The sequence below is a fragment of the Thermomonas fusca DSM 15424 genome (assembly GCF_000423885.1).
Taxonomy (GTDB): domain Bacteria; phylum Pseudomonadota; class Gammaproteobacteria; order Xanthomonadales; family Xanthomonadaceae; genus Thermomonas; species Thermomonas fusca.
The window spans coordinates 1-112,778 of the sequence record NZ_AUIV01000007.1; the positions used below are offsets into that span (position 1 = coordinate 1).

Sequence of the window (112,778 nt, forward strand, 5' to 3'; positions counted from 1 at the left end):
TTGCTGGCCGTCCTGCCGACCGCCATCGCGTCGGATGCGGTGCTGTGCACCGACGGCAGCGCCATGTTGGCAAGTGCGGCAAGGGATCTGGGAATTGAGCACCACGCCCTGAACACCTTGCGCGGCGAGCGCAAGCGAGGTGCGTGGCATGTCCAGAATGTCAATGCGCACCACAGCCGACTGAAGGGCTGGATGGCCCGATTCCGGGGCGTGGCGACGTCCTATCTGCCGAACTACCTGGGGTGGTTCCGGGCACTGGAGCGGAATGCCCAAGTCGGCGCAGGACCCGCGTCATTGCTCAGGTTGGCGATGACATGACCTCCATGTCCACAATCAACGCGAACAGCGCCAATGGAATTGTTCTGCGAGGACGATGAAGTGACGCGCGCCTTGGAGGTTTTCCAGCGCGTCGGACGCACCGGGCAGATCGAAGCAGGGTGGGTCTATATCAGCAATGTCGAGCAGGCCATCGCCATCGGTGGTGTCAGGCAGGAGTCCTGAAATGGCGGAAGGCCACGAGCACGTCAGCGAGATCAAGTACGAGAAGCCGTTGTGGTGGGCCTTCGGGCTCACTAGCGTCTTCCTCATCGCCGAAGTCATCGGCGGCTTGATCACCAACAGTCTGGCCTTGTTGTCGGATGCGGCGCACATGGGGACGGATGTCATCGCACTGGCCATCTCGTTGTTCGCTGTGCGCATGAGTCGCAAGCCACCGGATGCCAAGCGCACGTATGGCTTTGCGCGCATGGAAGCCATCGGCGCTCTGGTGAACGGAGGGATGCTGTTCCTCGTGGCGGGTTACATCCTTTGGGAGGCTGTCGGACGATTCCGGCAGCCTCCCGAGGTTTCATCTACTGGAATGCTGGTAATAGCGGCGCTCGGCCTGGTGGTGAACCTGATCTCCATGCGTTTGCTGAAGGCAGGCAGCGGCGACAGCTTGAACGTCAAGGGTGCGTACCTTGAGGTCTGGGCTGACATGCTTGGCTCGGTCGGCGTGATTGGTGGCGCAATCATCATCATGCTGACCGGGTGGACCTTGGCCGACCCGATCATTGCGGTCCTGATAGGCCTCTGGGTACTGCCCCGCACCTGGACGCTGCTGCGTGCTGCAGGCGGCGTGCTCATGCAGAGCGTGCCGGCGGGGATGGATCTCGACAAAGTGCGCGACATGATGCTGGCGCACCCAGGTGTTGCAAAGGTTCACGACCTGCACGTCTGGGCGCTTGGATCCAAGGAACCCGTGTTGACTGCGCACATCATCCTGGCCGACGAAACTCAACCGCCCGACGTGGTGCGGCAGTCGTTGGCTACGGCGCTGACAGCAGCATTCGATATCGAACACGCCACGTTGCAGGTAGACGCAGCCTCGGCGGTTGAAGGTCCCACACATGCGTGAACGGCCCGCCTTGGGAATCACAGCTTGAATAGCCGTCGGGTTCGCCGATGTTTGGAGCTGCGAGCTAATTATTTTTACATGCCGCTCAAGTGCATCAACGTTCAACAGAATAGTTTTCGGAGAAGTTTGTGAGTACAAGTGAAGTTGACGATGCGGGCGCCACCGGTGCGCACACGGACAAAGACCATTGTTGTGATTCTGGTCCGCCACCGGCACCAGCTCAAACGGCGGCGGCGGCAGGCAAGGGGACGGCGTTCCGCATCGACACCATGGATTGCGCTGCGGAGGAAAGCGAAATTCGCCGCGCTCTGGCGCCTGTGGCCGGGGTGCGCGGGCTTACTTTTCAGTTGGGCGCACGCATCGTCACCATCGACGCCCCGGAAGCGTTGATACCCGAGGCGTTGCTGGCGATCCGTAAAGCCGGGTTCGATCCCCAACCGGTTGCAAACGATGGCCCAGCTCCGGGCGCAATTGCACCTGTCTCCCGAGGACTGTGGCGTCTAGGATTTGGCTTGGCGCTTGCCATCGCTGCGGAATTGCTCGCCTTTTTCGCCCCGGAAACGTTGGCGTTCAAAGTCCTGGGCATGGCGTTGGCCGCCGCCGCCATCGGTCTGGCCGGCCTCTCGACGTACAAGAAAGGCCTGGCCGCGCTGCGTCGCGGACAGTTCAACATCAATGCATTGATGGCAGTGGCGGTTACCGGGGCATTCCTGATTGGTCAATGGCCCGAGGCGGCCATGGTAATGGCGCTTTACGCGATTGCCGAACTAATCGAGGGCCGGGCACTTGATCGCGCACGCAACGCCATCAAGAGCTTGCTCGATCTCGCCCCCGACACCGCGGAGGTACGTGAGGCCGGGGGCGACTGGAAGGAAATCGCCGCGACCGAGGTTGCTCTGGAAACGATCGTCCGGGTCAAGCCGGGCGCACGTGTACCGTTGGACGGCGTCATCACCGCGGGCAACACCGCGATCAATCAGGCACCCGTCACCGGAGAAAGCATTCCCGTCGACAAGGCACCGGGCGACCCCGTGTTCGCCGGGACGATCAACGACACCGGCATGATCGAGATGCGGGTTACCGCAGCCGCCAACAATACAACCCTGGCGCGCATCATCGATGCAGTCGAAAAAGCGCAGGGTAGCCGTGCCCCTACGCAGCAGTTTGTCGACCGGTTCGCCGCGATCTATACACCGGCGATCTTTGCCCTGGCTGTCGCGGTGGCCCTGCTCACGCCGTGGCTGATGGACTGGACATGGTCGCAGTCGTTGTACAAGGCGCTGGTGCTGCTTGTGATCGCGTGTCCGTGCGCATTGGTGATCGCGACACCCGTGACCGTGGTCAGCGGTCTCGCCGCTGCAGCGCGGCGCGGCATCCTCATCAAGGGCGGTATCTATCTGGAGGGTGCCCACAAGCTCAAGGCGATCGCGCTCGACAAGACCGGCACGATCACCGAAGGCAAACCCAAACTAGTCGCGACCGAGACATTGGCGAAAGAAGTGTCTGAGGAATCGGTCCTGCGTTGGGCAGCCGTTCTCGCCGGGCAATCGGATCATCCCGTGTCCAAGGCCATCGCTCAGGGATTGGCCAAGGGCGAGGGCGATGTGCAGGAATTCACCGCGTTGCCCGGACGTGGCGTCCGCGCCACGGTCGATGGTCAGACACTCGTCTTAGGCAACCATCGGCTGATCGAAGAGCGCAATCAGTGCAGCCCGGATATCGAGGCGCGGCTCGCGGTGCATGAAGCGGAGGGACGTTCTGTCACGCTGCTGGCGTCGGAAACCCGGGTCTTGGCGATCTTCGCCGTGGCCGACACGATCAAGGACAGTTCGCGCGAGGCGCTCACTGAACTGCATGCGCTGGGTGTGTCGTCGGTGATGCTGACCGGCGACAACACGTCCACCGCCAAGAGCATCGCGCGCCAGGCCGGCATTGATGACGCCCGGGGCGATCTGCTTCCCGAGGATAAGCTGACCGCCATCGAGGAAATGCAGAAGCGCTACGGCCTAACTGCGATGACCGGAGACGGCATCAACGATGCGCCCGCGCTGGCGCGGTCAGACATGGGTTTCGCCATGGGAGGCGCGGGGACCGACACTGCCATGGAAGCGGCCGACGTCGTCATCATGAATGACGATCTGCGACGCATTCCCGAAACAATCCGGCTGTCGCGGCGTACTCGGACCGTTCTGTTGCAGAACATCGTGCTGGCGCTTGGCGTCAAATCCGTGTTCCTGGTGCTTGCCATCTTCGGAAGCGCCACCATGTGGATGGCGATCTTTGCCGATATGGGAGCTAGCCTGCTGGTGATCTTCAACGGCTTGCGTTTGTTGCGGTCTGGTGCCAAGGACCTCGGGAAATGAAGACTCGGTCGGGCTGCCTGACAGACCATTATTTTGGAGCGGCTGTCCGACTGGAGTAGGATCTCCCTCATGATCCACAGAGCCCGCCACCGCTTACGTATCGCCCTTGTGGTGGTCTTGTGCCTGCTGTTCCAGCAGGTCGCCTTGGCGGCGTATATCTGCCCATTGGAGCAGATGCCGCCGGAGAAGGCCGCGATGGTCGAGCACTGCGCCGAGATGGGCATGCAACCGGATCAGGACAATCCAGCCCTGTGCGAGAAGCACTGTGTCCCGGATCTGACGACCGCCGCAGACCACGTTCAGTTATCCGTGCCGGCGTTGATATTGCCGCCGCTGGCCTTTGCCCCCGTCTTGGCGACACCGGTGACTCAGGTCGCATTACAAACGGAGATTCCGATCGCCCGATCGGATCCACCGCCTCGACTGCGTTTCTGTAGTCTTCTGATCTAGCCCCCGAATCGACGACGCAATCTCGCGCTGGCGCCAATGCGCTATGTGCTTGTGTTTGTTGATTCGGAGGTTCTATGTCTTCCCGTCTCCTTGGCGTTGCCCACGCGCGAGCGTTACCGCGTGCCGGTGCTGTGTCTATTGGTCGCCATCTCAGCGATGCCCGGGTTGGTGCTGGCCGCACCCGCCGAGATCTCATTGGCCGAAGCCGTTCAGCGCGCCGTTGAGCGTGCCCCGCTGCTCGACGCACGCCGCGCGCAAGTCGAAGCCGCACAGCAGGAAACCCATCGTGCCGGTGCCTTGCCCGATCCGATGCTGATGGTCGGCATCGACAACCTGCCGGTCACCGGCATGGATGCGTTCAACACGCGCGTCGATGACATGACCATGAAGAAGATCGGCCTGCGCCAGGAGTTTCCGGCGCGAGCCAAGCGCGCAGCGCAGCGAACCGTGTCGCAGCGCCGGGCCGATGAGGCCGTGGCACAAGCGCAGGCCGAACAGGTCAACTTGCGACAGGCCGCGGCGAATGCCTGGATCGATCTGTGGGCGGCCCAACGGGAATTGGCGGCGCTGACCTCGCTGCACGAGCAGGCCCAACTCGCCGCGCGACTGGCGAAGGCGCGCGTGGCCGGTGGCACCGAGCCGGTGGCCGATGCGCTAGCTGCACAGGTGGCGGTGATCGAACTGGACAACCGCCTCGAAGGCTTGCGCGCGCAATCGCAGGCCGCGCAGGCAGAACTGGCCCGCTGGCTCGGCGAGGACGTCGAGCGCGTGCCGGCCGAGGCCCCGAACTTCACCTCCTTGCCAGTGCCCGAACCGCAGTTACTCGCTGCGCTGGACCGATTGGCACCTCTGCTCGCTGCGAGCGCGCAAGTGGAAACCGCGGCCGCTGAAATTGACGCGGCCCGTGCCGAGCGTCGTTCGGACTGGAACGTCACCGCGTCCTATGGCCAGCGCGCCCCTACCCCCGGTGGGATGCCGCGCAGCGACATGGTCATGCTTGAGTTCGGCATCGGCCTGCCGCTGTTCCAGCGCAACCGTCAGGACCGCGGCATTGCGGCGCGGGAAGCCCATTACCAAGCCGCTTTGGCAATGCGCGAAGGCGTGCGGCGCCAGCAGATGGCGCGTATTCGCGCCGGTATCGCCCAATGGCAGGGCTTCAAGCGGCAAGTGGCGCTGCACGAAGACTCACTCTTGCCACTGGCACGCGATCGCAATGCCATCACCTTGGCAGCGTATCGCGCGGGTGCACCGTTGCGCCCGTGGCTGGATGCACGCCGTGACGAGCTTGACGTGCACCTCGCGCACGCCGAACACCTCGCCGAACTCGGCCGCGCCTGGGTGGCGCTGGCCTATCTGCTGCCCAACCAGGAGGCACAGCCATGAATCGCATCACGACCCGTATGACAGAGATCGCAGCCGCCCTCGGCCTGTTGGCGATCGGTGTTGGTGGGGGCTACTGGTGGGGCCAGACGCGACTGCTCTCCAGTGACTCGTCGACTGCACAGAACGCGCCCGGCCGAGGCGCAACAAACATCGAGCGTCAGGTCCTCTACTGGTACGACCCGATGGTCCCCGACCAGCACTTCGACAAGCCCGGCAAGTCGCCCTTCATGGACATGCAACTGGTGCCGAAATACGCCGACGCGGTAGCAGCGGGCGGCGTTCGCATCGATCCCGCCCTGCAACAAAGCGTCGGCATCCGCACGGCTGTGGTGGTAGTGGGGAGTCTCGCCATGCAATTGCGCGTGCCCGCGACGCTGACCTGGGACCTGCGCCGAGAGTCAGTTGTCAGCACGCCGGTCAATGCGATCGTCTCGCGCGTCTTCATCAAGGCACCGTTCGAGCCGGTGCGCCGGGGTCAAGCGCTGGCGACCGTGCTGGCGCCGGAATGGAGTAGCGCGATCGCCGAGGCGCAGGCGCTGGCGCAGGCGCAATCGGGCGCGGCACGCAGCCTGCAGGGCGCTGCGCAACAACGCTTGCGCATACTCGGTGTGCCGGCGGGCGGCAGTCGCGATGGCGGTGTCGTATTGTCTTCGCCGCAATCCGGCGTGGTCAGCGAAGTACTGGTGCGTGAAGGCCAGGCGGTGATGCCTGGCACGCCACTGTTCCGCGTCAACGGCACTGATACATTGTGGCTGGAAGCGGCGATACCGCAGGCGGGCAGTGCCGGCGTCGGTCCCGGTACGAAGGTGCAGGCCACCGTCACGGCCGTGCCCGGAAAAATCTTCGACGGCGAAGTCGAGGTGTTGCTGCCGCAGATCGATTCGGCCAGCCTCACGCAACGCGCCCGCATCGTATTGCGCAACGAAGGCGGTCAGTTGGTGCCAGGCATGTTCGCCGAGCTGACGCTGCAGGAAGGGGAAGGCGCTGTGCTGCCATTGGTGCCGACCGAAGCGCTGATCGCCACCGGCACCGACAGTCGTGTGATCGTGGTCGATACGGATGGCAGCTTCCAACCGGTACGTGTCCGCACCGGGCGCAGCAGCGGTGGTCGCACTGAAGTGCTCGCGGGCCTCAAGGGCGGCGAGCGCATCGTGACGTCGGGGCAGTTCCTGATCGATTCGGAAGCCAGCCTCTCGGGTCTGTTGCAACGGCTGGAAGCACCGGCGGCTCTGCAGCCTTCGTCCCTGCCGAACATGGACGAGCCGGCGAAGCAGCCATCGCCGGTTGCGAAGCCCACGCCCAGCGAACGCAAGGTCCTGTACTGGTACGACCCGATGGTGCCCAACAAGCACTTCGACAAACCGGGCAAGTCGCCCTTCATGGACATGCAGCTGGTGCCGAAGTACGCGGATGAGGCAACAGGCGACACGGACGCGATGCAAGGCATGCCCATGGACGACGGCGTGCCGCCCCAGGAGCGGCGGCCATGATCGCCCGCCTGATTCGCGCCTCTATCGCCAACCGCGGGTTGGTGTTGCTGGCGGCGGTGCTGTTGGCCATGTGGGGTATCTGGTCGGTGCTGCGTACACCGCTCGATGCATTGCCGGACCTGTCCGACACGCAGGTGATCATCCGCACCGAGTGGTCCGGACAGACGCCGCGTATCATTGAAGATCAGGTCACGTATCCGTTGACTACGACGATGCTGTCGGTGCCGGGCGTACGTGCGGTGCGCGGGTATTCGTTCTTCGGCGATTCCTTCGTCTACATCCTGTTCGACGACAACACCGATCTCTATTGGGCACGCTCGCGCGTGCTCGAGTACCTGAGCCAGGTCCGTGACCGCCTGCCGCAAGGCGTGAACCCCGCGCTCGGCCCCGACGCGACCGGGCTGGGCTGGATCTACGAATACGCGCTGGTAGATCGGACCGGCGGCCACGACCTCGGCCAGCTGCGTGCGTTGCAGGACTGGTTCCTGCGTTACGAGCTCAAGACCGTGCCGAACGTGGCCGAGGTCGCGAGTGTCGGCGGCATGGTGCGTGCGTGGCAGATCGTGCCCGATCCGCAGGCGCTGGCGGCGCGTGGAATTACCGTGGCGCAAGTCATCGATGCAGTGCAAGCCGCGAACGGCGCCACTGGTGGCTCGGTGATCGAACAGGGCGAAGCGGAGCTGATGGTGCGCAGCGAGGGTTATCTGCATTCGCAGGAAGATTTCGAACGCGTGCCGATCACTACCAGCGGCGGCGTACCGGTATTGCTGGGCGACGTTGCCGTCGTGCAACGCGGCCCGACCTTCCGCCGCGGTATCGCCGAACTCGATGGCCAAGGCGAAGTGGCCGGGGGCGTCATCGTGCTGCGCACCGGCAAGGATGCGCTGGCGACCATCGATGAGGTCAAGGCACGGCTGAAGAAGCTGCAGGCCAGTCTGCCCAAAGGCGTGGAGATCGTGCCGGTCTACGACCGCTCCGACCTGATCAAGCGGGCCGTGCACAACCTCACCGGCAAGCTCGGCGAGGAATTTCTGGTGGTCGCCTTGGTGTGTGCACTGTTTCTGTGGCACCTGCGATCGGCGCTCGTGGCGGTGATCACGCTGCCGCTGGGCGTACTCACTGCCTTCATCGTGATGCACTACCAGGGCATCACCGCTAACCTGCTGTCGTTGGGCGGCATCGCCATCGCCATCGGCGCGATGGTCGATGCGGCGGTGGTGATGATCGAGAACGCGCACAAGCACCTGGAGCATTACCGCGACACGCACGGCCGCGACGCCGAGGGCGAGGCGCGCTGGCAACTGATGGGCGATTCCGCCGCCGAAGTCGGGCCGGCGTTATTCGCGAGCCTGCTGGTGATCACGCTATCGTTCATCCCGGTGTTCGCGTTGCAGGCACAGGAAGGCCGTCTGTTCTCGCCACTGGCCTATACCAAGACGTATGCGATGGCGGCCGCTGCCGGACTCTCGGTGACGCTGATTCCGGTGCTGATGGGTTATCTGATTCGTGGCCATATCCGCCCCGAATCAGCGAATCCGCTCAACCGCGTGCTGATCGCCGGCTACCGCCCGGTGCTGGACTGGGTGTTGCGGCATCCGCGTCTGACGCTTGGCCTCGGCGGCGTGTTGCTGCTGCTGACCGTGATTCCGTATGCGCGCATCGGCAGCGAATTCATGCCGCCGCTGGATGAAGGCACGTTGCTGTATATGCCGACCGCCTTGCCGGGTTTGTCGTCCGGAAAAGCGGGGCAGTTGCTGCAGCTCAGCGATCGGATGATCAAGACCGTGCCCGAGGTCGAACACGTGTTCGGCAAGGCCGGGCGCGCGGACTCCGCGACCGATCCCGCGCCGATGGAGATGTTCGAAACCACCGTGACGTTCAAGCCACGCGACCAGTGGCGGCCGGGCATGACGCCGGAAAAGCTGCGTGCCGAGCTTGATGCTGCAGTGAAAGTGCCGGGCCTCACTAACCTGTGGGTACCGCCGATCCGCAACCGCATCGACATGTTGGCCACAGGCATCAAGAGCCCGGTCGGCATCAAGGTGTTGGGGCCGGACACCGCTGTGATCGAGCAGCTCAGCGACGAAGTCGAACGCGTGGCGAAGACGGTGCCTGGCGTGAGTTCGGCACTGTCAGAGCGCATCACCGGCGGGCGCTATGTCGACGTCAAGATTCGACCCGAGATCGCGGCACGTTACGGTTTCAATCAAGCCGAGTTGCAGCGTTTGATCGGAACAGTGATCGGCGGTGAACCGATCGGCGAGACCATCGAAGGTCGCGAGCGCTATCCGATCGTGCTGCGGTATCCGCGCGAACAACGTGACTCGCTCGCCGCACTGGCACAGCTGCCGTTGATTGCACACGGCGGTGCGCAACTCAGCTTGAGCCAGGTTGCCGATATTTCGCTAAGCCCGGGTCCGCCGATGCTCAAGAGCGAGAACGGACGCCTGGTCGGCTATGTGTTTGTCGATGTCGCCGGACGCGATCTCGGTTCCGTCGTTGCCGACCTGCAACGTGTTGTGGGCCAGCAGGTGAAGCTGCCGCCCGGCTACGCGATCACCTGGTCTGGCCAATATGAATACCTCGAGCGGGCACTGGATCGCCTGAAGTGGGTGGTGCCTGCTGCGCTGGCGATCATCTTTTTGCTGATCTATCTGGTGTTTAGAAATGCGGCCGAGGCCGCGATCATCATGCTCAGCCTGCCGCTGGCTTTGGTCGGCGGGTTGTGGCTGATCTGGGGGCTCGGGCACGCAGTGTCGATCGCGACGATGATCGGCTTCATCGCATTGGCCGGCGTCGCCGCCGAATTCGGCGTGATCATGCTGCTGTACCTGCGCCATGAGTGGGAACGTCAGCTGCGTGACAACCCGCACGCTGGTACCGTCGAACTCGACGCGGCGATCCGCGAAGGCGCCGTACAACGCGTGCGCCCCAAGGCCATGACCGTCGCCGTTATCCTCGCCGGCCTGCTGCCTTTGTTCATCGGCAGTGGTGCCGGCTCGGAAGTCATGCAGCGCATTGCCGCACCGATGATCGGCGGTATGGTCACGGCGCCGCTGTTGTCGATGATCGTGATCCCCGCGGCGTATCGCCTGCTGCGCAGACGCTCCCTCAACCGCTCGTCAACACTCCACCACACAGGAGAACCATCATGAAGCTCGCACTCGTTCTATTTGTCGCTTTGCTCGCTGCCTGCTCACAGGCCCCCAACAACTCCGATACCGCGTCTGTCACTGAAGCGGCGACGTCTCCCGCCGGAACGATGCCTCCCCAGCAGCCGACTCAGGCCGCGCAGGACATGAAGATGTCCGAAGCGGAGCATCAAGCCAAGGCCGCGAGCGAGCAGCCCACCCAGGCCGCGACCGTCGCAAAAGCCGAAGGCACGGTCGAATCGATGGACGAGTCCGCCGGCAAGATAACCATCGCACACGGACCCGTCGACGTACTGAAGTGGCCCGCGATGACCATGGCATTCAAGGCAAGCCCCGAGCAACTGGCATCGGTCAAGGCTGGGCAGAAGGTGCATTTCGAGTTCCAATCGAAAGGCATGGAAGCCACGATTACCCGAATAGAAATCGCCAAGTAATCGACGTCATTTCTTGGGGCCAACGACCGGCGGAGGCTGCGGCAAGTCGTCCATTTGGATGAGCGTGAGCGCGGCCCCGCCGGCGTGTTCGCCCAAGCGGTAGATCAGACGACGAACTGCATCTTCCAGCCACGCGCGTTCGTGATCTGACAGCGGAACGGGATTGGATGCCGTGAACTTTCTGGCATCCAATCCGCTGCGAACGCTGGAGAGTCCACTGAGCGTACGCAGGACGGTTTCTTCGATCGCAAACAGAGCTGAAGCCTCCTGTCGACTGCGGCCGTTTTCAGGAACGAGCACGGTAAATACGAAGTACGCCATGGAGAGGAGAGGTTCGCGGCCTTCGAGGTAGGCACGCCAGCGCCGAAATGCTGTTTCTACTTCCGTGGTCGCATGGAAATCGAGAGGAGGCGCAGGATACCTTTTGCGGATCACGATCGCGCTTGCCACCGCCGATACTGCGAAGGCTGCGGCGGCGGCGAGAACCACGGTCTCACCAGGACCGCGCGAGATAAGCGGTTCGAACTCTGTGTGATCGAAGCGAAATCGCAATGCTTCCGGCATGCCTTGGATGGCAGCATGCACTTCCCAGTCGCTCAGGAACGAAGCGACTGCACGCTTCGCCTCCTCGATATCGAAAAAGTCTTCGTCAGGCCACCACACGAGCATTCCGTCGCCGGTCTGGAATTGTCCCAACGCATTGGCGAATGCCATTTGCTCGGGATGCTCGTACCGGGTGTGTGGGTCACTGCTGATCTGAAAGGTCAGCGATTCAATCCTGGGCAGGTTCAAGAACGTCTCCGGTCTGCATGGACAGAGGAACAAAAATCGATGGAGCGGGGTTGGCCTTGGAGATGGTGGCCACACACAAGCCCGTCGCGGCACGGTCGGTTCCGACGATCACCGCAATCAATTTCTGCAACGGGACGCCCCCTTCGTGCAGATTGCGTTGCAGAACGGTGATGTCGCGGGCCGAGGGCTTTGGGGTGCGTTCCGGATGTGTGTGCCAGTAACCCACGAAATGCAGGCCGCGCGTGTAGCGATCCGAGATCTCGTCGAGACACCGTTGATGGTTCAGCTTGAGCCAATTCCATCCGCTGCGGTCGTCCGCATGCGGGATGGTCGCATCGACGATTTCAAGCCAACCGCTGGTCCCGATCGATTCGGCAAACAAGACGCCTCCTCGTTCTCGCTGCCACAATCGTTGGCGCGAGCTTTCGAACAGGCGCAGCACCGGTGGCGCAATGGACACCGTGAGGCCGCTCTTCGGTTCTCGGTAATGCCAGCGTTCAGGATGCATGGGGGAGGGGCAGCGCGATGACGCTTGCGCGTGTATGGGAAGGCGGTGGATCGATCCAGTGGCCGCCGAGACGGGTCAGCGTTCCCGAGTCGCCCAACCACATGCGATGCTCGTCGGGCGAGGCGGCTTGTAGCAACACATCGATGGCGTGTTCCACGACCAGGCCCGCGACATGTTGCAGTCGGTTGAAGGTGCCGGGCTGGTGACTCGCCGAGCAACCGGGCAACGCCCATTCGGTTTCAGGCCAGGCAGTCTTCCGCCGGATGGCCAAACCGTCACGATCGAACAGGGGTTCGAGCTGGCGTCCACCGGTCGTATCGACTGCAGAATGGCCTGCCAAAGCATGCGGTTCCGCCCAGCTCAAGAGCAACGGAATTTCGCGCCGCGCCATTGCCTCCATCAGGAAGCGTTCTGCGGGCCAATCCGCGGCCGTGCAAATCACCAGGTCAGCCTTTTCCAAGGCCGTCATCGTCGTGGCATCCTGCACACGATGCGGAATGGCATGCACGTCCAGATGCGGCAATTGCGCACGTAGGCGGGACGCCAACGCCGGGGCTTTTGCCTGACCCAGAACCGTCGCGTCGAGGACATGCCGCCCCAAGTTGGCTGCCTCCAGAATTTCAGGATCGACCAACGTCAAATGGCCGATACCCGCATGGGCCAAGGCTTGTGCGACCAGTCCACCCAAGGAGCCACATCCGATCAAGGTCACGCGTTTGCCACGCAGTGCGATCGCCTCGGCATCGAACCCCCGACCATGGACCCACGCAGGATCAGCGCGTTCGATGGACTGGACGCGGACGCGCCAAGCATGCGCCGCCACCTTATGCCACTCACGCAGTCGTCGTTTTTGATCACGCTGATGCGGTGTGCGAACTCCAGCGGGAGGATTGGGCGCAAGTTCCAGCGCCGCCACCATTTGCGGATCGGCATCGCGCACGGCCATCACCACCCAGAACGGCGCGGGCTCCGGTCGCTGCAGGTAATGTTCGATGCTCTCCAACGCTGACGGTGACTCGCTCAGCAGTTCGCGCACTTGCTCCAGCGTCTTGGGCGCTCCAATCGGAGGCCGTGCCAGGGCAACGAAAAGCGCCCCTGCGTCGGCGATGTCTGCCTTAGGCTTGCCGAGCGCCTCCCGCCACGCGCGCAGCGCGGAATGATCTGCACCGACGAGCAACTTGGCCTGTTGCTTGTCACGGCTCGGCACCAGGCACGTCGCCAATGCCGTCGTCTCCGCGGGCGGTGGCGTCACTAGCAATGCCTCCGATGCGGCGCGGTACGAACCCGTCGCGGCCTGCGCCCAGTAGCTCAACCATTCGTGAGCAAACTCGGCTTCGCGTTGCTTGGGATCGGCTTCGTCTCCAACCAGGTTGAGGATGTCCTGAATACGTTCGAGGCAACGATCCATCTGCGCCTCGGGTGTGTACGCCACGGGGGATAGCGCATCCGGCCACAGGCACAAATGCCCGTCGGATTCGGCATGCGGCCAGTGCAAGAACGCCGCCGGATGGATGAACGCCCGGACCGGGTCGGCGGGAAACCCCGGTGGCAGGATGAGCCACAGCTCGCGTGATTGGCCGAGATAGTCGATCGGCAATGGCAAACACCAGCCATGGCGCGCACCCCGCACGACCCTGTCGATAGTGGCGCAGGGGAGGGGCGCGAGCACGCCGGTATGCCCGAAGTGCCGCTGCAGTTGCGCCTCCGCCTGTTCGTGCGGAAGGCGCGTGGCGATGTTCGCACCTTCAGCCAAGGCGGCCCAATGACTTCGGCTGCGCGGCCTCCCGGGGTTCTGCAGGGGCCAGGCCGCGGAACGTCGTGCTTACGGCGCCTGCCTTGCGCAAGCGATCGGCCGTGGTGTCGTTCAATCCTGGCAATGGGTGACCCAGGCCGGCTTCTTCGAGTAGGAAGGTGCGTGCGCGCTTGCGTGCTTCAGGACCGAAGGCCGTCAACACCGCCTCCTCGAAGTCCCGCTCCTCGCTGAACTCCACAAACCCAAGGCCCACGGCATTGGCAAGCTCGCCATGCCACTTCGCAAACATGGCGGCGTACGCAGGATCGCGATTCCACTTCTCGGCAAAGTTTTCGGCTGGCCGGCGCGGGTTGCACAGTACCCAAGACTGCCCGGTGCGAGCGTCCTGATCGAACTGATTCGGCATGCGCGCGATTATCTCGCGAATGGCCTGCAGCGCCGTCATCGGCTGTTGCTGCGAGAGCGCAGCGACTTCCATGTAAGCCTTGGCGGCCAGCGTGGTGATCACGACCGAAATCGGCACCGGGGCATCTGCGCCATGCCGTTCGCGAAAAGCATCGCGATGCCGCTTCATCAGCTTGACCGTCGCCCGCAACGGGTCGAAGGCATTGATGGCTGCGTGGCTGGGCAAGTCTTCGGCATCCGCCCGCTTCGTAGCTTCGGCGAAGGTGACCGAGTCCTGGTTCAGAGCAATGGACGTCTCACTGATGTCATTGAACCAGTCCGCAAAATCCCGCGGGTTGGTCGGATGCCAGTCCGCCTGCTTGTAGTCGGGCACTTCCAGCGGACCCCAGCCTTCGTCATCTTCATTGCCATCGCTTGCAATGGCGGGCGTGACGTCGAGATGCGCGGGCAAGCTCGCGTCGGCGTAATGCACGGTGACGCAACGGTTGCGGCGTTCGACGCCACCTTGGGTACGGGCACGGGCCTCGAGCTCGGTATACAGGGCCTCGAGCAATTCGCACGGTGTCAGTGCCGTTTCGCGCAGCAGCAAGATCGCGTCGACATCGATCTCGCCGTTGCCCAAGGCGCGGACGACCGTGCGTGTCAGAAACGAACCCTGCGGGAAGACATAGCCGTCGGCCAATGCCGGATCGTCGGGATCGACGAGAATCTCGCTGATCGCCTGGTAGTGGTTCTCGATCCGTTGGTATTCCGACGCGGGGACCGAGACGGCCTCCACGATGTTCAGCAGCAATTTTTCCCAGGCCTCTTCCTGCGGAGAGGTACGACGCGAGGGGAAGGTTGAAGTCGTCAAACCGTCGTACATGCGTGTGTCTCCTAGGAAGACGGGAGCAGCGGGAGGGACAGTGCCGGATGAAACAAACCATTCGGGCCTTCGGCGTCGTAGACCTGGATGGGGAAGCTAACTTTTGGCTTGATCGCCATGCCAAACGCCACCGCCAAGGAAGCGGGCATGGCCGGGAACACATGGATCGGCGTGGTCTTGGGCAAGACCGTTTCCAGTCGGGCGATCAGCCCGGCCACTTCAGTACGAAATGCATCGATCGTTGCGGCGGACTGCACCAGGTCCAACCGAGGCAGGTCGACGGACACATGGATGATCACGGGGGAGTTGTCGGGAAACGCGGCGCGCACCCGCTCGTGATCGATCGTGCCGGACAGCGAAAAAACGAGGGCCACGGGAGCATCCAGAGAGTCCGGCCACTCAACGCGGAATGCGCTGGCGGGCGCGTCGTTGGCCGGAAACAGCCAGCTGTGGGCGTAGCGATCCCATTGGAACGGATAGAGTTCGGCGGCGTGGCCGAGCGCGAAGCCCAGTGCCATCAGCGCTGGCATGTCGGCCAGGCCAAACAGGCCGATGGCGGGCTGACCCGCGCCTTGCATCTGCAGCAGCCCGACCTGCTTGCGGACCTCTGCCACCACATGGCGCCAGTAGTCGGGGCTTTGAGGCGCGTAGGCGCTTGCGTCGATGCGCAGTTCAAAGGGCTTTTGCGTGAGCACGAGGCCGCGTTGGATCGCCGCTTGCGGAATGGTGTTCGGACTTCCCGCGGCGATCTGCTGGCCAATCACGCCGAGGTAGTGGAGGCCGATCGCGACACGGCCATGGCTATGCTGGCCGGCCACCCGAATGGTCCCTTCATGTTGCTGCTTCCATTGGGCGAGCAACGCTTCCGGATAGTCCTGCTGCCACCCGGGCTTGTCGACCAAGGTGTGGCAGTTGGGGCAGAGCAGGATCAAGTTGTCCGGGTCATCGGAGAGTTGTGGGGATCGTTTCGCGTCGCCCCGCGGGCCGTCCGGGCTGGCGGCTACGTTATGGGCCAACTCGCCAAAGGGGCGGGTCTTGAAGAACACGGGGTCTTCGTACAAGACGACGCCACAACCGGGGCGGGCGCAGATACCCCCGCTGCGAGCCCAGACCGCCCGCTGCGTCGCTGGCGACGGATCTCGTCCCCGCTTCCGTAGTGTCCGCGGGGACCTCGCTGCTGGTTCCCCTGAATCTCCGCCCATACGCCCCTCTTGGAGTGATCACTCCTGAGCCTGCACGCACCCTGTCGCATGCGCTGCGACATAAACAAACCCCAGTACTGGGTGCAGATTGGCCCGACACCCCTCTATATTGGGGTGCCCGTCACGGTTTTCAAGGGCGCAGGGTACCGAGTCGGTGCTGGTCTCACGGGGCGCCATGCATGCGCCTTGGTCGCGGGTGAGGGCCATGCCGCCGTGGCCGCGGCGGAGAAGAAGTTAGCGGCAGCTACCCATGCCGCGCTATGCTGCATCCGTCCTAAGTATTTCTTAGATATGGCTGTGACTGGTGTAGCAGAACTCGAAGGGCTTCTCGAGCGAGCCCGCGCAGATGGGAAAGAGGAGCGCACATTCTTCCGATGCCTGCTCGGCGCCTGGGTCTATGCGCATGCACCGCTGTCGGATGATCACTCGCGGGTGCGTCTGATCCAGTTCCGACACCCGGACGGGTTCTATGCCGTGCCGTTCTTCTCCTCGGAGGCTAAGGCCCAAAGGGCCGGGCAAGGCGGGGTGCGAATCGTGAAGCTCACAGGGCGCGAGTTGCTGGCGGGCGCGCCAGGCGCGACTTTCATGTTGAATCCGAACGACGGGGGCTGCGTCCTGTACCCGGAAGAGGTTGACGCGCTGCTGAAGACCGGTGCGGTCGCCCGTGTCGAACAATTCCATCTGGATGATGAGAACCCCTTCCTCGTGAGCGAGCAGGCTGATCCACCAGCTTGGCTGATGCCGAGTCTGACGGCGCTTTACACGCAGTTGTCGTTTGTTGAGGCGGCCTACCTGCTGGAAGTGGCACCCTCGCAGGCGCCGACCGAGCGGAGCTTGCTGATTGCGCTGGCCGTAGCCGCCGAATATGCCGAACGCGCGGTCCGTGCCACGATTACAGCCATCCAGCCCTTATGCGCTCGATCCCATCTGGCGCTGGACATCACAGCGTTCGATCCCACGAAAGGGAAACCGGCGTACCTGTCGCACCCGGGCGTTGAGCGGTTCTATGGTCCACCGCTGAACTAATCCGATGTTGGCAACCTGCTAAGGCGCTGCGATGAAACATGCCGACTTCGCCATCGGGATCGAGTTCGAAACCGATCGTCGAGTCGTTCGCAGACTTGCTACTGCATGCACCGAGTCGACCGCGCCAGCAGACCGAACCTTGATGATCATGCCGCCGGCTACATGATCAGGTGTTGGGAGTGCTCGCCGACAATTCCCTGTTTGCCGGATTCGTGGCATGACTCATAAAAGATAAAGATATGGGATGCTTAGGCAATGACGATCTGGTCGAAACGGGACATGGAAGTAGCAGGCGATGTGCTCACCCAGTGGCAAGTTAACCACCGTGGGAGCCCGCTGAGGTCCGTTCCCTACGCCGATGCTCAGGAGGCCAGGTGTCACGAAAACGCCGCCGCCTATGTGTGTAATCACGGCGGCACCCTCGTCCCCGGTTTTTTGGTCGAGCACATAGTTGGTGCGAACTGGATCTATGTTCGCGCGCACTCGGTCGTCCGTCGGAACGGAGAGTTGATCGATCCGACGCTAAGCACCCAGCAACTAAAGGCGCAGGCGTTCATCGAGTACTCCGGATCAACGGAGGAATTTCTGCGTAATGCTCGGCAGTGGGCAGAGCTTCGATGCAGTGTCATGTGGCTGGGCGATGTTAGCGGCGCCAATTCGTGAAGTTGGCGCCATGAATATGGATCGCTTGGTTCTCTTGTGAAAGGGGGCGAGCAGCCAGCATTAGGTTGATAGTGAGATCGACTTGCTGATCGCTTGAATTGGTCGCGGTGATCAGCGTCTTCGGCGCACGCACGCCTACTTTGACTTTGTCGTTGAAGGCTCAGGCTCAAGCAAAAGCCTAGATCAACAGCCACTCTTGGTAGAGGCTTCCCTGAACAAATAGCCAGCAAAAGCCCTTGCTAACATAAGCAGTGGCAAGACCGTGGTCGCGGCGATGGCGGCGCTGCTCGCCGTGGTCGATGGTCGCCAGGCCGCGCTGATGGCGCCGACCGAGCTGCTGGCGGAACAACACCTCAACAACCTGCGCGGCTGGCTGGAACCGCTGGGCCTGCGCGTGTGCTGGCTGGCCGGCAAGGTCACCGGCAAGGCGCGGGCGCAGGCGCTGCGGGACGTCGCTTCGGGCGCGGCGCAAGTCGTGGTCGGCACCCATGCGCTGATGCAGGAAGGCGTGGACTTCCATGACCTCGCGCTGGCCATCGTCGATGAGCAGCATCGCTTCGGCGTGCACCAGCGGCTGGCCCTGCGTGACAAGGGCAAGGGCAGCGTGCCCCACCAGCTGGTGATGACCGCCACGCCGATCCCGCGCACGCTGGCGATGAGCGCCTACGCCGACCTCGACGTGTCCGCCATTGACGAGCTGCCGCCCGGCCGGACCCCGGTCACCACCATCGCGCTGGCCGCGGAACGCCGGCCGGAACTGGTCGAACGCATCCGCGCAGCCTGCGCCGAGGGCCGCCAGGCCTACTGGGTGTGCACGATCATCGACGAGTCCGAGGAAGTGGTGGCGCAGGCCGCGCAGTCCACCTTCGAGGCGCTGCAAGCGGCGCTGCCCGGTGTGCGGGTGGCGCTGGTGCACGGGCGCATGAAGGCGGCGGAGAAGCAGGCCACCATGCGCGCGTTCAAGCAGGGCGAGGTGGGCCTGCTGGTGGCGACCACGGTGATCGAAGTGGGCGTGGACGTGCCCAACGCTTCGCTGATGGTGATCGAGAATGCCGAGCGTCTGGGCCTGGCCCAGCTGCACCAGCTGCGTGGGCGGGTCGGTCGCGGCAGCGCGGCATCGAGCTGCGTGCTGCTGTACCAGTCGCCGCTGTCGGCGATGGCGCGCGAGCGGCTGGATACGCTGCGCCAGACCAATGACGGCTTCGCCATCGCCGAGAAAGACCTGCAGCTGCGCGGCCCCGGCGAGCTGCTCGGCACCCGCCAGACCGGGCTGGCCGCCTTCCGCATGGCCGACCTGGCGCGCGATGCCGACCTGCTGCCGCAGGTGCATGCACTCGCCGACCGGCTGCTTGCCGAAGCGCCGCAGCTGGCGGATCGCATCGTTGACCGCTGGATCGGTGGTGCCGCGCGCTTTGCCGCTGCGTAGCGTTCAGGCCTCGCAGGCGGGATCGGCGCCGCAATAGATGCCGTGCAGGGTTTCGATGACGCGCTGGGCCGGGCCCTCCGCCAGGGCGTAGAGGATCGTCTGCGCTTCGCGCCGCGTCGTCACCAGCCCGTCGTTGCGTAGCACCGCCAGATGCTGCGACAGCGCCGACTGGCTGAGATCGACCTTCGCATTGAGTTCGCCCACCGAACGCTCGCCGCCAAACAGCAGGCACAGCAGCATCAGCCGCTTGTCGTTGGCCAGCGCGCGCAACAGGCGCGCGGCATCGCCGGCATGCGCGCGCATGGCTTCCGGGTCCATGGCGGCAGCCGGTGCTGGAGGGGAAGGGTGGGTTCTGGTCATGCCGTGGGCGCGGAATCGGGCGGGAAATCGTGGCTTGAATTTATATCAGTTGACACTAATATAAGCAACAGCTAATTTATTCCTGCCGATTCGGCAGAGCGGGGGTGGAAGATGGCCAGGATTGTGGTGATGGGCGCCGGGCTTGGTGGCATGAGCGCGGCCTACGAACTTCGCGAAACGCTGGGCAAGGGGCACGAGATCGTGCTGGTGGGCAACGGCGACAGCTTCGGCTTCACGCCGTCCAACCCCTGGCTGGCGGTGGGCTGGCGCAAGCGCGACGAGATCAGCCTGGACGTGGCCGAACACGTCGGCCGCCACGGCATCCGCTTCGACGGCAGTGGCGTGGCGCAGATCGATGCCGCCGGCGATGCCGTGATCACCGGCAAGGGCGAGCGCATCGGCTACGACTACCTGCTGGTCTGCACCGGCCCGAAGCTGGCCTTCGAGGAAGTGCCCGGCACCGGCCCGGACGCCGGTTTCACCCAGTCGGTCTGCACCACCCCGCACGCCGCGCATGCGTGGGAGGCCTACCAGGCATTCCTGCAGAATCCCGGCCCGGTCGTGATCGGCGCGGTGCAGGGCGCCAGCTGCTTCGGCCCGGCCTACGAGTTCGCGATGATCGTCGATGCCGACCTGCGCAAGCGCAAGCTGCGCGACAGGGTGCCGATGACCTTCGTCAGCAGCGAGCCCTATATCGGCCACATGGGCCTTGGCGGCGTCGGCGATTCCAAGGGGCTGATGGAATCGGAGATGCGCCAGCGCCACATCAAGTGGGTCGTCAACAGCAAGGTGACCGAGGTGCGCGACGGCGAGATGACCGTGGTGCCGCACGACGAGAAAGGCCAGCCGCTGGAGCCGCAGCAGCTGCCGTTCGCCTTCGCCATGCTGCTGCCGGCGTTCAAGGGCGTCGAGGCGGTGGCCGCGGTCGAGGGCCTGTGCAACCCGCGCGGCTTCGTGATCGTGGACCGGCACCAGCGCAGCCCGAAGTACCCGAAGATCTTCTCGGCCGGCGTGTGCGTGGCGATTCCACCGGTGGAAGCGACCCCGATTCCCACCGGTGCGCCCAAGACCGGCTTCATGATCGAGTCCATGGTCACCACCATCGTCAAGAACATCCAGGCCGAACTGAAGGGCGAGGCGGCGGATTTCGAAGGCACCTGGAACGCGGTCTGCCTGGCCGACATGGGCGATACCGGCGCGGCCTTCGTGGCGCTGCCGCAGATCCCGCCCCGCAACGTCACCTGGACCAAGATCGGCAAGTGGGTGCACCTGGCCAAGATCGGCTTCGAGAAGTACTTCCTCTACAAGATGCGCCACGGCACCAGCGAGCCGATCTACGAGAAATACATCCTCGGCCTGCTCGGCATCGAGCGGTTGAAGGACGTCAAGCGTTCCAACTGAATCCAGACCCCCCAAGGAGAAATGACATGACCCTCGATCGAGCCGTACAGGCATTCGCCGGCGTGATGGTGCTGGTCAGCGTGCTGCTGACCCAGTTCGTCCACCCCAACTTCTTCTGGCTGACCGTGTTCATCGGCGCCAACCTGTTCCAGTCTGCGTTCACCGGTTTCTGCCCCGCAGCGATGGTGATGAAGAAGCTCGGCATCGGCCGCGGTGATGCCGCGTCCTGCAATCGTTGCTGATGCCGGTGCCGGAGAAGAGAAAATGATGCGCAAGCTGCGGCCCCTGTTGTTGCCCACCCTGCTGGCCCTGGCGGCCTGCGGCGGCGATGCTCCCGTCGCCACGCCGGTCCTGCCCAGGGACCTGGTCACGTTCACCGTGGCCGAAGGTGGCGCCCTGCCCGGGCAGGGCTGGGACGGCGTGGTCGAGGCGGTGCGCCGCGCCGACCTGGCCGCGCAGACGTCGGGCCGGGTGTCGGCCGTCGCGGTGGACGTGAATGACCGCGTCCGCGCCGGCCAAGTGCTGCTGCGCATCACCGCGGTGGAGCAGGACGCCGCCGCCAACGCGGCGCGCGCCCAGCTGCGCGCCGCGCAAGCCTCCGCCGCCGAAGCCGAGCAGAACTACCGGCGCTTTGCCGCGCTGGCCGAGGCGCAGTACGTGTCGAAGGCGCAGATCGACCAGGCGCGGGCGGCGCGCGATTCCGCCGCCGCCGCGCGCAACGCCGCCGCGGCGATGCTGGCGCAGGCCGCGCAGCAGTCGCAGTACACGGTGGTGCGTGCGCCGTTCGATGGGGTGGTGGCGCGGCGTGACGTCGAGCCCGGCGAGACCGTCGCCCCCGGCATGCCGCTGCTGGCGGTGTACGCGCCGGACGTGTTGCGCGTGGAAGTCGCCATCCCCCAGACCCGCGCCGAGGCGATCCGCAGGGATCCGCGCGCGCAGGTGCTGCTGGGCGATGGCCGCAGGTTCGCGCCTTCGGAGGTGGTCGTATTCCCGGCGGCCGATCCGGCCAGCCACAGCGTCAACGTGCGCGTGAACCTGCCGGCGCTGGAGCCACAGCCGGCGCCGGGCACCACCGCCAAGGTGGTGTTCAGCGCCGATGCGCAGGGCCGGGCCGGCACGCCGGCGGCAGGCGTGCGCATTCCCGCCGCCAGCATTGCCCAGCGCGGCGAGCTGTCTGGCGTGTACGTGGTGCAGGACGGCCGCCTGCTGCTGCGCCAGCTGCGGCTGGGCGCGCGCAGCGGCGATGCGGTGGAGGTGATTGCCGGGTTGAAGGCCGGCGAGGTGGTGGCCAGCGATCCGGTGGCCGCCACCCGGGCGATTGCCGCGCAGCGCAAGGCGGCGGAGGCGAGCCGTGACTGACGGTCAGCGTTTCGGCATTTCCGGGCGGCTGGCGGCGACGTTCCAGCGCAATCCGCTGACCCCCATCCTGGCGATCATGGGCCTGCTGCTGGGCATGCTGGCGGTGGCGATCACGCCGCGCGAGGAAGAGCCGCAGATCGACGTGACCATGGCCAACGTCATCGTCCCGTTCGATGGCGCAGGCGCGCGCGACGTCGAGCAATGGGTGGCCACGCCGCTGGAGCAGAAACTTTCGGAGATCGAGGGCGTCAAGCACGTGTATTCGATCAGCCGCCCCGGCATGGCGGTGCTGACGGTCGAATTCGAAGTCGGCGTGCAGCGCCAGCCGGCGCTGGTGCGCCTGTACAACCAGGTGTTCTCGAACGCCGATTTTCTGCCGCAGCGCGCCGGCGTCGGCCAGCCCATCGTCAAGCCCAAGGGCATTGACGACGTGCCGGTGATGGCGCTGACCCTGTGGAGCGACGATCCGCACATGGACGCCACCGCGCTGGGCGAAGTGGCGCATACGCTGGAAGCCGAACTCAAGCGCGTGCCCGGCACCCGCGACGTTTACACCATCGGCGCGCCCGACCGCAGCGTGCTGGTGACGCTGGATGCGCCCAAGCTGGCCGCCTACGGCATGAGCGGCAACGATCTGGCGCAGGCGCTGCAGGCGGCCAATATGGTGCACCAGGCCGGCGAGCGCGTGGACGCGGCGCAGGGCGCGGTGCCGGTGACGGCGGGCAGCTATCTGGCCAGCGCCGAGGACGTGGCCGGGCTGGTGGTCGGCAGTAATGGCGGCAAGCCGCTGCTGCTATCCGACGTGGCCACCATCGAGGCGCGCGGCGATCTTGCCCGCCAGTACGTCTGGCACGGCGCACCCACGGGCCGGGCCGGGCCGAAGGCCGGCAGCGCGCCGGCAGTGACGATTGCCATTGCGAAAAAACCCGGCAGCAATGCCAGCGATATCACCACCGCGATTGCCCAGCGCATCGAACAACTCAAGGGCGAACTGATCCCGCAGGGCGTGCAGGTCAGCGTGACCCGCGACTACGGCGCCAGCGCCAGCGACAAGGCGCAGAAGCTGATCCAGAAACTGGTGTTCGCCACCGGCAGCGTGGTGCTGCTGGTGCTGTTCGCGCTCGGCTGGCGCGAGGCCATCGTGGTCGGCGCGGCGGTGGTGCTGACGCTGGCGGTGACCCTGTTCGCCTCCAAGGTGATGGGCTTCACCCTCAACCGCGTCTCGCTGTTCGCGCTGATCTTCTCGATCGGCATCCTGGTCGATGACGCCATCGTGGTGGTGGAGAACATCCACCGGCACATGGCGCGCGGCGGCAAGAGCCTGGCAGAGGCGATCCCGCCGGCGGTGGACGAAGTGGGCGGGCCGACCATCCTGGCCACCTTCACCGTGATCGCCGCGCTGATGCCGATGGCCTTCGTCTCCGGGCTGATGGGCCCGTACATGCGGCCGATCCCGATCAACGCCTCGGTGGGCATGCTGCTGTCGCTGGCGATTGCGCTGATCGTCACGCCGTGGCTGTCGCTGAAGCTGCTGTCCCGCCACGGACATGCGGCCGAAGGCGACCACGCGCACGAAGGCGCTCCCGACAAGAGCGCGCAGGCCAGTTGGCTGCACCGGTTGTTCGAAAAAGTGATGAGCCCGTTCCTGCGCGGCGACGGCGCGGCGCGCAAGCGCGGCCTGCTGTTCGCCGGCATGGTGGGCTTGGTGCTGCTGTCCGCGTCGCTGGCGGTGTTCAAGCTGGTGGTGTTGAAGATGCTGCCGCTGGACAACAAGTCCGAGGTGCAGGTGGTGGTGGACATGCCGGAGGGCAGCACGCTGGAGCAGACCAATGCGCTGCTGGCCGAGCTTGCGGCCAGGCTCGATACGGTGCCGGAAGTGCTGGACTACCAGGCCTACGCCGGCACCGCCGCGCCGATCAATTTCAACGGCCTGGTGCGGCAGTATTTCCTGCGCAGCGGCAGCAATGTCGGCGACCTGCAGGTCAACCTGCTGGACAAGCACGCGCGCGATCGCCAGAGCCACGAGATCGCGCTGGCGATGCGGCCGATGCTGGCGAAGGCCGGGGCGAAATACGGCGCCTCGGTGAAGGTGGTGGAGGTGCCGCCGGGCCCGCCGGTGCTCTCGCCGCTGGTGGCCGAAGTGTATGGCCCGGATTACGCCGGCCAGCGCAAGGTGGCGCTGGCACTGGCGCAGGAACGCTTCGCCACGACCCAAGGCATCGTCGATATCGACACCACCGTGGAAGCCGCCGCGCCGCGCGAGCAGGTCGTGGTCGACCGTGCGCGCGCCGCCCGCCTCGGCGTGCCGCAGTCGGCCATCGCCGACGCCATCGCCATGGGCGTGTCCGGGCTGGACGCCACCTACGTGCACGACGGCGCCTCGAAGTATCCGCGCCCGGTGCGTCTGCGCCTGCCGGCGCAGGACCAGGCCGCGCTGGGCTCGCTGCTGGCTCTGAAGGTGCGCGGTGCGCAGGGCCAGCTGGTGCCGCTGTCCGAGCTGGTGCGAGTGGAGAAGGCGACGTGGGACGGCGCCATCCACCACAAGGACGGGCTGCCGGTGGTCTACGTGACCGCGGACGAGGCCGGCGCGCTGGACAGCCCGCTGTACGGCATGTTCGGCATCGTCGGCCAGCTGGATGACCACAAGGTGGCGGGGCAGCAGCTTGCGCAGACCTTCATCACCCAGCCGGCGGACACCAGCGGCTATGCGGTGAAGTGGGACGGCGAGTGGCAGATCACCTACGAAACCTTCCGCGACATGGGCATCGCCTACGCCGCCGGCATGGTGCTGATCTACCTGCTGGTGGTGGCGCAGTTCCGCAGCTATCTGGTGCCCTTGGTCATCATGGCCCCGATTCCGCTGACCGTGATCGGGGTGATGCCCGGCCATGCGCTGCTGGGCAAGCAGTTCACCGCCACCAGCATGATCGGCATGATCGCGCTGGCCGGGATCATCGTCCGCAATTCCATTCTGCTGGTGGACTTCATCAACCAGGAGACCGAACGCGGCGTGCCGCTGGTGGACGCGGTGATCGACGCCTGCGCGGTGCGCGCCAAGCCGATCGTGCTCACCGGCGTGGCGGCGATGCTGGGCGCGTTCTTCATCCTGGACGACCCGATCTTCAACGGCCTGGCGATCTCGCTGATCTTCGGCATCCTGGTCAGCACCGTCCTCACGCTGGTGGTGATTCCGTTGCTGTATTACGTGCTGAAAAGTAGGGCGGCGGGTGCCGGCCATGCCTGAGCAACCGAATGGAGGAACCCGATGAGCGAAGACGACGGCATCCGGCTGCTGCTGGAACAGGAAGGACCCTACGCGTTCCGGATCAGTTTCGAGGGCGCCGGGCTGGATGCACTGCACACCGATGAAAGCGCGCCGCTGGGCGCGGGCGCGGGTCCGAATCCCTCGCACCTGCTGCTGGCGGGCGTGGCCAACTGCCTGTCGGCCAGCCTGCTGTTCGCGCTGCGCAAGTTCAGGAACGCGCCCGGCCCGATCCGCACCGAAATCGTGGCGCACAAGGCGCGCAACGAAAACGGGCGGTGGCGCATCCCGCGCGCAGAGGTTGCGATCCGGCTGTCGGATGCCGCGGCCGGACTGGAGCATTTCGAGCGCGTGCTGGCGCAGTTCGAGGAGTTCTGCATCGTCACCCAGAGCGTGCGCGAAGGCATGCAGGTGGACGTGCGCATCATCGATGCCGATGGCGCCGAATATGTGCCCGGGGGCGCGGGGGAGGCCGCATGAGCGTGCCCTCCACCATCGTCGCCTGCCCGTCCTGCAACGGCCTGAACCGCGTGCCCGATGCGCGGCTGGCGGAAGCGCCGAAATGCGGGAAGTGCGGCGCTGCGCTGTTTGCGGCGCACCCGCTGGCGCTGGGGCTGGACAACTTCCAGGCGCATGTCGAGCGCGCGAGCCTGCCGATACTGGTGGACTTCTGGGCGCCGTGGTGCGGTCCGTGCCGGATGATGGCGCCGCAGTTCGAGGCGGCCGCCGCCCAGCTGGAGCCCCAGTTGCGCCTGGGCAAGATCGATACCCAGTCCGAAACCGTGCTGGGCCAGCGCTTCGGCATCCGCAGCATTCCCACCCTGGTGCTGTTCCGCGAGGGGCGGGAGCTTGCGCGCCAGGCCGGTGCGATGGGCACGGCTGATATCGTGCGCTGGACGCGCCAGTACCTTTGATTGCAGGAGTGTTTCCGTGAGCCAGTCCTATCCCGAGCTGATCGACGACCTCAATGCCGCCATCGGCAAGCTGCGCGAGGGTGCGCCGGATCCGATGCGCGGCTTCTCCGCCTTGGCCCGTGAAGCGCTCAAGCCCGGCGCGCTGGACGTGAAGACCAAGGAGCTGATCGCGATCGGGATTGCCATCGCCACCCGCTGCGACGGCTGCATCGGCTTCCACGCCAAGGCCGCGATCAAGGCCGGCGCGAGCCGCGAGGAAATCCTCGAGACCCTGTCGATGGCGATCTACATGGGCGCCGGCCCGTCGATGATCTACGCGGCGGAAGCGCTGCGCGCCTTCGACGAGCTGTCGCCTTCTCAGGAGACACAGGCATGAGCGCGCAGCGGCGAACCGTGTTGCCAGCGCTGCTGCTGGCGCTCGCGCTGGCAACCGGCTGCGCGCATGCGCCGCCGGCGGCGACCTCGGTGGCGCTGCTGCAGCCGCTGCGGGGGCTGTACACCGCGGGCCAGCCGGCGGCCAGCGACTGGCAGGCGATCAAGGCGCGTGGCGTGCGCACCGTGGTCAACCTACGCCCGCCGGGCGAGCTGAAGGATCGCGACGAGGCCGCCGAAGTCCGCGCAGCCGGCCTGCACTACATCGAAATCCCGGTCAGCGGCGCCGAAGGCATCAATCCGGCCAATGCGCGCGCGCTGCATGCGGCGCTTGCGCCGGCGCACGGCGGCGGGGTGCTGGTGCACTGCGCCAGCGGCAACCGCGCCGGCGCGCTGCTGGCGCTGGAACAGCACGAATTCGACGGCGTGGCTGCTGCGCGTGCGCTGGAGATCGGCAAGTCGGCCGGCGTCACCGGGCTGGAAGGCAAGGTCCGGCAGGCGCTGGGGATCGTGGAGTAGGCGACATGGGCGAACGCATCACCGTCGTCGGCGCGGGTTTTGCCGGCCTGACCGCACTGCGCACCCTGCGCAAGCACGCGCCCGACGCGTCGCTGACCCTGGTTGCGCCGCGTGCCGAGTTGCATTACCTGCCGGGCACGATCTGGATTCCCTCGGGCCTGCGCAGCCGCGCCGACCTGGTGGTGCCGCTGGACGACTTCCTGCGCCGCGAGCGCATCAGCTTCCATCGTGCGCGCGCCACCGGGCTGTCGGCGGACGGGCGCGTGCTGCACACCGACGCCGGCGACGTCGCCAACGACGGCCTCATCATCGCAACCGGCGCGCGCTTCCTGCGCAAGCTTCCCGGCATCGAGCACGCGATCATTCCCTGCGAGGGCGTGGATGCCGGCGAGGCGATCCGCGACCGCCTCATCGCCCTAGACGGCGGCACCCTCTGTTTCGGTTTCGGCAGCAACCCGAACGAACCCATCGCCATGCGCGGCGGCCCGATGTTCGAGTTCACGTTCGGTATCGACACCCTGCTGCGTCGGCAGCGACGGCGCGATCGCTTCAGGCTGGTCTTCTTCAGCCCGTCGGAAAAGCCGGGCCAGCGGATGGGCGACAAGGCGGTCGGCCTGATCCTCGGCGAGATGCGCAAGCGCGGCATCGACACCGTGCTGGGCGAGAAGCCGCAGCGTTTCGAGGCCGATGCGGTGCAGCTGGAACGCACCCGCATCGCCAGCGCCATGACCCTGTTCATGCCCGGCCTGACCGGGCAGGCGTGGCTGGACGAAACGCCGCTGCCGCGTTCGCCCGGTGGCTTCGTGCAGGGCGACGCGCAGTGCCGCGTGCCCGGGTTCGAGCACATCTTCGTCGCCGGCGACGGCGGCAGTTTCCCCGGCCCGGACTGGCTGCCCAAGCAGGCGCATCAGGCCGACCTGCAGGCGGAGGTGGCCGCGCGCAACCTGCTGCGCACCCTGCGCGGCGAGCCGGCGGAGGAGGCGTTCACCGCCGAGTTGGTGTGCATCGTCGATACGCTGGATCGCGGTTTGCTGGTGACCCGCAAGACCGGCGGCTCACGTGCGCTGCCACCGCTGCGGGCGATGCACTGGGCCAAGTCCGCGTTCGAGAAACGCTACCTGCGCCGCTATCGCTGAGCACCCGCAGCTTGCGGTCATAATGCGGCGATGAGCCATGACCGCATTCCCCTGTTGATTGATACCGACCCCGGCGTGGACGACGCGCTGGCCCTGCTGATGGCCTTCGACGACCCTCGCCATGAGGTGGTCGGCCTGACCATCGCCGCCGGCAACGTCGGCCTGCGCCATACCGTCGCCAACGCGCTGAAGCTGTGCGAGGTCTGTGGGGTGGGCGTGCCGGTATTCGCCGGTGCCGATGCGCCGCTGGTGTTCCCGGCCCGCGACGCCGCCTACGTGCACGGCCGCGACGGCTTCGGCGACACCGGCTACGCGCCGGCCGCCCGCGCCGCCGAAACCGAGCACGCCGCGCTGGCCATCCTGCGGCTGTCGCACGAACACGCCGGCAGGCTGCTGCTGGTGGCGTTGGGGCCGCTGACCAACCTCGCGCTGGCGCTGAAACTGGATCCGACCCTGCCGCAGCGGATCAAGCGATGCGTGGTGATGGGCGCGGCGGTCAGCGCCCACGGCAATATCAGCGCGGCTGCCGAATTCAACATCGCCTTCGACCCGGAGGCGGCGCATATCGTGTTCTCGGCCTTCCCGATGGTCGAGCTGGCCGACTGGGAAGCCGTGCTGGCACACGGGTTCCGCCATGACGACGCCGAGCGCTGGCTGGCCGCGGCGTCCCCGCGGGCGCGCTTCTACGCCGGGATTTCCGAGCATACCCGCGCCTGGGCCAAGGCCGGGCGCGGCGAGCGCTGGCACGCCGCCGACGCGCTGGCGATGGCGCTGGCGCTGCAGCCGGAGGGCGCGCAGGAGCTGCTGGAGCGCCCGCTGGCGGTGGAAACCGCCGGCCAGCACGCGCGCGGCGCCACCATCGTGGACTGGAACCGGCAGACCGGCGCGGCCGACAACGTGGCCATCCTCATGCGCTACGACCAGGCGCGGTTCGAGGCGACGATCGAGCGCGCGCTGGCTGCTTGCTGAGCCGGGTCGCGGCGCCGGATCCGGGCCGGTTGCACGGGGAGGGCGGGCGTCGCTATAATGCGCGGCTCTTTCTCCCGTTCCACTTCCCAGAGTTTCCATCATGAAAGCCGGCATCCATCCCGAATACCGCGACGTCGTCTTCCAGGACGTGACCTCGGACTTCAAGATCCTGACCCGCTCGACCCTCTCCAGCAAGGAGACGGTGAAGTGGGAAGACGGCAACGAGTACCCGCTGATCAAGGTGGAAGTCTCGTCGTCCTCGCACCCCTTCTACACCGGCCAGAACAAGGTGATGGACACCAGCGGCCGCGTCGACAGGTTCCGAAAGCGCTACCAGAAGTAAGCGCCCGCGACAGCGTGTGCATGAGCGGCCGCCCTTGGGCGGCCGTTTCGTTTTGGTTGATCCGGGTCAGGCGCCTGCGACTTTTGTCCGGGGTGCCGGACTGGCCGCATATGCGATAATTCCGCTTTCCCATGCGCTGGCGCATGGCCCCGAGCGGCCGCGTGCCGGGCACCCCCAATGGAGTTGCGCCGTGTCCGAACTTGACCAGATCACCATGACCGCAGGCGACAAATCGGTCGTCATGCCCGTGCTGAAGCCCACCCTGGGCCAGCCCTGCGTGGACATCGCCAAGCTGCCCAAGGAAACCGGCTGCTTCACCTACGATCCGGGCTTCGGCGCCACCGCCAGCTGCAAGTCGGCCATCACCTACATCGACGGCGACGCCGGCGTGCTGCTGTACCGCGGCTATCCGATCGAGCAGCTGGCCGAGAACTCCACCTTCACCGAGGTGGCCTACCTGCTCATGCACGGCGAGCTGCCGAACGCGCAGCAGCTGGACGGCTTCGAGCACGAAGTCACCCACCACACGATGATGCACGAGGCGTTCCGCACCTTCCTGTACGGCTTCCGCCACGATGCGCATCCGATGGCGATGCTGACCGGCATGCTGGGCTCGCTGGCCAGCTTCTACCACAACGACCTCGACCTCGAGGACCCGGAGCAGCGCCGCCTGGCCGCGATCCGCCTGATCGCCAAGGTGCCGACCATCGCGGCGGCCTGCTACCGCTATTCGATCGGCTGGCCGATCCGCTACCCGCGCAACAACCTCGACTTCACCACCCGCTTCCTGCACATGATGAAGGAAGTGCCGAGCGAGCCGCTGGAGCTGAACCCGGTGGCTGCCAAGGCGATGGATCTGCTGTTCATCCTGCACGCCGACCACGAGCAGAACGCCTCCACCTCGACCGTGCGCCTGGTCGGTTCCACCGGCGCCAACCCGTACGTCAGCGTGGCCGCCGGCGTGGCCGCGCTGTGGGGCCCGGCGCACGGCGGCGCCAACGAGGCGGTGCTGAAGATGCTGGCCGAGATCGGCCGGCCGGAGAACGTGAAGTCGGCGATCGACAAGGCCAAGGACAAGGAATCCGGCTTCCGCCTGATGGGCTTCGGTCATCGCGTCTACAAGAACTACGACCCGCGCGCGGCGCTGGTGCGCAAGATGACCCACGACGTGCTGGGCGCGCTCAACGTCAACGATCCGCTGCTGGAAGTGGCGGTGCGGCTGGAAGAGGCGGCGCTGAAGGACGATTACTTCGTGCAGCGCAAGCTCTACCCGAACGTCGATTTCTACAGCGGCCTCATCTACAAGGCGCTGGGCATCCCGGTGGAAATGTTCACGGTGATGTTCGCCATCGCCCGCACCGCCGGCTGGGTCAGCCACTGGCTGGAGCAGCAGGAAGATCCGGAAAACCGCATCGGCCGCCCGCGCCAGATCTACACCGGCTCGGCCCAGCGCGACTACCTGGCGATGGCCAAGCGCTGAGCCAGCGCCACAGCGTCGCAACGAAAACGCCCCGCAAGGGGCGTTTTCTTTTGTGCGATGCGACCCGCGGCATGGCCGGGCAGCGGGGTTTCGCTGGCCGCGGGCTTGTCAGGGGTGCTGGTGCGCGCGGATTTCCTCCTCGGCCAGCAGCGCGCGCAGCTGCGCCGCCGAAGCGCGCTGCATCGGCCGTTCGTCGATGCCGGACAGTGGGGCCTGGCGCAGGCCGTCCAGCGGCAGCACGGTGGCGTCGAAGGCAAGCTCTTCGGCGCTGAACAGCCAGCCTGGCGCGTCCAGCGCGCGCTCCCGATCCAGCCGCAGGTGGCGGCTGCGCGGTTGTGCGGGGATGCCGTGTTCGTCCAGCCAGCGCGGCACCGCGTCGGGATCGTCGCTGTGCAGGTGCAGGTCGACCGCTGAACGGGCGTCGGCGGTGCCTTCCAGCACCGGCCCGACCAGCCGCGGCCGGAAGCCGGCGAAGAACTCCAGCGCGCGCAGCGCGGCCTCGCGACGGCGGCGCAACTCCAGCGGCTGGCGGTCGCCCAGGAACAGCCGCTGGTATTCGCGCAGTGCGTCCTCGATCTCGCGGTTGCGCGGCAGCGAGGCGTCGTCGAGGATGCCCAGCCGCTGTGCGGCCTTGCGCTTGGCCATGTGGAAATCGCGGATGCCGCCTTCGGCCATCAGCCGGGCGGCTTCATGCGCCAGCCGCTGGCGGCGCTCGCGGGTGCGGGTCTGCGCGTGCAGGTGCGCATGGGCGTGCTGACGGCTGTCCGGCATCGACGGAACCTCATGGCGACCTGCGCCGACTGTACCCGAGCGGGCAGCGGGCTGCGCGTGACGAAGGTTGGCCGTCAGAAGATGTCGAAGGATTCCTCGGTCGGCTGTTCATCGACTTCCGGCTCGACCAGCGATTCCTCTTCCATCCGCTGCAGGTCTTCGGCCTTGACCCATTCGACGATGCCGCCTTCGCCGCCCGGCAGCAGCCTGCCGTTGGCGCTGACGCCGACCTTGACCATGCCGGCGGGCGGTTCGGGCAGCCGCTCGGGCTGGCCCTTCAGCGCCACCTGCATGTAGCTGATCCAGATCGGCAGCGCCGCCTTGCCGCCGTATTCGCGATAGCCCAGCGAGCGGAAGTCGTCGCGGCCCACCCAGACGGTGGTGACGTACGGGCCGCCGAAGCCGGAGAACCAGGCGTCGCGGTGGTCGTTGGTGGAACCGGTCTTGCCGCCCACGTCCTCGCGGTTCAGCACCCGCGCGGCGGTGGCGGTGCCGCGCTTGACCACGTCGCGCATCATCGAGGCCAGCTGCCAGGCCACGCGCGGATCGATCGCACGCGGGGCGACCAGGATGTCCGGATCGACCGGCGGCGGCGTGGCGGCGGGTTGCGCGGCCGGCTTGCCGGCGGTTGCCGCGGACGCGGTTGCGCCAGCCGGACCGAGGTCGAAGCCGTCCACCTGCGTGGTGGCCGGTGCGGCGACTGCCCGGCCGGGAACGGTGGCAACCGCGCAGGATGGGCAGGCGACCGGCGCGGCCTCCTTGAAGACCTCCTTGCCGTCGCGATCGCGCACGCTGTCGATCACCCACGGGGTGACCAGGAAGCCGCCGTTGGCGAACGCGCCGTAGCCGCGGGCCACCGACAGCGGCGTCAGCGAGGCGGTGCCCAACGACATCGACAGGTTGGGCGGCAGGCTGGCTTCATCGAAGCCGAAATGGCTGATGTAGCGGCGTGCGTACTCCACCCCGATGGTGTCCAGCAGGCGCACCGACACCAGGTTGCGCGACTGCACCAGCGCCTCGCGCACGCGCATCGGGCCGGCGAAGTTGCCGCTGTCGTTCTGCGGCCGCCATTCCTTGCCGCGGCGGTCCTTGAACACCACCGGCGCGTCCAGCACGATCGAGGCCGGGTTGAAACCGCGCTCGAAGGCCGCGGCGTAGAGGAAGGGCTTGAAGCTGGAGCCGGGCTGGCGGCGTGCCTGGGTGGCGCGGTTGAACTTGTTGCCGGCGAAGCTGTAACCGCCCACCAGCGCGCGCAGCGCGCCGTTGTCGGCGTCCAGCGACACCAGCGCCACCTGTGCCCGCGGGATCTGGTCGATTTCCCAGCGCGGTGGCGCCTCGGGCTTGTCGGTGGGGGCGGGCAGCCGGCGCACGCGCACCACGTCGCCGCGCCTGGCCAGCGAAGCAGCTGATTTGCCGGTCCAGGCGATGGCACTGCCGCTCAACGCCAGTTCGCTGCCGTCGCGCAGCACCACTGTCAGGCGGCCGCCGGCGGTGTCGACCACCACCGCCGGCAACAGGTCGTTCTGCGTCGGGATCGCGCGCAGCAGCTGGCCGATGGTGGTGGCGTCGGCGCCTTCCGGGATCTGCACGGTTTGCTCTGGCTTGCGCCAGCCGTGGCGGCGGTCGTACACGCGCAGCCCATCCATCACCGCGCGGTCTGCGGCCGCCTGCAACACCGGGTCGATGGTGGTGGTGACGTGGTAACCCTTGTTCAGCACGTCACCGCCGAAGCGTTCCAGCATCTGCTGGCGCACCATCTCCGCCACATAGGGCGCGTACACCTCGATCTCCCGCTCGTGCGGCTTGGCGTGCATGGGCGCGCGGCGCGCGGCCTCGGCCTCGGCGCGGCTGACGAAGCCCAGCTCCGCCATCCGAGGCAGGATGTAGTTGTCGCGGCGGATGCGCGCGCGCTCGGGGTTGCTGAGCGGGTTGCCGCTGGACGGGAACTTGGGGATGCCGGCCAAGGTGGCGGCTTCGTCCAGGCTGAGCTGGTCCAGGCTCTTGCCGTAGTAGAACTCGGCCGCCGCCGCCACGCCGTAGGCGCGGTTGCCGAAGAAACTCTTGTTGAGGTACAGCTCGAAGATCTCGTCCTTGGCAAGCTCCCGCTCCATCTTCATCGCCAGCAGCATTTCGGCGAATTTGCGCCGGAAGCTGTACTCGGAGCTGAGGAAGAACTGCTTGGCCACCTGCTGGGTGATGGTGGAGCCGCCCGCCACCCGTTCCTGGCCGCCGGTCTTGGCCAGCAGCCAGACCGCACGCAGCACGCCCTTCACGTCGATGCCGTGGTGGTCGTAGAAATTGGCATCCTCGGCGGCCAGGAATGCCTGCTTGACCCGCAGCGGGACCTTGCCGATCTCGACCGGATAGCGCCGCATTTCACCGAACAGGCCGATCAGGCGGCCGTCGCGGGCGTACACGTACATCGGCTCCTGCAGTTCGATTGAACGCAGGCTCTGCACGTCCGGCAGGCGGGCGCTGACCGCGTAGACCATGATGCCGAGCGCCACGCCGCCGGCCAGGCAGACGGCGGCCGCGCCGAGCAGGATCCAGCGCAACAGGCGGGGGATGCGGGGCATGGGCGCAGATTCCGATTGCAGCAAACGGGGCTGCGGAGTATAGAGTAGGCGCCGGTAACGACCGGCCCACGGGGGTGGCCGGTTTCCCTTCGCGCATGCGTAAATGGAAACCGGACAGGGCGAAATGGGGCATGTCAGACTTGTGCATCGGTGGAAACCGGTTGCCTTGTCGTGAAAAGTCCGTTATTCATGTAGTACAGCACCTGTTGCGCGTAAGCGCATGTGGCAAGGGGAGATACCGTGGGTCTGGGGACGAAGACGCAACCGCCGTTGATCGGCGTGGACATCAGTTCGACCGCGGTCAAGCTGCTGCAGCTTGCGCGGACCGGCGACCGTTACCGCGTGGAGCACTACGCGGTGGAGCCGCTGCCGCCGAATGCCGTGGTCGAGAAGAACCTGGTCGAGGTCGAGGCCGTGGGCGAAGCGATTCGCCGCGCGGTGGCGCGTTCGGGAACGCGGATCAAGAACGCCGCCGCTGCGGTGTCCGGCTCCTCGGTGATCACCAAGGTGATCCCGATGCCCGCCGCCCTCAACGAGGACGAGCTGGAATCGCAGATCGAGCTGGAAGCGGTCAACTACATCCCGTACCCGGTCGAGGAAGTAAACCTCGACTTCGAGGTGCTGGGACCGATGCCCGGCAACAGCGAGATGGTGCAGGTGCTGCTGGCGGCCTCGCGCTCCGAGAACGTCGAGATCCGCGCCTCGGCGCTCGAGCTCGGCGGCTTGACCGCCAAGGTCATCGACGTCGAGGCCTTCTGCATCGAGAACGCCTTCGCGCTGATGGCGCCGACGCTGAACGTGCCGCGCGACGGCCTGGTGGCGCTGGTCGACGTCGGCGCCACCATGACCACGCTCAACGTCCTGCGCGGTGGCCGCAGCATCTACACCCGCGAGAACGTGTTCGGCGGCAAGCAGCTGACCGACGAGGTCATGCGCCGCTACAGCCTGAGCTATGAGGAAGCCGGCCTGGCCAAGCGCCAGGGCGGGCTGCCGGAAAGCTACGAGATCGAGGTGCTCGATCCGTTCAAGGAAGCCATGGTCCAGCAGGTCAGCCGCCTGCTGCAGTTCTTCTACGCCGGCAGCGAGTTCAATCGTGTCGACCAGGTGGTGCTGGCGGGTGGTTGCGCTTCCATCCCCGGCATCGCCGCGATGGTGGAGGAGCAGCTCGGTATCCCGAGCGTGATGGCCAACCCCCTGGCGCAGATGACGCTGGGCCCGCGCGTGCAGGCGCATGCCCTGGCGCAGGACGCCCCGGCGTTGATGATCGCCTGCGGGCTGGCACTGAGGAGCTTCGACTGATGGCACGGATCAATCTCCTCCCGTGGCGCGAGGAGCGCCGCAAGGCCCGGCAGAAGGAATTCGCCGGCATGGTCGGGCTGGCGGTCGTCGCCGGCCTGCTGTTGTCGTTCCTGATCTACAGCTTCTACAGCGGCCGCGTTTCCACCCAGACCGCCCGCAACGAATACCTGCGCGGCGAGATCGCCAAGGTCGATGGCCAGATCAAGGAGATCGAGGCGCTCGACAAGAAGAAGTCGAAGCTGCTGGCGCGCAAGGAAGTGATCGAGCAGCTGCAGGCCAACCGCGCGCAGATGGTGCACCTGTTCGACTCGCTGGTCCGCACCATCCCCGACGGGGTGGCGCTGACCGCGATCAAGCAGGAGGGCGATATCCTCACCCTGAGCGGTCGCTCGCAGTCCAATGCGCGGGTCTCGACCTACATGCGCAATCTGGAAAGCTCGGGCTGGATGACCAACCCCGATCTGAACGTGATCGAGGCCAAGGAAGGCAATACCGGCCTGCCCTACGAATTCACCCTGAAGGTCAAGCTGGCCAATCCGAACGCGCCCAAGGACGGCGAGGCCGCGACGAAGGCGCCGGTCGCGCCGAAGGCGTCCGCGCCTGCTGCTGGAGGAGCCGCCTCGTGAACAACAAAAAGAAGGTCAACCTTCGCGAACTGGAACTCAACAACATCGGCGGCTGGCCGCGCCAGGCGCAGCTGGGTTTCTGCGGCCTGATCGTGCTGTTGCTGGTCGTGCTGGCCTGGTTCCTGGTGGTCAGTGGCAAGCGTGACGAGCTCAAGGGGCTCGAGGCGCAGGAAACCGAGCTGCGTACCGAGTTCGAGACCAAGCAGGGCCGCGCCGCCAACCTGGAACCGCTCAAGCAGCAGCTGGCGCAGATGGAGCAGCAGTTGCAGCAGATGCTGCGGCAGCTGCCCAGCAAGACCGAAATGCCCGACTTGATCGTGGACATCTCGCAGACCGCGCTGGCCACCGGCATTCAGAACGACCTGTTCCAGCCCGGTCCGGAGGCGAAGCAGGAGTTCTACGCCGAGAAGCCGATCATGCTGCGGATGGTGGGCAGCTACCACCAGTTCGGCGCCTTTGTGAGCGGCGTGGCATCGCTGCCGCGGGTGGTCATCATGACCATGCACGACATCTCGCTGCAGCCGAAGAAGACCAAGGACAACCCGAACGCCCGCATCGGTGCCAACAGTGCGCTGGAACTGGCCGGTACGGTCAAGACCTACCGCTACCTGGACGAGGAAGAGGCGGCGCAATCCGAGGCGGCCGTTGACGCCGCCAAGAAGGAGGGCAAGTGACCATGCGCCTGACATCGCTTAGTCGCGTCTTCCGCCTGGCGTCCGTGTTGCTCCTGTGCGGCCTGCTGGCCGCCTGCGGCAGCGGCCGCGGCGACCTGGAGAAATGGGTGGCCGAGGTCAAGGCCAAACCCGCCCCGCCGCTGGATCCGCTTCCGGTCATGCAGCAGTTCGAAACGTTCGAATACACCGCGCAGAACATGCGCGACCCGTTCGACCAGGCCTTCAGCGGGGAAGGTTCCAGCAGCGGCCCGCGGCCCGACCCGGGCCGGCGCAAGCAGACGCTGGAGATGTTTTCGCTGGACAGCCTGAAAATGGTGGGCTCGCTGGGGGGCGGCAAGAACCTGGTGGCGCTGGTGATGGCCCCGGACAAGGTGACCTACCGGGTAATGCCGGGGGTTTACCTGGGGCAAAGCGACGGCCGGGTGACCGGCGTCTACGAAGACCGGATCGAACTGGTCGAACTGGTTCCGGATGGCGCAGGCGGCTGGCTGGAACGTCCCGCCAAGCTGGCGCTCGAAGACAATTGATTTGGGGAATAGACCGATGACCGTCAACAACGCCAAGCAAACGCAGTCCGTCCGGCGCCCCTTGCACCTAGGGGCGCTCGCGGCAGGACTCGCGGCAGGCCTCTATGCGGCTGGTGCGGCTGCACTGCCCGCCACCACCGTGGTCCTGGGCATGGGCCAATCCGCTACCGGAGCCCTGGCCGATCCCGCCAAGCGCATGCCGGACGCGGTCACCGTGTCCGCGATCGATTTCAAGCGCGGTGACGACGGGGCAGGCAAGCTGATCCTGCGCTTCTCGGGCGAGGGCGCTGCCCCCGACCTGCGCAACATGGGCTCCAGCGTGGTGGTGGACATCGGCAACGCGCAGTTGCCGGCGGCGCTGCAGCGCCCAATCAACGTCACCGACTTCGCCACACCCGTGCAACGGATCGACGCGCGCGCAACCAGCAGCGGCGCGCAGTTAGTGCTGGGGACCAAGGGCCTGTTCGAATCCATGGCCTACCAGCGCGGCAACGAATACATCGTGGAAATCCTGCCGCGCGCCGCTGCGCCCGTGGTGGCGCAGGTCCAGGGCCGTACCCCCGCCGTCGGCGCCACCGCCAGCGGCGGTGCCGGCAGCGAAGCGGTCACGCGTTACGGCGGCAAGCCGGTGACCTTCAACTTCCAGGACGTGCCGGTGCGCACCGTCCTGCAGCTGATCGCCGACGAATCCAACCTCAACATCGTCGCTGCCGACACCGTGCAGGGCAACGTCACCCTGCGCCTGGTCAACGTGCCGTGGGACCAGGCGCTGGATCTGGTGCTGCAGGCCAAGTCGCTGGACAAGCGCCGCAGCGGCAACGTGGTGTGGGTGGCCCCGCAGAAGGAAATCGCCGATTTCGAGCAGGCCAAGGAAGATGCCCGCATCAACCTCGAGGAGCGCGCCGAGAAGGTGACCGAATACATCCCGGTCAACTACGCCAATGCCGAGGACATCGCCCGCCTGCTGACCGAAGAGAGCAAGGGCAACCAGCAGGGCGGTGGCCAGAGTGGCGGCCAGAACGCGCAGGACCGTGGCTTCCTGTCCGGACGCGGCAGCATCAGCTTCGACAAGCGCACCAACACCCTGCTGGTGATCGACATCCCGCAGCGCGTGGCCAACATCAAGAATCTGGTGCAGCAGCTCGACAAGCCGGTGGATCAGGTGGTGATCGAAGCCCGCATCGTGATCGCCAACGAGAACGTGGCGCGCGAGCTGGGGGCCAAGTTCGGCATCACCGGCGTCAAGGACAATGTGCTTTACAGCAATAGCATTGGCAACAACATTGCCAATCAAAACGCGATCGTGAACGCGAACAACCAGAACAACAGCGCCAATCCGCCGAGTCCACCGGCGGTTCCGACGATCACGCGCGGCTTGATGAGCAACCTGCCCGCGTCGTTGACCGGTGCCAACGCCGGTTCGCTGGCGCTGTCCATCCTCAACGCGGGCTACGCGCTGGACGTGGAGCTCTCTGCGATCCAGACCCAGGGCCGCGGCGAAGTGCTCTCCAACCCGCGCATCGTCACCAGCAACCAGAAGGAAGCGGTGATCCGGCAGGGTAAGGAAATCGGCTACCTGACCGTCTCCGGCGGCCAGGGCGGCAACGTGCCCACCGTGCAGTTCAAGGAAGCGCTGCTGGAACTCAAGGTGACGCCGACCATTACCAACGATGGCCGCGTCTTCCTGAACATGAGCGTGAAGAAGGACGAGCTGGACCGCTTCATCAGCCTGGGCAGCTTCGGCGAAGTGCCACAGATCGCCAAGCGCGAGGTCACCACGGCGGTGCTGGTCGAGGATGGCCAGACCGTTGTGATCGGCGGCGTCTACGAATTCAGCGACACTTCCGAGATATCGAAGGTGCCGTTCCTCGGCGACATTCCGCTGCTCGGCAACCTGTTCCGCAACAAGAACCGGAGCAAGAGCAAGGCCGAGCTGCTGGTGTTCGTGACCCCGAAGGTGATGCGCGTTGCCCAGCACTGACGGGTGTTGCCACGGTCAATGGAACGGGAGCCGAAAGGCTCCCGTTTCGTTTCCATCGTCGGAAACCGTGAGGGGCGACGCGATCGACGGGTCGCCAGCGCGCGGCGCGCGTGCGAACCTTTGTCGGTAGGACGGGTCGAAACAGCCTGCATTCGAGGAACAGACATGGACAACGCCGCACCCGAGGTTTCCCGCCTGCATGCCGTCTTCCGCGGCCTGCGCGATGCGCTGGCGGAGGAAATCGTCGGCCAGGCCGCGCTGATCGAACGCCTGCTGATTGCCCTGCTGGCGGATGGCCACCTGCTGGTGGAAGGCGCGCCGGGACTGGCCAAGACCACTGCGATCCGCGCGCTGGCGTCGCGTCTGGAGGCGGACTTCGCGCGCGTGCAGTTCACCCCGGATCTGCTGCCGGCCGATCTGACCGGCACCGAGGTGTGGCGTCCGCAGGACGGGCGCTTTGAATTCCAGCCCGGGCCGATCTTCCATTCCATCCTGCTGGCCGATGAGATCAACCGCGCGCCGGCCAAGGTGCAGTCGGCGCTGCTGGAGGCGATGGGTGAGCGCCAGGTGACGGTGGGGCGGGCGACCTATCCGCTGCCGTCGCTGTTCCTGGTGATGGCGACGCAGAACCCGATCGAGCAGGAGGGCACGTTCCCGCTGCCGGAAGCGCAGCTGGACCGGTTCCTGATGCATGTGCGGATCGGCTATCCGCAGGCGGATGCCGAAACCGAGATCCTGCGGCTGGCGCGAGAACGTGCCCGCGACGCGCTGCGCCCGGCTGCCACGCCGCCAACGCGTATCGCCCAGGCCGACGTGTTCGCTGCCCGGCGGGCCGTGCTCGACCTGCACATGGCGCCGCCGCTGGAACGCTACCTGGTCGAGCTGGTGCTGGCTTCGCGCGATGCCGGCCGCTATGACGCCGCGCTGGGCCGGCGCATCGCCAGGGGCGCCAGCCCGCGCGGCTCGATCGCGCTGGAGCGCTGCGCGCGGGCGCGCGCGTGGCTGGATGGGCGCGATTACGTTACCCCCGACGACGTGCGCGCCGTCGCGCCCGACGTGCTGCGCCACCGCGTGCTGCCCAGCTTCGAGGCCACCGCCGAGGGCTGGGACGGCGAGCGGCTGGTCGGCGAACTGCTGCGGCTGGTGCCGCTGCCGTAATCGCGGCCGGGAATCCGCAGGCAATGGCCCAGACTCCGCGATCCAGTACGCAGGCGACTACCGGCCCGACGGCGGGCGACGGCATCCTGCCCAGCCTGGCCGAACTGGTGGCGCTGCGCGCGCTGGCGCAGGGGCGGCGGCCGCCGCGGCGCGGCCAGCACGGAATGCAGGGGCATGCGCTGTCCAACCTGCGCGGGCGCGGGATGGAATATGCGGAGTCGCGCGAATACGCGGCTGGCGACGACGCCCGTCACATCGACTGGCGGCTGACCGCGCGCAGCGGCAAGGCGCATACCAAGCTGTTCCAGGCCGAACGCGAGCGGCTCACGTTGGTGGTGGCCGATACCGCGCCAGCGCTGTATTTCGGCACCCGGGTGCGGTTCAAGTCGGTGCAGGCGGCGCGCGCGGGTGCGCTGGCTGCTTGGCTGGCCGCGCGTGATGGCGACCGCATCGCCGCGCTGCGCGGTGCGTCGCAGGAAGCGCCGGTGGCGCCGGCCTCCGGCCAGCGCGGCGCGCTGCGCGTGCTGGATGCGCTGGTGCGCTGGTATGCGCGGCCGCCGGAGGACGATTCCGGGCTGGCGAAAGCGCTCGAGCACGCGCGCCGCCTGCTGCGGCCGGGTTCGCGGGTGATCGTGCTGGCCGATCCGGCCAGCGTGCTGGCGGTGCCGGCGCCGCTGTGGGCTGGCGTCGGCCAGCATCACGACGCCGTGGTGCTGTTGCTCACCGATCCGCTGGAACGGCGTCCGCCGGTCGCGCGCCTGCCGTTTTCGCTGGGCGGCGAGCGGCTGGAGCTGGCGCTGGATGCGGCCGCGGTCCGGCAGCGCTGGCAGCAGGCCTTCGACGCGCCGATGCAGGCTGCGCTGGCGCTGCTGCAGCGTCAGCGCATCCGCGCCCAGCCGCTGTCCAGCGATGATCCCGCCGATGCGTGGCTGGCGCTGCTGGATGGCCCGGCGAGGAGGACGGGGTGAAGCTGCAGCCCGCGCCGACGTTGCAGCTGAAAGACGTGCATCCGGGCGTCGCGCCGGACTGGTGGCCGCCGGCGCCCGGCTGGTGGCTGGTGCTGGCCGTCGCGGCGCTGCTGGCGCTGTGGCTGGGGACCTGGTGGCTGCGACGGCAACGCCGTCGGCGCGAACTGGCCCGCTACTTCGACCAAGCGCTGGCGCGTGCGGCATCGCCGCTGGCGCAGGTCGCGGCGATTTCCGAACTGCTGCGCCGCGCGGCGCGGAATATCGATCCAGCCGCGGACCGCCTGCAGGGCGAGGCGTGGCTGGCCTTCCTTGATGCCGGCATGAAACCCCCTGCGTTCCAGCATAGGCCCGGCGCGCTGCTGGTGGATGGCGCGTTCCGGCCCGCCGTCGATCCGGCCGCGGTGGACGCGCTGCGCGTCGTTGCACGCCGGCGCTACCTGCAGTGGATGCGCCGCGCATGAACCTGCTGCGCGAGTTGCTGGACATCGACGGCTTCGCCTGGCCATGGCTGTTGTTGGCGGCGGCGTTGCCGTGGCTGCTGCAGCTGTTGCCGCCATTGCGCAGCGCAAATGGCGAAGCAGCGCTGCGGGTACCGTGGCACCGACGCCTGCGCGAAGTTGCCGCGGGCAGCAGTGGCCGCCCGCATCCGCGCGGCTTTCCGTGGCTGCGCTGGCTGGCCTGGTGCCTGCTGTGCGTGGCAGCCGCGCGGCCGCAGCAGCTCGGGCCGCCAATGGCGCCGCCGCAGACCGGGCGTGAGCTGATGCTGGCGGTGGACCTGTCGGCCAGCATGGGCGAGGAGGACATGGAACTGGGCGGCCACATCGTCGATCGCCTCACCGCCGCCAAGGCGGTGCTGGCCGACTTCCTCGACCGTCGTGCCGGTGACCGCGTCGGCCTGATCGTGTTCGGCGACCGCGCCTACGCGCTGACGCCGCTGACGCCGGATCGCGAGAGCGTGCGCCAGCAGCTGGATGGCACCGTGGTCGGACTGGCCGGCCGCGCCACTGCGCTGGGCGATGCGATCGCGCTGGCCACCAAGCGGTTGCAGCAGCGCGATGCCAATGCGCCGGCACGCGATCGGGTACTCATCCTGCTGACCGACGGGGTCAACACCGCCGGGCTGCTGGAACCGGAGCGGGCCGCGCAGATCGCCCGCGATGCCGGCGTGCGCATCCACGCCATCGCATTCGGCGGTGCTGGCGCCGCGGTATCGGTGTTCGGCTTCCAGCTGCCGCTGGGCGGTGGCGACGAGGTCGACGAAGCCGGCCTCGCAAAGATCGCCGAACTGACCGGCGGCCGGTTCTTCCGCGCCCGCGCGGTGGACGAGCTGGCCGGCATCTATGCCGAGATCGACCGGATGGAGCCGGTGCAGCGGGCCGGGCAGGTGGTGCGTCCGCGGATCGAGCGCTACCCGCTGCCGCTGGGGTTGGCGCTGGCCCTGGGCGGGGTGGTGCTGCTGGCACGGAGGCGCGCGGCATGAGCGCGATCTGGGCCGCACTGGCGCAACTGCATTTCCTGCGGCCGTGGTGGCTGCTGGCGCTGTTGCTGGTGCCGCTGCTCGTTTGGCGGCTGCGCGCGCGCGCGCGCCGGCGTTCCGGCTGGCGCGAGGCGGTGGATGCACATCTGCTGCCGCATCTGCTGGAGCCGGGCGGTTCAGCGACGGGCGGCGCATGGACGCGGCGGCTGGCCTTGCTGGGGCTGCTGCTTGCGCTGCTGGCGCTGGCCGGGCCGAGCTTGCGCAAGCAACCGCAGCCGCTGTGGCAGAGCCGGCAGCCGCTGGTGCTAGCGCTGGATCTCTCTCGCGCTGCGCTGGCCCGCGACCTGCCTCCCACCCGGCTTGCACAGGCGCGCGCCAAGCTGGCCAGCCTGCTGCGCGAACGCGCTGGCGGGCAGGTGGCATTGGTGGCATTCGCCGAAGACGCCTACACCGTGGCTCCGCTGACCGACGATGCCGGCAACGTCGCCCTTTTCCTCGATGCCCTGGCGCCGGACGTGATGCCGGCCGACGGCCAGCGCATCGATCGCGCCATCGCCTGGTCGCAGCGCCTGCTGCAGCAGGCCGGTTTCCCGCGCGGCGACATCCTGCTGCTGACCGATCACGCCGATGCTGCCGCCATCGCGATGGCGGCCAAGGCTGCTGCCGCCGGCTATCGGGTGTCGGCGCTCGGGCTGGGCACGGCGCAGGGCGGCGTATTCGAAACCCCCGGCGGGCTGGCGCAGGCGCGGCTGGACGCGCCATCGCTGCGCGCGCTGGCAACCAGCGGTGGCGGCGGCTATCGCCGGCTGACGGCGGACGCTGCGGACCTGCGCGCATTGGGTGTGCTGGAGCCGCGGCAGGCCGACGGCGCCGCTGCGCGCGGCGCCAGTGTCAAGCAATGGCAGGACGATGGCGCATGGTTGCTGCCGCTGGCGCTGGCGTGTTTGCTGCCGCTGTTCCGTCGCGGCAACGTATTGGTGCTGCTGCTGGCCGCTGCGCTGTGGCTGCCGTCGCAGCCGGTAGCTGCGCAGGACGCTGGCAATCGCCACGGCACGCTCTGGCAGCGCGCCGACCAGCTTGCGCACGCACAGCTGCAGGAAGGCATCGCCGCGTACACGGCGAAGGATTACCCGCGCGCGATCGAGAAGTTTTCCAGCCTTCCCGGCGCCGACGCCCAGTACAACCTCGGCAACGCCCTGGCCCAGGCCGGGCGCTACGACGAAGCGCTGGCGGCCTACGACCGCGCGCTGCGCCAGCGGCCGGGCATGGCGGATGCCAGTTACAACCGCGCCCAAGTGGAAGCAGCGCGTCGTCGACAGCAGCAAAAGCAACAGCAGCAGAAACAGCAGCAGAAACAGCAACAGAAGCAGGGCCAACAGGAGCAACAGCAACAGGGTCAGCAGCAACCGCAACCGCAACAGCAGCAACAAGAACGAGCGCAGCAGCAAAACGGGCAGCAGAGCGCGGAGCCGGCCGCATCGCCCGGTGGCGGACAGGCGCAGCAGCCGGGTCAGCAGGGCGCACAGCAGCCACCGGCCGGGCAGCCACAACCGCCGCCAGAGGCGCAGGCTGAAGCACGCGAGAAGGTGCAGGCACAAGCCGATGCGGCCCAGCGCCAGCGCATGCAGGAGGTGTTGCGCAAGCAGGAGGGGCAACGCGCCGTCACCCAGGCCGATGCATCTGTGCAGGCACGGGAGTCACCGGAACAGCGCGAGCGTCGGCAGGCCAACGAAGCCTGGTTGCAGCGGGTACCGGACGATCCGGGCGCGCTGCTGCGCGCCCGGTTCCAGCTGGAAGCACGGCGCCGGCGCGAAGGCGGTGGACCATGATCCGGTTGATCGCCCGCGCGTTGCTGTTCTTGCTGGCGCTGGTCGCGCTGCCGGCGTCCGCGCAGACGCGGGCGTGGCTGGATCGCGCAGAAATCACTTATGGCGAAACCGTGGCGCTGAACATCAGCACCGACCAATCAGTGGCGGAAATCGACTACGCCCCGCTGCGCGCGCAGTTCGAGATCAGCGGGCAGAGCGTGCGGCGCAGCTATACGTTGGCTAACGGGCAGGCGCGGCGCATGTCGGTGTTCTCGGTCGGCCTGCGCCCGCGCGCGCCAGGCCTCGCCAGCGTGCCGGCGCTGCGGGTTGGCAACGCCAGCACCGCACCGCTGCGGCTGGTGGTGCTGGAGCCGGCGGTGCAGCCGGCCAGCGCGGATGCCGACGTGTTCGTGGAAGCCAGCGTCGATGCGCTGCAGCCCTACGTGCAGCAGGCGGTGGGCGTGACCGTGCGGCTGAACTACGCGGTGCCGCTGCTGTCCGGCCAGCTGGAGCTGGAGCCGCCGGCGCGCGCCAGCCTGCAGCGGGTGGGCGAGGACATCACCTACGAGCGCCTGCTGGGCGGACGCCGCTACAGCGTGGTGGAGCGGCGCTTCCTGCTGATTCCCGAACGCAGCGGCCCGCTGTTGCTGGCCGGTGCGCGCCTGAACGGCATCACCGGCGGCGGCTTCAGTGGCCCGATGTTCGATGACGACCGTCGGCCGCTGTCGGCGGCGGCACCGGACACCCGGCTGCAGGTGCGGCCGATTCCGGCGAATGCGCCGCAACCGTGGCTGCCGCTGCGCCGGCTGGCGCTGCGCTACCTGCAGGCGCCGACCCAGGCGTTCGCCGGGCAGGCGGCAGCGATCGAACTGGAGCTGGTGGCCGACGGCGCCACCGCTGCGCAGGTGCCTGCGCTGGAGCTTGGCGCGGTGGCGGATGCGCAGGTGTTCGCGGACCCGCCGCGGGTGGAGGAGCAGTTCGTCGATGGCCGTCCGCGCACCACCGTGCGCCGGCGGTTTTCGCTGGTGTCGTCAACGCCGGGCCTGTTGTCGGTGCCGGGGCCACGGATCCGCTGGTGGGATGCTGGCAGCAGCGTCGCGCGCATCGCCACGCTGCCGCCGCTGCAGCTGCGGGTGGCGCCCGGTGCGAATTCCGCCGGCGCGGAAGCGCCGCCCGCGCGTGCAGGGAATGAGGCAACCGTGGATGCGCCCGAGGATGCGGTGCCGCGTCCGGCAGTCGCATCGCCGCGTCCGCTGGATTGGAGGCGCGCGCTCGTCTGGTTGCTGCCGCTGCTGTTGCTGATGGCGATCTTTGCCATCCGGCATCGGCGCGCACGTACTGCCGCAGGCACCTCGCATCCACCTCAGGCGCCTGCCGCCGCGCCATTGCCGTCCCTGGAGGCCGCGCTGCGCTCGGGCGACTTCGGCGACATCCGCCGCGCGCTGGCCGCGCAGGCGGGGCTGCGGGTTGATGATTTCGACGCATTGCTGGCGCGGCTGGACGATCCCGCGCAAGTGCAGGCATTGCGTCGGATGCAGGCCGCGCGCTGGGGCGGCGGCCACCTGCAGGACGCATTGCAGGCATTGCGTGCGGCGTTTGCCGGCGGCGCGCACTGGCGTCCGACGAAGCAGGGCGCGCCATCCCTGCTTCCGCCGCTGTATCCGGACTGAGTCGGCGCGTTTGCTAAGCTCGCCGCCTCGATGGGGGACGACACGATGGCGAAAGCGGCGACCGGCAAACTGCAGCTGCACTGGAAGATGCTGATCGGTTTCATCGCCGGCCTGTCACTGGGGCTGGTGGCGCACTACACCTCGGGTGCGGATGCGGGATGGGTGCAGTGGCTGACCGCCAACATCACCCAGCCGGCCGGCACGCTGTTCCTGCGTCTGATCTTCATGCTGATCATCCCGCTGCTGTTCTCGGCGCTGATCATGGGCGTTGCCGAAATGGGCGACGTGCGTTCGCTGGGGCGGGTGGGCTGGAAGACGCTGGGCTACACCGTGATCGCCTCCGGCCTGGCCGTGGTGCTGGGTCTGGTGCTGGTCAACTGGTTGCAGCCTGGCGCCGGCATCGACCGCGTCGCGGCCGACGCGATGCTGGCGCAGGGCGCCGACCGCGCGCAGGCCATCGTTGGCGGCGTGGGCACGCAGGCGAAGGGCGTGGACCTGCTGCTGGGCATCGTCCCGGACAACGTGGTCAAGGCCGCTGCGGAAAACACGATCCTCGCGGTGATGTTCTTCGCGCTGATGCTGGGCATCGGCCTGGTGCTGACCCGCAGCAAGGCCACCGAGGTGCTGCTGCAGGGCATCCAGGGCCTGTTCGAAGTGTCGATGACGCTGATCGGGCTGGTCATCCGGCTGGCGCCGTACGCGGTGTTCTGTTTCATGTTCAACCTGGCCGCGCTGTTCGGCTGGGACCTGCTGCGCTCGCTCGGCGCCTACGTCGGCGTGGTGGTGCTGGCGCTGGCGCTGCATATGGTGGTGGTATATTCGCTGATGCTGAAGTTCCTCGGCGGCTGGTCGCCGATGAAGTTCTTCAAGGGATCGCAGGAAGCGATGGTGATGGCGTTCTCCACCGCTTCCAGCAACGCCACCCTGCCGGTGGCGCTGCAGGTGGCGGAAGAGAAGCTGCACCTGCCGCGCAAGGTGTCCCGCTTCGTGCTGACCGTGGGCGCCACCGCCAACCAGAACGGCACCGCCCTGTTCGAAGGCGTGACCGTGCTGTTCCTGGCGCAGTTCTTCGGCGTCGACCTCAGCCTGCAGCAGCAGGTGACGGTGATGTTCGTCTGCATCCTCGGCGGCATCGGCACCGCCGGCGTGCCGGCCGGCTCGCTGCCGGTGGTGGCGCTGATCTGCGGGATGGTGGGCGTGCCGCCGGAAGGCATCGGCCTGATCCTCGGCGTGGACCGCTTCCTCGACATGTGCCGCACCACCCTGAACGTCACCGGCGACCTGATGCTGGCGGCGGTGGTATCGAAGGGCGAGGCCGAGGAAGCTCCCGCCAATCCGATGGATTGAGCCCGGCGCGGCCGCGATTTCCGTTTCCGGGCGGCGGGATGGGACAATGGGCGTTCCCTCCGCCTCGCCCCACGCCATGACTGCGCCCAGCCGCCGCGACCTTGCCAACGCCATCCGTTTCCTCGCCGTCGATGCGGTGCAGGCCGCCAACTCCGGGCATCCGGGCATGCCGATGGGCATGGCCGACATCGCCGAGGTGGTCTGGAACGACTACCTGAAGTGCAACCCGGCCAATCCGGGCTGGGCCGACCGCGACCGCTTCGTGCTGTCCAACGGCCATGGCTCGATGCTGCAGTACGCGCTGCTGCACCTGGCCGGCTATGACCTGCCGATCGACGAGCTGAAGCGCTTCCGCCAGCTCGGCAGCCGCACTCCCGGCCATCCGGAGAACCACGTCACCCCGGGCGTGGAAACCACCACCGGCCCGCTGGGCCAGGGCCTGGCCAACGCGGTCGGCTTCGCGCTGGCGGAAAAGCTGCTGGCGCAGCGCTTCAACCGCGACGGCCACGCCATCGTCGACCACCGCACCTGGGTGTTCCTGGGCGACGGCTGCCTGATGGAGGGCATCAGCCACGAGGCCGCCTCGCTGGCCGGCACCTGGGGCCTGGGCAAGCTGGTCGCGTTCTGGGACGACAACAAGATCAGCATCGACGGCAACACCGACGGCTGGTTCACCGACGACACGCCGAAGCGGTTCGAGGCCTACGGTTGGAACGTGATCCGTGGCGTCGACGGACATGACGCGGTGGAGATCAAGACCGCCATCGAGACCGCGCTGAAGTCGTCGGACAAGCCCACCCTGATCTGCTGCCGCACCACGATTGGTTTTGGCTCGCCCGCGAAGGCCGGCAAGGAATCCAGCCACGGCGCACCGCTGGGCAAGGACGAAGTGCAGGCCACCCGCGACGCGCTGGGCTGGCCGCACGCGCCGTTCGAGATTCCGCAGGCGGTCTACGACGGCTGGCGCGCGCGCGACCGCGCCAGCGCCGAGGCCGAGTGGAACGCCCGCTTCGCCGCCTACAAGGCCGCGCATCCGGAAGCCGCCGCCGAGTTCGAGCGCCGCCTGTCCGGCGCGCTGCCGGCCGGTTTCGATGCCGCCGCCGATGCCTTCATCGCGAAGCTGCAGCAGGACGGCCCGGTCATCGCCAGCCGCAAGGCCTCGCAGAACGCCATCGAAGCATTCGCGCCGCTGCTGCCTGAACTGGTGGGTGGTTCGGCCGATCTGGCCCATTCCAACCTGACCCTGTGGAAGGGCAGCAAGTCGGTGGCCGGCACGGACCCGGACGCCAACTACATCTACTACGGCGTGCGCGAGTTCGGCATGACCGCCATCGGCAACGGCCTGGCCCTGCACGGCGGCTTCATTCCCTACGACGCCACCTTCCTGGTGTTCAGCGACTACGCCCGCAACGCGGTGCGCATGAGTGCGCTGATGGACGTGCGCGCGATCCACGTCTACACCCACGACTCCATCGGCCTCGGCGAGGACGGCCCCACCCACCAGCCGGTGGAGCACATGGCCTCGCTGCGCCAGATCCCCAACAACGACGTCTGGCGTCCCTGCGACGCGGTCGAGTCGGCGGTGGCGTGGAAGGCGGCGATTGCCCGCAGCAACGGCCCGTCCTGCTTGGTGTTCAGTCGCCAGAACCTGCCCCACCAGGCGCGCACCGACGCGCAGCTGGGCGACATCGCGCGCGGCGGCTACGTGCTGAAGGACAGCGTGGGTGCGCCGGAGCTCATCCTGATCGCCACCGGCAGCGAGGTCGGGCTGGCCATGCAGGCGGCGGAGAAGCTGGGCGACAAGGTGCGCGTGGTGTCGATGCCGTCCACCGACGTGTTCGAGCGCCAGGACGCGGCCTACCGCGAGGCGGTGCTGCCCAAGGCCTGCCGCAAGCGGGTGGCGGTGGAAGCCGGCGTGACCGGCTTCTGGCGCCAGTACGTGGGCCTGGACGGCGCGGTGGTAGGCATCGACAGCTTCGGCGCCAGTGCGCCCGCCGAAGCGCTGTTCCCGCACTTCGGGATTACCGTCGAGCGTTTGATCGAAGTCAGCAACGCGCTCTGAAACCGGGCGTAGCCTCGCCCTTGCGATGAATCTGCGTTCCCGCCACTTCCGGCACTGGATGGCCCGCCTGGCACTGGCGGCCATCCTGCTGGTGTCGCTGATGCCGACCGTCAGCCGCTGGCTGGAAAGCGGTGCGCAGCGATTGCCCGACATGGTGCTGGCGATGTGCACCAGCGACGGCATGGCGTGGACGAAACCGAGCCTGCTGGCTGACAGCGGTGCCACGCCCGCACCGATCCCGGCCGGCGGCATGCCCGACGAATACTGCGGCTACTGCCCGCTGCTGTCCGCGCTGGCGCCGGTGCTGCTGGCGCTGGCGCTGTTCCTGCCGCCGCTGCGGCGTCGCCTGCTGCCGGCGTCGCTGTCGCCCACCCCGCATGCGCCGCCGCTGCTGCGCGGCTTGGGCGCGCGAGGGCCGCCGATCCTGCTCTGAACCACAAGCGTTCCATCCGGCGGACTCCGCCATCCCCACTTGTGCTTTGGAGCCAACATGCATCCCATTCGTTCCGCGACGGCCGCGCCGTCGCGCCGCGCGCTTGCCTGCGCGCTGTTCCCCGTCGCCGCGCTCGCCGCCGATGGCGAGGAAGCGGCAAAAACCCTCGACCGCGTGGTGGTCATCGGCATGCAGACCCAGCCGCTGACCTTCGAGACCGATCCCAAGCTGCCGCGCCAGCCGGTGCCGGCCAGCGACGGCGCCGATTACCTCAAGACCATCCCCGGCTTCACCGCGCTGCGCAACGGCGGCACCAACGGCGACCCGGTGCTGCGTGGCATGTTCGGCTCGCGCCTGAACCTGCTGACCAACGCCGGCAGCATGCATGGCGCCTGCCCGTCGCGGATGGACAATGCGATGTCCTACGTCGCCCCCGAAACCTTCGATTCCCTGGTGGTGGTGAAAGGCCCGCAGACCGTGCAGTGGGGGCCGGTGGGCTCGGCCGGCACGGTCCGCTTCGCGCGCGACACGCCGCGCTTCGAGAAGCGCGAGCTGCGCGCGCAGGGCAGCCTGCTCGGCGGCAGCTTCGGCCGCAACGACCAGGTGCTGGAGCTGCTGGCCGGCGCGCCGCGCGGCTATGTGCGGCTGGATGCCAACCGTTCGGAAGCGCGCGACTACGACGATGGCGACGGCGCACGCGTGCCTTCGGCCTGGCACAAGTGGAATGCCGACCTGGCGCTGGGCTGGACGCCCGATGCCGACACCCTGCTGGAGCTCTCCGCCGGTGCCGGTGACGCATGGGCACGCTATGCCGGCCGCGGCATGGACGGCTCGCAGTTCCGCCGCGACAGCCTCGGCCTGCGTTTCGAAAAGGCCTTTGCCGGCACGCTGCGCAAGGTGGAGGCCAACGCCTACCGCAACGGCGCCGACCACGTGATGGACAACTACAGCCTGCGCACGCCCAACCCGGGGGGCAGCATGCCGATGCCGATGGGCTCCAACGTCGAGCGCACCACCAGCGGCGGGCGGGTCGCGCTGGAATGGGGCTGGCAGGCGTTCTCGCTGGTCGCGGGCGTTGATGCCCAGCGCAGCGAACACCGCCGCCGCAATGCCATGGGGCGCGATGCGTGGCGCGCGCAGCCGTGGACCAACGATGCCGACTTCCGCCAGCACGGGCTGTTCGCGGAAGGCACATGGGCGCTGGCCGACGCGCAGCGGGTGGTGACGGGTGCGCGCGTGGATCGCGCCGAAGCGACCGACCGCCGTGCCACCTTCGGCACCCCGGCCATGGCCAATCCCAGCTTCGGCCAGACCCGCAGCGAAACCCTGCCGGCCGGCTTCCTCCGCTACGAGCACGACATCGTCGGCAGCGGCCTGGGCTGGTTCGCGGGCGTGGGCCATACCCAGCGCATGCCCGACTACTGGGAGCTGTTCTCGCCCACCCGCGGGCCGATCGGTAGCGCCAACGCCTTCGTCGGCGTGCAGCCCGAGAAGACCACCCAGCTCGATGCCGGCCTGCAGTGGCGCGGCGCGCGCGGCAACGCGTGGGTGTCCGGTTACGTCGGGCGGGTCGAGGACTTCATCCTGTTCCGCTACATGAGCGGCGGCATGATGGGCAGCACCTCGATGGCGACCAATGTCGATGCGCGCATCCACGGTGCCGAAGCCGGCGGCGAGTTCCGCCCGGCCAAGGACTGGACGCTGGGTGGCAGCGTGGCCTGGGCCTGGGGCGCGAACGCCGATGCCGGCACGCCGCTGCCGCAGATGACGCCGCTGGAGGGGCGTTTCACCGCGGCCTGGGACAACGGTCGCTGGAACACCGGCGTGCTGCTGCGTGCGGTTGCCGCGCAGACCCGCGTGGCGGCAAGCCAAGGCAATGTCACCGGCCGCGACCTCGGCCCCAGCAAGGGCTTCGCCACGCTGGCGCTCAACGGCGGCTATCGTTTCAGCGAGCGGGTGCAGCTGTCCGCCGGCGTCGACAACCTGTTCGACCGCCGTTACAGCGAGCATCTGAACCTGGCCGGAAACGCCGACTTCGGCTATCCGGCGATGTCGGTGCGGATCAACGAGCCGGGGCGCAACCTCTGGCTGAAGCTCAACATCGCGCTGTGACGCACGGATGATGCCGTTCGTGGTGGACTTGTCCCGCCGCGGGCGGCATCGGATCAAACCGACATCGAGGTGCAGGCAATGAAGCAATGGATGGGATGGGGCGTGGCACTGTGCCTGCTGGCGGGCGGCGCGATGGCCGGCAAGGCCGATGTGCGCGTGCTGGAGGCGTGGACGCGCGCGGTGCCGGCGGTGGCGCCGGTGGCGGGCGGGTTCCTCACGGTGGTCAACGATGGCGATGTCGATGATCGCCTGCTGCGGGTGGAAAGCGACATCGCGCAGCGGGTGGAACTCCACCAGATGCGCAACGACGGCGGGGTGATGCGGATGCGCGCGCTGCCTGAAGGCGTGGTCGTGCCCGCACACGGCAAACTCGTGCTCAAGCCCGGCGGCTACCACCTGATGCTGATCAAGCCGCGGCGCGCGCTGGTGGCGGGCGGCCACTTCGAGGCCACGCTGGTGTTCCAGCGCGCCGGGCGGGTACCGGCGCGGTTTGAAGTTCGCGCGATGGGTGCAGGCGGCTAACCAGGCCGCGTTGCCCGCCGAATGACCCGCGCAAGCGGGGGGGGCGGCGTCTTCCGGATTACTGGAATGCGCCTGCATATCGCAGGCACGGACGATCGCGATGTTTGCTCCGCAGCCGCTTGACACGAGCATTTACATCTGTAATCTGCAGAAAAGATTACGGGCGTAAACGATGCAGATCAGCGAGGCCGAATCGGTGGTGATGGACGTGCTCTGGGCGCGCAGCCCGTTGGGCGCGGACGAGGTAGCGCAGGCGCTGGCTGGCCGGCAGGACTGGCAGGACGCCACCATCAAGACCCTGCTCAACCGCCTGCTCAACAAGGGCGCGATCCGGGCCGAGAAAGACGGCCGCCGCTATCTGTACTCGCCAATGGTCAAGCGCGAGGACTGGGTGCTGGAAGAAAGCCGGGGCCTTCTGGAGCGACTGTTCGATGGCCGGGTGGCGCCGCTAGTGGCGCATTTTTCCGCGCATCGGAAACTGAGCGAGAAAGACGTGGCCGAGCTGCGCAAGCTGCTGGAGGAGATCGACGATGGCAAGCAATGAACTGCTGCAGGGATTGATCGAGGCCACCGTGGCCGGCAGCGCCGCCGCCGCGCTGGTGCTGGCGCTGCGCCGGCCGATGCGTGCGGCGTTCGGTGCGCAGGTCGCTTACGCACTGTGGCTGCTGCCGGCGCTGGCGATGCTGGCAACGCTGCTTCCGGCGGCAACGATCGCGGTTGAACGACTGCCGGCGACGCCGGCGCTGGTGCTGTCGGCGGACATCGCGGTGACAGCTGCTGCCGTGCAGCCCGGCCTCGACATCGCCGCGCTGCTGCTGGTGCTGTGGCTGTGCGGCGCATTGTTGGCGGCCGGCTGGCTGTGGCGTGCGCAGGCCGCCTTCCGCCGCGGGCTGGGTCAGCTGTTGCCGCATGGCGATGCGCTGCGCGCGCAGGCCGCGAGCGCGGGCCTGCCGGCCACGCTGGGCCTGTGGCGTCCGCGGATCGTGCTGCCGTCCGATTTCGAGGAACGTTTCGATCCGGCGCAGCGCGCGCTGGTGCTGGCACACGAGCGCCGCCACGTCGCCCGCCTTGATCCCTGGGCCAATGCCGCCACCGCGCTGCTGCGCTGCCTGTGCTGGTTCAACCCGCTGTTCCACCTGGCCGCCGCGCGCATGCGCCACGACCAGGAACTGGCCTGTGATGCCGACGTGCTCGCGGCCCATCCGCAGCAGCGCCGCCGCTACGGCGACGCCCTGCTCAACGTCCAGCTTGCGCTGCAGACCGCACCGCTGGGCTGTCACTTCGGCTTCGGCCACCCGCTCAAGGAGAGGATCATGCTGCTGAATCGTGAACGACCCGCGCTGCGGATGCGGCGGGCGGGAATGGCGCTGCTGGCGCTGGCCGCGGGCGCCACCGCATGGAGCGTGTGGGCCGCGCAACCGCCGCGGACGCAGGTACTGCCGGCCGCCGGCGACTTCATTGCCAAGATCGAATACAGCCGCGATGCGGGCACGCCCGCACGGTCGGTATTGAGCAAGCGGTTCGGCGAATCGTTCACCCTGCCGGACGGTGCGGGTGGCAACGACATTGCGATCACCGCCCGCGTGCAGCCGGTTCGCATGCAGGGCAAGTTGGCTTACGACATCGCGATGCGGATCGAACAAGACGGCAAGCAGATCGCCTCGCCGCGCATGGTGGTGCGCGATGGCCAGCCGGCCAGCCTGCGCCAGGGGCAGGACGTGGCCGGGCGTTTCCGCGGCATGGACTTGCGCATGCAGGTTGCCGCGCGCGATCCGCAGGCCGCGCTGAAAGGTGCGCGCACGTTGCCGCCGCCTCCGCCGCCCGTGCCCCCCGCACCGCCGCGAATGGCCGCGCCGCCGCCACCCGCCGCACCGGCGCCGCCCCCCCCGCCCAGGCCGGTGATCGCAGCGCTGCAATCCGGCAGCGTGGACCAGGCGTCGCGGGCGCTGCACCCGCCGCGCTATCCGGTGGAGGCGCTGAAGGAAGGCAGCACCGGAGTCACCGTGCTGGTAGTGGACATCGACGCCTACGGCGGCGTCACCGGCACCCGCGTCGAGCGTTCCTCCGGCGATGCGCGGCTGGATCTGGCGGCGCAGGAAGCGGCGGCAAAATGGCGGTTCACCCCGGCGATGAAGAAAGGCCGGGCGGTGGCGGGCAAGGTGCGGGTGCCGGTGGAGTTCGCGCTGGACAAACCGACGCAGCAGGCGGGATGAGCATGTCTGCCGGTGCGCGGATCGCGGTGTTCGCAAGTGCCGTGGCGCTGTTTTGCGGGGTTGTCGGCTGCGCCTCGCGGCCGCCCGCGTCGCAGCCGCGCGAAGGTTACGCCGCCGACGGCGCGGTCAGCGCCGAGATCGCCGATAGCGCCGACGCGGACGCGCGCTATCAGCCGATGCCGGGCAGCAGCTACCTCGATCCTTTGCCGCTGCGCGATAACGCCAAACCAGAATATCCGCCCGCATTGCTCGCCCAAAAACTGCCGCCGGCGACGGTGGTGGTGCGGCTGATCGTGGATGGTGCCGGCAAGGTGGCCGATGCGCGGATCATCGAAAACGCCGGCGGTGAGCCGGCGTTCGCGGAGGCGGTGCTGCTGGCGGTGCGCGGCTGGACCTTCCATCCGCTGAAGCGGGTGACCGGCAGGATGGTGGAGCCGCTGCCATTCACCCAGCACTACCGCTTCGTGTTCCGCCAGCTCAACGGCCGCGCGGTGGTCGAGCTGGGCGGCTGAGAAACCGCGCGATCAGTGCGAAGGCGCCTGCGCGCCCAGCGTCTGATTCAGCAGTTGCGCCAGCCGCTTGCCGGCCAGCTGCACCCGCGCTTCCGCCAGCGGGCGGAACTTGTCCAGGTAGACGTGATCCATCTTGTGCTGGTCATCGCCCGGATACACGCCGTGCGCGTCGATCAGCCGGCAGGAACCTGCAGCCCATTCCAGCAGCACGCCGGCACCGGGGCGCGGCGCGAAGGGCGTGGCCGCGCTGGCGTCCAGCGCGTCCGCATAGTCGCCTAGCGCCAGCCCGCGGCTGGCGAGGATGTAGTAGTCCCACACCGAATGCAGGTTGGTGGCCATCACCCCGTCGACGTAACTCTTGCGCGCATATGCCTCGGGTTCGAGCGGGGTGCGCAGGCTGACCTGGAAGCGGTTGCCGCCGCTGTCGGTGCGGCTGCCGGCATGCATCGGCTGGTGTTCGTCGCCGACCAGGTGGACCACGAACTTCAGCGCGTCGCGGCGGGCTTCGAGCGGCTGCTTGCGGTCGGCGAGGATCGTCAGCTGCCGGTCCAGCGCGCCGGTCACGCAGTCGCCGTCCGGGCAGTCGCGGGCGAGGTCGAAATCGCAGCCGCCACCCTTGGCGTTGATGTAGTGCCAGCGCGCAGTGGCCTTGAAGCGTTCGGGATCGGTATTGCGCAGTTCGTCGGCCCAGGACGCCACCCCGGCCAGGGTGGGCGTGGGTTCGCCGGCCAGCAGAATGGCGACTTCTGCCTGCGCCTTCGGGTCGAGGTGGCGCTGCGCCAGTTCACCCACCAGGGCATGGCCCAGCGGGGCCCAGGCGAGGGCGGCGGAGGTGGCGCCCAGGCAAAGCAGGGCAGCGATCAGGGGCCGGAAACAGGTGCGGATGCTCATGCCGCGAAGGATACCCCGGCATGGTTGCGCGGGCATGACGTCATGCCGCCGCGCAGCGGGCCGGCGTTGACCCTAGTCAACCGCGATGGCCGGGTGCCGCGGGCGGATTGGGTAGAATGGCGGTCTGCCCAATCCCTGTCAGGAGTCTGCTTCCATGGCCATCAAGGTCGGCATCAACGGTTTCGGTCGCATCGGGCGCTGCGTGTTCCGCGCGGCGGTGCAGAACTTCGGCGACGACATCGAGATCGTCGGCATCAATGACCTGCTGGAGCCGGACTACCTGGCCTACATGCTGCGCTACGATTCCGTGCATGGCCGCTTCCAGGGCGACGTGAAGGTCGAGAACGGCCAGCTGGTGGTCAACGGCAAGACCATCCGCCTGACCGCCGAGCGCGATCCGGCCAACCTGAAGTGGGATGAAGTCGGCGCCGACGTGGTGCTGGAATCCACCGGTCTGTTCCTGACCGCAGAAACCGCGCAGAAGCACGTCGCCGCCGGCGCCAAGAAGGTGCTGATGTCGGCCCCGTCGAAGGACGCCACCCCGATGTTCGTGTACGCCGTCAACCACGCCAAGTACGCCGGCGAGCAGATCATCTCCAACGCCAGCTGCACCACCAATTGTCTGGCGCCGGTGGCCAAGGTGCTGCATGACAAGTGGGGCATCAAGCGCGGCCTGATGACCACCGTGCACGCCGCCACTGCCACCCAGAAGACCGTCGATGGCCCGTCCAACAAGGACTGGCGCGGCGGCCGCGGTATCCTCGAGAACATCATTCCGTCGTCCACCGGCGCGGCCAAGGCGGTCGGCGTGGTGATCCCGGAGCTCAACAAGAAGCTCACCGGCATGTCGTTCCGGGTGCCGACCTCCGACGTGTCGGTGGTCGATCTCACCGTGGAACTGGAGAAGCCGGCGACCTACGCCGAGATCTGCGCGGAGATGAAGGCGCAGAGCGAGGGCCCGCTGAAGGGCATCCTCGGCTACACCGAGGACAAGGTGGTCGCCACCGACTTCCGCGGCGACGCCCGCACCAGCATCTTCGATGCCGAGGCCGGTATCGCCATGGACGACACCTTCGTCAAGCTGGTGAGCTGGTACGACAACGAATGGGGCTACTCGAACAAGTGCCTCGAGATGGTCAAGGTGATGGCCGGCAAGTAAGCCCGCGCCGTTCGCCGCCATCGGAAAGCCCCGCCTCGTGCGGGGCTTTTTCGTGCCTCACTCGCCGGTTGCGGAGCGGATCAGCAGCTTGAGCTTGTCCGGTATGCCGTCCCATTTGCTGGCGTCCGGCAGCGCCGGCTTCTTTACCGCCAGCACCGGCCACTGCGTCGCCAGTTCCGCGTTGATGGCGAGGAAAGGTTCCTGTCCCGCCGGCACGTCGTCCTCGGCGTAGATGGCGCCGACCGGGCATTCGTCCACGCACAGGGTGCAGTCGATGCAGCTTTCCGGGTCGATGACGAGGAAGTTCGGGCCTTCGTGGAAACAGTCGACCGGGCACACTTCGACGCAGTCGGTGTGCTTGCAGTTGATGCAGTTTTCGGTGACGACGTGGGTCATGAGCGCGACGCGGGTCTTCCATTGTGACGCGCGCATCGAAGCTCGGGCGATGACCCTGGTCAAGACGCGGCGACCAAGCGGCGCGATAATCGGCGCCCCACCCAGGAAATTTGCCCGCCATGCCGCATTCGGCCGCCGCGCCCGCCCCGGATCAGGCGATCCCCGGTTTCGAGCAGATCGAGGCGCTGGTGGATCGCTTCTACGACCGCATCCGGATCCATCCCGAGTTGGGCCCGGTATTCAACGCCGCGGTCCGCGACTGGCCTGAGCACAAACGCCTGCTGACATCGTTCTGGACTTCGGTGATCCTGCGCGCCGGCACCTATCGCGGCAACCCGATGGCGGCCCACCACGGTCACCCCATTACCACCGCCCACTTCGTGCAATGGCTGGCGCTGTGGCGCGACACCGCGGACGAGCTGCTGGCGCCGGCGCAAGCCGAACTGGTGCACGAATACGCCAATCGCATCGGTCGCAGCCTGCGCTACGGGCTGGGCCTGCCGGAGCCCGGCCACGAGCCCGTTGCGCTGGGGCCGCGCGCACCGCTGCTGCGCGGCGGCTGAACGTGGCGAGCGCCTGCCGGCGCTGGATGGCGCTCGCCCGGTCAAGCCTCTGACGCGGCCGCCGCAGCGGCTGTGGTAGAAAGCGGTCGATGAGCGACTCCCCACCGCCAGCGGCTTGGAGCCTGCGCAAGCGTCTGACCAAGGGCCTCGTGCTGACCGCTTTGCTGCCCATGGTGCTGTTCGCGACCAGCCTGTTGCTGGGTGAATGGCAGCGCAGCCGCCACGAGTTGCTGTTGCGGCTGGACGCCAACGCCACGCTCAGCGCCAGCGTGATCGACGATTTCCTCGAGGGCCAGCTGGCCGGCGTGCGCCTGCTGGCCGACCAGATGGGCGAAGACCCGGCCCTGCAGGGCGAGGAGTTGGCGCGCCTGCTGCACATTTATCCATCGATGCTGCGCATCCAGCAGTTCAACGCACGCGGCGATGTGGTCGCGGTGCGCGACGCTCGCGATCGCGAGGTGCCGCTGCTGCCGGGCGTGGCCGCGGACGAGGAATGGTTCGTGGCCGCGCGCAGCCAGTATCGCGCCTTCGTGTCCGGCATCACCCGGCGCCCTGCCTATGGCAACGAAGCGGTGGTCGGCGTGTCCGCCCCGCTGCTGCACGACGGTCGTTTCGCCGGCGCGCTGCAGGCGGACGTGCCGGTGCAGGCGTTCGTCCGCTTGAACGCCGAAAGCCTGGCGCGGCGCAAGCTGGAACTGCTGCTGCTCGATCGCGGCAACAACGTGGTCCACGCCGGCAAGGCGCTGCGCTGGAAGGCGCTGGATGCGGCGGGTGCGCGCGGGCAGGAAATCAGGCGCATCGCCACGCAGGCGGGCCGCGCGACCCGGGTGGTGTCGATGGGCGGCCTGCTGCGCGAAGGCGGCGTCGCCTATGTCGAAGCGGTTGTCATGCGCAACGGCTGGACCCTGGCGCTGGTGACGCCGCACAGCCAGCTGCTGGCACCGCTGCTGCCGCGCCTGCTGCCGCGCCTGCTGCTGCTGGCCGCGCTGTCGGCGGTCAGCCTGATGGGCGTGGCGTGGGCGCTGTGGCTGCAGCGTCGCCTGCTGGAGAAAAGCATCGGCTACCTGCTGGGCAGCCTGCATGGGTATGCGTTGGGCGGCAGGATGGTGCCGGCGCGGACCGATGCGATCCCGGTGGAGCTGCGTCCGCTGGCCGATGGCATCGGCGAGCTGGGCACACGCATGAATGCCGCCTTCGATGAGGTGCAGGCGGTGCTGGAAGCGCGCGAACACGAGATCGCCGAGCGCACCGCGTCGCTGCGCGAAGCGGTATCCGAACTGAACCGGCTCAGCCGCACCGACGCGATGACCGGCTGCCTGAACTACCGCGGCTTCGCCGAGGCCGGTGAGCGGCTGTTCCGTGAGGCACGTGCCAGCGGCACGCCGCTGTCCGTGCTTGCCCTCGATATCGACCATTTCAAGCGCTACAACGACCTGTACGGCCATGCCGAGGGCGACGGCGCGCTGCGCCGCTTCGCCGGCGCCGTGCGCAGCGCGCTGCTGCATGCCGATGACGTGCTGGCGCGGCCGGGCGGCGAGGAGTTCACCGTGTTCCTGCCGGCCACAGATCACGCGCAGGCGCTGCAGGTGGGCGGGCGCGTCTGCCAGCGGGTGCGCGATGCTGACATCGCGCACATGGGTTCGTCCAAGGGGCGGCTGACGGCCAGCATCGGGGTGGCGACCCTGCAGCCGGACGACACCGATCCGGAGGACATGCTGCGCCGCGCCGATGCCGCGCTGTACCGGGTCAAGGCGGCGGGCCGCGACGGCGCGGGCGCCTGAGCAAACGGGTAACGAGGTGATGTGAGGGGCCGACACTGCCGGTATCCTGCCGACGGGGCCAGCGGCATTGGCAATGGAATCGGGGACAGGGATGGAAGGTCTGATCGGGTTGCTGGTGCTCGCGATCCTCGCGGTGCCGGTGTTGTTGGTCGTGGCGCTGGTGTCCATCTCCGGACTCAAGCAGCGGATGGCGGAGCTGGAAACGGAAGTGGCGCAGCTGCGCCGGCGGGCTGCGGAACCTCCGCGGCAGACAGCATCGGTCGAGCCCACGCCGGGCGACTGGATGCAGCAATCCGCGCCGCCGCTGAAAGCTCCATTTGCGCCGCAGGCACCAGCCGCCGCCGCGCCTGCGGCTTCGGTGTCCGCTACTCCGGCAACGCCGCCGGCAGCTGCGTCGACAGCGGCGCGCCCGCCCGAAGCCGTGGCATCGCCGCTATCCGCATCGCCACCGCCATCGCCATCGCCATCGCCATCGCCATCGCCGCGCCCGGCTCCGGCCGCGCCGGCGCGCCCGGACTTCGTCACCGTCGGCATCCGCGCGGTGAAACGCTGGTTCAGCGTCGGCAACGTGCCGGTGAAGATCGGCATGCTGGTGCTGCTGGCGGGCGTGGCGGCATTGCTGAAGTACGCCGCCGACCAGGGCTGGATGGTGATGCCGCCGGAGCTGAAGTTGGCCGGCGTGGCCGCGGCCGCGCTGGCTGCGCTGGTGTTCGCCTGGCGCAAGCGCGAAAGCAACCGCGTGTTTGCGCTCAGCCTTCAGGGCGGCGCCATCGGCGTGCTGCTGCTGGTGGTGTTCGCGGCGTTCAAGGGCTTCGGGTTGCTGCCGGCAGGCGCGGCGTTCGCGCTCAGCGTGGTGCTGGTGGCGGGCGCGGGGGCGCTGGCGGTGCTGCAGGACGCGAAAGCGCTGGCGGTGTTTGCGCTGCTGGCCGGGTTCCTTGCGCCGATCTGGCTGTCCACCGGCAGCGGCAACCACGTCGCGCTGTTCTCCTACTACGCGATCATCAACGCGGCGATCGTCGGGATCGCCTGGTATCGCGCCTGGCGGGTGCTCAACCTGCTGGGCTTCGCGTTCACCTTCGGCATCGGCACCGTCTGGGGCGTGCTGGACTACGCGCCGCACAAATACGCCAGCACCCAGCCGTTCCTGCTGCTGTTCTTCCTGTTCTATCTGGCGATCCCGCTGCTGTTCGTGCGGCGGCGCCCGCCAGGCCGCCGCGACCTGATCGATGGCTGCCTGCTGTTCGGCGTGCCGCTGGTGGCGTTCTCGCTGCAGGCCGGGTTGATGGCGGGCCGGCCGATGGCGCTGGCGTTCTGCGCGCTGGGACTGGGCGCGCTGTACGCGGCGCTGGCGTGGTGGCTGCGGCAGCGGCGTGGCTTCGAGCTGCTGCTGCCGGTCTACGCGATGCTGGCGGTGGGTTTTGCCACCCTGGCGGTGCCGCTGGCGCTGTCGGCGCAGGCCACCGCCAGCGTGTTCGCGCTGGAGGGCGCCGCGCTGGTGTGGTTGGGACTGCGCCAGCAGCGCCGGCTGCCGCAGTTCGCCGGCGCCGGCCTGCAGCTGGCGGCGGCCGTCGCCTTCGCCGTCGCCCAGAGCAAGGGCGTGGACAGCAGCGTGATGGTGCTCAACGGCGGCTGCATGAGTGCGCTGCTGATTGCGCTGGCCGGATTCGCCAGTGCTCGCGCCAACCGCGACGCGGGCAACGACACGCCGGCGCTGGCGTACTACGGATGGGGCCTGGCCTGGTGGTTGCTCAACGGCATCCACGAAATCGACGTGTACCTGCTGAATCGCAGCGCGCCCGATGCGCTGCTGGCGTTCGCCGCCCTGACCGGCTGGCTGGCGGCGGAAGTGCATCGCCGCCGTCCCGCCGGTGCGCTGGCCGGTACCGCGCTGGCCGCGCTGGTTGCGGCGGCACCGCTGGCGCTGTGGCAAAGCGCGGCGCATTCGCAGCCGTTCGCCGGCCACGGCCTGTGGGCATGGCTGGCGTTCGCGCTGCTGGGCGTGCGCAGCCTGCTGTGCCTGCGCGACAGCGGCCATCGCGCCGCGCCGGTTGCGCAGTTCGCCTGGTGGCTGGTGTGGGCGCTGGTGGCCAGCCTGCTGCTGGATTGGCTGGGCGGCCAGGTCGCCATGCTGGGCGAGGGCTGGCGGCAGGCGCTGGTGGTGCTGCCGTGGCTGGCGCTGGCAACGCTGGCGCTGTATCGCTGGCGCTGGCTGTCGATGCCGCTGGGCGAACGTTTCGACGGCTGGCGCCAGCGCCTGCTGACGGTGGTGTTCGCGGTGCTGGGCCTGTGGTGGGTTGCCGCGCTGTTCCGGGCCGGCGGCGCCGCGCCGTTGCCGTGGTTGCCGCTGCTCAATCCGCTGGAACTGGCGCAGCTGGCCGCGCTGATGCTGGCGCTGCGCTGGCAGCTGGGCGATGCGCGCCGGCTGCCGCCGCCGCTGGGCATCCTGTTCGCGCTGCTGGGGTTTGCCTGGCTGACCGCGCTGGTGCTGCGCACCGTGCATCACTGGGGAGGCGCGCCGTGGTCGGACGCGCTGCTCTCCACCAGCCTGGCGCAGACCAGCCTGACCGTGGTCTGGAGCGTGCTGGGCATGCTCGGCTGGGTGGCGGGGTCGAAGCGCGGCCTGCGCACGCTGTGGCTGGCCGGCGCGGTGCTGATGGGCGTGGTGCTGGTGAAGCTGGTGCTGGTGGACCGCCAGCATCTGGGCAACCTGCTCGGGATTGGTTCGTTCATCGCCTATGGCCTGCTGTGCACCGCCGTGGGCTACTTTGCGCCAGCGCCGCCGAAGCACGGCGAGCTTGAAACCGTGGAGCAGCCGGCATGAAAAAGTTTGCGTGGTTGCTGATCCTGCCGCTGGTGGCGGTGGCCGCCGTCGCCGACGACTACGCCGCGCGCTGGCCGCTGGCGCTGGAGCGTCCCGACGGCGGTGCCTACCGGGTGGTGCTGGCGCCGGATGTGTATCGGCAGCTGCAGTCGTCCGATCTGCGCGACCTGGTGGTGACCAACGCCGCGGGACAGCCGGTGGCCACCGCGGTATTCCCGCCCGATGCGCCGCTGGCGCAGGCGGGTGACAGCGTCGCGCTGGCGTGGTTCCCGCTGCCTGGCGATGCTGGCGCGACGGCACTCGATATCGCCGCGATCAGCGAGGTCGCCAGCGACGGCAGCCTGCGCCGGGTCGAACTGCGCGGCGCCAATCCCGATGCGGCCGGCGACAGCGGCTTCGTCATCGACGCCAGCCGCCTGCGCGAGCCGGTGGCGGCGCTGCGCTTCAGCTGGTCGAATGCGCAGGCGTTCGACCGCGGCTACCGCGTCAGCGCCTCCGACGACCTGCGGCAGTGGCGCGAGATCGAACCGGATGGCCGGCTGGTGCAGCTGCGCAACGGCGACCGCCGGGTGATCGAAGACCGCATCGCGCTGCCGGGCGTGCGTGCGAAGTACCTGCGCCTGCAGCCGAACACGCGCCAGCCGGCGCCGCTGGCGCTGACCAGCGTGCGCGCCGAGCTGGCCGGCCAGGTCGCCGCGCCGGCGCTGCAATGGGAACAGCTGCAGGGACGCCGGGTCGAAGACCGCGACGGCGTGCATTTCGAATATGCGCTGGCGGGACGTTTTCCGGTCGAGGCCGCCGACGTGGTGGCGGCCGGCAACAGCACCCGCGGCTGGCTGTTGCAGAGCCGCGATGGCGACGATGCTGCGTGGCAGACGGCGGCCGCGCCTTGGGTCGCGTACCGATTGGACAGCAGCGAGGGCTCCAGCCGCTCGCCGCCGCAGCCGTTGGATCGGCTGGTGCGCGACCGCCAATGGCGGCTGCAGGCACGCAGCGACGGCGCGCAGGATGCGCCGGTGCTGCGACTGGGCTACCGCCCGGAAGTGGTGCTGTTCCTCGCCGAGGGCCAGCCGCCGTTCGCGCTGCTGGCCGGCAGCGCGCGCGCCGCGCGCCCGGCCACGCCGCTGCCGCAGTTGATCGAAACCCTGCGCGCGGCGCGCGGCAAGGACTGGCAACCGGCGGTGGCGACCCTGGGTCAACGCGAGGAGCTGGCCGGTGCTGCCGCGTTGCGGCCTGGCACGCCCATCGACTGGAAGCGCTGGCTGCTGTGGGCGCTGCTGCTGGGCGGGGCGCTGCTGGTGGCCGGGTTTGCCGCCAGCCTGCTGCGCAAGCGCCCGCCGGGCGGGTGATGCGCCGCGCTGACACCGTGACACGGCTGATTGTTTGCCGCGCCCGCGCGGGGGCTGGACAATAGGCGCAACTCGTCACGGGAACACCGCACCATGTCCATCGTCCGCATGACCGACCTCGACCTTGCCGGCAAGCGCGTGCTGATCCGGCAGGATCTCAACGTGCCGATCGACGAGGCCGGCCGGATCACCTCCGAGCAGCGCATCCTGGCCTCGCTGCCCACCCTCAAACTGGCGCTGGAGAAAGGCGCGGCGGTGATGGTGACCTCGCACCTGGGCCGGCCGAAGGAGGGCGCGTGGAGCGCCGACGATTCGCTGGCACCGGTGGCCGCGCGGCTGTCGCAGCTGCTGGGCATCGAAGTGCCGCTGCTGAAGGATTGGGTGGATGGCGTGGAGGTGGCGCCGGGCCAGCTGGTGCTGCTGGAAAACTGCCGCATGAACGTCGGCGAGAAGGCCGACGACGAGGCGCTGTCGAAGCAGTACGCCGCGCTCTGCGACGTGTTCGTGATGGATGCGTTCGGCACCGCGCACCGCGCGCAGGCCTCCACCCATGGCGCGATCCGTTTCGCCCCGGTGGCCTGCGGCGGCCCGCTGCTGATGGCCGAGCTCGACGCGCTGGACAAGGCGCTGGCCAATCCGGCCCGGCCGCTGCTGGCCATCGTCGCCGGCAGCAAGGTGTCCACCAAACTCGAACTGCTGGGCAGTCTGGTCGGCAAGGTCGACCAGCTGATCGTCGGTGGCGGCATCGCCAATACCTTCATCGCCGCGCTCGGTCACGGCGTCGGCAAGTCGTTGGTGGAAATGGATCTGCTGGACACCGCGAAGAAGATCATGGCCGACGCGCATGCACGCGGTGCAGACATCCCGCTGCCGCTGGACGTGGTGGTGGCGCCGGCCTTCGCCGCCGACGCGCCGGCCACGGTCAAGCCGGTGGACGCGGTGGGTGCGGACGACATGATCCTCGACATCGGCCCGGCCACCGCGGCGCGCTACGCGGAGATCATCGCCAAGGCCGGCACCGTGGTCTGGAACGGCCCGGTCGGTGTGTTCGAATTCGACGCCTTCGCCGCCGGCACCGAGGCGGTGGCGCGCGCGATCGCATCGTCGAAGGCGTTCTCCATCGCCGGCGGCGGCGACACCCTGGCGGCGGTGGACAAGTTCGCCATCGCCGATCAGGTGTCCTACATCTCCACCGGCGGCGGCGCCTTCCTCGAGTTCCTCGAAGGCAAGACCCTGCCGGCGGTGGCGGCGCTGGAAGCGCGCGCCGGCTGAAGTCGTTTGCAGCGGCCGGCCTCGTTCGCGTGACGAATTGCCGTGATAGCGTGGGGTCAACGCCAGAAGGTCGACCCCGCGCCACCATGACTGCTCCCGTACTGCCCGAACAGCGCCGCCACACCCGCATCGTCGCCACCCTCGGCCCCGCCACCGATCCGCCCGGGGTGCTGGAGGCGATCCTGCGTGCCGGCGTGGACGTGGTGCGGCTGAATTTCTCGCATGGCGACCCGTCGGCGCAGGTAGCGCGCGGCGAAGCGGTGCGCGAGATGGCTTCGAGGATCGGCCGCGAAGTCGGCATCCTTGCCGACCTGCCGGGGCCGAAGATCCGCGTCGAAACCTTCGCCGAGGGCAAGGTGGCGCTGAAGGCCGGCCACCGCTTCGACCTGGTGGCCAGCCTCGATGCGCCGCCCGGCGATGCGAGCCAGGTCGGCGTCAGCTATCTGGAATTGCCCGGCGACGTGGCGGCCGGCGACGTGCTGCTGCTGGACGACGGCATCGTGCAGCTGCAGGTGGCCGCAGTGGAGGGCGAGCGCATCGTCACCACCGTGCTCAACGACTGCGTGTTGTCCAACCGCAAGGGCCTGAACAAGCAGGGCGGCGGGCTATCGCTGGGCGCGATCACCGAGCGCGACCGCGAGCTGATCGCCATCGCCGCCGGCATGCAGGTGGACTTCATCGCGGTCTCGTTCTGCCGCAATGCCGATGACATGCAGGAGGCGCGCCGGGTGGCGCGCGCGCACGGCAGCAGCGCCGCGCTGGTGGCCAAGATCGAGCGCACCGAGGCGATCGAGAACCTGGCTGAAATTGTTGATGCCAGCGACGTGGTGATGGTGGCGCGCGGCGATCTTGGCGTGGAGATCGGCGACGCCGAGTTGCCCGGCCTGCAGAAGAAGATCATCCGCGAGGCGGTGGCGCGCGAGAAGGTGGTGATCACCGCCACCCAGATGCTGCAGTCGATGGTCGACAGCCCGATGCCGACCCGCGCCGAGGTGCTGGACGTGGCCAATGCGGTGATCGACGGCACCGACGCGGTGATGCTCTCGCAGGAGTCCGCCGCCGGCAGCTGGCCGGTGCGCGCGGTGGAGACGATGGCGCGGATCTGCCTCGGCGCCGAGCGCCAGTTCGCCGTCGATATCGATTTCGAGAAGGCGCGGCGCGGGCTGGAGCGCGCCGACCAAGCCATCGCGATGGCCACGATGTTCCTGTCCGAACACATCGGCGTGCGCGCGGTGGTGGCGATGACCGAATCCGGCGGCACCGCGCGCTACCTGTCGCGGTTCCGTTCATCGGTGCCGATCTACGCGTTCTCCCACCACGCCAACGCGCGCCGGCGGATGGCCTTGATGCGCGACGTGTTCCCGATGGACTACGACAGCCGCGGCCAGACCCCGCGCGAAGCCGCCCGCGGCAGCATCCGCCTGCTGGTGGAAGCCGGCCTGCTGACCGCCGGTGACCGGGTGGTGTTCACCAGCGGCGAGCACATGGAAACCAAGGGCGCCACCAACACCCTGCGCCTGCTGGAGATCGGCGCGGACGGGCACGCTACCGGGTTGGGTGAATTGTGAATGCGCGTTGCGCTTGCTGAGTTCAGGGCGCGTCGCTATAAAGGGTTTTCGCAGTCATGGCGAGGTGGGTTATGGCATTGGAACGTACGCTTTTCGGATCCGTCCTTTTCCTCGCCTGTTTCTGGGCTTCTGCGCAGGCTCCCGAGAAAATTGCCGTTGCCAATGAGGGCGGAATCCGGGATCGCTGGGTGCTTGCGCCCGGCGCAAGCCTGCCGGTTCCGGCTTACCCGAACGCATACAAGGCGAGTGGTGTGGAGGTCTGCGTTGCAATCGGCTATGTGCTCAATGCCGACGGCACCACCTCGGATTTCTCGTTGCTGAAATCTTGGAGTGCCGACGAGCCTGTGCTACATCGTGACGAGTATTGGTCGACGTTCGCGGCCGATGCATCTGCCGCGCTTGCGCGCTGGAAGTTTGCGCCGCGCCCGGACGTAGCCGAGGCCAAGCCGGTGTATACCGTGGCGACCTTCTTGTTTGGCGCGAAAAATGCGACGGAATTGCGCCGCAAATGTGCGATTCCCAGCCTCTCGACGCGTCTGGTGGAGTTACGCTACGACGCCAAGGCCGGGCGGAAAATGGCGTTCGCCGGGGTGTTTGATCGCCTTGCTCTCGATCCGGGCATGGTGACGCGGGTGGATCAGCAGCGTCGCAATGACGCAATTGCCGAGCGTCAGGCGATTCAGCGGCCTAGGCCCAAGCCCTGACGTCTTCGGGGGTAGCCAGATGGTCTGGGGGCGCACGCTATAATGCGCGGATTCCTCCCGCCAGCCGAGCCGCACGCCATGAGCATCGAACAACTCGCCGAAACCGCCCGCGCCATGGTGGCCCCGGGCAAGGGCATCATCGCGATCGATGAGTCCTCCGCCACCTGCAAGAAGCGCTTTGATGGCGTCGGCATCGACTGCACCGAGGAAAGCCGCCGCGCCTACCGCGAGCTGCTGCTGACCGCGCCGAATGCCAACCAGTACCTGTCCGGTGCGATCCTGTTCGACGAAACCCTGCGCCAGTCCACCAAGGACGGCGTGCCGTTCGCCAAGTACATGCTCGACAACGGCATGATCCCGGGCATCAAGGTGGACAAGGGCACGGTGCCGCTGGCCGGCTTCCCCGGCGAGCTGGTGACCGAAGGCCTGGACGGCCTGCGCGACCGCCTCAAGGAGTACTACAAGCTTGGCGCCCGTTTCGCCAAGTGGCGCGCGGTCATCACCATCGGCGACGACATTCCTTCCGGTACGTGCATCGAGGCCAACAGCCACGCGCTGGCGCGTTATGCCGCGCTGTGCCAGGAGCAGGGCCTGGTGCCGATGGTCGAGCCGGAAGTGCTGATGGACGGCGACCACGACATCGGCACCTGCTACGAAGTCACCGAGGTGGTGCTGCGCTCGCTGTTCGACGCGCTGTACAACCAGAGCGTGATGCTGGAAGGCACCATCCTGAAGGCCTCGATGGTCGTTCCCGGCAAGGGCTGCGCCGAGCAGGCAACGGTCGAGGAAGTGGCCGAGTCCACCCTGATGTGCCTGAAGTCGGCGGTGCCGGCGATCCTGCCGGGCATCGTGTTCCTGTCCGGCGGCCAGAGCGACGAGGACGCCACCGCGCACCTCGACGCGATGAACCGGATGGGCCCGAACCCGTGGCCGCTGTCGTTCTCCTACGGCCGCGCCATGCAGCAGGCCGCGCTGAAGCTGTGGGCCGCCGACATGACCGGCAACTACGCCAAGGCCCAGCAGACCGTGTTCGAGCGCGCCAAGGCCAACGGCCTCGCCGCGCTGGGGCAGTGGGGTGAGTGATCGCGCCTAGCTGTTGCCCTCAGGCAACGGCTGCGGGCACGAACGCCCGTACATGGATGTACGGGCCGGGGTGTCCGGGGGCGTTTCCGTTCCGCCATGGATGGCAAAGATGAAGCCGCCATGTGCATAGTCATCCCAGCCAAATGAAAACGCCGGCCCGGTGCCGGCGTTTTCCATTTTGCCTTCCTGCTGCGATTGCGTCGTATGCTTCCGGCATCAACGCGGGGACAATGATGGCGAACGAGGATCTCGCGAAACAGGTGATGCAGGCATTGGCGGGCGGCGACCGCACGCGCGCGGCTGGCCTGCTGCGGGCGGCGGGGATGCCGGCGATGCGGCAGGCGCTGGACCAGTTCAAGGCGCAGGCCGAGAACGAGCGGCGGGCGCTGAAAGCACTGGGTGACTCCGCGCATGGCGCGGTGGGGAACGTCGGGAGCCAGGGTGAGCAGGCGCGGACCCAGGCCCAGAGCGCGCTGCAGGCGTTGCGCACGCACAAGCACCCGCCCACCGTGGAAATGGGCGAGAAGCCCGGCAGCCTGCGCTGGGTGATGATCGTGCTGGGGCTGCTGGCGCTGGCCGCCTGGCTGGCATTCGGCGGGCTCTGACGGCCGCTCGACAACGCACCAGCGGGCGCGGCGTTGACAGCGACGTGCCAAGCCGATGGCACAGGAGGGTTGTCATCGGCAAAGGCTAGAATCGCGAGCCCCCCGCCTGAGCCGCGCCATGCCTTTGATCCGCCGCCATTTCCTGCTGTTCGCCGCGATCGCGGCGTTTGCCCTTTCCGCCTGCGGCAAACAGGACGGCCCCGCCGCAGGTGGCCCCGGCGGCGGTCGTGGCAACCAGCCGGTGCCGGTGGAAGTGGCGGTGGTGCGCGAACAGGACTGGAACGATGCGCTGCGTGCGCTGGGCACGGTCAAGGCGCACGAGGCGGTGACGGTGACCGCCAAGGTCAGCGAAACCGTGCAGCAGGTGCATTTCGAAAGCGGCCAGGAAGTCGCGCGTGGCGCCGCGCTGGTGACCCTGAGCGGCCAGCAGCAGCAGGCGCTGCTGGCCTCGGCGGAAGCACAGGTGCGCGAAGCCGAGCAGCAGTTCCAGCGCCAACAACAACTGGTGGGTCAACAGCTGGTGGCGCGTTCTGCCTTCGATACCGCCCGCGCCGCCCGCGATGCCGCCCGCGCACAGGCCGCGCAGATCCGCGCCAACCTGTCCGACCGGGTGATCCGCGCGCCGTTCGCCGGCGTGCTGGGTATCCGCCAGGTCAGCCCCGGTGCGCTGGTCACGCCGGGCACGGTGATCGCCACCCTCGACGCCATCGACCGCGTGTACGTGGATTTCCCGGTGCCGGAAACCGAACTGGCCGGGGTCGCGCCCGGACAGGCGTTGAGCGGCCGAGCCGGCGCTTACCCCGGACGCAGCTTCGACGGCAGCGTCAGCACCGTGTCGGCGCGGCTGGACGCGGGCACCCGCGCCGCCACCGTGCGCGGCGACTTCCCCAATCCCGAGCGCCTGCTCAAGCCCGGCATGCTGATCGAGGTGGCGCTGGTGCGCGGCACCCGCCCGGCCATCGTGGTGCCGGAACTGGCGGTGCAGCAGATCGGCAGCGAAACCTTCCTGTGGCGGGTCAAGGACGATGGCACGGTGGAGAAGGCCGACGTGGTGGTGGGCGGCCGCATCCCCGGCAAGGTGATGCTGAAGGAAGGCATCCGCGCGGGCGAGCGGATCGTGGTCGAGGGCACGGGCAAGCTGCAGCCGGGTGCGAAGATCGCGTCGGGCGGCGCTGCGCCCGCAGCCGACGGCGCGAAGTGACGCCATGAAGCTGTCCGACCTTTCGATCAAGCGGCCGGTGCTGGCCGTGGTGATGAGCCTGCTGCTGATCGTGCTGGGCACGATGTCGTTCCTGCGCCTGACCCTGCGCGAGCTGCCGGCGATCGACCCGCCCATCGTCTCGGTGCAGGTGGACTATCCCGGCGCCTCGGCGGGCGTGGTCGAGACCCGCATCACCAAGCCGCTGGAAGACGCGCTGGCCGGCATCGAAGGCATCAACACCATCGATTCCAACAGCCAGAACGGCAGTTCGCGGATCAGCATCGAGTTCTACGCCAGCCGCGACATCGAGGCCGCCGCCAACGATGTGCGCAACGCGGTCAGCCGCGTCGCCGACCGCATGCCGGAAGAGGCGGACGCGCCCGAGATCAGCAAGGTCGAGGCCGACTCCGACGCCATCCTGTGGCTCAACCTGCGGTCCACCACGATGGACCAGATGCAGATGTCGGACTACGCCCAGCGCTATCTGGTCGACCGCTTCTCCAGCCTGCAGGGCGTGGCCCGCGTGTTCCTCGGCGGCAGCCAGCGCTACGCGATGCGGATCTGGCTGGATGGCGACGCGCTGGCCGCGCGCGGGCTCACGCCTGCCGATGTGGAAAGCGCGCTGCGCGCCGAAAACGTCGAACTGGGTGCGGGCCGGCTGGAATCCAGCCAGCGCGATTTCATCCTGCGGGTGGCGCGCGACTACACCACCCCGGAAGCGTTCGCGCAGATGCCGCTGGGCAAGGGCGACGACGGCTACGTGGTCAAGCTGGGCGACGTGGCGCGGGTGGCACTGGAGTCCACCGAACGGCGCGCCTACTACCACAGCAACGGTGAACCGGCGATGGGCATCGGCATCGTCAAGACCTCCACCGCCAACAGCCTGGAGGTGGCCGAGGAAGCGAAGGCGCAGGCCGAGCGCATCCGCCCGACGCTGCCCAAGGGCACCGACATCTACGTCGCCTACGACAGCACCACCTTCATCTCGGCGGCGGTGGAGCGGGTGTACGAAACCCTGCTGGAAGCGGTGGTGCTGGTGCTGATCGTGATCTGGCTGTTCCTCGGCAGCGCGCGCGCGGCGCTGATCCCGGCGGTGACCGTGCCGGTATGCGTGATCGCCTCGTTCATCGCGCTGTACGCGTTCGGCTTCTCGATCAACCTGCTCACCCTGCTGGCGCTGGTGCTGTGCATCGGGCTGGTGGTCGATGACGCCATCGTGGTGGTGGAAAACATCCAGCGCCGCGTCGATCTCGGCGAGCCGGCGCTGGTGGCCGCGCGCCGCGGCACCAAGCAAGTGGCGTTCGCGGTGCTGGCCACCACCGCGGTGCTGGTGGCGGTGTTCCTGCCGGTCGGTTTCCTGCAGGGCAATACCGGCCGCCTGTTCCGCGAGCTGTCGGTGGCGCTGGCGGCGGCGGTGGCCATTTCGGCTTTCGTCGCGCTGACCCTGACTCCGATGATGGCCAGCAAGCTGCTGCGCCCGCATACCGGCCCGCACGCGGTGCACGGCAACCGTGCCAGCGAGTGGATCAACGCGCGCTTCCAGCGCCTGGCCGGCGGCTATCGCGGCGTGCTGAACCGCCATATCCACCGGGTCGGGCTGTTCGGCGGGCTGATGGCGGCGGCAGTGGTGGCGCTGGTGCTGTTGTTCAAGCTGCTGCCGAGCGAACTGGCGCCGACCGAGGACCGCGGTTCCTTCCAGCTGATGATGGAAGGCCCGGAAGGTGCGGGCTTCGACTACACCGTCGGCCAGATGAAGCAGGTCGAGGCGATCCTGGCGAATGAAACCGGCCCCGACCAGCCGATCCTGCGCGCCAACCCGCGCGTGCCCGGCAGCTTCGGTGCCAGCGAGGAGATGCACACCGGCCGCGCGATGATCTTCCTGCAGCCGTGGGACCAGCGCGAGAAGAGCACGGTGGAGCTGGCCAGCGAGCTGGAGAAGAAGTTCTCCGGGCTCACCGGGGTGAAAGTGCGCACCATGGCCGGCGGCGGGCTGGTGCGCACCCGCGGCCAGCCGTTCCAGCTGGTGCTGGGCGGGCCGGACTACAAGGAGCTCGCGCAGTGGCGCGACATCATGCTGGCGAAGATGGCGGACAACCCCGGCTTCGTCGGCCCGGATTCCGATTACAAGGAAACCCGCCCGCAGATGCGGGTGGTGATCGACCGCGCGCGCGCAGCCGACCTCGGCGTGTCGGCCACCGACATCGGCCGCGCGCTGGAAACGATGATGGGCGGCCGCCGCGTCACCACCTTCGTCGACAACGGCGAGGAATATGACGTCAAGATCCAGGCCAACCGCGACGGCCGCGATTCGGTGGCGGCGCTGGATGCGCTGCAGGTGCGCGGACGCGGCGGCATGCTGGTGCCGCTGTCCAACCTGGTCACGCTGCGCGAAGTGGCCGAGCCGGGCACGCTCAACCGCTTCAACCGGTTGCGTTCGATCACCCTGAGCGCGCGCTTGGCGCCCGGCTATCCGCTGGGCGATGCGGTGGCCTGGGCGCAGCAGACCGCACGCGCCTCGCTGCCCGACTACGCGCAGATCAGCTGGAAGGGCGAGTCGCGCGAGTTGCAGCAGTCGGGTGGCGAGGTACTGGTCACCTTCGCGCTGGCGCTGCTGATCGTGTACCTGGCGCTGGCCGCGCAGTTCGAGAGCTTCCTGCACCCGCTGGTGATCATGCTGACGGTGCCGCTGGGCGTGCTCGGTGCGCTGCTGGGCCTGTGGATCACCGGCGGCACGGTCAACCTGTTCTCGCAGATCGGCATCGTGATGCTGGTGGGGCTGGCGGCGAAGAACGGCATCCTGATCGTGGAGTTCGCCAACCAGCTGCGCGACGAGGGCCGTGCCATCCACGACGCCATCGTCGAGGCCGCCGCGGTGCGCCTTCGGCCGATCCTGATGACCTCCATCGCCACCGTGATGGGCGCGGTGCCGCTGGTGATCTTCGGCGGCCCGGGTTCGGCCAGCCGCGCCACCATCGGCGTGGTGGTGATCTTCGGCGTGGCCTTCTCCACCCTGCTGTCGCTGTTCGTGGTGCCGGCGTTCTACGCGGTGCTGGCGAAATACACGCATTCGCCGGAAGAGCTGGCGCAGCGGTTGGAACAACTGGAAGCGGAAACCCCGCAGGTGGGCGGACATGCATGATCGCGACGGTGGTTCCCCGTGGAAACCGCGTGGCCCGCGCCCGCCGCGCGACGGCGCGCCGCGCCGCGAATCCTCGCCGCAGGAAAAGATCCGGCGCGAACCGGCCCGGCACGAGACTTCTTCGCATGCCGTCGGCGCGGAAGGCGCGCAGCATCCGGCGCGCGAGCGTCGCGATGCGGAGCTGCGCATCCACGGGTTGAACGCGGTGCGGGCGGTGTTCGCGCACCGGCCGCAGGCGATCCGCAAGCTCTACCTGCTGGAAGCGCGCATCCCGCAGCTGCAGCCGCTGCTGAAGTGGTGCGTGGCCAACCGCGTGGGCTACAGGGTGGTGGACGACGCCGACCTGCAGAAGCTCGCCGCCAGCGCCCACCACGAAGGCGTCGTCGCGGAGGTGCTGCGCGAGGAACCGCTGCCGCTGTCGAGCTGGTTGCGCGACCTGCCGGCCGGGCCGCAGTGCGCGCTGTGGCTGGACGGCGTGGGCAACCCGCACAACCTCGGCGCGATCCTGCGCAGCGCCGCGCACTTCGGCGTGTCCGCGATCCTGTTGCCCAAGCACGCGACACTGGCGCTGTCAGGCGCCGCCGCGCGGGTCGCGGAAGGTGGCGCCGAAGCGGTGCCGATGGTGCGGCTGGGGCGCGAGGACAACAGCATCGCCCAGCTGCGCAGCGCGGGCTTCGGGCTGGCTGCCACCGTGGTGCGCGGCGGCAGCGACCTGTTCCAGGCCAGCCTGCCGCGCCGGCTGGTCTACGTGCTGGGTGCGGAAGGCGAGGGCATGTCGTCGGCGTTGACCGCTGCCTGCGACCTGCGGCTGTCGATTCCAGGCAGCGGCGCGGTGGAAAGCCTCAACGTGGCCGCGGCCACCGCCGTGCTGTTGGCGGCGTGGGCGCGCGGCTGACCGGCATCACCAGCCGCTGGCGCCCTGTTCCTCGGTGGCGCTGAAGTTCGAACGCGCGCCGCTGGAATCGTTGGCCACGCCGGTGGCGAAATAGGCCACGCCCGTGCCGGCCTTGCGGTCGATCCACAGCCCCGACAGCAGACCGTAGGCATTGCCGCTGTGGCCGATGCGCGCGCGGCCATCGCCGAACAGATCGTCGCGGCAGTTCTTGCCATCGCCCTGCGCCAGCTGCTGCGTGGCCAGGCCGTAGGCGCAGAAGAAGCCGCCGCGGTTGGGCTCGTCTTCTTCGCCGATCACGCCGTTGCTGCCGTCGAAGCGCCACACCGGCGTGTCCAGCAGCGCCACCGAGGCCGGCGTCAGCAGGCGCACCCCGTCCAGCTCGCCATCATTGAGCAGCATCCGGCCGATCCTGGCCAGGCCGCGTGCGGAGATGCGCAGCCCGCCCTGCGGCGAAAACAGCGTGCCGTTTTCACCCGGCTGCCAGCGCGACAGATCGCAGCTGCCATCGGCCGCCGCGATCACCATGCAGGCCGGGCGCTGGCCGTGCAGTTCATCCTTCTGCGGCTGGCGCTGGTCGTCGTACAGCACCACCGCGCGGGCCAGCGCGGCCTCGCTGCTGCCGGACCAGTTGAAGCCGGCGTCGATGTCCAGCGGGAACAGCACCAGCCGTCGCATCAGCCGGTCGAAGCGCTCGCCGGTGACGCGTTCCATTGCCTGCGCGACCAGCGGGAAATTGAGGTTGGTGTAGCGGAAGAACGTGCCCGGTGCGTGCTGCGTATCCCAGGCCTGCGGGTTGCCGGTGATGATGCCGATGTCCTGGCCCAGCGGCACGTTCCAGTAGCCGGCGGCGTCGGTCAGGCTGGAGGTATGAGACAGCAGCATGCGCAGGGTGATCGGCACGTCCGGGAAGCCCGGGTTGCGCAGCGGGGAACCCAGCGCGGTGGAAATGTCCGCATCCAGCTCCAGCTTGCCGGCCTCGACCAGCCGCAGCACACCGATCGTGGTCACCAGCTTGCTCACCGACGCCACCCGCGCCGGGTCGTCGGCGGACAGGGCGCGCGCGCTGCCGATGTCCGCCAGACCCTCGGCGCGAACCGCGGTTTCGCCTGCGCGGTCGAAGGCGACGCGGACGCGGCCCACGGGTTCGCTGGCGCCGGCGCAGCTGGCGGCCAGCAGCAGGGAAAGCGCGGCCAGTCGGCGGATCGGGGTCATGCGGGGCTCCGGTCGGACCGGCGGACTGCCGGCGCGCCCTGCAGGTTAGCTGAACCGATCCGCTACGGACCGCCATGCATGACTTCCTGCCCATGTGTAATGATGATTCGGTGTATTACATTACCAGCACACCAATTCAGGAGGCCGTCATGCTCACCAACACCACCCGCATCCCCCGCAGCCCCGCTTTCGTCGAGCGCCGCAAGGCCGAACGCGGTGCCAACGATGGCGACTTCCAGCCGTGCAGCCGCGGCGAGCGCGAGTTCGGCATCGGCTATGGCCGCAGCAGTGGCTATGTCCGCAACCGCAGCTACGTGGCCAGCCAGCCGGCCCTGTTCCGCTGCCGTTGAGCCCGACGGACGCTCAGCCAGCGTCACGCAATGCCCCGGCGGCTGCGATCAGGTCGGGGAAAAACGTTTCGAAAGTGGCCTGCGCCGCACCTTCGTTGGCGTGCAGCACCTCCAGGCAGGCCAGCAGCCGGTCGCCGTTGCGCGAGAGGCGTGTCGAGATGCCGCGCACGGCGGCGTCCACGCTCTCGCGCCGGGCATAGGAGCCCAGCCAGTCATGCGCGGCCATGCGCGGCGCGATTGCCGCCAGCCGCGGCGGCAGCTCGGCGCGGCGTTCGTCCAGGATGCGATAGATGCGCGCGGTGAACGCCGCCAGCGGCGCCTCGTTCCAGCGCGCCCAGCCCTGCGCCAGGCAGTGGTCGAAATACACGTCCAGCACGATCCCGGCATAGCGCCGCAGCGGCCCGAACCCGACGCGCATGGCGGTGACCGCGGCATGGTCATCGGTATAGCGGTCGATGCGGCGGTGGCGCACGATCTCCGCGCGCACCGGCTGCGGCCAGTCCGCCAGTGCGCTCTGCCCGAACACGAAATCGCCGAGCAGTGCGCCGAGGATGGCGTCGTCGGAATGCCGCGCCAGCCAGGCGTGGGCGAGATAGTTCATGCGCCGATGGTAACGGCGCGCAGGGTAACGGCGCGGCAGCCTTCAGTCGGCGCCGCCGGCAGCGGCCGGATGGCAATCCGCGCCCGGCAGCACATCGTCCAGCCGCACGCAGGGCCGGAACCCGACCATCCCGGTCAGCTGGCGGCTGTCGCCGCTGGCGACGCTGAAGCGCTGCAGCGGCGCCAGCCGGCAGGCGGCATCGCCGCCGCAGGCGTCCGGGTACAGGGTGTAGTGGCAGGCGCCGCTGCTGCTGCGCACGCAATCGAACCGGGCCACGCCGTCCTGCACGCTGGCCTTGCTGTGCAGCGCCACCGGCCCGGCGTCCACCCGGCTGGTCCAGGTGGTGCCGCCCGGCGAGCAGCCGGCCAGGGCCAGCAGGAACTGCAGCAGCGCGACGAGCTTGGTCATGCCGAGGTTGAACATGGGTTGCCTCACATGTGCTTGAACAGGGCCATGAACGGCTGGCTGACCAGCAGCGTTTCCGGGCGGTGCTTGAGCCGCACCGTGCCGCGCCCGCTGTCGTCGCGGACGATGCCGGCGATGGCCTTCAGGTTGACGATGGTGCCGCGGTGGATCTGCTTGAACAGGTTGCCGTCCAGCCGTGGCAGCAGTTCGCGCAGCGAGCTGCGCAGCAGTGCCTCGCCGTCCGCGGTGACCACCGTGGTGTATTTCTGGTCGGCGCGGAAATAAGCCACGTCGTCGACCAGGATCAAGCGTGTTTCGCGGCCGGCGCTGGCGGTCAGCCACGTCAATGGCTCCACCGCGCCGGCCTGCTTGGGCAATGCGCCCAGCCGATCCAGCAGCGCCGCCAGCGCGGCCGAGTCAGGCAGCGCATCGCGCGCCTGCAGGCGTTCGATGGTGGCATCCAGCCGCTCGCGCTTGACCGGCTTGAGCAGGTAATCGACGGCGCCGTGTTCGAAGGCGTCGATGGCGTACTGGTCGTAGGCGGTGACGAACACGATCCGCGTGCGCGGGCTGGCGTCGGTGGCGATCCGCGCCACTTCCAGGCCGGTCAGGCCGGGCATGCGGATGTCGAGGAAGGCGACGTCGGGCTGGTGTTCGGCCAGCGCTTCCACCGCGCTGGCGCCGTCCTCGCATTCGGCCAGCACCCGCAGGGCCGGCCAGGCGCGTTGCAGTTCGGCCACCAGCGCCTGCCGCAGCAGCGATTCGTCCTCGGCGACCACGCAGGTCCAGGGCTTGCTCTGGCTGATCTCATTCATGGCCGGCTCCGTTCGAGGGCACGGCCGCCGGAACAGTGATGGTTGCCGCCACGCCGCTGGGGAAGTTGGCGATCACAGACAGGTTGGCGCTGCCGGCGTAGCGCAGTCGCAGCCGCTCGCGCACGTTCTTCAGGCCGATGCCGGTGCCGCTGGTCTTGCTGTTGAAGCCTTCGCCGTCGTCGGCCACCGTCACCGCCACGCCGCCATCGTCCGGGCGCGCGCGGATCCATACGGTGCCGCCGCCGGTGCGCGGCTCCAGCCCGTGCTTGATCGCGTTCTCCACCAGCGTCTGCAGCATCATCGCCGGCAGAGTCGTGGCCCGCAGCGCCTGCGGCACGTCTACCTGTACCGCCAGGCGGTCGCCCATGCGGATCTTCAGGATTTCCAGATAGGCCAGCGCGCGCTCCAGCTCCACCCCCAGGGTGGACATGTCGTCCCTGGCGTCGGGCAGCGAGCGGCGCAGGTACTGGATCAGGTGGCCCAGCATCGCTTCGGCGCGGGCCGGGTCGCTGCGGGTCAGCAGCTGCGCGCTGGCCAGCGTGTTGTAGAGGAAATGCGGCTCGACCTGCGCATGCAGGAGGTGCAGCTTGGCTTCGGTGAGTTCCTTCTCGGTGGCGGTCTGCGCGGCGCTGGCGCGCTCACCGCGGCGGCGTTCGCCGATGCGGCGGGTGATCGCGCGGGCGATGGCTTCGGCGTTCTCGAAGTTGGTGCCGTCGTCGACCAGAAACCAGTCGCTCCAGGCCGGGCTTTCCGGCTCGCAGATCAGGGTGACTCGGCCGCTATCGCCCGCCGGGGTGACCGTGGCCTGCAGCTGGTTGTGGTCGGGTGCGAACCACAGCAGGGGGTTCCAGCGGCGCAGCGGCGGTTCGCCATACAGATGCGGGCGGGTCACCTTGGCGCGTATCTGCAGGCTGTCGCGCGCGCTGCGTACCTCGGTGGCGCCGGGCAGCTCGCGCACCGCGGCGTCGACCAGGTCGAAGGCCTCGCCGGCCTCCAGCGGCAGCTCGATGAGCCGCTTCTGGCGGTTGTCCAGGGTCTCGTTGTCCACCCGCCCCGCCACCAGTCGGACCCGGTGCAGGTGCGAAAACGCACCCGCCACCACCAGCCCCATGGTGCCAAATGCGAACAGGATCGCGGGAGCCTCGAACCGTCCGATCAGCGGCAGGCTGGAATAAAGGGCGACCACCAGCATGATCGCCAGGCCCCAGGCGCAACCGATGCGGACGATGAAGAACAGACGCTTGAACATGGAGGGTGGCGCGTGCGGGAAGTTGCCGCGAGGATAGCCGCGCGCCGCGGCGATGGAAGCAGCCCGGCGATGAAGCCCTGCAGGCGCCGACGAAGCCGGCGTGCAGCGACGTGAGCGGCGCGGTCAGCGGCGGCCACGTCCTGGCTCGGCGCGCACCCGCAGGTAGCGGGCGAAGCGCGGCGTGCCCTTGGCGGTCAGGCCGTCGTAGCGGTAAGTCACCACGCTGCCGTGGCGCGGCGGATGCCGGCGATCGGCGTCGGACAGCCCGCTACCCAGCGCGAAGCGGCGCCCGCGCGCGTCTTCCACCAGCAGTGCACCTACTTGTCCGGCGTACTTGCCGCGGCCCGGGCGATAGCCGATCACCCACGCTTCGTCGTCCGCGGCGGCCTTGTACTTCAGCAGGCCATCGCTGCGCCCACCCACATAGCGGCCGGCCGCGCGATGCAGCATCAGGCCTTCGCCACCAGCCGCCAGCACCGCTCGCAGGCGGGCGTCGAGCGCGGCGCGGTCGTGCAGGCGCGTCTGGGCGATCAGCTGCAGCCGCGGCAAGCCGGCCAGTGCGACCAATGCCCGCAGTCGTTGCACGCGCTGCGCAAACGGGTCGGCGTCGCCGGGCAGGTCGAAGGCCATGAAGCGCACCTTGCGCCAGCCAGCCTGGTCCGGCCGCAGTGCGCGCACCAGGTCGCTGACCTGCTGGAACTGCCCGCGTGCGATCCACAGCTCGCCTTCCATGGCCTGCGCGGGCCAGCCGGCGGTGAACCAGCGCGGGGCGTCGATCGGGTCGCCATTGCGGGTCAGCAGGCGGTGGCCGTCCCAGCGGGCGCGCACACCATCGAGCTTCTCGCTGACCAGCCAGTGGGTGAGGTCGCCGGCATCGTGGAAGCGGGTCGCCAGCATGGGTGCCGGCAGCGGCGAGGCCGGGAACGCGGGCATGGGCGAGAGCAGGGCGGCCGATAGCAGCAGGGCCAGCAGGGCGGTGCGCGGTTCCATGGCGGCACTCGTAGCGGTGTGGCGCCCAGCTTCGCCGGGCGCGACCACCGGCGCAGTCGGTGCGCGCCGCTGGAGGCGGTCAGGCTTTGCCCCGTGCTTCACCAGCGCGCGGGACAGTGGCTTGGGCCACAACGCGAAGAAGCCGCCCGCAGGCGGCTTGTTCCTGGTCGTCGCGGCTGCAATCAGCGCCTGGCGACGGGATTGCCGAACTCGCGACGCAGCCAGCTGTCGACCATGCGCTTTTCGTAGCGCAGCGGGTCGGTGTCGTTGATCGGCGCCGCGTTCACGAGGAATGCCGGGTCGGTGATCCTGCGCTCACCCTCGGCAGCCAGCGCGCCGCTGGCATCGAAGTGCTTGAACTGCACGGTCATGCGCGGTGGGTAGATGTCGCGGACGATGCGGATGTCCTGCTGGCCGATGCCGCGCCACGGCTCGAAATCACCGGCGCGGTCGATATCGATGATGGTGAGCTGCAGGCGCTCACCGGCCGGCAGCCGGGCCACGGCGCGCTTGCGCATGTAGCTGGCCAGGTCGGTCAGCCAGCTGCCCCGCTCGTTGTTCCAGCGGTTCTGGCTGCGACGCAGTTCGGTGAAGGTGGCGGGGTCGGCCCAGGCCACCGCGACCGGGCCGGCATCGGGCAGCGCCCGCGGTGCGTCGGCGGCCAGCATGTTGTCGCCGCTGGCGGCGCAGCCGGCCAGGGCAAGGATCAGGGCGAGGGCGCTGAGTCTGGCGTGCATGGACGTTCTCCGCGTGGGCCTGTCGGCAGTGTGCGCTCGCCGCCGTGCAAGGGCGCGGGCCATCGGCCGCTTCAGTCAGCCGGCGTTTCGGCTTCGCCGGCGCTGTCCAGGAACCATGCTTCCACCTTGCCCTTGATTTTCATCGTCATCGGCGCGCCACGGCGGTCCAGTGCGCGCCCGGCCTGCACCCGCACCCAGCCTTCGCTGATGCAGTATTCCTCGACGTTGTTGCGCTCGACGCCGTTGAAGCGGATGCCGATGCCGCGCTCCAGCAGCTCGGCCCGGTAGAACGGGCTGCGCGGGTCGTTGGAAAGGCGGTCGGGCGGGGCGGTGGTTGCGTCGTCAGACATGGCGTGCGGTCGGCCTGGAGGGGCCGACAGCATACCGGAGCGGGCTCAGCGCAGCCGCCGCGACAGTGCGAAGAAGGCCAGGTTGCCCAGGCCCAGTGCCCCCACCAGCACCGCGATCACGCCGGGGGTGATGTCCTGCCAGCCGCGCGCTTCGACGATGCCAAAACCGAGCGCCAGCGCCACCAGGGTGATGCCCCAGCGCAGCGAGGACAGCCGGCGCGCGCTTTCGTCGCCTTCCAGGATGCTGCGCACCAGCGACGCATCGCCGTTGCTGGCCACCAGTTGCTTGCGCACGCGGGCATCGACTACCGCCTTGATGGAATAGGCGATGCAGGCAAACAGGGACACCGGGATCAGCAGATCGACATTCATGGGTTGCCTCGGAATGTGGCGCGGGATGCGCCGTTCGCAAGAAGAGATACGGCCATCCTGTCGCCGGTTGCAGTCGCCTGGTCGGAAATACCTTGCAACCGCCGCCGCGCCGACCGTATCTGATGCACGATGGATGCCGATCGCGCCCTTGTCGAAGCCGTGCTCGAAAACCGCCCCGGCGCGTTCGAGCAGCTGGTGCGCGACTATCAGGGCCTGTGCTGGCACGTGATCCAGCGGATGGTGCGGCACCCCGAGGACACCCGCGAGCTTTGCCAGGAGGCGTTCCTGCGCGTGCACCGATACCTGCACCAGTACCGTTTCGACAGCCCGCTGAAGTCATGGATCGGGCAGGTGGCCTATGCCGTGGCCAAGCGGCATCTGGAGCGCAAGCGCATCCCGCTGGCCGAGCCGGCCGGGGACGCGGACGGGCTGTCCCTGCTCGACCACGTCAGCGATGGTTTCGACCTCGCCGCCGCGCACGCGGGTGCCGAGGCGGAACGCGAGCTGCACGCCGCGATCGAGCGACTGCCGCCGCTGCAGCGCATGATCCTGACGCTCTACCATCTGGAGGAGCTGCCGATCGGCGAGATCGCCACCATCACCGGCCTGGCCGAGGGCACCATCAAGAGCCACCTGTTCCGAAGCCGCAACAAACTGCGCGAGCTGTTGGCCCCGCGCATTGGAGTCGCCGCATGAGCATCCACGAACACGAACACGAACACGACCACGACTCCGGACATGACGAACACGCCGCCGGCATCGACGCCCGCCGTTGGCAGGCGCAGGAGCGGGCGCGCCGCGGCGAGGCGGATGCCGACGCCGGCGACCTGCGCATCGCCCGCGCACTGCGCGATGCCCTGCCGGTGGATCTGCCGATGGATTTCGCCGCTCGCATGGCGGCACGGGTGCAGCATCGGGCCGAGGCATCGACGCTGCTGGAGCAGCGCCTGTTGCGCGTGCTGGGGCTGGTGTTCGCGCTGTCGGCTGCGGTGGTGGTGGCCTGGTACGGGCGCGGCTGGGTGAGCGGTCTGGCGGCGGCCCTGCCCGGTGGCCGGGCTGCTTTGGGCTGGTGCGCGCTGGCCGCACTCTGCCTGATGGCCAATTGGGGGCTGGGTGGGTTGCGGCGGCTGGGCGGGGGGCGCTGGGCGGGCCTGTAAACTTCGCCCATGGCTGCCAACACGCGTGACAACCCGCTCGACGCCCTCATGCATCCGTTTGCCGAAGGCCTGCTGCACTGGCCGGCGGCGGGCGATGTGCTGTTCCTGCGCGGCCGCGAAGGCGCCGCCTTGCATGCCCATCGCCGGCCGGCGCTGGCGGCCACCCAGCCGTTCCGGCCGGAAGCCGCGCGCCTGCAGCGGCTCGGCATCGAACTGCTGGACGAGGACGCGCTGCCCGACGCCAGCTTCGCGCTGGTGCTGGTGCTGCCGCCACGCCAGCGCGAGGAGGCGCGGGCACTGCTGGCCAAGGCTTGTGCGGCGTTGGCGCCGGGCGGCACGGTGGTCGCTGCGGTGGCCAACGACGAGGGTGCGAAATCGCGCGAGGCCGACTTCAAGCAACTGGCCGGCGGCGCTGTCACCCAGAGCAAGTTCCATTGCCGCACCTTCTGGACCCAGCCCGACGCGGCCTTCGATGCGGCGCTGCTGGCGCAGTGGCGTCGGCTGGACGCCCCCCGCCAGATCGCGGCGCCCGGCCTGCCTGGGGGCAGCTTCCACAGCCGGCCCGGCGTGTTTGCCTGGGACCGCGTGGACGCCGCCTCGGCGATGCTGGCCGCGGCGCTGCCTGCCGACCTGCGCGGACGCGTGGCGGATTTGGGCGCCGGCTGGGGCTATCTGTCGATGCAGGTGCTGGCGCGCTGCCCGCGTGTCGAGTCGATCGACCTGTTCGAAGCGGATGCCCGTGCGTTGTCGCTGGCGCAGCGCAACCTCGCGGATGCCCGCGTGCCGACCGGTTTCCATTGGCACGATGTCGAGCAAGGCGTGCCCGGGCGTTTCGACGCCATCGTCTGCAATCCGCCATTCCACGCGCTGGGGCGCGGCGACCGGCCCGATATCGGCCGCGCCTTCATCGCCGCCGCCGCGGACGCGCTGGTGCGGGGCGGCAGCCTGTGGCTGGTCGCCAATCGCCATCTGCCCTACGAGGACGCGTTGGGCACGGGCTTCTCGCAGGTGCGCAGCGTGGCCCAGAACGGCGGCTTCAAGATCGTGCAGGCGGTGAAGGCATGAAGCTGGTCAAGCACATCGCCAACCTGGGCTACGGCAGCCGCAAGGACGTGCAGTGGATGTTCCGCGAAGGCCGCATCACCAACGCCGCCGGCGAGGTGCTGTACGCGGATGATCCGCTGGACCACGACGACGTGCGCATCGACGGCGATGCGCTGGACCCGCCGCCCGGCCTGCTGCTGATGCTGCACAAGCCGGTGAACACCACCTGTTCGACCAAAGACCGCGGGCGGGTGGTGTTCGACCTCCTGCCGCCGCGCTACCGCTTGCGCAGCCCGGCGCTGTCCACGGTGGGCCGGCTGGATCGTGATACCTCCGGCCTGCTGCTGCTCACCGACGACGGCCAACTGCTGCATCGGATCATCGCGCCGAAGTCCAGGCTGCCGAAGGTCTATCTGGCAACCCTGGCCGGCGACCTGCGCGGCGACGAAGCGGCGGCGTTCGCCAGCGGCACGCTGATGCTGGAGGGCGAGCAGACGCCGCTGCTGCCGGCGGAACTGGAAGTTCTGGGGCCGCGCAGCGCACGGCTCACCCTGCACGAGGGCCGCTACCACCAGGTGCGGCGGATGTTCGCGGCGCTCGGCAACCATGTGGATGCCCTGCATCGCGAACGCGTGGGTGGGCTGACGCTGGGCGCGTTGCCGGCGGGTGAGTGGCGGATGCTGGGTGACGCTGACCGCGCGCAGCTGTTTGCGAGCTGAGCCGCGGCCTTGCGGTCAGTGTGCTGCTTTGCCCGAGAGCAGTGCGCGGAAACCCTCGAACCCCAGCGTCCGCACCGTCGCGATATTGCGATCGATGATCGCATCCGGCTCCGGATAGGCCGCCACCGCGCGGTCGATGCTGGCTTCGCGCAACAGGTGCAGGATCGGATACGGCGCGCGATTGGTCAGGTTGGCCGGGTCATCCGGCGCGCTGTCGGCGAACTGGTAGTCGGGATGGAAGCTGGCCACCTGCAGCGTGCCGTCCAGGTCCAACGCCTCGACCAGCGCATCGGCATCGCCCAGGAAATCGTTGTAGTCGAGGAAATCGCCCAGCACCTGCGGATGCACCAGCAGGGTGGTGTCGATGGCGTCGGCCGGGGTGTCGCGCAACAGCGCCAGCTCCTCGCCCAGCTGCTCCAGCAGCGCGCGTTCGGTGGTCGCATCGCTGACGGTGATCCGCACCTGCTGCCTCGCGGAAACGGCCTTCGCGAACGGGCACAGGTTCAGCCCGATGACCGCGCGCTCCAGCCAGCGGCGGATGTCGGCCTCGACCGTTGCCGGGTCAGGCCCGCCGGTGCCGGGGTCAGTCACGGAAGTTGTCGAACTGCAACGGCAACTCGAAGTCCTGCCCGCGCAGCAGCGCCATCGCCGCCTGCAGGTCGTCGCGCTTCTTGCCCGTGACGCGCAGCTTGTCGCCGTTGATCTGCGAATCGACCTTCAGCTTGGCGTCCTTGAGCGCACCCTGGATCTTCTTGGCCAGCTCGCGCTCGATGCCCTGCTTCACCGTCACCTTCTGGCGTGCGCCGGCCAGGTTGGTCTCGATGTCGCCGAACTCGAGGCAGCGCACGTCGATCTTCCGCGCGGTCAGCCGCGCACGCAGGATGTCGGTCATCTGCTGCAACTGGAAGTCGCTGGGCGCGGACTGGCTGATCACGTTGTCGTCCAGTGCGAACTTGGCGTCCACGCCCTTGAAGTCGAACCGCGTGGTCAGCTCGCGGCTGGCCTGGTCCACGGCATTGGTGAGTTCGTGGGTATCCACTTCGGAAACGATGTCGAAGGAAGGCATGGCAATCGGCACGGTGACGGGGCGGGCAGGTTACCGCATGCTGGGCGGATGCCGACGCACGCCGCCACCTCGCATCCGCGCCGGGCCATCTGGTTGATGCTGGCCTCGGTGGCGCTGTTCTCGCTGATGGACGCCGGCCTGAAGACGCTGGCTGCGCACTATCCGCCGCTGCAGGTGGCGGCGTTGCGCGGGATGGCCTCGCTGCCGCTGGTGCTGGCCTGGGCGCTGGCCAGCGCCGGCCCGCGCGCGCTGCTGCGGGTGCGATGGCCGCTGCACCTGCTGCGCGGCGTGCTGGGCATCACCATGATGGCCAGCTTCGTGTACGCGCTGAAGACGCTGCCGCTGTCCACCGCCTATTCGATTTTCTTCGTCGCGCCGCTGCTGATCACCGCGCTGTCGGTGCCGATCCTGCGCGAGCGGGTGGGCCCGCGGCGCTGGACCGCGATCGCCATCGGCCTGCTGGGCGTGCTGGTGGTTCTGCGGCCGACCGGGCAGGGGATGCTGACCCTGGCCGGTGGCGCGGTGCTGCTGGCCGCCTTCGGCTATGCGGTGTCTGCCATCACCGTGCGGGTACTGGCGCGTACCGACAGCACCCAGGCGATCACCTTCTGGCTGCTGGCGCTGATGGCGCTGGGCGCGGGCGGCCTGGCGGCGCCGGAGTGGGTGCCCCTTCGCGGCGAGCATGCGTGGATCATCGCCGCCATCGGGGTGGCTGGCGCGCTGGGCCAGTACGCCATCACCGAGGCATTCCGGGTCGGCGAGGCCTCACTGATCGCGCCGCTGGAATACACCGCGCTGGTCTGGGGCGTGGGCCTGGACCTGCTGGTCTGGGGCGTGTTGCCGGATGCAGTCACCTGGGGCGGGGCGGGGATCATCATCGCCAGCGGGCTGTACCTGCTGCGTCGCGAGCGCGTGCATGTGGAGGCGGAGCACCCCTGATTTCACCGGGGGTGAAAACAGGGTTTATGGCAGTGAACTGGCTCGAGAGGGTTCAATCATGTGGCGTATTTTGAATTGCCCGGGTAAAAAGCAGGGATTGCTGCGCTGCGATTTGTGGCAGGCGCCGCGATATGTTCCCATGCGCCTTTCCCCACGAGCGGAGTGCCGGCCATGGCCGAGCTGAAGGAAGCGCGCGTCCCCGACATCGGCGGGCACGGTGACGTGCCGGTGATCGAACTGCTGGTCAAGCCCGGCGACACCGTGGCCAAGGACCAGGGCCTGGTCACGCTGGAATCCGACAAGGCGACCATGGAAGTGCCATCGCCATTCGCCGGTGTGGTCAAAGAGGTCAAGGTCAAGCTGGGCGACACCGTTTCCGAAGGCGCGGTGGTGGCGGTCATCGAAGCCGCCGATGTCGAAGCTGCCGCCGCCAGCGATGCGCCAGCGCGCGCCCAGCCCGTGCCCGCCGCCCCGGTGGCCAGCGCGGAAACCGGGGCGAAGGTCGAGCCCGCGGTGGTGGCACCCACGCCCAATCCGCTGACCCGCCAATCCATCGCCCAGCAGGCCCCGGTCGCAGTGGAAAGCGGCGCGCCGGTGCCGGCGCTGGCGCCGGTGGCCGAGCCGGGCCAGCCCGGCATCCCGCCGATGCGCTTCGAGGCCGACGCGGTGCTGCCGGCCAAGGTGCCCTACGCCAGCCCGGCAGTGCGGTTGTTCGCACGCGAGCTGGGCGTGGATCTTGCGCAGGTCGGCGGCAGCGAACGCGGTGGACGCATTTCCAAGGAAGACGTGCAGAAGTTCGTCAAGGCGGCGCTGGCGGGCGGCGGCGTGGCGCCCGTGGCGGCGGCGGGTGGTGGCGGCGGGCTCAACCTGATCCCGTGGCCGAAGGTGGATTTCGCCAGGTTCGGCGCCATCGAGACCAGGCCGTTGTCGCGCATCCAGAAGCTGTCCGGTGCCAACCTGGCGCGCAACTGGGCGATGATCCCGCACGTCACCCAGTTCGATGATGCCGACATCACCGAGCTGGAGGCCTTGCGCGTGGCCCTCAACGAGGAAAACGCCAAGGCGATCGCCGCGGGCAAGACCGGCAAGCTGACCATGCTCGCCTTCCTCATCAAGGCCTGCGTGGCCGCGCTGCAGAAGTACCCGACCTTCAACGCCTCGCTGGACGGCGACAATCTCGTCCTCAAGCAGTATTTCCACATCGGCTTCGCCGCCGACACCCCGAACGGGCTGGTGGTGCCGGTGCTGCGCGATGCCGACCAGAAGGGCGTTGCCCAGATCGCCAGGGAAATGGGCGAGCTGGCCGCGCTGGCACGCGACGGCAAACTCAAGCCGGAACAGATGCAGGGCGGTTGCTTCACCATCAGCTCGCTGGGCGGGATCGGCGGCACCGCGTTCACCCCGATCATCAACGCGCCCGAAGTGGCCATCCTCGGGGTGTCGAAGTCGGAGACCCGGCCGGTGTGGAACGGCAACAAGTTCAAGCCGCGGCTGATGCTGCCGCTGTCGCTGAGCTACGACCACCGGGTGATCGACGGCGCCGCCGCCGCGCGCTTCACCAGCTACCTGGGACAACTGCTGGCCGACCTGCGTCGGGCCATGCTCTGAAGGAGACGGACATGGCGGACATCGAATCGAAAGTGCCCGACATCGGCGGTCATGGCGACGTGCCGGTCATCGAGTTGCTGGTGGCGGTGGGCGATTCCGTGAAGAAGGACCAGGGCCTGGTCACGCTGGAATCGGACAAGGCGACCATGGAGGTTCCGGCCATTGCCGCCGGCGTGGTCAAGGCCTTGAAGGTGAAGCTCGGCGATATGGTGTCGGAGGGCAGTGTGATCGCCATCATCGACAGCGCGGAGTCGGAAGCAGCGGCGAAGCCGGTTGCCCCCGCGCCGGCCAGGACCGACGCGCCGGCACCGGCAGCGCCGCCTGCCAAGGTGGAATCGGCAGCGCCCGCATCGCAGGCCGTCGCGCCGTCCGGTCGCCAGGCCGACATCGAGTGCGCGATGGTGGTGATCGGTGCTGGCCCCGGCGGCTATACCGCCGCGTTCCGCAGCGCCGACCTCGGCCTCGACACCGTGCTGATCGAGCGCTACGCCAACCTCGGCGGGGTCTGCCTCAACGTCGGGTGCATCCCGTCGAAGGCGCTGCTGCATGCCGCCGACGTGATCGAGCAGGCCGCGCACGCCAGCGAATACGGCGTGGACTTCGGCAAGCCCAAGATCAGCATCGACAAGCTGCGCGAGTACAAGGACAAGGTGGTCGGCCAGCTCACCAGGGGGCTGGCCGGCATGGCCAAGCAGCGCAAGGTGCGCGTGGTGCAGGGCACGGCGACGTTCGTTTCCGCCAACGAGCTGGAGATCGCCGGCGCCGACGGCAAGACCCAGCTGCTGCGCTTCGCCCACTGCATCATCGCCGCGGGCAGCCAGCCGGTGAAGCTGCCGTCGTTCCCGTGGAGCGATCCGCGGATCATGGATTCCACCGACGCGCTCGACCTCGCCGAGGTGCCGAAGAAGCTGCTGGTCGTCGGCGGCGGCATCATCGGGCTGGAAATGGCCACGGTCTATCGCGCGCTGGGCGCCGAGGTCACCGTGGTGGAGTTCATGCCGCAGCTGATCCCCGGCGCCGACGCGGACCTGGTCAAGCCGCTGTCCGAGCGCCTGAAGAAGCAGGGCGTCGCCATCCACCTAAAGACCAAGGTGGTCGAGGCCAAGGCGCAAAAGAACGGCATCGCCTGCACGTTCGAGGGCGAGTCCATCCCCGACGGCAAGCTGTTCGACCGCGTGCTGGTGGCGGTGGGTCGCAGCGCCAACGGCGGCAAGCTGGGCGCGGAGAAGGCCGGCGTGCGCGTGGGCGAGCGTGGGCTGATCCCGGTCGATGCGCAGATGCGCACCAACGTGCGGCACATTTTCGCCATCGGCGACCTGGTCGGCCAACCCATGCTGGCGCACAAGGCCACCCACGAGGGCAAGCTGGCTGCGGAAGTCGCGGCCGGCGAAAAGAAGGAATGGGTGGCGCGGGTGATCCCGAGCGTGGCCTATACCGATCCGGAGATCGCGTGGGTGGGCGTCACCGAAACCGAGGCGAAGGCCAAGGGGTTGAAGGTCGGCGTCGGCAAGTTCCCGTGGGCGGCGTCGGGCCGCGCGATCGGTTTGTCGCGCACCGAAGGCTTCACCAAGCTGCTGTTCGACGAGGCCACCCATCGGGTGATCGGCGGCGGCATCGTGGGCGTGCACGCCGGTGAACTGATCTCGGAGGTCGCACTGGCCATCGAAATGGGCTGCGAGGTGCACGACATCGGCCACACCATCCACCCGCACCCCACACTGGGCGAGTCGGTGGGCATGGCGGCCGAGGTATACGACGGCAGCATCACCGATCTGTACCTCCCGAAGAAAAAGTAAGCCGGCTCATTCGGTGAGCGGCATCACAACGGCGCGGATCCAAGTCCGCGCCGTTCTGGTTCAGGCGATGAAAGCGTCGTGGTTCGACGCGCTGGCGGCGCGGCGCGTCTCGATCCGTTTCCACACCTTCTCGTGGAAGTGGAACACCACCGTGTTGCAGGCCGGCTCCACCAGCGCCAGCGCGCCGCCGATCAGCCAGCTGCCGGTCATCAGCCAGCCCACCGAGAACGCCACCAGGAAGTGCAGGGCCGCAAAGCTCAGGGTCTTGCGCATGGTCGGCCTCATTAATGCGAATGGTTCTCATTATCAAGCAACCGGTACGCCCCCGTCCAGTCGAAGATTGCGATCGCATCCATCGGTCCCGGCACGCGTCCCGCCCGGGAAAAGGAAGCCCCGGCCGGGGATGGGGCCGGGGCTTCGGGCGTCCGCAGGGGATCTGACGAGGAATTTGCGGGCGCTGCAGGTTGTGACCGGGCCCACGCTTGGAAGTTCCGGTGCATCCACACGGCTTTTGGCGGTTGCCGCTGAAAAAGAGCGCCTGCTATAATTCGGCGGCTTCGCAGGACGGTTTTCGCAACCGCCCTGCGATACCGTGCCGATACCGGCTGATTTTGCAGGGAATGTCCGCGTGCTCAATTCCGTCAACGCGGGCTGGCGGCTGGCGCTGCGGGTGGTGGTCTTCCAGATCATCGCCACGCTGGCGACGGCAGCGGCCTGCTACATCAGCGGTCCGCACGCCGCCCTCGCCGCACTGGCGGGGGGGGGGGCGATGGCGCTGGGCAGCCTGTTGGCGGCCTGGGGCGCCTTCGGTGGCGGGGTTGCCGGTGCCGGCGTGGCGCTGGGGCGCCTGCTGCTGGGCACCGCGGTGAAATGGCTGGTCGTGATCGTCGGGCTGTATCTGGCGATGGCGGTGTGGAAACTGCCGGCGGTGCCGGTATTGGCTGGGGCGGCGATGGCCGCGGCCGCCTTCGTGGTTTCGATGAAATTCGTGGCACAGCGCAGTACGACGAGGACGAACGCGTGATCCTGGAATCAATGGGGCTGGCACCTGAAGGCGGCGACACCGGTGGTGGCCTGACTGCCTACATCGTCCACCACCTGACCCACAACACCAAGCAGTTCTCGTTCGGCGCGGTCCACATGGACTCGTGGGTGGTGGCGCTTGCGCTGGGCCTGCTGGCCAGCTTCTGGCTGTGGTGGTACGCCCGCAAGGCGACCGCCGGCGTGCCGTCGAAGGGGCAGGCGTTCGTGGAGCTGGTGGTCGAGTTCGTCGACTCCGAGGTGAAGAACACCTTCCACGGCGACCGCCGCTTCATCGCGCCGCTGGCGCTGACCATCTTCGTCTGGGTGGTCTTCATGAACGCGATGGACCTGCTGCCGCTGGATATCCCCAGCGCCGCCGTGCAGGCCATCGCCGGCGAGGAAGTCGCGCACCACACCTATTTCCGGTGGGTGCCGACTGCCGACATCAACACCACCTTCGCGATGTCATTCACCGTCCTGCTGCTGATCATCTTCTATTCGATCAAGGCCAAGGGCGGCTGGGGCTTCACCAAGGAGCTGTTCACCGCGCCGTTCCACGCCGAGGGTACCTTTGCCAAGATCGTGCTGGCGCTGCCGAACCTGTTCCTCAACGTGGTCGAGTACCTGTCCAAGCCGGTCAGCCTGGGCATGCGGTTGTTCGGCAACATGTACGCCGGCGAGCTGGTGTTCATGCTGATCGCGGGCCTGTTCGTGTCCTGGTTCACCTTCCTGCCGGGCATCGTGTTCCAGTCGATGTGGGCGATCTTCCACATCCTGATCATCCTGCTGCAGGCCTACATCTTCATGGTGCTGACCGTCGTCTACCTGGCGATGGCGCACGAGCACCACTGATCCATCGCTGTACCCGGTTCCGCTTCACCTTCCGTCGTTCCACCTTCAATTCACCGCAAGCACCGCAACTGGAGATCCACCATGGAATTCATCGCCCAAGTCCAGGCCTACACCGCCATCGCCATCGGCATCATCGTCGGCCTGGGTGCCCTCGCCGCCGCCCTCGGCATCGGCATCATGGGCAGCAAGTTCCTCGAGTCCGCCGCCCGCCAGCCGGAGCTGGTGCCGATGCTGCAGGGTCGCATGTTCCTGCTCGCGGGCCTGATCGACGCGGCGTTCCTGATCGGCGTCGGCGTGGCGATGATGTTCGCGTTCGCCAACCCGCTGCTGGCCGCCGTGCAGGCTGCCGCCGGCGCCTGATCGCGTCGCATGGTGAAGGTGCGCGCCGCCCGTGGGTGGCGCGTGCCGGCAACATCGCGCCGCGGCATGTCGCCGCGGCGCAGCCTTGAAGAACGCCCCGCAGCGCCGGGTCTTCTGAAACGTCAGGTCACGACATGAATCCGAATATCACCCTGCTGGGCCAGATGATCAGCTTCGCGATCCTCATCTGGTTCTCCGTCAAGTTCATCTGGCCGCCCCTGATCAAGGCGATCGAGGAGCGCCAGCAGAAGATCGCCGAAGGCCTGGCCGCCGCCGACAACGCGCAGAAGAACCTCGCGCAGGCCGACGCCAAGGTCGCCGACGAACTGAAGGCTGCCCGCGCCAAGGCCAACGAAATCATCGAGCAGGCCCACCAGCGCGCCAATGCGCTGATCGATGCGGCCAAGGCTGACGCGATCGCCGAAGGCACGCGCCAGAAGGCGCTGGCCGAAGCCGAGATCGAGGCTGCCGCCAACCGTGCCAAGGAAGACCTGCGCAAGCAGGTGTCCCTGCTCGCCGTCACCGGCGCCGAGAAGCTGCTCAAGCGCGAGATCAACGCCAACGACCAGAAGGCGCTGATCGACGAGCTGGCCGCGCAGCTCTGAGGCCCGACCGATGAGCCAGGCCCTCACTCTTGCCCGTCCCTACGCCCGCGCCGCCTTCGCGGTGGCGCGCGGGGCTGGCGCGCTGCCAGGTTGGTCCGCCGCGCTGGCTTTCGCCGCCCGCGTCGCTGCCGAGCCGCAGGTCGCCGTGCTGCTGGACAACCCGAAGCTGACCCGCGCCGACGTGATTGCGCTGCTGTCGCCCGATGGCGCGCAGGACGCGTTCCACAACCTGCTTGGGCTGCTGTTCGACAACCGCCGGCTGCCGCTGTTGCCGGAGATCGTCGGCCTGTTCGACGAGTTGCGCTTCGAAGCCGAACGCGTCGTACGCGCGAAGGTCACTTCCGCCGCAACGCTGGCGGAAGCGGAGCTTGCGACGATCAAGGCCGCGCTGCGCAAGCGCTTTGGTCGCGAGGTCGAGATCGAGACGGCGATCGACGAAAGCCTGATCGGCGGCGCGTTGATCGCGGCCTCCGACATCGTCATCGACGGGTCGATCAAGGGCAAGCTGGAGCGCCTGCAGTCGGCGCTGTCGAACTAATTCATTTGCACACGCGGGCGGCAACGCCGGCACCAAGGAAACCAAGATGGCTACCACCACGCTCAACCCGTCCGAAATCAGCGAACTGATCAAGACCCGCATCGAGAAGGTCGCGCTCGCCGCCGAAGCACGCAACGAAGGCACCGTGACCTCGGTGTCCGACGGCATCGTGCGCATCCACGGCCTGGCCGACGTGATGCAGGGCGAAATGATCGAACTGCCGGGCAACACCACCGCGCTGGCGCTGAACCTGGAGCGCGACTCGGTGGGCGCGGTGGTGCTGGGTGACTACGAGCACCTGCGCGAAGGCGACGTGGCCAAGACCACCGGCCAGATCCTGTCGGTGCCGACCGGCCCCGAGCTGCTGGGCCGCGTGGTCAACGCGCTGGGCGAGCCGATCGACGGCAAGGGCCCGATCGACGCCAAGACCCATTCGCCGGTGGAAACCATCGCCCCGGGCGTGATCTGGCGCAAGTCGGTCGACCAGCCGGTGCAGACCGGCTACAAGTCGGTTGACAGCATGATCCCGATCGGCCGCGGCCAGCGCGAGCTGATCATCGGCGACCGCCAGACCGGCAAGACCGCGCTGGCGATCGACGCGATCATCAACCAGAAGAACTCCGGCATCCGCTGCGTGTACGTGGCGATCGGCCAGAAGAACAGCACCATCGCCAACATCGTGCGCAAGCTGGAAGAGTTCGGCGCGATGGCCTACACCACCGTCGTCGCCGCCTCGGCCTCCGAGTCCGCCGCGATGCAGTACATCAGCGCCTACTCCGGCTGCGCGATGGGCGAGTACTTCCGCGACCGCGGCGAAGACGCGCTGATCGTGTACGACGATCTGTCCAAGCAGGCCGTGGCCTACCGCCAGATCTCGCTGCTGCTGCGCCGCCCGCCGGGCCGCGAAGCCTATCCGGGCGACGTGTTCTACCTGCACAGCCGCCTGCTGGAGCGCGCCGCGCGCGTGTCCGAGGACTATGTCGAGAAGTTCACCAACGGCGCGGTGAAGGGCAAGACCGGCTCGCTGACCGCGCTGCCGATCATCGAAACCCAGGCCGGCGACGTGTCGGCATTCGTGCCGACCAACGTGATCTCGATCACCGACGGCCAGATCTTCCTGGAGACCGACCTGTTCAACGCCGGCATCCGCCCGGCCGTGAACGCCGGCATCTCGGTGTCGCGCGTGGGTGGCGCGGCGCAGACCAAGATCATGAAGAAGCTGTCCGGCGGCATCCGCATCGCGCTGGCGCAGTACCGTGAGCTCGCCGCGTTCGCGCAGTTCGCCTCCGACCTGGACGACGCCACCCGCAAGCAGCTCGAGCGCGGCCAGCGCGTCACCGAGCTGATGAAGCAGAAGCAGTACGCGCCGATGTCGGTGGCGCAGCAGGCGCTGTCGATCTACGCGGTCGACAAGGCCTATCTGGACGACGTGCCGGTGGGCAAGGTGCTGGCGTTCGAGGAAGGCCTGCAGGCCCACTTCGCCAATACCGCCGGCGAGCTGATTGCGCAGATCGACGCCACCGGCAACTGGAACGACGACATCGAAGCCGCGTTCAAGAAGGGCATCGAAGAGTTCAAGACCACCGGCAGCTGGTAATCCAGGCATCCATGTAGGAGGGGCGTTCTTTTCCCCGATCGCATATGGCAGTCGCGGCTGAAGCCGCTCCTACAGAACAGCAGCAGCGAGAGAAGAGATGGCAGGCGGACGCGAAATCAAAACCAAGATCAAGAGCGTGCAGAACACCCGCAAGGTGACGCGCGCGCTCGAAATGGTCTCGGCCTCCAAGATCCGCAAGGCGCAGGAACGGATGAAGGCCTCGCGCCCGTACGCGCGGGCGATGAAGCAGCTGATCGGCCACCTGGCGCAGGCCAATACCGACTACCGCCATCCGTACCTGGTGCAGCGCGAGAACGTGAAGCGCGTCGGCTACATCGTGGTGTCGTCGGACCGCGGCCTGGCCGGCGGCCTGAACAACAACATGTTCCGCAAGCTGCTGGTCGAGTTCCGCGCGCTGCAGGAACAGGGCATCGAAGTCGACGTGGTCACCATCGGCCAGAAGGCCTCGGTGTTCTTCCGCCGGATCAAGGTCGGCATGCTGGGCTCGGTGACCCATCTCGGCGACGCGCCGAAGCTGGAGCAGCTGATCGGCGTGGTCAAGGTGATGCTGGACGCCTACACCGACGGCAAGGTCGACAAGGTGTTCCTGGCGTACAACGACTTCGTCAACACCATGACCCAGAAGGCCACCTTCGACCAGCTGCTGCCGCTGCCGCCGGCGGAAACGCAGATGGCCAAGCACGAGTGGGACTACATCTACGAGCCGGACGCCGAATCCGTGCTGGAGCACGTGCTGACCCGTTACATCGAGTCGCTGGTGTACCAGGCGGTGATGGAGAACGTCGCTTCCGAGCATGCCGCGCGCATGGTCGCGATGAAGGCCGCGAGCGACAACGCCAGCAAGCTGATCGACACCCTGAACCTCGTCTACAACAAGGCGCGCCAGGCGGCGATCACCCAGGAAATTTCCGAGATCGTCGGCGGCGCCGCCGCGGTTTGAAACCAATTCCTGTAGGAGCGGCCTGCGCCGCGACCGGGAAAAGTTCGCGGCTGTGGCCGCTCCTACAAAGCAGCATCAGAGAGTCTTGAGGAAACAACCATGAGCAACCAGGGCAAGGTCGTACAGATCATCGGCGCGGTCGTCGACGTCGAATTCCCGCGCGAGAGCGTGCCGAGGGTGTACGACGCGCTGAAGGTGCAGAACACTGCCATCACGCTGGAAGTGCAGCAGCAGCTGGGCGACGGCGTGGTGCGCACGATCGCCCTCGGCTCGACCGACGGCCTGAAGCGCAACCTGATTGCCGAGAACACCGGCCGCGCGATCTCGGTGCCGGTCGGCATCGGCACGCTGGGCCGCATCATGGACGTGCTGGGCAACCCGATCGACGAAGCCGGTCCGGTGCAGGCCGACACCACGTGGGAAATCCACCGTGCCGCGCCGTCGTACGAAGACCAGGCCTCGACCACCGAGCTGCTGGAAACCGGCATCAAGGTGATCGACCTGATGTGCCCGTTCGCCAAGGGCGGCAAGGTCGGCCTGTTCGGCGGCGCCGGCGTGGGCAAGACCGTCAACATGATGGAACTGATCAACAACATCGCAACCGAACACAGCGGCCTGTCGGTGTTCGCCGGCGTGGGCGAGCGCACCCGCGAAGGCAACGACTTCTACCACGAGATGCAGGAGTCGGGCGTCGTCAACGTGCAGGAACACGCCAAGTCCAAGGTGGCGATGGTGTACGGCCAGATGAACGAGCCGCCGGGCAACCGCCTGCGCGTCGCGCTGACCGGCCTGACCATGGCCGAGTACTTCCGCGACGAAGGCCGCGACGTGCTGCTGTTCGTGGACAACATCTACCGCTACACCCTGGCCGGCACCGAAGTGTCGGCGCTGCTGGGCCGCATGCCGTCGGCGGTGGGTTACCAGCCGACCTTGGCCGAGGAAATGGGCGTTCTGCAGGAGCGCATCACCTCGACCAAGAAGGGCTCCATCACCTCGATCCAGGCCGTGTACGTGCCCGCGGACGACCTGACCGACCCGTCGCCGGCGACCACCTTCGCCCACCTCGACGCCACCGTCGTGCTGTCGCGCAACATCGCGTCCCTGGGCATCTACCCGGCGGTCGACCCGCTGGACTCGACCAGCCGCCAGCTGGATCCGAACGTGATCGGCAACGAGCACTACGACACCGCGCGCAAGGTCCAGGCCACGCTGCAGAAGTACAAGGAACTGAAGGACATCATCGCGATCCTGGGCATGGACGAGCTGTCCGAAGAGGACAAGCAGGCCGTGTCGCGCGCGCGCAAGATCGAGCGCTTCTTCAGCCAGCCCTTCCACGTGGCCGAAGTGTTCACCGGCTCGCCAGGCAAGTACGTGCCGCTGAAGGAAACCATCCGCGGCTTCAAGGGCATCGTCGACGGCGACTACGACCACCTGCCGGAACAGGCGTTCTACATGGTCGGCTCGATCGAAGAAGCGGTCGAGAAGGCCAAGAAGATCGCGGCTTAAGGAATCGTCATGGCATCCACCATCCGTTGCGACATCGTCAGCGCCGAAGCCGAGATCTTCCACGGTGAAGCCGAACTGGTCGTCGCCACCGGCGAGCTGGGCGAACTGGGCATCGCGCCCAAGCACGCCCCGCTGATCACCCGCCTGAAGCCGGGCAAGGTCGTGGTGACCCTGCCGGGCGGCGAGAAGCTGGACTTCGCGATTTCCGGCGGCATGCTGGAAGTGCAGCCGACGGTGGTGACCGTGCTGGCCGACACCGCGATCCGCGCCGACGAGATCGACGAGGCCGCGGTGCGATCCGCCAAGGAAGAAGCCGAGCGCATCATCGCCCGTCGCGGCGAGGCGATGGAAATCGCCGAAGCGCAGCAGCGCCTGGCCGAGGTCACCGCGCAGCTGCAGGCGCTGGAACGCCTGCGCAAGAACCTGCGCCACTGATCCAGGCTTGCCGGCGGCTGAATGCAAAACCCCGCTTCCAGCGGGGTTTTGTTTTTTTTGTGCATCGGGCGCGCTGTCGTTCATGCGCCATCTCCACGCCGGTGCGATCATCATGGGCCTATGTCCCGTCGGGAGAACCACCATGCGTTCCATCCGAGTTCTTGCCTGCACCCTGCTGGCCGCCGCCACGCTGGGGCTTTCCGCCTGCGCCACCGGCCCCACGGTGCGCACCGACGGCGATCCGACCGCCAGTTTCGCCCAGTACCGCACCTGGGGCTTCTACAAGCCGGTCGCGATGGAGCAGTCCGGCTACTCCAGCTGGATCTCCGAGCGCATCCGCGCCGACGTGCGCCGCGAAATGGAGGCACTTGGCTACCGCTATGTCGCCGAAGGCGGCGACTTGCTGGTCAATTTCCAGGGCGTGGTGGAAGACCGCACCGCCGTCTGGAGCATGCCGCGCACCGACTTGCAGTGGTTCTACAGCTATCGCCACCGAAGCTATGTCGCCGTGCCGTTCTGGTACGACGAAACCCAGGTGCGCAACTACCGCGAAGGCACCCTGACTGTCGACCTGGTCGACGGCAAGCGCAACCGCATGGTGTGGACGGGCGCGGCCAGCGCGCCGGCGGCAGGCAGCAAGACGCCGCCGGAAAAGCGCATGGCCGACATCGACCGCGCCATCGCTGCGATCTTCGCCAAGTATCCGCATCGGGCCACGCCGTAAGCGCCTGAGGCAGCGGCGGCATAGCGATGGGAACGGCATCCTGGCGCGCCCGGCGCTGGCGCGTCATCGCCAAGCGTCACCCGTCCGCGTTCCTGCTGGCGGCGCAGCTGCTGAGTCTGCTGGTCTATCCGCTGATGGACGACGGCAGCGGTGGGCGCCTGCTGTTCGGCGCGGTCGCGTTGGTGGTGGTGCCGCTGGCGTTGTGGGTGGTGATGCGCAGCCCGCTGATGAACTGGATCGGCTGGCTGCTGGCGATCCCCGCGATGGCGTTGACGGTGCTGGGCGTGCTGTTCGGATACGATGCACTGCTGCCGTTTTCGGCCTTGCTGGAAGCGGCGCTGTATTTCTATGCGGCAGGCGGCCTGATCGCCTACATGCTGCGGGACCACGAGGTGACGGCCGACGAACTGTTCGCCGCGGGCGCCACCTTCACCCTGCTGGCCTGGGGTTTCGGCTACGCCTATCTGGCCTGCCAAGCCTGGAATCCGGGCAGCTTCACCGGCATCGAGCCGGAGCGGCAGCGTCGCTGGCTCGACCTGCTGTTCTACAGCTTCAGCAACCTGTCCGCGACCGGGCTGGGCGATACGCTGCCGCTGACCGCCCCGGCGAAGGTGCTGACCATGCTGGAGCAGTTCGCCGGCGTGGGCTATATCGCCACCGTGGTGTCGCGGCTGATCGGCTTGACCATCCTCCGCCACGACCGGCGCGACTGAAGTCGCGCTGGCGAACGGCGCGGCGGCGCCCGCCGTTCCGGGTGGGCAATCAGAACTTCGGCTTGTCTTCGCTGGCTTGGTAGCGCGCCATCGCCTCGACCAGGATCTGCTTGGCTTCAACGGCGCCGCCCCAGCCATCCAGCTTCACCCACTTGCCGTCTTCGAGATCCTTGTAGTGCTCGAAGAAGTGGCCGATGCGCTGCAGCCAGTGCTTGCTGACCTTTTCGATGTCGTCGATGTGGCTGTAGCCGGCGAACACCTTGTCGATCGGCACCGCGAGGATCTTCTCGTCGCTGCCGGCCTCGTCGCTCATCTTCAGCACGCCGACCGGGCGGCAGCGGATCACCGAGCCCGGCACCAGCGGCAGCGGCAGGATCACCAGCACGTCGGCCGGGTCGCCATCGCCGCAGACAGTGTAGGGCACGTAGCCGTAGTTGCACGGGTAGCGCATCGGGGTGGACAGGATGCGGTCGACGAAGATCGCGCCTGAGGCCTTGTCCACCTCGTACTTGACCGGCTCGGCGTCCTTGGGGATTTCGATGATGACGTTGATTTCTTCCGGCGGGTTCTTGCCGGTGGGGACGAGGTCCAGGCCCATGTTGGTTGCTCCGACGTGCGTGCCGCACCCGGAGGGGCGCAGCGGTGGATAGAGGGGGAGGCCGGGCATTTTACCCGTTGCGCGCGGTAGCGGTGCGCAGCGGACGGCGCGCCGGGATGGAGCCTGTATCCTTGCAGCGCCCTTCGCCGACGCTTTCGCGGCGTGGCTCGGGCGGATCCGCACCGCTTCAGGATGGTTCCGATGACGCAAAACCTCCGCATCGCGATGGCGCAGTTCGATTTCCCGGTCGGAGACGTCGCCGGGAACGCGGCGCGCATCGCCGAGATGATCACCTTCGCCCGCGACGAATACGCCGCCGACGTGGTGCTGTTCCCCGAGCTGGCGCTGTCCGGCTACCCGCCGGAAGACCTGCTGCTGCGGCCGGCGTTCCTGCGCGCCTGCGAAACCGCGATGATCGGCATCGCGGCGCAGGCGCGCGGCATCGTCGCCGTGGTCGGCTGGCCGCAGGCGGCCGGCAGCGTGGTCTACAACGCTGCCAGTGTGCTGCGCGACGGCGCCATCGAAACGACCTACCGCAAGCGCGAACTGCCGAACTACGCGGTGTTCGACGAGCGCCGCTATTTCGACGTCGACCCGGATCGCGAGGACTGCGTGTTCGAGGTCAACGGTGCCCGGATCGGGCTGGTGATCTGCGAGGACCTGTGGTTCCCCGAACCTGCTGCCTCCACCGTGGCCGCCGGCGCGCAGCTGGTGCTGGTGCCGAACGCCTCGCCCTATGAACACGACAAGCACGCCGAGCGCGACGCCCTGTTGGCGCAGCGCGCCAGCGAGACCGGCGCCGCGTTCGCCTATCTGAACGTGGTGGGCGGGCAGGATGCGCTGGTGTTCGACGGTGCTTCGGTGGTGGCCGACGGCGACGGCAACGTGCATCCGGCGGCGTTGGCGTTCGAGGAACAATGGCTGGTGGTGGATTTCGATCCCGAGATGCGCCGGTTCGCCCCGCTGCAGTGGACGGTGGATGGCGACGAGAGCCGCGATGCGCTGGTCTGGCGTGCGGTAGTGCGCGGCACTCGCGATTACTGCCGCAAGAACGGCTTCGACAGGGTCTGGCTGGGGCTGTCCGGCGGCATCGATTCGGCGCTGGTGCTGGCGATCGCCGCCGATGCGCTGGGCGCGGAGAACGTCACCGCGGTCAGGATGCCGTCGCGCTACACCGCCGAGATGTCCAACGACCTGGCGCGCGAGCAGTGTGATGCGATGGGGGTGGCGATGGTCACCCTGCCGATCGAAAAGCCCTTCCAGGGCTATCTGGAGGCGCTCGGCCAGGTGTTTGCCGGCCAACCGGTGGACATCACCGAGGAGAACTTGCAGTCGCGGGTGCGCGGCGCGCTGATGATGGCGCTGTCCAACAAATTCGGCGGGCTGCTGCTGACCACCGGCAACAAGAGTGAGTACGCGGTGGGCTACGCGACCATCTACGGCGATATGTGCGGCGGCTATGCACCGCTCAAGGATCTGTACAAGACGGAAGTGTTCGCGCTCGCGCGCTGGCGCAATACGGTGGGCGACCGGGTCGTCCCGCAGGCGGTGATCGATCGGCCGCCATCCGCCGAACTGCGCGAGAACCAGCTCGACCAGGATTCGCTGCCGCCCTATGACGTGCTGGACGCGATCCTGCAGCGGCATGTCGACCAGGAACAGTCGCGTGCGGAAATCGTGGCTGCCGGCTTCGATGCCGCTACCGTGGACAGGGTGCTGCGGCTGGTGCGGATCGGCGAATGGAAGCGCCACCAGGCGGCGCCGGGGCCGAAGGTCAGCCGGCGCGCATTCGGCCGCGAGCGCCGCTATCCGGTCAGCAGCGGCTGGCGCGAGTAACCACGCTGGATCGAAAACGAAACAGGCCGGCGAAAGCCGGCCCGTCCGTTTGCAACCTGCGTTGCCGCTGGCTCAGCGCGATTCGCCGGTGAACGGGTTCAGGCGCTTGAGCATGCTCGGGTCCTTCGGCCAGTGGCCGGCCAGCCACGGGTGTTGCGGGTCGTTCTGCTCCAGCACGCGCCTGGCGTCCGCGGCCAACACGGCATTGCCCAGCCGCGTATAGGCTTCGCCCAGCAGCGCCACCGCGTCGTTCTGGTATTCGCTTTGCGGATAGGTTTCCAGCAGGTAGGTGGCGCGGTCGGCGGCCGAAACCCAGGCGCCGCGGCGCAGGTAGTACAGGCCGGTGTTCAGCTCGAAGCGCGCGAACTCATTGCGCAGGAACACCATGCGCTGGCGGGCGTCGGCGGTGTACTGGCTGTTGGGGTAGCGGGTGGCGACGATACTGAAGTCGTTGTAGGCCTGCAGCGGCGCGGCCAGGTCGCGGGTGCTGGTGTCGAGGTTGAACGCGCGCGCCATGAACACCGTGTTGCGCGCCATGTTGGACAGGCCGCGCAGGTAGTACAGGTAGGCGATGTTCCGGTGGGTCGGGTAGGTGCGGATGAAGCGATCGATGGTGGAGATCGCGTCTTCGTGCTTGCCGGCCTTGTAGTAGGCGTAGGCCTGCTCCATCAGCGCCTGTTCGGTGAATGGGCCGTAGGGATACTGCGCAATCAGCCGGCCGAAGACTTCGCTGGCGTTGGACCAGCGGCCCTTTTCCATGTTGTCGTGGGCGCGGTCGTAGAGCTCGCCCACCGGCAGCCCCTCGTTCTTGTTCTTGTCCTTGAACATCGTCTTGACGCTGGAGCAGCCGGTGACGGCAACCACGAGCGCGAGTACAAGGGCGGGGCGCAGCAGGACGGAACGCTGGGACATGGGCATCGAACGGGCGCCGGGGGCATGAAGGCTGGATAATACCAGCCCCCGGCGAAGATCAAGGCCGGGCGCTTTCCGCCGGTGCCGGCGGCTTACGGAACCTTCATGCATCAGACCGAACCCCGCATCGCCCTTGTTCCCGACCACTGCGCCGGCCGTCGGCTTGACGCGGTGCTGGCGGAACTGTTCCCCGAATACTCCCGCTCGCGGCTGTCGGCCTGGATCAAGTCCGGCGACGTGGTCGTGGACGGCGCGCCGGCGCGCCCGCGCGATCCGGTCCGCGGCGGCGAAACCATCGCCCTGACCGTGGTCGAGGAGGTGCAGACCCACGCGGTGGCCGAGGACATCCCGCTGACCGTGCTGTACGAAGACGAGCACGTCTTCGTGATCGACAAGCCGGCTGGGCTGGTGGTGCATCCGGGCGCGGGCAATCCCGCCGGCACCATGGTGAACGCGCTGCTGCACCGCGACCCCGATCTGGACAAGCTGCCGCGCGCCGGCATCGTCCATCGCCTGGACAAGGACACCAGCGGCGTGATGGTGGTGGCCCGCACCCTCGTGGCGCATACCTCGCTGGTGGCGCAGCTGTCGGCGCGCGAGGTGCACCGGCAGTACCTGGCGGTGGTGGTGGGCGCGCTGGTGTCGGGCGGCACCGTCAACGCGGCGATCGAGCGCCATCCGCGCGACCGCCTGCGCATGGCCGTGCGCGAGGATGGCAAGGACGCGGTGACCCACTACCGCCTGCGCGAGCGCTTCCGCGCCCATACCGCGCTGGAGTGCCGGCTGGAAACCGGCCGTACCCACCAGATCCGCGTGCACATGGCGCACCTGAAGTACCCGATCCTCGGCGATCAGCTGTACGGCGGATCGCTGAAGCTGCCGAAGGGCGCTTCGGAGGAACTGATCGCGGTCCTGCGCGGCTTCAGGCGCCAGGCGCTGCATGCCGAGGTGCTGGAGTTCGCGCATCCGGTCAGCGGTGAGCCGGTGCGCTGCGAGGCGCCGCTGCCGGACGACATGCAGCAGCTCATGCGCGCGCTGCGCGAAGACGCAGCGGCGCACGCCGAGGCCGAGCGCGCGCGGCGATGACCGTATTCCTCCACGCCGACTGGCCAGCGCCGCCCGGCGTGCGGGCGCTGACCACGCTGCGGCATGGATTGGGCGCATCGAAGCCGCCGTTCGATACGTTCAACCTCGGTGCGCGCTGCGGCGACGACGCCGAGGCGGTGGCGGAGAACGGGCGCCAGCTGGAAGCCGCGTTGCTGCTGCCGTCCTCGCCGCACTGGCTGAAGCAGGTGCATGGCGTTGAGGTGGTTCGCTTCGCAGCTCCTGCGCAGGCAGGGGGAGGCTGGGAGGGGGTTGGCTCGATTGAAGGGCAACCCCACCCCAACCCTCCCCTGCAAGCAAGGGCGGGGGAAGAGCCCGAGGCCGACGCGGCGGTGACCGCCACGGCGGGCACCGTGCTTGCGATCCTCACCGCCGACTGCCTGCCGGTGGTGTTCGCGGCGAAGGACGGTAGCGAAATCGCCGCTGCCCACGCCGGCTGGCGCGGCCTGTGTGCAGGCGTGCTGGAGGCCACGGTGGCGGCGATGCGCACCCCGGCTGACCAACTGGTGGCATGGCTGGGCCCCGCGGCCGGGCCGCATGCCTACGAGGTTGGCGAGGAAGTCCGTGATGCTTTCACCACCCGTGACGGCCGCGCGCGCATGGCGTTCCTGCCCACCCGCCCCGGCCACTGGCGGGTGGACCTGTACACGTTGGCGCGGCAGCGCCTGCTGGATGCCGGGGTGACCGACGTCCACGGTGGCGGCCTGTGCACGATTTCCGATCCCGCCCGCTTTTTCTCGCACCGCCGCGACGGCCGCAGCGGCCGTATCGCCACGCTGGCCTGGATCACGCCTTGAGCGCCGCGCCAGCGGCGACCTTGTTCCAGCAGGCGCTGGGTGCGGCGTTCTACACCCTGCCGGAGGCCGTGCGCCGCGTGCATGCGGTGCGCGGCACGGCGCGCTATGTCGGGATCGCCAGCGTCGAACGCGGCCGCAACCCTCTGGCGCGGCTGTGCGCGCGCATCGCCGGGTTGCCGAAGGCGGTGTGCGATGCACCGACCACGGTCGAGTTCATTGCCGACGCGGCGCGTGAAACCTGGCGCCGCGATTTCGGGGGCACACGCATGCAGACGCGGCTGGCGTTCAAGCGTGGTCTGCTGCGCGAACGGCTGGGGCCGCTGCAATTTCGCTACCACCTGCATCCGGGCGATCAGGCGCTGTGGTGGCAGGTCGCTGGTGTGCGCGTGTTCGGCCTCCTGCCGCTGCCGGCCGGCTGGTTCGAGGGCGTGCGTTGTCGCGAACGCGAGCACGCCGGTCGCTACGAATTCCTGGTGGAGGCACGCCTGCCGCTGGTGGGGCTGGTGGTGCGCTACGAAGGCTGGCTGGCGCCGGCCTGAGCGGCGTCGGCGCCGTCGAGCAGCCAGCCCAGCTTGCGCGCCTTCGGCTGGCGCTTGAGCGCGCATTCCGCGCGCAGCGCGCTGCCGCGGTCCGGATAGGCGCGGCTGCCGAGCACGCATTCCGGTGGGTGCGAACGGGTGTACTTCGCGCCCGTGCCGGCCGCATGCTGGCGGAACCGGCGTTCGACGTCGGTGGCGATGCCGGCATACAGGCTGCCGTCGCGGCAGCGCAGCAGGTACAGGTGCCAGCCGTCGGTCATCGCGGCGTGCGCGCCAACCGCCCCATCAGCACCGCGCTGCGCAACGCCTGGCGCGGGATGCTCGCCAGGTCGACGGTCTCGCCATCGGCGTGCGCGCGCGATCCGGCTGCGCCCATCCCGGCAAGCACGTCCGCGTCGGCGGCGACGAAGCTGGAGTCGGCGGCGCCGCGCTTGGCCGGATCCCACTCACCCATCGTCGGCAGGCCGAGATCGGTGTTGACCTGGTTGAGCAGGGCGAGCAGGGCGCGATTTCCGGCGGTGGGTGCCATCGGCGGATAGGCGTCCGCGAACACCAGCGTCGCGCCCGTCTTCGGCAGGTGCTGCGCCACGATCGCCTGCATCCGCGCCCGTGTGCGTGCTTCCTGCTCCGGCGTCAGCGCCCGCAGGTCGCCCACCGCGGCCGCGCGTTCCGCCATGATGTTGGTCTTGCCTGCGGCGCTGCCGCGGGCGCCGTCCGGCGCGAGCGCCGCCGGCGTGCCGCCGACCATGAGGCCGACATTGAGGGTGAGGTTGGGCTCGGGGAGCTCGCGCCGGAACCCGTCGAGGATGCGCGCCAGTTCGTAGTTCGCCCCGTAGCCGAGCGCGTCGCCGAACACGCCGCTGGAATGGCCGGTCAGGCCGGTGGCGGTGAGCTCCCAGTCGGCCACGCCGCGCCGCGCGATGGTCGCGTGGTCGCGTCCGCCATCGACGATCAAGCCCTCGTACTCCAGCGCCACGTCTGCCCATTTGCCCGCCGCGACGAGATCGGCGCGTGCCGCCTCCAGCGGCGTGCCGGCGGATTCCTCGTCGCCGGTCAGCACCACCTTGATGTCGGCATCTCGCAACGTGCCGGCGGCATGCATGGCGCGCAACGCGGCGACGATGATCACCACGCCGCCCTTGTCGTCACCGATGCCGGGGCCGGTGGCGGTATCGCCATTGCGGACGAAACGCTGGAACGGCGAGTCCGGCTCGAACACGGTGTCCAAGTGGCCGATCAGCAGGATGCGCTTGCCGCGCCCGTTGCCCGTATGGGTGGCGACGAGGTGGCCCGCGCGCCCGGTCGCGCGCATGTCGATCCATGCCACGTCGAAGCCCAGCGGCTCCAGCTCGGCGCGGACGATGTTGCCCGCCGCCTTCACGCCGGCCAGGTTGAGCGTGCCCGAATTCTGGTTGACCAGCCGCTCAAGCAGCGCCATCGCGTGCGGCTGGTCGGCCTCGATCGAGGCCTGCAGGCGTTGCTCGGCGGCCACAGGCGTTGCTCCGGCACAGGGGCCGACGGACAGCGCGAGCAGCAGGCCGCAGGCCAGGACGCGGGAGCGGAGCATGGGCAGATTCCGGGTGGAAAGCGGCGACCATAACCCAGTCTCAACGAGTGATGCGATTTGACTTGAATCACGGCGCGGCAGCCGCATGTGGAGGACATTGGGCCGCGCCGGCCCCGACTCACAGGATCCCGTCATGCGAATGGACAAGCTCACGTCGCGTTTCCAGCAGGCGATCAGCGACGCCCAGTCGCTGGCCGTCGGCCGCGACCACACCATCATCGAACCCGCCCACCTGCTGCTGGCGCTGCTGGACCAGCAGGGCGGCGGCACCCGCCCGCTGCTGGCGCAGGCCGGCGTCAACGTGCCGGTGCTGCGCGAGCGCCTGGTCGAGGCGCTGGACCGGCTGCCCAAGGTCAGCGGCCAGGCCGGCAACGTGCAGGCCGGCAACGACCTCATCCGCCTGTTCAACGTCACCGACAAGCTGGCCCAGCAGCGCGGCGATGCCTACATCGCCAGCGAGCTGTTCCTGCTGGCGGCGCTGGAGGAATCCGGCGAAGCCGGCAAGGCGCTGAAGGCCGCCGGCGCGAACAAACAGAAACTCGAAGCGGCCATCGACAAGCTGCGCGGGGGCGAGAAAGTGACCGACGAGAATGCGGAAGACGCGCGGCAGGCGCTGGAGAAATACACGATCGATCTCACCGCGCGCGCGGAGAGTGGCAAGCTCGATCCGGTGGTGGGCCGCGACGAGGAGATTCGCCGCACCATCCAGGTGCTGCAGCGGCGCACCAAGAACAATCCGGTGCTGATCGGCGAGCCGGGCGTGGGCAAGACGGCGATCGTCGAAGGCCTGGCCCAGCGCATCATAAACAACGAAGTGCCGGAAGGCTTGCGCGGCAAGCGCCTGCTGTCGCTGGACATGGGTGCGCTGATCGCCGGCGCCAAGTTCCGCGGCGAGTTCGAGGAGCGGCTGAAGGCGGTGCTGAACGACCTGTCGAAGAACGAAGGCCAGATCATCCTGTTCATCGATGAACTGCACACCATGGTCGGCGCCGGCAAGGCCGAAGGGTCGATGGACGCCGGCAACATGCTCAAGCCCGCGCTGGCGCGCGGCGAGCTGCACTGCATCGGCGCCACCACGCTGGACGAATACCGCAAGTACGTGGAGAAGGATGCCGCGCTGGAGCGCCGCTTCCAGAAGGTGTTCGTGGGCGAGCCGTCGGTGGAGGACACGATCGCCATCCTGCGCGGGCTGAAGGAGCGCTACGCCGTGCACCACGGCGTGGAGATCACCGACCCGGCCATCGTCGCCGCCGCCACGCTGTCCAACCGCTACATCGCCGACCGCCAGCTGCCGGACAAGGCCATCGACCTGATGGACGAGGCCGCCTCGCGCATCCGCATGGAGATCGACTCCAAGCCGGAGGAGATGGACCGCAAGGAGCGCCGGCTCATCCAGCTCAAGATCCAGCGCGAGGCGCTGAAGAAGGAGAAGGACGCCGAGTCGAAGCAGCGCCTGGCCGATCTCGAAAAGGAGATAGCCGTGCTGGAGCGCGAGTACAGCGACCTGGAGGAGGTGTGGAAGGCCGAGAAGGCCACCCTGCAGGGCGCGACCCGGATCAAGGAGCAGATCGAAGCCGCGCGGCTGGAGCTGGAAGCCGCGCAGCGCAAGCAGGATTTCGCCGCGATGAGCGAGATCCAGTACGGCCGAATCCCGGAGCTGGAGAAGCAGCTGGCCGCCGCACAGGAGGCTGAAACGAAGGGCTTCACCCTCCTGCAGGACAAGGTGACGGCGGAAGAGATCGCGCAGGTGGTGGCGCGCTGGACCGGTATCCCGGTCAGCAAGATGCTGGAAGGCGAGCGCGAGAAGCTGCTGCAGATGGAAGCGCAGCTGCACACCCGCGTGGTGGGGCAGGAAGAGGCGATCAAGGTGGTGTCCGACGCGGTGCGCCGTTCGCGCGCCGGCCTGTCCGATCCCAATCGCCCCAGCGGTTCGTTCCTGTTCCTCGGCCCCACCGGTGTGGGCAAGACCGAGCTGTGCAAGGCGCTGGCCGAATTCCTGTTTGACAGCAGCGATGCGATGGTGCGCATCGACATGAGCGAGTTCATGGAGAAGCACGCGGTGAGCCGTCTGATCGGCGCGCCCCCGGGCTATGTCGGCTATGAAGAAGGCGGCTACCTGACCGAGGCAGTGCGTCGCCGTCCGTACAGCGTGATCCTGCTGGACGAGGTGGAGAAGGCGCATCCGGACGTGTTCAACATCCTGCTGCAGGTGCTGGACGATGGCCGCCTGACCGATGGCCAGGGCCGCACCGTGGATTTCCGCAACACGGTGATCGTGATGACGTCCAACCTCGGCTCCCACCAGATCCAGGAGCTGGCCGGGGATGATTCACCCGAAGCCTATGTGCAGATGAAGGCCTCGGTGATGGGCGTGGTGCAGGCGCACTTCCGGCCGGAGTTCATCAACCGGCTGGACGACATCGTGGTGTTCCACCCGCTGGACAAGGCGCAGATCAAGCAGATCGCGCGCATCCAGCTGCGCGGGCTGGAAAAGCGGTTGGGCGAGCGCGGCATCCGCATCGAACTGAGCGATGCGGCCTTTGATCTGCTCGGCAATGTCGGTTTCGATCCGGTGTACGGCGCGCGCCCGCTCAAGCGCGCCATCCAGCAGCAGCTGGAGAACCCGCTGGCGCAGGACATCCTGGCCGGCAGGTTCGGCAATGGCGATACGGTCAAGGTGGATGCCGACGGTGGCAGGCTGGTGTTCGTGAAGTAACCGCCAAGTACGCCCCGCCGGGTGGCTGTTGCCACCCGGCGGGGATGTGTCAAGCCCGCAGGGCGCGATAGGGCGGCGTGGCCATCACCATTTCGGTCAGCGAATAGGCCAGCTCACGCTCGGCCAGTACCGCCGCGTCGGCGCCGTGGCCGAGCAGGTGCTTCACCTGCGCTTCGCTGTGGGCGCGTGCGAGCACGCTGAGGGCTGGATTGATCGCCTTCAGCCGCTCGATCGCCTCGCCGGCCTCCAGTGCCTGTGGCATCGCGAAGATCGCCAGGTTGGCGCGCTCCGGCGCCGCTTCCTGCATCACCCGCCGGTTGGCGACGTTGCCACGGACGGTGGGGAACCCACCGGCGCGCGCCTGCACCACCCGGTCGGCATCGTCCTCGATCACCACCACCGGTACGCCGCGTTCCTTCAGCAGCTGCGCCAGCTGGCTGCCGACGCGGCCGTAGCCGACCACGATGGCGTGGCCGCCGATGTCCAGCGGCACCACGTCCGGCTCCGGCGGCGCATTGGCGAGGACGCGCGCGTCTTCGCGCAGCTGCCAGCGGTCCAGCACCATGAACAGGATCGGGTTGAGCATGATGGTGATCAGCGCGCCCGCCAGCACCAGGTCGTGGCCGTCCTTGGGCAGGATCTTCAGCGACAAGCCAAGGCCGGCGATGATGAAGGCGAATTCGCCGATCTGCGCCAGGCTGGTGGAGATGGTCAGTGCGGTGGCGTTGGGGTGGCCGAACGCGCGCACGATGGCGTAGGCGGCAATGGACTTGCCGAACACGATGATCAGGGTGGTCGCCAGTACCTGCAGCGGATGCTCGATCAAGATGCGCGGGTCGAACAACATGCCCACCGAGACGAAGAACAGCACCGCGAAGGCGTCGCGCATCGGCAGCGAGTCCTGCGCCGCCTGGTGGCTGAACTCGGACTCGTTGAGTAGCATGCCGGCGAAGAACGCGCCCAGCGCGAAGCTCACCCCGAACAGTTCGGCCGAACCGAACGCCACGCCCATAGCGATCGACAGCACCGCCAGGGTGAACAGTTCGCGCGAGCCGGTGCCGGCGATCCGTTCCAGCACCCACGGGATCGCGCGGCGGCCGACGATCAGCATGAACGCGACGAACGCTGCGACCTTGCCGAAGGTGATCGCCAGCGCTTTGATGATGTCGCCGGCGCCGACTTCTTCGCCACCGCCCAGTGCCCCGGCCAGCGCCGGGATCAGCACCAGCGCGATCACGCAGGCCAGGTCTTCCACGATCAGCCAGCCCACCGCGATCTTGCCGCGGCGGGTATCCAGCAGGCGCCGTTCCTCCATCGCCCGCAGCAGCACCACGGTGCTGGCGGTGGCCAGCGAGAAGCCGAAGATCAGCCCCTCGATGTGGCGCCAGCCCATCAGCTCGGCCAGGCCCCAGCCCAGCAACGTGGCGACCGCGATCTGCCCGACCGCACCGGGAATGGCGATGTTCTTCACCGACATCAGGTCGCGCAGCGAGAAGTGCAGGCCCACCCCGAACATCAGCAGGATCACGCCGATCTCCGCCAGCTGCGGCGCCAGCTCCGGATCGCCCACGAAGCCGGGCGTGAACGGCCCGGCCAACACCCCCGCCAGCAGGTAGCCCACCAGCGGCGACAGCCGCAGGCGGTTGGCCAGTGCGCCCAGCGCGAAGGCGAGCACGAAGCCGAACACGAGGATGGCGATGAGCGAGGTGTGATGCGGCATGGGGGCTCCGACAGGGCGATGCCCCGATGATCGCACGCGTCAGGGACGGGCCGGAAACCGAAACGCCCCGGAAATCCGGGGCGCTCGGGTGGAAATGAACGCGGGGTTCAGCTCACCATTTGTAGGAAACGCGGCCGTACACGTAGCGGCCGTTGAAGCCGAACGGCGAATACAGGCTGTAGGGGAACATGCCGAAGGTGGAGTTGGCGTAGACGTTCTCTTCCGGGTATTCGTCCAGCGCGTTGTCCGCGCCCAGCGTCGCCACCCAATGCTGGTTCGGGCGGAAATTCACCGACAGATCCAGCGTCCACTTGCCCCCGTAGGTTTGGTCCTGCGCCGGGTTGCTGGCGTGGCGGGCGGTCACCTCGCCGTAGCGGGTCGCGCCGGCATTGAAGTCCCAGCGCTGCAGGTTCCAGCCTGCGGTCAGCGCGAACTTGTCGCGCGGCGAGCCTTCCTCGATGCGCCCGCGCTCGTCGCGTCCCATGCGCTCCAGGTTGGCGCCCAGCGCCGACAGCGCCGCCGGGTTGGGGGCGATGCGGGTCACCTCGGTCTTGTTGTAGTTGTAGCTGGCGGTCAGGTTGAGGTTGCTGGCGTCCAACGGCACGTTCCAGCTGCCGACCACGTCGACGCCGCGGGTGCGGGTGTCGATGGCGTTGTTGAAGTAACGTGCACTGGTGAC

The 112,778-nt window shown here is 68.1% G+C and carries 106 protein-coding genes and 2 pseudogenes (1 of these 108 running past the window's edge); 80 read left to right on the forward strand and 28 right to left on the reverse strand.

Features of this window, described 5'->3' with window-relative positions; genetic code table 11:
- From G582_RS15300 to G582_RS18405, 9 genes are all read left to right on the forward strand, one after another.
- Positions 1-318 (forward strand): IS1595 family transposase (locus G582_RS15300; protein WP_169380544.1); only part of this gene is annotated, 318 nt, incomplete at its 5' end.
- A 33-nt stretch (positions 319-351) separates the two neighbouring features.
- Positions 352-501 carry a P-II family nitrogen regulator gene (locus G582_RS18155; protein ID WP_211219286.1) on the forward strand — a complete coding sequence of 50 codons (150 nt, stop codon included), beginning with the start codon at positions 352-354 and terminating at the stop codon, positions 499-501.
- A 1-nt stretch (position 502) separates the two neighbouring features.
- Entirely contained in the window at positions 503-1,396 is an 894-nt protein-coding gene (locus tag G582_RS0103455) for a cation diffusion facilitator family transporter (protein ID WP_028838642.1), read from the forward strand.
- Between the two features lie 128 nt (positions 1,397-1,524).
- Positions 1,525-3,759: a heavy metal translocating P-type ATPase gene (locus G582_RS15305; protein WP_211219287.1), complete on the forward strand. Its 2,235-nt coding sequence runs from the start codon at positions 1,525-1,527 to the stop codon at positions 3,757-3,759.
- Between the two features lie 69 nt (positions 3,760-3,828).
- On the forward strand, positions 3,829-4,209 hold the full coding sequence (locus G582_RS0103465) for a hypothetical protein (RefSeq protein WP_038052765.1): 381 nt from the start codon (positions 3,829-3,831) through the stop codon (positions 4,207-4,209).
- Positions 4,210-4,245: 36 nt separating this feature from the next.
- Positions 4,246-5,592, forward strand: coding sequence for a TolC family protein (locus G582_RS0103470; RefSeq protein WP_248642672.1), 1,347 nt, complete (start codon positions 4,246-4,248; stop codon positions 5,590-5,592).
- Positions 5,589-7,082 carry an efflux RND transporter periplasmic adaptor subunit gene (locus tag G582_RS18395; RefSeq protein WP_051246597.1) on the forward strand — a complete coding sequence of 498 codons (1,494 nt, stop codon included), beginning with the start codon at positions 5,589-5,591 and terminating at the stop codon, positions 7,080-7,082. The genes G582_RS0103470 and G582_RS18395 overlap by 4 nt, the downstream gene beginning before the upstream one ends.
- On the forward strand, positions 7,079-10,237 hold the full coding sequence (locus tag G582_RS0103480) for an efflux RND transporter permease subunit (protein WP_028838645.1): 3,159 nt from the start codon (positions 7,079-7,081) through the stop codon (positions 10,235-10,237). The genes G582_RS18395 and G582_RS0103480 overlap by 4 nt, the downstream gene beginning before the upstream one ends.
- Entirely contained in the window at positions 10,234-10,668 is a 435-nt protein-coding gene (locus G582_RS18405; RefSeq protein ID WP_248642674.1) for a copper-binding protein, read from the forward strand. The genes G582_RS0103480 and G582_RS18405 overlap by 4 nt, the downstream gene beginning before the upstream one ends.
- A 6-nt stretch (positions 10,669-10,674) precedes the next feature.
- Here G582_RS18405 and G582_RS0103490 read toward each other — a convergent pair whose 3' ends face one another.
- The 5 genes from G582_RS0103490 to G582_RS0103505 are packed head-to-tail and all read right to left on the reverse strand — an operon-like array spanning position 10,675 to position 16,037.
- Positions 10,675-11,460: a hypothetical protein gene (locus G582_RS0103490; RefSeq protein WP_028838647.1), complete on the reverse strand. Its 786-nt coding sequence runs from the start codon at positions 11,458-11,460 to the stop codon at positions 10,675-10,677.
- Positions 11,441-11,968: a Mov34/MPN/PAD-1 family protein gene (locus G582_RS17070; RefSeq protein ID WP_083960925.1), complete on the reverse strand. Its 528-nt coding sequence runs from the start codon at positions 11,966-11,968 to the stop codon at positions 11,441-11,443. Before G582_RS17070 ends, G582_RS0103490 begins: the two co-directional genes overlap by 20 nt.
- Positions 11,958-13,721: a ThiF family adenylyltransferase gene (locus G582_RS0103495; protein ID WP_028838648.1), complete on the reverse strand. Its 1,764-nt coding sequence runs from the start codon at positions 13,719-13,721 to the stop codon at positions 11,958-11,960. Before G582_RS0103495 ends, G582_RS17070 begins: the two co-directional genes overlap by 11 nt.
- The gene (locus tag G582_RS17075; protein ID WP_156880237.1) at positions 13,714-14,991 is read right to left on the reverse strand and encodes a nucleotidyltransferase domain-containing protein; all 1,278 of its coding nucleotides are present in this window, start codon (positions 14,989-14,991) and stop codon (positions 13,714-13,716) included. Before G582_RS17075 ends, G582_RS0103495 begins: the two co-directional genes overlap by 8 nt.
- Before the next feature lie 11 nt (positions 14,992-15,002).
- Entirely contained in the window at positions 15,003-16,037 is a 1,035-nt protein-coding gene (locus G582_RS0103505) for an SAVED domain-containing protein (RefSeq protein WP_169380546.1), read from the reverse strand.
- A gap of 342 nt (positions 16,038-16,379) precedes the next feature.
- Between G582_RS0103505 and G582_RS17440 the strand changes: the two genes are divergently transcribed.
- The 3 genes and pseudogenes from G582_RS17440 to G582_RS15330 form a co-directional block, all read left to right on the forward strand.
- Entirely contained in the window at positions 16,380-17,219 is an 840-nt protein-coding gene (locus tag G582_RS17440; RefSeq protein ID WP_169380548.1) for an SseB family protein, read from the forward strand.
- A gap of 255 nt (positions 17,220-17,474) precedes the next feature.
- Positions 17,475-17,882 carry a hypothetical protein gene (locus G582_RS0103515; protein WP_028838650.1) on the forward strand — a complete coding sequence of 136 codons (408 nt, stop codon included), beginning with the start codon at positions 17,475-17,477 and terminating at the stop codon, positions 17,880-17,882.
- Positions 17,883-18,123: 241 nt separating this feature from the next.
- A pseudogene (locus G582_RS15330) lies at positions 18,124-19,308 on the forward strand (ATP-dependent DNA helicase RecG); the annotation flags it as partial.
- Positions 19,309-19,311: 3 nt separating this feature from the next.
- Here the strand turns inward: G582_RS15330 and G582_RS0103525 are convergent.
- Entirely contained in the window at positions 19,312-19,626 is a 315-nt protein-coding gene (locus G582_RS0103525) for an ArsR/SmtB family transcription factor (protein ID WP_028838651.1), read from the reverse strand.
- 153 nt (positions 19,627-19,779) lie between these two features.
- Here G582_RS0103525 and G582_RS0103530 point away from each other — a divergent pair, with 153 nt between their 5' ends.
- From G582_RS0103530 to G582_RS0103585, 12 genes are all read left to right on the forward strand, one after another.
- A complete protein-coding gene (locus G582_RS0103530) occupies positions 19,780-21,069 on the forward strand; it encodes an NAD(P)/FAD-dependent oxidoreductase (RefSeq protein WP_028838652.1) in 1,290 nt (429 codons plus the stop codon).
- A gap of 26 nt (positions 21,070-21,095) precedes the next feature.
- Positions 21,096-21,311 carry a YgaP family membrane protein gene (locus G582_RS0103535; protein ID WP_028838653.1) on the forward strand — a complete coding sequence of 72 codons (216 nt, stop codon included), beginning with the start codon at positions 21,096-21,098 and terminating at the stop codon, positions 21,309-21,311.
- Between the two features lie 22 nt (positions 21,312-21,333).
- Positions 21,334-22,428 carry an efflux RND transporter periplasmic adaptor subunit gene (locus tag G582_RS0103540; protein ID WP_028838654.1) on the forward strand — a complete coding sequence of 365 codons (1,095 nt, stop codon included), beginning with the start codon at positions 21,334-21,336 and terminating at the stop codon, positions 22,426-22,428.
- On the forward strand, positions 22,421-25,672 hold the full coding sequence (locus G582_RS0103545; RefSeq protein WP_028838655.1) for an efflux RND transporter permease subunit: 3,252 nt from the start codon (positions 22,421-22,423) through the stop codon (positions 25,670-25,672). Before G582_RS0103540 ends, G582_RS0103545 begins: the two co-directional genes overlap by 8 nt.
- A 21-nt stretch (positions 25,673-25,693) precedes the next feature.
- Positions 25,694-26,170 carry an OsmC family protein gene (locus tag G582_RS0103550; protein ID WP_028838656.1) on the forward strand — a complete coding sequence of 159 codons (477 nt, stop codon included), beginning with the start codon at positions 25,694-25,696 and terminating at the stop codon, positions 26,168-26,170.
- Positions 26,167-26,604, forward strand: coding sequence for a thioredoxin TrxC (trxC, locus tag G582_RS0103555; protein ID WP_028838657.1), 438 nt, complete (start codon positions 26,167-26,169; stop codon positions 26,602-26,604). The genes G582_RS0103550 and trxC overlap by 4 nt, the downstream gene beginning before the upstream one ends.
- 16 nt (positions 26,605-26,620) lie before the next feature.
- Positions 26,621-26,980: a carboxymuconolactone decarboxylase family protein gene (locus tag G582_RS0103560; protein WP_028838658.1), complete on the forward strand. Its 360-nt coding sequence runs from the start codon at positions 26,621-26,623 to the stop codon at positions 26,978-26,980.
- Positions 26,977-27,495, forward strand: a complete 519-nt coding sequence (locus tag G582_RS15335) for a protein tyrosine phosphatase family protein (protein ID WP_051246610.1) — start codon at positions 26,977-26,979, stop codon at positions 27,493-27,495. Before G582_RS0103560 ends, G582_RS15335 begins: the two co-directional genes overlap by 4 nt.
- Positions 27,496-27,500: 5 nt before the next feature.
- Complete coding sequence (locus G582_RS0103570; protein WP_028838659.1) at positions 27,501-28,631, forward strand: NAD(P)/FAD-dependent oxidoreductase; 1,131 nt, start codon at positions 27,501-27,503, stop codon at positions 28,629-28,631.
- 30 nt (positions 28,632-28,661) lie between these two features.
- The gene (locus G582_RS0103575; RefSeq protein WP_028838660.1) at positions 28,662-29,600 is read left to right on the forward strand and encodes a nucleoside hydrolase; all 939 of its coding nucleotides are present in this window, start codon (positions 28,662-28,664) and stop codon (positions 29,598-29,600) included.
- 100 nt (positions 29,601-29,700) lie between these two features.
- Positions 29,701-29,943: a type B 50S ribosomal protein L31 gene (locus G582_RS0103580; RefSeq protein ID WP_028838661.1), complete on the forward strand. Its 243-nt coding sequence runs from the start codon at positions 29,701-29,703 to the stop codon at positions 29,941-29,943.
- Positions 29,944-30,133: 190 nt separating this feature from the next.
- A complete protein-coding gene (locus tag G582_RS0103585; protein WP_028838662.1) occupies positions 30,134-31,423 on the forward strand; it encodes a citrate synthase in 1,290 nt (429 codons plus the stop codon).
- A gap of 108 nt (positions 31,424-31,531) precedes the next feature.
- Here the strand turns inward: G582_RS0103585 and G582_RS0103590 are convergent, their stop codons facing one another.
- Both G582_RS0103590 and G582_RS0103595 read right to left on the reverse strand, forming a co-directional pair.
- On the reverse strand, positions 31,532-32,194 hold the full coding sequence (locus G582_RS0103590) for a hypothetical protein (RefSeq protein ID WP_038052721.1): 663 nt from the start codon (positions 32,192-32,194) through the stop codon (positions 31,532-31,534).
- A gap of 74 nt (positions 32,195-32,268) precedes the next feature.
- The gene (locus tag G582_RS0103595; RefSeq protein WP_028838664.1) at positions 32,269-34,770 is read right to left on the reverse strand and encodes a penicillin-binding protein 1A; all 2,502 of its coding nucleotides are present in this window, start codon (positions 34,768-34,770) and stop codon (positions 32,269-32,271) included.
- Between the two features lie 240 nt (positions 34,771-35,010).
- Between G582_RS0103595 and G582_RS0103600 the strand changes: the two genes are divergently transcribed.
- The 19 genes and pseudogenes from G582_RS0103600 to G582_RS0103690 all read left to right on the forward strand — a co-directional run bounded on the left by G582_RS0103600 (position 35,011) and on the right by G582_RS0103690 (position 56,159).
- A complete protein-coding gene (locus tag G582_RS0103600) occupies positions 35,011-36,069 on the forward strand; it encodes a pilus assembly protein PilM (protein ID WP_028838665.1) in 1,059 nt (352 codons plus the stop codon).
- Positions 36,069-36,692: pseudogene (locus G582_RS15340) on the forward strand (PilN domain-containing protein); the annotation flags it as partial. The gene G582_RS0103600 and the pseudogene G582_RS15340, both read left to right, overlap by 1 nt.
- The gene (locus G582_RS0103610; protein ID WP_028838666.1) at positions 36,692-37,369 is read left to right on the forward strand and encodes a type IV pilus inner membrane component PilO; all 678 of its coding nucleotides are present in this window, start codon (positions 36,692-36,694) and stop codon (positions 37,367-37,369) included. The pseudogene G582_RS15340 and the gene G582_RS0103610, both read left to right, overlap by 1 nt.
- A gap of 2 nt (positions 37,370-37,371) precedes the next feature.
- Positions 37,372-37,896 (forward strand): pilus assembly protein PilP, encoded by a 525-nt coding sequence (locus G582_RS0103615; RefSeq protein WP_138347466.1) that lies wholly within the window; start codon positions 37,372-37,374, stop codon positions 37,894-37,896.
- Positions 37,897-37,912: 16 nt separating this feature from the next.
- Positions 37,913-39,877, forward strand: a complete 1,965-nt coding sequence (locus G582_RS0103620; RefSeq protein ID WP_028838668.1) for a type IV pilus secretin PilQ — start codon at positions 37,913-37,915, stop codon at positions 39,875-39,877.
- A gap of 165 nt (positions 39,878-40,042) precedes the next feature.
- The gene (locus G582_RS0103625) at positions 40,043-41,035 is read left to right on the forward strand and encodes an AAA family ATPase (RefSeq protein ID WP_028838669.1); all 993 of its coding nucleotides are present in this window, start codon (positions 40,043-40,045) and stop codon (positions 41,033-41,035) included.
- Positions 41,036-41,058: 23 nt separating this feature from the next.
- The gene (locus G582_RS0103630; RefSeq protein WP_038052722.1) at positions 41,059-42,003 is read left to right on the forward strand and encodes a DUF58 domain-containing protein; all 945 of its coding nucleotides are present in this window, start codon (positions 41,059-41,061) and stop codon (positions 42,001-42,003) included.
- Positions 42,000-42,464 carry a DUF4381 domain-containing protein gene (locus G582_RS0103635; protein ID WP_028838671.1) on the forward strand — a complete coding sequence of 155 codons (465 nt, stop codon included), beginning with the start codon at positions 42,000-42,002 and terminating at the stop codon, positions 42,462-42,464. The genes G582_RS0103630 and G582_RS0103635 overlap by 4 nt, the downstream gene beginning before the upstream one ends.
- Complete coding sequence (locus G582_RS0103640; protein ID WP_028838672.1) at positions 42,461-43,483, forward strand: vWA domain-containing protein; 1,023 nt, start codon at positions 42,461-42,463, stop codon at positions 43,481-43,483. The genes G582_RS0103635 and G582_RS0103640 overlap by 4 nt, the downstream gene beginning before the upstream one ends.
- On the forward strand, positions 43,480-45,309 hold the full coding sequence (locus tag G582_RS0103645) for a VWA domain-containing protein (protein ID WP_028838673.1): 1,830 nt from the start codon (positions 43,480-43,482) through the stop codon (positions 45,307-45,309). The genes G582_RS0103640 and G582_RS0103645 overlap by 4 nt, the downstream gene beginning before the upstream one ends.
- Positions 45,306-46,958: a BatD family protein gene (locus G582_RS0103650; RefSeq protein WP_028838674.1), complete on the forward strand. Its 1,653-nt coding sequence runs from the start codon at positions 45,306-45,308 to the stop codon at positions 46,956-46,958. The genes G582_RS0103645 and G582_RS0103650 overlap by 4 nt, the downstream gene beginning before the upstream one ends.
- Before the next feature lie 30 nt (positions 46,959-46,988).
- Positions 46,989-48,305: a dicarboxylate/amino acid:cation symporter gene (locus G582_RS0103655; RefSeq protein WP_038052724.1), complete on the forward strand. Its 1,317-nt coding sequence runs from the start codon at positions 46,989-46,991 to the stop codon at positions 48,303-48,305.
- 76 nt (positions 48,306-48,381) lie between these two features.
- Positions 48,382-50,367 (forward strand): transketolase, encoded by a 1,986-nt coding sequence (gene tkt, locus G582_RS0103660; RefSeq protein ID WP_028838676.1) that lies wholly within the window; start codon positions 48,382-48,384, stop codon positions 50,365-50,367.
- A gap of 25 nt (positions 50,368-50,392) precedes the next feature.
- On the forward strand, positions 50,393-50,800 hold the full coding sequence (locus tag G582_RS15345) for a DUF2946 family protein (protein WP_038052734.1): 408 nt from the start codon (positions 50,393-50,395) through the stop codon (positions 50,798-50,800).
- A gap of 57 nt (positions 50,801-50,857) precedes the next feature.
- Positions 50,858-52,912 (forward strand): TonB-dependent copper receptor, encoded by a 2,055-nt coding sequence (locus tag G582_RS0103670; RefSeq protein WP_038052737.1) that lies wholly within the window; start codon positions 50,858-50,860, stop codon positions 52,910-52,912.
- A gap of 78 nt (positions 52,913-52,990) precedes the next feature.
- A complete protein-coding gene (locus tag G582_RS15350) occupies positions 52,991-53,434 on the forward strand; it encodes a copper chaperone PCu(A)C (protein ID WP_038052738.1) in 444 nt (147 codons plus the stop codon).
- 172 nt (positions 53,435-53,606) lie between these two features.
- Entirely contained in the window at positions 53,607-53,978 is a 372-nt protein-coding gene (locus G582_RS0103680; RefSeq protein WP_028838678.1) for a BlaI/MecI/CopY family transcriptional regulator, read from the forward strand.
- The gene (locus tag G582_RS17085; RefSeq protein WP_051246616.1) at positions 53,965-55,647 is read left to right on the forward strand and encodes a TonB family protein; all 1,683 of its coding nucleotides are present in this window, start codon (positions 53,965-53,967) and stop codon (positions 55,645-55,647) included. The genes G582_RS0103680 and G582_RS17085 overlap by 14 nt, the downstream gene beginning before the upstream one ends.
- Positions 55,644-56,159: a TonB family protein gene (locus tag G582_RS0103690; RefSeq protein WP_028838679.1), complete on the forward strand. Its 516-nt coding sequence runs from the start codon at positions 55,644-55,646 to the stop codon at positions 56,157-56,159. The genes G582_RS17085 and G582_RS0103690 overlap by 4 nt, the downstream gene beginning before the upstream one ends.
- A gap of 12 nt (positions 56,160-56,171) precedes the next feature.
- Here the strand turns inward: G582_RS0103690 and G582_RS0103695 are convergent, their stop codons facing one another.
- Positions 56,172-57,050, reverse strand: a complete 879-nt coding sequence (locus tag G582_RS0103695; RefSeq protein WP_038052744.1) for a S1/P1 nuclease — start codon at positions 57,048-57,050, stop codon at positions 56,172-56,174.
- 154 nt (positions 57,051-57,204) lie between these two features.
- On the opposite strand from G582_RS0103695, the gene gap reads away from it, so the two are divergent.
- Positions 57,205-58,209 carry a type I glyceraldehyde-3-phosphate dehydrogenase gene (gap, locus tag G582_RS0103700; RefSeq protein WP_028838681.1) on the forward strand — a complete coding sequence of 335 codons (1,005 nt, stop codon included), beginning with the start codon at positions 57,205-57,207 and terminating at the stop codon, positions 58,207-58,209.
- A gap of 57 nt (positions 58,210-58,266) precedes the next feature.
- Here gap and fdxA read toward each other — a convergent pair whose 3' ends face one another.
- A complete protein-coding gene (gene fdxA, locus G582_RS0103705; RefSeq protein WP_028838682.1) occupies positions 58,267-58,605 on the reverse strand; it encodes a ferredoxin FdxA in 339 nt (112 codons plus the stop codon).
- A gap of 119 nt (positions 58,606-58,724) precedes the next feature.
- On the opposite strand from fdxA, the gene G582_RS15360 reads away from it, so the two are divergent.
- From G582_RS15360 to G582_RS0103765, 12 genes are all read left to right on the forward strand, one after another.
- The gene (locus G582_RS15360) at positions 58,725-59,168 is read left to right on the forward strand and encodes a group III truncated hemoglobin (protein WP_083960929.1); all 444 of its coding nucleotides are present in this window, start codon (positions 58,725-58,727) and stop codon (positions 59,166-59,168) included.
- 89 nt (positions 59,169-59,257) lie between these two features.
- On the forward strand, positions 59,258-60,949 hold the full coding sequence (locus tag G582_RS17090; protein ID WP_083960931.1) for a sensor domain-containing diguanylate cyclase: 1,692 nt from the start codon (positions 59,258-59,260) through the stop codon (positions 60,947-60,949).
- Positions 60,950-61,040: 91 nt separating this feature from the next.
- Positions 61,041-63,770, forward strand: coding sequence for a DUF2339 domain-containing protein (locus G582_RS0103720; RefSeq protein ID WP_028838683.1), 2,730 nt, complete (start codon positions 61,041-61,043; stop codon positions 63,768-63,770).
- Positions 63,767-65,119, forward strand: a complete 1,353-nt coding sequence (locus tag G582_RS0103725) for a DUF3999 domain-containing protein (RefSeq protein ID WP_028838684.1) — start codon at positions 63,767-63,769, stop codon at positions 65,117-65,119. Before G582_RS0103720 ends, G582_RS0103725 begins: the two co-directional genes overlap by 4 nt.
- Positions 65,120-65,212: 93 nt before the next feature.
- Positions 65,213-66,391: a phosphoglycerate kinase gene (locus G582_RS0103730; RefSeq protein WP_028838685.1), complete on the forward strand. Its 1,179-nt coding sequence runs from the start codon at positions 65,213-65,215 to the stop codon at positions 66,389-66,391.
- An 86-nt stretch (positions 66,392-66,477) separates the two neighbouring features.
- Positions 66,478-67,959 (forward strand): pyruvate kinase, encoded by a 1,482-nt coding sequence (gene pyk / locus G582_RS0103735; RefSeq protein ID WP_211219289.1) that lies wholly within the window; start codon positions 66,478-66,480, stop codon positions 67,957-67,959.
- 71 nt (positions 67,960-68,030) lie between these two features.
- A complete protein-coding gene (locus G582_RS0103740) occupies positions 68,031-68,663 on the forward strand; it encodes a hypothetical protein (RefSeq protein ID WP_028838687.1) in 633 nt (210 codons plus the stop codon).
- A gap of 78 nt (positions 68,664-68,741) precedes the next feature.
- Entirely contained in the window at positions 68,742-69,746 is a 1,005-nt protein-coding gene (locus G582_RS0103745) for a class I fructose-bisphosphate aldolase (protein ID WP_028838688.1), read from the forward strand.
- A gap of 143 nt (positions 69,747-69,889) precedes the next feature.
- Positions 69,890-70,351, forward strand: a complete 462-nt coding sequence (locus tag G582_RS0103750; RefSeq protein ID WP_156880241.1) for a hypothetical protein — start codon at positions 69,890-69,892, stop codon at positions 70,349-70,351.
- 118 nt (positions 70,352-70,469) lie between these two features.
- Positions 70,470-71,552 carry an efflux RND transporter periplasmic adaptor subunit gene (locus G582_RS0103755; RefSeq protein ID WP_028838690.1) on the forward strand — a complete coding sequence of 361 codons (1,083 nt, stop codon included), beginning with the start codon at positions 70,470-70,472 and terminating at the stop codon, positions 71,550-71,552.
- A gap of 4 nt (positions 71,553-71,556) precedes the next feature.
- Complete coding sequence (locus G582_RS0103760; RefSeq protein WP_028838691.1) at positions 71,557-74,691, forward strand: efflux RND transporter permease subunit; 3,135 nt, start codon at positions 71,557-71,559, stop codon at positions 74,689-74,691.
- Positions 74,684-75,586: a TrmH family RNA methyltransferase gene (locus G582_RS0103765; RefSeq protein ID WP_028838692.1), complete on the forward strand. Its 903-nt coding sequence runs from the start codon at positions 74,684-74,686 to the stop codon at positions 75,584-75,586. The genes G582_RS0103760 and G582_RS0103765 overlap by 8 nt, the downstream gene beginning before the upstream one ends.
- Positions 75,587-75,592: 6 nt before the next feature.
- Here G582_RS0103765 and G582_RS0103770 read toward each other — a convergent pair whose 3' ends face one another.
- A complete protein-coding gene (locus G582_RS0103770; protein ID WP_038052747.1) occupies positions 75,593-76,798 on the reverse strand; it encodes a serine hydrolase domain-containing protein in 1,206 nt (401 codons plus the stop codon).
- Positions 76,799-76,947: 149 nt separating this feature from the next.
- On the opposite strand from G582_RS0103770, the gene G582_RS0103775 reads away from it, so the two are divergent.
- Positions 76,948-77,148, forward strand: a complete 201-nt coding sequence (locus G582_RS0103775; RefSeq protein WP_028838694.1) for a hypothetical protein — start codon at positions 76,948-76,950, stop codon at positions 77,146-77,148.
- A 13-nt stretch (positions 77,149-77,161) separates the two neighbouring features.
- On the opposite strand, the gene G582_RS0103780 is transcribed toward G582_RS0103775, so the two are convergent.
- The 8 genes from G582_RS0103780 to G582_RS0103815 form a co-directional block, all read right to left on the reverse strand.
- A complete protein-coding gene (locus G582_RS0103780; RefSeq protein WP_028838695.1) occupies positions 77,162-77,749 on the reverse strand; it encodes an acyl carrier protein phosphodiesterase in 588 nt (195 codons plus the stop codon).
- 42 nt (positions 77,750-77,791) lie between these two features.
- Positions 77,792-78,157 carry a hypothetical protein gene (locus G582_RS15370; RefSeq protein ID WP_138347520.1) on the reverse strand — a complete coding sequence of 122 codons (366 nt, stop codon included), beginning with the start codon at positions 78,155-78,157 and terminating at the stop codon, positions 77,792-77,794.
- Between the two features lie 23 nt (positions 78,158-78,180).
- Positions 78,181-78,969: a LytR/AlgR family response regulator transcription factor gene (locus G582_RS0103790; protein ID WP_051246623.1), complete on the reverse strand. Its 789-nt coding sequence runs from the start codon at positions 78,967-78,969 to the stop codon at positions 78,181-78,183.
- A complete protein-coding gene (locus G582_RS0103795; protein WP_028838697.1) occupies positions 78,962-80,218 on the reverse strand; it encodes a sensor histidine kinase in 1,257 nt (418 codons plus the stop codon). Before G582_RS0103795 ends, G582_RS0103790 begins: the two co-directional genes overlap by 8 nt.
- 123 nt (positions 80,219-80,341) lie before the next feature.
- Positions 80,342-81,208: a DNA ligase gene (locus tag G582_RS0103800; RefSeq protein WP_038052750.1), complete on the reverse strand. Its 867-nt coding sequence runs from the start codon at positions 81,206-81,208 to the stop codon at positions 80,342-80,344.
- 182 nt (positions 81,209-81,390) lie between these two features.
- The gene (locus G582_RS0103805) at positions 81,391-81,945 is read right to left on the reverse strand and encodes a DUF3016 domain-containing protein (protein ID WP_028838699.1); all 555 of its coding nucleotides are present in this window, start codon (positions 81,943-81,945) and stop codon (positions 81,391-81,393) included.
- Positions 81,946-82,016: 71 nt separating this feature from the next.
- On the reverse strand, positions 82,017-82,295 hold the full coding sequence (locus G582_RS0103810) for a DUF3297 family protein (protein WP_028838700.1): 279 nt from the start codon (positions 82,293-82,295) through the stop codon (positions 82,017-82,019).
- Between the two features lie 45 nt (positions 82,296-82,340).
- On the reverse strand, positions 82,341-82,667 hold the full coding sequence (locus tag G582_RS0103815; RefSeq protein ID WP_028838701.1) for a hypothetical protein: 327 nt from the start codon (positions 82,665-82,667) through the stop codon (positions 82,341-82,343).
- Between the two features lie 129 nt (positions 82,668-82,796).
- Between G582_RS0103815 and G582_RS0103820 the strand changes: the two genes are divergently transcribed.
- From G582_RS0103820 to G582_RS0103835, 4 genes are read left to right on the forward strand one after another with little or no spacing between them, the layout of a single operon-like run.
- Positions 82,797-83,363, forward strand: coding sequence for an RNA polymerase sigma factor (locus G582_RS0103820; protein WP_028838702.1), 567 nt, complete (start codon positions 82,797-82,799; stop codon positions 83,361-83,363).
- On the forward strand, positions 83,360-83,824 hold the full coding sequence (locus tag G582_RS17095) for a hypothetical protein (protein WP_051246626.1): 465 nt from the start codon (positions 83,360-83,362) through the stop codon (positions 83,822-83,824). The genes G582_RS0103820 and G582_RS17095 overlap by 4 nt, the downstream gene beginning before the upstream one ends.
- A gap of 9 nt (positions 83,825-83,833) precedes the next feature.
- Positions 83,834-84,889, forward strand: a complete 1,056-nt coding sequence (locus G582_RS0103830; protein WP_028838703.1) for a class I SAM-dependent methyltransferase — start codon at positions 83,834-83,836, stop codon at positions 84,887-84,889.
- Complete coding sequence (locus G582_RS0103835; RefSeq protein ID WP_028838704.1) at positions 84,886-85,587, forward strand: pseudouridine synthase; 702 nt, start codon at positions 84,886-84,888, stop codon at positions 85,585-85,587. Before G582_RS0103830 ends, G582_RS0103835 begins: the two co-directional genes overlap by 4 nt.
- A gap of 15 nt (positions 85,588-85,602) precedes the next feature.
- Here G582_RS0103835 and G582_RS0103840 read toward each other — a convergent pair whose 3' ends face one another.
- Positions 85,603-86,178, reverse strand: a complete 576-nt coding sequence (locus tag G582_RS0103840) for a DUF1415 domain-containing protein (RefSeq protein ID WP_028838705.1) — start codon at positions 86,176-86,178, stop codon at positions 85,603-85,605.
- Positions 86,171-86,653, reverse strand: coding sequence for a YajQ family cyclic di-GMP-binding protein (locus tag G582_RS0103845; protein ID WP_028838706.1), 483 nt, complete (start codon positions 86,651-86,653; stop codon positions 86,171-86,173). Before G582_RS0103845 ends, G582_RS0103840 begins: the two co-directional genes overlap by 8 nt.
- Before the next feature lie 48 nt (positions 86,654-86,701).
- On the opposite strand from G582_RS0103845, the gene G582_RS0103850 reads away from it, so the two are divergent.
- The 3 genes from G582_RS0103850 (at position 86,702) to lpdA (ending at position 90,996) form a co-directional block, all read left to right on the forward strand.
- On the forward strand, positions 86,702-87,592 hold the full coding sequence (locus G582_RS0103850; RefSeq protein ID WP_028838707.1) for a DMT family transporter: 891 nt from the start codon (positions 86,702-86,704) through the stop codon (positions 87,590-87,592).
- Between the two features lie 171 nt (positions 87,593-87,763).
- Entirely contained in the window at positions 87,764-89,200 is a 1,437-nt protein-coding gene (locus tag G582_RS15380) for a dihydrolipoyllysine-residue acetyltransferase (RefSeq protein ID WP_051246627.1), read from the forward strand.
- An 11-nt stretch (positions 89,201-89,211) separates the two neighbouring features.
- Entirely contained in the window at positions 89,212-90,996 is a 1,785-nt protein-coding gene (gene lpdA, locus G582_RS0103860; RefSeq protein WP_028838708.1) for a dihydrolipoyl dehydrogenase, read from the forward strand.
- A 60-nt stretch (positions 90,997-91,056) separates the two neighbouring features.
- Here lpdA and G582_RS15385 read toward each other — a convergent pair whose 3' ends face one another.
- Complete coding sequence (locus G582_RS15385) at positions 91,057-91,269, reverse strand: DUF2061 domain-containing protein (RefSeq protein WP_051246628.1); 213 nt, start codon at positions 91,267-91,269, stop codon at positions 91,057-91,059.
- Between the two features lie 355 nt (positions 91,270-91,624).
- Here G582_RS15385 and G582_RS0103870 point away from each other — a divergent pair, with 355 nt between their 5' ends.
- The 11 genes from G582_RS0103870 (at position 91,625) to G582_RS0103920 (ending at position 100,310) form a co-directional block, all read left to right on the forward strand.
- Positions 91,625-92,020, forward strand: a complete 396-nt coding sequence (locus G582_RS0103870; protein WP_028838709.1) for an ATP synthase subunit I — start codon at positions 91,625-91,627, stop codon at positions 92,018-92,020.
- An 11-nt stretch (positions 92,021-92,031) separates the two neighbouring features.
- Complete coding sequence (gene atpB / locus G582_RS0103875; protein WP_038052843.1) at positions 92,032-92,871, forward strand: F0F1 ATP synthase subunit A; 840 nt, start codon at positions 92,032-92,034, stop codon at positions 92,869-92,871.
- 81 nt (positions 92,872-92,952) lie between these two features.
- Positions 92,953-93,231 carry a F0F1 ATP synthase subunit C gene (gene atpE / locus G582_RS0103880; RefSeq protein ID WP_028838711.1) on the forward strand — a complete coding sequence of 93 codons (279 nt, stop codon included), beginning with the start codon at positions 92,953-92,955 and terminating at the stop codon, positions 93,229-93,231.
- Between the two features lie 134 nt (positions 93,232-93,365).
- On the forward strand, positions 93,366-93,836 hold the full coding sequence (locus G582_RS0103885; RefSeq protein WP_028838712.1) for a F0F1 ATP synthase subunit B: 471 nt from the start codon (positions 93,366-93,368) through the stop codon (positions 93,834-93,836).
- A gap of 10 nt (positions 93,837-93,846) precedes the next feature.
- Complete coding sequence (locus G582_RS0103890; RefSeq protein WP_028838713.1) at positions 93,847-94,374, forward strand: F0F1 ATP synthase subunit delta; 528 nt, start codon at positions 93,847-93,849, stop codon at positions 94,372-94,374.
- 46 nt (positions 94,375-94,420) lie between these two features.
- A complete protein-coding gene (gene atpA, locus G582_RS0103895) occupies positions 94,421-95,971 on the forward strand; it encodes a F0F1 ATP synthase subunit alpha (RefSeq protein WP_028838714.1) in 1,551 nt (516 codons plus the stop codon).
- A gap of 97 nt (positions 95,972-96,068) precedes the next feature.
- Positions 96,069-96,932 (forward strand): F0F1 ATP synthase subunit gamma, encoded by an 864-nt coding sequence (gene atpG, locus G582_RS0103900; RefSeq protein ID WP_028838715.1) that lies wholly within the window; start codon positions 96,069-96,071, stop codon positions 96,930-96,932.
- Positions 96,933-97,031: 99 nt separating this feature from the next.
- A complete protein-coding gene (atpD, locus tag G582_RS0103905) occupies positions 97,032-98,438 on the forward strand; it encodes a F0F1 ATP synthase subunit beta (protein WP_028838716.1) in 1,407 nt (468 codons plus the stop codon).
- A 9-nt stretch (positions 98,439-98,447) separates the two neighbouring features.
- The gene (locus G582_RS0103910) at positions 98,448-98,873 is read left to right on the forward strand and encodes a F0F1 ATP synthase subunit epsilon (RefSeq protein ID WP_028838717.1); all 426 of its coding nucleotides are present in this window, start codon (positions 98,448-98,450) and stop codon (positions 98,871-98,873) included.
- 142 nt (positions 98,874-99,015) lie between these two features.
- Complete coding sequence (locus G582_RS0103915) at positions 99,016-99,597, forward strand: DUF4136 domain-containing protein (RefSeq protein WP_028838718.1); 582 nt, start codon at positions 99,016-99,018, stop codon at positions 99,595-99,597.
- Between the two features lie 26 nt (positions 99,598-99,623).
- Positions 99,624-100,310, forward strand: coding sequence for an ion channel (locus G582_RS0103920; RefSeq protein ID WP_028838719.1), 687 nt, complete (start codon positions 99,624-99,626; stop codon positions 100,308-100,310).
- 49 nt (positions 100,311-100,359) lie between these two features.
- On the opposite strand, the gene ppa is transcribed toward G582_RS0103920, so the two are convergent.
- Positions 100,360-100,908: an inorganic diphosphatase gene (gene ppa / locus G582_RS0103925; protein ID WP_028838720.1), complete on the reverse strand. Its 549-nt coding sequence runs from the start codon at positions 100,906-100,908 to the stop codon at positions 100,360-100,362.
- A 201-nt stretch (positions 100,909-101,109) separates the two neighbouring features.
- Between ppa and G582_RS0103930 the strand changes: the two genes are divergently transcribed.
- Complete coding sequence (locus G582_RS0103930) at positions 101,110-102,744, forward strand: NAD+ synthase (RefSeq protein WP_028838721.1); 1,635 nt, start codon at positions 101,110-101,112, stop codon at positions 102,742-102,744.
- Positions 102,745-102,816: 72 nt separating this feature from the next.
- On the opposite strand, the gene G582_RS15390 is transcribed toward G582_RS0103930, so the two are convergent.
- The gene (locus tag G582_RS15390; RefSeq protein WP_038052845.1) at positions 102,817-103,656 is read right to left on the reverse strand and encodes an outer membrane protein assembly factor BamD; all 840 of its coding nucleotides are present in this window, start codon (positions 103,654-103,656) and stop codon (positions 102,817-102,819) included.
- Between the two features lie 105 nt (positions 103,657-103,761).
- On the opposite strand from G582_RS15390, the gene rluD reads away from it, so the two are divergent.
- The 3 genes from rluD to G582_RS0103950 are packed head-to-tail and all read left to right on the forward strand — an operon-like array spanning position 103,762 to position 106,096.
- On the forward strand, positions 103,762-104,742 hold the full coding sequence (gene rluD / locus G582_RS0103940) for a 23S rRNA pseudouridine(1911/1915/1917) synthase RluD (protein ID WP_028838722.1): 981 nt from the start codon (positions 103,762-103,764) through the stop codon (positions 104,740-104,742).
- Positions 104,739-105,557 carry a peptidoglycan editing factor PgeF gene (gene pgeF / locus G582_RS0103945; RefSeq protein WP_028838723.1) on the forward strand — a complete coding sequence of 273 codons (819 nt, stop codon included), beginning with the start codon at positions 104,739-104,741 and terminating at the stop codon, positions 105,555-105,557. Before rluD ends, pgeF begins: the two co-directional genes overlap by 4 nt.
- Entirely contained in the window at positions 105,554-106,096 is a 543-nt protein-coding gene (locus tag G582_RS0103950) for a DUF4166 domain-containing protein (protein WP_028838724.1), read from the forward strand. Before pgeF ends, G582_RS0103950 begins: the two co-directional genes overlap by 4 nt.
- Here the strand turns inward: G582_RS0103950 and G582_RS0103955 are convergent.
- Complete coding sequence (locus G582_RS0103955; RefSeq protein WP_028838725.1) at positions 106,069-106,356, reverse strand: GIY-YIG nuclease family protein; 288 nt, start codon at positions 106,354-106,356, stop codon at positions 106,069-106,071. The genes G582_RS0103950 and G582_RS0103955 overlap by 28 nt on opposite strands.
- Positions 106,353-107,663 (reverse strand): M20/M25/M40 family metallo-hydrolase, encoded by a 1,311-nt coding sequence (locus G582_RS0103960; RefSeq protein WP_028838726.1) that lies wholly within the window; start codon positions 107,661-107,663, stop codon positions 106,353-106,355. The genes G582_RS0103955 and G582_RS0103960 overlap by 4 nt, the downstream gene beginning before the upstream one ends.
- Positions 107,664-107,796: 133 nt before the next feature.
- Here G582_RS0103960 and clpB point away from each other — a divergent pair, with 133 nt between their 5' ends.
- Positions 107,797-110,379, forward strand: a complete 2,583-nt coding sequence (gene clpB / locus G582_RS0103965; protein ID WP_028838727.1) for an ATP-dependent chaperone ClpB — start codon at positions 107,797-107,799, stop codon at positions 110,377-110,379.
- Positions 110,380-110,428: 49 nt separating this feature from the next.
- Here the strand turns inward: clpB and ybaL are convergent, their stop codons facing one another.
- Complete coding sequence (gene ybaL, locus G582_RS0103970) at positions 110,429-112,099, reverse strand: YbaL family putative K(+) efflux transporter (protein WP_028838728.1); 1,671 nt, start codon at positions 112,097-112,099, stop codon at positions 110,429-110,431.
- A 112-nt stretch (positions 112,100-112,211) separates the two neighbouring features.
- Positions 112,212-112,778, reverse strand: the 3' portion of a protein-coding gene (locus G582_RS0103975) for a TonB-dependent receptor plug domain-containing protein (protein ID WP_028838729.1). Its footprint extends 1,812 nt past the window's final position; the window shows 567 of its 2,379 coding nt (coding positions 1,813-2,379); its start codon lies off the right edge, out of view — the gene reads right to left on this strand; it ends in the stop codon at positions 112,212-112,214.

Excerpts from the sequence above, each read along its gene's own strand:
- G582_RS18155 (WP_211219286.1), top strand. The coding sequence starts at position 352 with ATGGAATTGTTCTGCGAGGACGATGAAGTGACGCGCGCCTTGGAGGTT.
- G582_RS0103455 (WP_028838642.1), top strand. The coding sequence starts at position 503 with ATGGCGGAAGGCCACGAGCACGTCAGCGAGATCAAGTACGAGAAGCCG.
- G582_RS0103465 (WP_038052765.1), top strand. The coding sequence starts at position 3,829 with ATGATCCACAGAGCCCGCCACCGCTTACGTATCGCCCTTGTGGTGGTC.
- G582_RS0103470 (WP_248642672.1), top strand. The coding sequence starts at position 4,246 with ATGCGCTATGTGCTTGTGTTTGTTGATTCGGAGGTTCTATGTCTTCCC.
- G582_RS18395 (WP_051246597.1), top strand. The coding sequence starts at position 5,589 with ATGAATCGCATCACGACCCGTATGACAGAGATCGCAGCCGCCCTCGGC.
- G582_RS0103480 (WP_028838645.1), top strand. The coding sequence starts at position 7,079 with ATGATCGCCCGCCTGATTCGCGCCTCTATCGCCAACCGCGGGTTGGTG.
- G582_RS18405 (WP_248642674.1), top strand. The coding sequence starts at position 10,234 with ATGAAGCTCGCACTCGTTCTATTTGTCGCTTTGCTCGCTGCCTGCTCA.
- G582_RS17070 (WP_083960925.1), bottom strand. The coding sequence starts at position 11,968 with ATGCATCCTGAACGCTGGCATTACCGAGAACCGAAGAGCGGCCTCACG.
- G582_RS17075 (WP_156880237.1), bottom strand. The coding sequence starts at position 14,991 with ATGTACGACGGTTTGACGACTTCAACCTTCCCCTCGCGTCGTACCTCT.
- G582_RS0103515 (WP_028838650.1), top strand. The coding sequence starts at position 17,475 with ATGACGATCTGGTCGAAACGGGACATGGAAGTAGCAGGCGATGTGCTC.
- G582_RS0103525 (WP_028838651.1), bottom strand. The coding sequence starts at position 19,626 with ATGGACCCGGAAGCCATGCGCGCGCATGCCGGCGATGCCGCGCGCCTG.
- G582_RS0103530 (WP_028838652.1), top strand. The coding sequence starts at position 19,780 with ATGGCCAGGATTGTGGTGATGGGCGCCGGGCTTGGTGGCATGAGCGCG.
- G582_RS0103535 (WP_028838653.1), top strand. The coding sequence starts at position 21,096 with ATGACCCTCGATCGAGCCGTACAGGCATTCGCCGGCGTGATGGTGCTG.
- G582_RS0103540 (WP_028838654.1), top strand. The coding sequence starts at position 21,334 with ATGATGCGCAAGCTGCGGCCCCTGTTGTTGCCCACCCTGCTGGCCCTG.
- G582_RS0103550 (WP_028838656.1), top strand. The coding sequence starts at position 25,694 with ATGAGCGAAGACGACGGCATCCGGCTGCTGCTGGAACAGGAAGGACCC.
- trxC (WP_028838657.1), top strand. The coding sequence starts at position 26,167 with ATGAGCGTGCCCTCCACCATCGTCGCCTGCCCGTCCTGCAACGGCCTG.
- G582_RS15335 (WP_051246610.1), top strand. The coding sequence starts at position 26,977 with ATGAGCGCGCAGCGGCGAACCGTGTTGCCAGCGCTGCTGCTGGCGCTC.
- G582_RS0103570 (WP_028838659.1), top strand. The coding sequence starts at position 27,501 with ATGGGCGAACGCATCACCGTCGTCGGCGCGGGTTTTGCCGGCCTGACC.
- G582_RS0103575 (WP_028838660.1), top strand. The coding sequence starts at position 28,662 with ATGAGCCATGACCGCATTCCCCTGTTGATTGATACCGACCCCGGCGTG.
- G582_RS0103580 (WP_028838661.1), top strand. The coding sequence starts at position 29,701 with ATGAAAGCCGGCATCCATCCCGAATACCGCGACGTCGTCTTCCAGGAC.
- G582_RS0103590 (WP_038052721.1), bottom strand. The coding sequence starts at position 32,194 with ATGCCGGACAGCCGTCAGCACGCCCATGCGCACCTGCACGCGCAGACC.
- G582_RS0103595 (WP_028838664.1), bottom strand. The coding sequence starts at position 34,770 with ATGCCCCGCATCCCCCGCCTGTTGCGCTGGATCCTGCTCGGCGCGGCC.
- G582_RS0103615 (WP_138347466.1), top strand. The coding sequence starts at position 37,372 with ATGCGCCTGACATCGCTTAGTCGCGTCTTCCGCCTGGCGTCCGTGTTG.
- G582_RS0103620 (WP_028838668.1), top strand. The coding sequence starts at position 37,913 with ATGACCGTCAACAACGCCAAGCAAACGCAGTCCGTCCGGCGCCCCTTG.
- G582_RS0103625 (WP_028838669.1), top strand. The coding sequence starts at position 40,043 with ATGGACAACGCCGCACCCGAGGTTTCCCGCCTGCATGCCGTCTTCCGC.
- G582_RS0103630 (WP_038052722.1), top strand. The coding sequence starts at position 41,059 with ATGGCCCAGACTCCGCGATCCAGTACGCAGGCGACTACCGGCCCGACG.
- G582_RS0103640 (WP_028838672.1), top strand. The coding sequence starts at position 42,461 with ATGAACCTGCTGCGCGAGTTGCTGGACATCGACGGCTTCGCCTGGCCA.
- G582_RS0103645 (WP_028838673.1), top strand. The coding sequence starts at position 43,480 with ATGAGCGCGATCTGGGCCGCACTGGCGCAACTGCATTTCCTGCGGCCG.
- G582_RS0103650 (WP_028838674.1), top strand. The coding sequence starts at position 45,306 with ATGATCCGGTTGATCGCCCGCGCGTTGCTGTTCTTGCTGGCGCTGGTC.
- G582_RS0103655 (WP_038052724.1), top strand. The coding sequence starts at position 46,989 with ATGGGGGACGACACGATGGCGAAAGCGGCGACCGGCAAACTGCAGCTG.
- tkt (WP_028838676.1), top strand. The coding sequence starts at position 48,382 with ATGACTGCGCCCAGCCGCCGCGACCTTGCCAACGCCATCCGTTTCCTC.
- G582_RS15345 (WP_038052734.1), top strand. The coding sequence starts at position 50,393 with ATGAATCTGCGTTCCCGCCACTTCCGGCACTGGATGGCCCGCCTGGCA.
- G582_RS0103670 (WP_038052737.1), top strand. The coding sequence starts at position 50,858 with ATGCATCCCATTCGTTCCGCGACGGCCGCGCCGTCGCGCCGCGCGCTT.
- G582_RS15350 (WP_038052738.1), top strand. The coding sequence starts at position 52,991 with ATGAAGCAATGGATGGGATGGGGCGTGGCACTGTGCCTGCTGGCGGGC.
- G582_RS0103680 (WP_028838678.1), top strand. The coding sequence starts at position 53,607 with ATGCAGATCAGCGAGGCCGAATCGGTGGTGATGGACGTGCTCTGGGCG.
- G582_RS17085 (WP_051246616.1), top strand. The coding sequence starts at position 53,965 with ATGGCAAGCAATGAACTGCTGCAGGGATTGATCGAGGCCACCGTGGCC.
- G582_RS0103690 (WP_028838679.1), top strand. The coding sequence starts at position 55,644 with ATGAGCATGTCTGCCGGTGCGCGGATCGCGGTGTTCGCAAGTGCCGTG.
- G582_RS0103695 (WP_038052744.1), bottom strand. The coding sequence starts at position 57,050 with ATGAGCATCCGCACCTGTTTCCGGCCCCTGATCGCTGCCCTGCTTTGC.
- gap (WP_028838681.1), top strand. The coding sequence starts at position 57,205 with ATGGCCATCAAGGTCGGCATCAACGGTTTCGGTCGCATCGGGCGCTGC.
- fdxA (WP_028838682.1), bottom strand. The coding sequence starts at position 58,605 with ATGACCCACGTCGTCACCGAAAACTGCATCAACTGCAAGCACACCGAC.
- G582_RS15360 (WP_083960929.1), top strand. The coding sequence starts at position 58,725 with ATGCCGCATTCGGCCGCCGCGCCCGCCCCGGATCAGGCGATCCCCGGT.
- G582_RS17090 (WP_083960931.1), top strand. The coding sequence starts at position 59,258 with ATGAGCGACTCCCCACCGCCAGCGGCTTGGAGCCTGCGCAAGCGTCTG.
- G582_RS0103720 (WP_028838683.1), top strand. The coding sequence starts at position 61,041 with ATGGAAGGTCTGATCGGGTTGCTGGTGCTCGCGATCCTCGCGGTGCCG.
- G582_RS0103725 (WP_028838684.1), top strand. The coding sequence starts at position 63,767 with ATGAAAAAGTTTGCGTGGTTGCTGATCCTGCCGCTGGTGGCGGTGGCC.
- G582_RS0103730 (WP_028838685.1), top strand. The coding sequence starts at position 65,213 with ATGTCCATCGTCCGCATGACCGACCTCGACCTTGCCGGCAAGCGCGTG.
- pyk (WP_211219289.1), top strand. The coding sequence starts at position 66,478 with ATGACTGCTCCCGTACTGCCCGAACAGCGCCGCCACACCCGCATCGTC.
- G582_RS0103740 (WP_028838687.1), top strand. The coding sequence starts at position 68,031 with ATGGCATTGGAACGTACGCTTTTCGGATCCGTCCTTTTCCTCGCCTGT.
- G582_RS0103745 (WP_028838688.1), top strand. The coding sequence starts at position 68,742 with ATGAGCATCGAACAACTCGCCGAAACCGCCCGCGCCATGGTGGCCCCG.
- G582_RS0103750 (WP_156880241.1), top strand. The coding sequence starts at position 69,890 with ATGAAAACGCCGGCCCGGTGCCGGCGTTTTCCATTTTGCCTTCCTGCT.
- G582_RS0103755 (WP_028838690.1), top strand. The coding sequence starts at position 70,470 with ATGCCTTTGATCCGCCGCCATTTCCTGCTGTTCGCCGCGATCGCGGCG.
- G582_RS0103760 (WP_028838691.1), top strand. The coding sequence starts at position 71,557 with ATGAAGCTGTCCGACCTTTCGATCAAGCGGCCGGTGCTGGCCGTGGTG.
- G582_RS0103765 (WP_028838692.1), top strand. The coding sequence starts at position 74,684 with ATGCATGATCGCGACGGTGGTTCCCCGTGGAAACCGCGTGGCCCGCGC.
- G582_RS0103770 (WP_038052747.1), bottom strand. The coding sequence starts at position 76,798 with ATGACCCCGATCCGCCGACTGGCCGCGCTTTCCCTGCTGCTGGCCGCC.
- G582_RS0103775 (WP_028838694.1), top strand. The coding sequence starts at position 76,948 with ATGCTCACCAACACCACCCGCATCCCCCGCAGCCCCGCTTTCGTCGAG.
- G582_RS0103780 (WP_028838695.1), bottom strand. The coding sequence starts at position 77,749 with ATGAACTATCTCGCCCACGCCTGGCTGGCGCGGCATTCCGACGACGCC.
- G582_RS15370 (WP_138347520.1), bottom strand. The coding sequence starts at position 78,157 with ATGACCAAGCTCGTCGCGCTGCTGCAGTTCCTGCTGGCCCTGGCCGGC.
- G582_RS0103790 (WP_051246623.1), bottom strand. The coding sequence starts at position 78,969 with ATGAATGAGATCAGCCAGAGCAAGCCCTGGACCTGCGTGGTCGCCGAG.
- G582_RS0103795 (WP_028838697.1), bottom strand. The coding sequence starts at position 80,218 with ATGTTCAAGCGTCTGTTCTTCATCGTCCGCATCGGTTGCGCCTGGGGC.
- G582_RS0103800 (WP_038052750.1), bottom strand. The coding sequence starts at position 81,208 with ATGGAACCGCGCACCGCCCTGCTGGCCCTGCTGCTATCGGCCGCCCTG.
- G582_RS0103805 (WP_028838699.1), bottom strand. The coding sequence starts at position 81,945 with ATGCACGCCAGACTCAGCGCCCTCGCCCTGATCCTTGCCCTGGCCGGC.
- G582_RS0103810 (WP_028838700.1), bottom strand. The coding sequence starts at position 82,295 with ATGTCTGACGACGCAACCACCGCCCCGCCCGACCGCCTTTCCAACGAC.
- G582_RS0103815 (WP_028838701.1), bottom strand. The coding sequence starts at position 82,667 with ATGAATGTCGATCTGCTGATCCCGGTGTCCCTGTTTGCCTGCATCGCC.
- G582_RS0103820 (WP_028838702.1), top strand. The coding sequence starts at position 82,797 with ATGGATGCCGATCGCGCCCTTGTCGAAGCCGTGCTCGAAAACCGCCCC.
- G582_RS17095 (WP_051246626.1), top strand. The coding sequence starts at position 83,360 with ATGAGCATCCACGAACACGAACACGAACACGACCACGACTCCGGACAT.
- G582_RS0103830 (WP_028838703.1), top strand. The coding sequence starts at position 83,834 with ATGGCTGCCAACACGCGTGACAACCCGCTCGACGCCCTCATGCATCCG.
- G582_RS0103835 (WP_028838704.1), top strand. The coding sequence starts at position 84,886 with ATGAAGCTGGTCAAGCACATCGCCAACCTGGGCTACGGCAGCCGCAAG.
- G582_RS0103845 (WP_028838706.1), bottom strand. The coding sequence starts at position 86,653 with ATGCCTTCCTTCGACATCGTTTCCGAAGTGGATACCCACGAACTCACC.
- G582_RS0103850 (WP_028838707.1), top strand. The coding sequence starts at position 86,702 with ATGCCGACGCACGCCGCCACCTCGCATCCGCGCCGGGCCATCTGGTTG.
- G582_RS15380 (WP_051246627.1), top strand. The coding sequence starts at position 87,764 with ATGGCCGAGCTGAAGGAAGCGCGCGTCCCCGACATCGGCGGGCACGGT.
- lpdA (WP_028838708.1), top strand. The coding sequence starts at position 89,212 with ATGGCGGACATCGAATCGAAAGTGCCCGACATCGGCGGTCATGGCGAC.
- G582_RS15385 (WP_051246628.1), bottom strand. The coding sequence starts at position 91,269 with ATGCGCAAGACCCTGAGCTTTGCGGCCCTGCACTTCCTGGTGGCGTTC.
- atpB (WP_038052843.1), top strand. The coding sequence starts at position 92,032 with ATGGGGCTGGCACCTGAAGGCGGCGACACCGGTGGTGGCCTGACTGCC.
- atpE (WP_028838711.1), top strand. The coding sequence starts at position 92,953 with ATGGAATTCATCGCCCAAGTCCAGGCCTACACCGCCATCGCCATCGGC.
- G582_RS0103885 (WP_028838712.1), top strand. The coding sequence starts at position 93,366 with ATGAATCCGAATATCACCCTGCTGGGCCAGATGATCAGCTTCGCGATC.
- G582_RS0103890 (WP_028838713.1), top strand. The coding sequence starts at position 93,847 with ATGAGCCAGGCCCTCACTCTTGCCCGTCCCTACGCCCGCGCCGCCTTC.
- atpA (WP_028838714.1), top strand. The coding sequence starts at position 94,421 with ATGGCTACCACCACGCTCAACCCGTCCGAAATCAGCGAACTGATCAAG.
- atpG (WP_028838715.1), top strand. The coding sequence starts at position 96,069 with ATGGCAGGCGGACGCGAAATCAAAACCAAGATCAAGAGCGTGCAGAAC.
- atpD (WP_028838716.1), top strand. The coding sequence starts at position 97,032 with ATGAGCAACCAGGGCAAGGTCGTACAGATCATCGGCGCGGTCGTCGAC.
- G582_RS0103910 (WP_028838717.1), top strand. The coding sequence starts at position 98,448 with ATGGCATCCACCATCCGTTGCGACATCGTCAGCGCCGAAGCCGAGATC.
- G582_RS0103915 (WP_028838718.1), top strand. The coding sequence starts at position 99,016 with ATGCGTTCCATCCGAGTTCTTGCCTGCACCCTGCTGGCCGCCGCCACG.
- G582_RS0103920 (WP_028838719.1), top strand. The coding sequence starts at position 99,624 with ATGGGAACGGCATCCTGGCGCGCCCGGCGCTGGCGCGTCATCGCCAAG.
- ppa (WP_028838720.1), bottom strand. The coding sequence starts at position 100,908 with ATGGGCCTGGACCTCGTCCCCACCGGCAAGAACCCGCCGGAAGAAATC.
- G582_RS0103930 (WP_028838721.1), top strand. The coding sequence starts at position 101,110 with ATGACGCAAAACCTCCGCATCGCGATGGCGCAGTTCGATTTCCCGGTC.
- G582_RS15390 (WP_038052845.1), bottom strand. The coding sequence starts at position 103,656 with ATGTCCCAGCGTTCCGTCCTGCTGCGCCCCGCCCTTGTACTCGCGCTC.
- rluD (WP_028838722.1), top strand. The coding sequence starts at position 103,762 with ATGCATCAGACCGAACCCCGCATCGCCCTTGTTCCCGACCACTGCGCC.
- pgeF (WP_028838723.1), top strand. The coding sequence starts at position 104,739 with ATGACCGTATTCCTCCACGCCGACTGGCCAGCGCCGCCCGGCGTGCGG.
- G582_RS0103955 (WP_028838725.1), bottom strand. The coding sequence starts at position 106,356 with ATGACCGACGGCTGGCACCTGTACCTGCTGCGCTGCCGCGACGGCAGC.
- G582_RS0103960 (WP_028838726.1), bottom strand. The coding sequence starts at position 107,663 with ATGCTCCGCTCCCGCGTCCTGGCCTGCGGCCTGCTGCTCGCGCTGTCC.
- clpB (WP_028838727.1), top strand. The coding sequence starts at position 107,797 with ATGCGAATGGACAAGCTCACGTCGCGTTTCCAGCAGGCGATCAGCGAC.
- ybaL (WP_028838728.1), bottom strand. The coding sequence starts at position 112,099 with ATGCCGCATCACACCTCGCTCATCGCCATCCTCGTGTTCGGCTTCGTG.